Origin of the sequence: Hymenobacter psoromatis, assembly GCF_020012125.1 — a bacterium.
In the GTDB taxonomy this organism is placed as follows: Bacteria; Bacteroidota; Bacteroidia; order Cytophagales; family Hymenobacteraceae; genus Hymenobacter; species Hymenobacter psoromatis.
This window is the reverse complement of record NZ_JAIFAG010000001.1, coordinates 3497897-3613239: the sequence shown is the minus strand read 5'-3', so window position 1 is coordinate 3613239 and position 115343 is coordinate 3497897. Positions and strand designations below refer to the sequence as shown.

General features: G+C 60.0%; 89 protein-coding genes and 1 tRNA gene (2 of these 90 running past the window's edge). 62 read left to right on the top strand and 28 right to left on the bottom strand.

From position 1 onward, the window contains the following. Together LC531_RS15570 and LC531_RS15565 are read left to right on the top strand one after the other, a co-directional pair. Positions 1 to 59 carry the 3' end of a hypothetical protein gene (locus tag LC531_RS15570; RefSeq protein WP_223651837.1) on the top strand. Its footprint begins 265 nt before the window's first position, so 59 of the gene's 324 nt are visible here — the last part of the coding sequence; the start codon falls outside the window, past its left edge; it ends in the stop codon at positions 57 to 59. Between the two features lie 375 nt (positions 60 to 434). Then, positions 435 to 1460 carry a glycosyltransferase family 4 protein gene (locus LC531_RS15565; RefSeq protein WP_223651835.1) on the top strand — a complete coding sequence of 342 codons (1026 nt, stop codon included), beginning with the start codon at positions 435 to 437 and terminating at the stop codon, positions 1458 to 1460. 667 nt (positions 1461 to 2127) lie between these two features. Here LC531_RS15565 and LC531_RS15560 read toward each other — a convergent pair. The 3 genes from LC531_RS15560 to LC531_RS15550 form a co-directional block, all read right to left on the bottom strand. Next, a complete protein-coding gene (locus tag LC531_RS15560) occupies positions 2128 to 2280 on the bottom strand; it encodes a hypothetical protein (RefSeq protein WP_223651833.1) in 153 nt (50 codons plus the stop codon). A gap of 342 nt (positions 2281 to 2622) precedes the next feature. Further along, a complete protein-coding gene (locus tag LC531_RS15555; RefSeq protein ID WP_223651831.1) occupies positions 2623 to 3012 on the bottom strand; it encodes an Hsp20/alpha crystallin family protein in 390 nt (129 codons plus the stop codon). Positions 3013 to 3264: 252 nt separating this feature from the next. After that, positions 3265 to 5145 carry a BamA/TamA family outer membrane protein gene (locus LC531_RS15550; protein ID WP_223651829.1) on the bottom strand — a complete coding sequence of 627 codons (1881 nt, stop codon included), beginning with the start codon at positions 5143 to 5145 and terminating at the stop codon, positions 3265 to 3267. A gap of 90 nt (positions 5146 to 5235) precedes the next feature. On the opposite strand from LC531_RS15550, the gene hemW reads away from it, so the two are divergent. The 4 genes from hemW (at position 5236) to LC531_RS15530 (ending at position 8407) form a co-directional block, all read left to right on the top strand. Then, complete coding sequence (hemW, locus tag LC531_RS15545) at positions 5236 to 6390, top strand: radical SAM family heme chaperone HemW (RefSeq protein ID WP_223651827.1); 1155 nt, start codon at positions 5236 to 5238, stop codon at positions 6388 to 6390. A 38-nt stretch (positions 6391 to 6428) separates the two neighbouring features. After that, complete coding sequence (locus tag LC531_RS15540; RefSeq protein ID WP_223651824.1) at positions 6429 to 6875, top strand: hypothetical protein; 447 nt, start codon at positions 6429 to 6431, stop codon at positions 6873 to 6875. Positions 6876 to 7008: 133 nt separating this feature from the next. Further along, positions 7009 to 7665 carry an alpha/beta fold hydrolase gene (locus LC531_RS15535; protein ID WP_223651822.1) on the top strand — a complete coding sequence of 219 codons (657 nt, stop codon included), beginning with the start codon at positions 7009 to 7011 and terminating at the stop codon, positions 7663 to 7665. Between the two features lie 70 nt (positions 7666 to 7735). Then, positions 7736 to 8407 carry a hypothetical protein gene (locus LC531_RS15530; RefSeq protein WP_223651820.1) on the top strand — a complete coding sequence of 224 codons (672 nt, stop codon included), beginning with the start codon at positions 7736 to 7738 and terminating at the stop codon, positions 8405 to 8407. 74 nt (positions 8408 to 8481) lie between these two features. On the opposite strand, the gene rpmA is transcribed toward LC531_RS15530, so the two are convergent. Both rpmA and rplU read right to left on the bottom strand, forming a co-directional pair. Then, positions 8482 to 8757, bottom strand: a complete 276-nt coding sequence (rpmA, locus tag LC531_RS15525) for a 50S ribosomal protein L27 (RefSeq protein WP_223651818.1) — start codon at positions 8755 to 8757, stop codon at positions 8482 to 8484. Positions 8758 to 8859: 102 nt separating this feature from the next. Beyond that, a complete protein-coding gene (gene rplU / locus LC531_RS15520) occupies positions 8860 to 9165 on the bottom strand; it encodes a 50S ribosomal protein L21 (protein ID WP_223651816.1) in 306 nt (101 codons plus the stop codon). 439 nt (positions 9166 to 9604) lie between these two features. On the opposite strand from rplU, the gene LC531_RS15515 reads away from it, so the two are divergent. From LC531_RS15515 to LC531_RS15400, 24 genes are all read left to right on the top strand, one after another. Beyond that, a complete protein-coding gene (locus tag LC531_RS15515) occupies positions 9605 to 10564 on the top strand; it encodes a ribonucleoside-diphosphate reductase small subunit (protein WP_223651814.1) in 960 nt (319 codons plus the stop codon). Positions 10565 to 10688: 124 nt separating this feature from the next. Continuing rightward, positions 10689 to 10916, top strand: coding sequence for a hypothetical protein (locus tag LC531_RS15510; RefSeq protein WP_223651812.1), 228 nt, complete (start codon positions 10689 to 10691; stop codon positions 10914 to 10916). Positions 10917 to 11136: 220 nt separating this feature from the next. Continuing rightward, positions 11137 to 13521: a ribonucleoside-diphosphate reductase subunit alpha gene (locus LC531_RS15505; RefSeq protein ID WP_223651810.1), complete on the top strand. Its 2385-nt coding sequence runs from the start codon at positions 11137 to 11139 to the stop codon at positions 13519 to 13521. Positions 13522 to 13603: 82 nt separating this feature from the next. After that, complete coding sequence (locus LC531_RS15500; protein ID WP_223651808.1) at positions 13604 to 15238, top strand: AAA family ATPase; 1635 nt, start codon at positions 13604 to 13606, stop codon at positions 15236 to 15238. Positions 15239 to 15324: 86 nt separating this feature from the next. Further along, complete coding sequence (locus LC531_RS15495) at positions 15325 to 15570, top strand: DUF433 domain-containing protein (protein ID WP_223651806.1); 246 nt, start codon at positions 15325 to 15327, stop codon at positions 15568 to 15570. Beyond that, positions 15567 to 15941: a DUF5615 family PIN-like protein gene (locus tag LC531_RS15490; protein ID WP_223651804.1), complete on the top strand. Its 375-nt coding sequence runs from the start codon at positions 15567 to 15569 to the stop codon at positions 15939 to 15941. Before LC531_RS15495 ends, LC531_RS15490 begins: the two co-directional genes overlap by 4 nt. Positions 15942 to 16080: 139 nt before the next feature. Next, positions 16081 to 16617 carry a hypothetical protein gene (locus LC531_RS15485; protein WP_223651802.1) on the top strand — a complete coding sequence of 179 codons (537 nt, stop codon included), beginning with the start codon at positions 16081 to 16083 and terminating at the stop codon, positions 16615 to 16617. 860 nt (positions 16618 to 17477) lie between these two features. After that, positions 17478 to 18164 (top strand): exopolysaccharide biosynthesis polyprenyl glycosylphosphotransferase, encoded by a 687-nt coding sequence (locus tag LC531_RS15480; RefSeq protein ID WP_336245521.1) that lies wholly within the window; start codon positions 17478 to 17480, stop codon positions 18162 to 18164. 1023 nt (positions 18165 to 19187) lie between these two features. After that, on the top strand, positions 19188 to 19937 hold the full coding sequence (locus LC531_RS15475; RefSeq protein WP_223651790.1) for a polysaccharide biosynthesis/export family protein: 750 nt from the start codon (positions 19188 to 19190) through the stop codon (positions 19935 to 19937). A gap of 14 nt (positions 19938 to 19951) precedes the next feature. Continuing rightward, positions 19952 to 22303 (top strand): GumC family protein, encoded by a 2352-nt coding sequence (locus LC531_RS15470; protein ID WP_223651788.1) that lies wholly within the window; start codon positions 19952 to 19954, stop codon positions 22301 to 22303. A gap of 17 nt (positions 22304 to 22320) precedes the next feature. After that, positions 22321 to 23256 carry a glycosyltransferase family 2 protein gene (locus LC531_RS15465; protein WP_223651786.1) on the top strand — a complete coding sequence of 312 codons (936 nt, stop codon included), beginning with the start codon at positions 22321 to 22323 and terminating at the stop codon, positions 23254 to 23256. 264 nt (positions 23257 to 23520) lie between these two features. Beyond that, on the top strand, positions 23521 to 24678 hold the full coding sequence (locus tag LC531_RS15460; protein ID WP_223651784.1) for a polysaccharide biosynthesis protein: 1158 nt from the start codon (positions 23521 to 23523) through the stop codon (positions 24676 to 24678). A 354-nt stretch (positions 24679 to 25032) separates the two neighbouring features. Further along, positions 25033 to 26283, top strand: coding sequence for a glycosyltransferase family 4 protein (locus tag LC531_RS15455; RefSeq protein WP_223651782.1), 1251 nt, complete (start codon positions 25033 to 25035; stop codon positions 26281 to 26283). A gap of 46 nt (positions 26284 to 26329) precedes the next feature. Beyond that, the gene (locus tag LC531_RS15450; RefSeq protein WP_223651780.1) at positions 26330 to 27700 is read left to right on the top strand and encodes a patatin-like phospholipase domain-containing protein; all 1371 of its coding nucleotides are present in this window, start codon (positions 26330 to 26332) and stop codon (positions 27698 to 27700) included. Between the two features lie 3 nt (positions 27701 to 27703). Beyond that, positions 27704 to 28873, top strand: a complete 1170-nt coding sequence (locus LC531_RS15445) for a glycosyltransferase (RefSeq protein ID WP_223651778.1) — start codon at positions 27704 to 27706, stop codon at positions 28871 to 28873. Further along, positions 28870 to 29532 carry an acyltransferase gene (locus LC531_RS15440; RefSeq protein ID WP_223651776.1) on the top strand — a complete coding sequence of 221 codons (663 nt, stop codon included), beginning with the start codon at positions 28870 to 28872 and terminating at the stop codon, positions 29530 to 29532. The genes LC531_RS15445 and LC531_RS15440 overlap by 4 nt, the downstream gene beginning before the upstream one ends. 170 nt (positions 29533 to 29702) lie before the next feature. Continuing rightward, complete coding sequence (locus LC531_RS15435; protein WP_223651774.1) at positions 29703 to 30542, top strand: O-fucosyltransferase family protein; 840 nt, start codon at positions 29703 to 29705, stop codon at positions 30540 to 30542. Positions 30543 to 30636: 94 nt separating this feature from the next. After that, positions 30637 to 31785 carry an XrtY-associated glycosyltransferase XYAG1 gene (locus tag LC531_RS15430; protein ID WP_223651772.1) on the top strand — a complete coding sequence of 383 codons (1149 nt, stop codon included), beginning with the start codon at positions 30637 to 30639 and terminating at the stop codon, positions 31783 to 31785. A 75-nt stretch (positions 31786 to 31860) separates the two neighbouring features. Next, positions 31861 to 32430 (top strand): WcaF family extracellular polysaccharide biosynthesis acetyltransferase, encoded by a 570-nt coding sequence (locus tag LC531_RS15425; RefSeq protein WP_223651770.1) that lies wholly within the window; start codon positions 31861 to 31863, stop codon positions 32428 to 32430. Between the two features lie 52 nt (positions 32431 to 32482). Then, complete coding sequence (locus LC531_RS15420) at positions 32483 to 33700, top strand: glycosyltransferase family 4 protein (protein WP_223651768.1); 1218 nt, start codon at positions 32483 to 32485, stop codon at positions 33698 to 33700. A 57-nt stretch (positions 33701 to 33757) separates the two neighbouring features. Then, the gene (locus LC531_RS15415) at positions 33758 to 34813 is read left to right on the top strand and encodes an NAD-dependent epimerase/dehydratase family protein (RefSeq protein ID WP_223651766.1); all 1056 of its coding nucleotides are present in this window, start codon (positions 33758 to 33760) and stop codon (positions 34811 to 34813) included. A 750-nt stretch (positions 34814 to 35563) separates the two neighbouring features. Next, on the top strand, positions 35564 to 39925 hold the full coding sequence (locus LC531_RS15410; protein ID WP_223651764.1) for a malectin domain-containing carbohydrate-binding protein: 4362 nt from the start codon (positions 35564 to 35566) through the stop codon (positions 39923 to 39925). Between the two features lie 202 nt (positions 39926 to 40127). Continuing rightward, entirely contained in the window at positions 40128 to 46367 is a 6240-nt protein-coding gene (locus LC531_RS15405; RefSeq protein WP_223651762.1) for an alpha-2-macroglobulin family protein, read from the top strand. A 157-nt stretch (positions 46368 to 46524) separates the two neighbouring features. Continuing rightward, positions 46525 to 47157: a hypothetical protein gene (locus LC531_RS15400; RefSeq protein WP_223654037.1), complete on the top strand. Its 633-nt coding sequence runs from the start codon at positions 46525 to 46527 to the stop codon at positions 47155 to 47157. Positions 47158 to 47259: 102 nt separating this feature from the next. Here the strand turns inward: LC531_RS15400 and LC531_RS15395 are convergent, their stop codons facing one another. The 6 genes from LC531_RS15395 to LC531_RS15370 all read right to left on the bottom strand — a co-directional run bounded on the left by LC531_RS15395 (position 47260) and on the right by LC531_RS15370 (position 51681). Next, a complete protein-coding gene (locus LC531_RS15395; protein ID WP_223651760.1) occupies positions 47260 to 47580 on the bottom strand; it encodes a 2Fe-2S iron-sulfur cluster-binding protein in 321 nt (106 codons plus the stop codon). A 79-nt stretch (positions 47581 to 47659) separates the two neighbouring features. Further along, a complete protein-coding gene (locus tag LC531_RS15390; RefSeq protein ID WP_223651758.1) occupies positions 47660 to 48676 on the bottom strand; it encodes an NAD(P)/FAD-dependent oxidoreductase in 1017 nt (338 codons plus the stop codon). 190 nt (positions 48677 to 48866) lie between these two features. Beyond that, positions 48867 to 49577 carry a GAF domain-containing protein gene (locus tag LC531_RS15385; protein WP_223651755.1) on the bottom strand — a complete coding sequence of 237 codons (711 nt, stop codon included), beginning with the start codon at positions 49575 to 49577 and terminating at the stop codon, positions 48867 to 48869. 207 nt (positions 49578 to 49784) lie between these two features. After that, positions 49785 to 49858, bottom strand: a tRNA-Arg gene (locus LC531_RS15380). Positions 49859 to 49979: 121 nt separating this feature from the next. Further along, positions 49980 to 50687, bottom strand: coding sequence for a TVP38/TMEM64 family protein (locus LC531_RS15375; RefSeq protein WP_223651753.1), 708 nt, complete (start codon positions 50685 to 50687; stop codon positions 49980 to 49982). Between the two features lie 97 nt (positions 50688 to 50784). Continuing rightward, positions 50785 to 51681 carry a DUF2167 domain-containing protein gene (locus LC531_RS15370; RefSeq protein ID WP_223651751.1) on the bottom strand — a complete coding sequence of 299 codons (897 nt, stop codon included), beginning with the start codon at positions 51679 to 51681 and terminating at the stop codon, positions 50785 to 50787. A 123-nt stretch (positions 51682 to 51804) separates the two neighbouring features. Between LC531_RS15370 and LC531_RS15365 the strand changes: the two genes are divergently transcribed. From LC531_RS15365 to LC531_RS15345, 5 genes are all read left to right on the top strand, one after another. Continuing rightward, positions 51805 to 52944 (top strand): cystathionine gamma-synthase, encoded by a 1140-nt coding sequence (locus LC531_RS15365; protein ID WP_223651750.1) that lies wholly within the window; start codon positions 51805 to 51807, stop codon positions 52942 to 52944. A 155-nt stretch (positions 52945 to 53099) separates the two neighbouring features. Then, the gene (locus LC531_RS15360) at positions 53100 to 53720 is read left to right on the top strand and encodes a GDSL-type esterase/lipase family protein (protein ID WP_223651749.1); all 621 of its coding nucleotides are present in this window, start codon (positions 53100 to 53102) and stop codon (positions 53718 to 53720) included. An 89-nt stretch (positions 53721 to 53809) separates the two neighbouring features. After that, positions 53810 to 54532, top strand: coding sequence for a hypothetical protein (locus tag LC531_RS15355; protein ID WP_223651748.1), 723 nt, complete (start codon positions 53810 to 53812; stop codon positions 54530 to 54532). An 81-nt stretch (positions 54533 to 54613) separates the two neighbouring features. Next, complete coding sequence (locus LC531_RS15350; RefSeq protein ID WP_223651747.1) at positions 54614 to 55606, top strand: MBL fold metallo-hydrolase; 993 nt, start codon at positions 54614 to 54616, stop codon at positions 55604 to 55606. 244 nt (positions 55607 to 55850) lie between these two features. Continuing rightward, positions 55851 to 58664: a TonB-dependent receptor gene (locus LC531_RS15345; protein WP_223651746.1), complete on the top strand. Its 2814-nt coding sequence runs from the start codon at positions 55851 to 55853 to the stop codon at positions 58662 to 58664. A gap of 70 nt (positions 58665 to 58734) precedes the next feature. Here the strand turns inward: LC531_RS15345 and LC531_RS15340 are convergent, their stop codons facing one another. Together LC531_RS15340 and LC531_RS15335 are read right to left on the bottom strand one after the other, a co-directional pair. Beyond that, the gene (locus LC531_RS15340; protein ID WP_223651745.1) at positions 58735 to 59367 is read right to left on the bottom strand and encodes a putative Ig domain-containing protein; all 633 of its coding nucleotides are present in this window, start codon (positions 59365 to 59367) and stop codon (positions 58735 to 58737) included. Beyond that, on the bottom strand, positions 59333 to 60163 hold the full coding sequence (locus LC531_RS15335; RefSeq protein WP_223651744.1) for a hypothetical protein: 831 nt from the start codon (positions 60161 to 60163) through the stop codon (positions 59333 to 59335). The genes LC531_RS15340 and LC531_RS15335 overlap by 35 nt, the downstream gene beginning before the upstream one ends. A 305-nt stretch (positions 60164 to 60468) precedes the next feature. Between LC531_RS15335 and accD the strand changes: the two genes are divergently transcribed. The 4 genes from accD to LC531_RS15315 all read left to right on the top strand — a co-directional run bounded on the left by accD (position 60469) and on the right by LC531_RS15315 (position 63566). Next, positions 60469 to 61341, top strand: coding sequence for an acetyl-CoA carboxylase, carboxyltransferase subunit beta (gene accD / locus LC531_RS15330; protein ID WP_223651742.1), 873 nt, complete (start codon positions 60469 to 60471; stop codon positions 61339 to 61341). Positions 61342 to 61535: 194 nt separating this feature from the next. Next, the gene (locus LC531_RS15325) at positions 61536 to 62231 is read left to right on the top strand and encodes a YiaD family glycine zipper/OmpA-like lipoprotein (protein WP_472849578.1); all 696 of its coding nucleotides are present in this window, start codon (positions 61536 to 61538) and stop codon (positions 62229 to 62231) included. 159 nt (positions 62232 to 62390) lie between these two features. Next, a complete protein-coding gene (locus tag LC531_RS15320) occupies positions 62391 to 62666 on the top strand; it encodes a YMGG-like glycine zipper-containing protein (RefSeq protein WP_223651738.1) in 276 nt (91 codons plus the stop codon). A 183-nt stretch (positions 62667 to 62849) separates the two neighbouring features. After that, positions 62850 to 63566 (top strand): YiaD family glycine zipper/OmpA-like lipoprotein, encoded by a 717-nt coding sequence (locus tag LC531_RS15315; protein WP_223651735.1) that lies wholly within the window; start codon positions 62850 to 62852, stop codon positions 63564 to 63566. A 330-nt stretch (positions 63567 to 63896) separates the two neighbouring features. Here LC531_RS15315 and LC531_RS15310 read toward each other — a convergent pair whose 3' ends face one another. Together LC531_RS15310 and LC531_RS15305 are read right to left on the bottom strand one after the other, a co-directional pair. Continuing rightward, the gene (locus LC531_RS15310) at positions 63897 to 64796 is read right to left on the bottom strand and encodes a carboxypeptidase-like regulatory domain-containing protein (RefSeq protein WP_223651733.1); all 900 of its coding nucleotides are present in this window, start codon (positions 64794 to 64796) and stop codon (positions 63897 to 63899) included. Positions 64797 to 65111: 315 nt separating this feature from the next. Next, complete coding sequence (locus LC531_RS15305; RefSeq protein WP_223651731.1) at positions 65112 to 65975, bottom strand: carboxypeptidase-like regulatory domain-containing protein; 864 nt, start codon at positions 65973 to 65975, stop codon at positions 65112 to 65114. Between the two features lie 310 nt (positions 65976 to 66285). Here LC531_RS15305 and LC531_RS15300 point away from each other — a divergent pair, with 310 nt between their 5' ends. The 4 genes from LC531_RS15300 (at position 66286) to LC531_RS15285 (ending at position 70393) form a co-directional block, all read left to right on the top strand. After that, positions 66286 to 66540, top strand: coding sequence for a FeoA family protein (locus LC531_RS15300; RefSeq protein ID WP_223651723.1), 255 nt, complete (start codon positions 66286 to 66288; stop codon positions 66538 to 66540). Between the two features lie 11 nt (positions 66541 to 66551). Continuing rightward, the gene (gene feoB, locus LC531_RS15295) at positions 66552 to 68729 is read left to right on the top strand and encodes a ferrous iron transport protein B (protein WP_223651721.1); all 2178 of its coding nucleotides are present in this window, start codon (positions 66552 to 66554) and stop codon (positions 68727 to 68729) included. 143 nt (positions 68730 to 68872) lie between these two features. Continuing rightward, entirely contained in the window at positions 68873 to 69343 is a 471-nt protein-coding gene (locus tag LC531_RS15290) for a hypothetical protein (RefSeq protein ID WP_223651719.1), read from the top strand. A gap of 141 nt (positions 69344 to 69484) precedes the next feature. Continuing rightward, positions 69485 to 70393 (top strand): prohibitin family protein, encoded by a 909-nt coding sequence (locus LC531_RS15285; RefSeq protein ID WP_223651717.1) that lies wholly within the window; start codon positions 69485 to 69487, stop codon positions 70391 to 70393. Positions 70394 to 70468: 75 nt separating this feature from the next. On the opposite strand, the gene LC531_RS15280 is transcribed toward LC531_RS15285, so the two are convergent. Both LC531_RS15280 and LC531_RS15275 read right to left on the bottom strand, forming a co-directional pair. Next, positions 70469 to 71950, bottom strand: coding sequence for a RagB/SusD family nutrient uptake outer membrane protein (locus tag LC531_RS15280; RefSeq protein WP_223651715.1), 1482 nt, complete (start codon positions 71948 to 71950; stop codon positions 70469 to 70471). A gap of 21 nt (positions 71951 to 71971) precedes the next feature. Next, positions 71972 to 75040, bottom strand: a complete 3069-nt coding sequence (locus tag LC531_RS15275; protein ID WP_223651713.1) for a SusC/RagA family TonB-linked outer membrane protein — start codon at positions 75038 to 75040, stop codon at positions 71972 to 71974. Positions 75041 to 75508: 468 nt separating this feature from the next. On the opposite strand from LC531_RS15275, the gene LC531_RS15270 reads away from it, so the two are divergent. The 6 genes from LC531_RS15270 (at position 75509) to LC531_RS15245 (ending at position 82063) form a co-directional block, all read left to right on the top strand. Beyond that, positions 75509 to 76690, top strand: coding sequence for a ribonuclease D (locus LC531_RS15270; protein ID WP_223651711.1), 1182 nt, complete (start codon positions 75509 to 75511; stop codon positions 76688 to 76690). A gap of 111 nt (positions 76691 to 76801) precedes the next feature. Continuing rightward, positions 76802 to 78799, top strand: a complete 1998-nt coding sequence (locus LC531_RS15265; protein WP_223651710.1) for a carboxypeptidase-like regulatory domain-containing protein — start codon at positions 76802 to 76804, stop codon at positions 78797 to 78799. A gap of 61 nt (positions 78800 to 78860) precedes the next feature. Further along, positions 78861 to 79961, top strand: a complete 1101-nt coding sequence (gene mltG, locus LC531_RS15260; RefSeq protein ID WP_223651709.1) for an endolytic transglycosylase MltG — start codon at positions 78861 to 78863, stop codon at positions 79959 to 79961. Positions 79962 to 80093: 132 nt separating this feature from the next. Further along, a complete protein-coding gene (gene dtd / locus LC531_RS15255) occupies positions 80094 to 80549 on the top strand; it encodes a D-aminoacyl-tRNA deacylase (protein ID WP_223651708.1) in 456 nt (151 codons plus the stop codon). A 9-nt stretch (positions 80550 to 80558) separates the two neighbouring features. Further along, positions 80559 to 80903, top strand: a complete 345-nt coding sequence (locus LC531_RS15250) for a nucleotide pyrophosphohydrolase (protein WP_223651707.1) — start codon at positions 80559 to 80561, stop codon at positions 80901 to 80903. Further along, entirely contained in the window at positions 80900 to 82063 is a 1164-nt protein-coding gene (locus LC531_RS15245) for an anhydro-N-acetylmuramic acid kinase (protein WP_223651706.1), read from the top strand. The genes LC531_RS15250 and LC531_RS15245 overlap by 4 nt, the downstream gene beginning before the upstream one ends. A 2-nt stretch (positions 82064 to 82065) precedes the next feature. On the opposite strand, the gene LC531_RS15240 is transcribed toward LC531_RS15245, so the two are convergent. The 4 genes from LC531_RS15240 to LC531_RS15225 form a co-directional block, all read right to left on the bottom strand. Then, entirely contained in the window at positions 82066 to 82395 is a 330-nt protein-coding gene (locus tag LC531_RS15240; protein WP_223651705.1) for a hypothetical protein, read from the bottom strand. Between the two features lie 113 nt (positions 82396 to 82508). After that, on the bottom strand, positions 82509 to 82814 hold the full coding sequence (locus tag LC531_RS15235; RefSeq protein ID WP_223651703.1) for an FtsB family cell division protein: 306 nt from the start codon (positions 82812 to 82814) through the stop codon (positions 82509 to 82511). Between the two features lie 63 nt (positions 82815 to 82877). Further along, positions 82878 to 84149, bottom strand: a complete 1272-nt coding sequence (eno, locus tag LC531_RS15230; protein WP_223651701.1) for a phosphopyruvate hydratase — start codon at positions 84147 to 84149, stop codon at positions 82878 to 82880. A gap of 69 nt (positions 84150 to 84218) precedes the next feature. Further along, positions 84219 to 85280 (bottom strand): glycosyltransferase family protein, encoded by a 1062-nt coding sequence (locus LC531_RS15225; protein ID WP_223651699.1) that lies wholly within the window; start codon positions 85278 to 85280, stop codon positions 84219 to 84221. 159 nt (positions 85281 to 85439) lie between these two features. Between LC531_RS15225 and LC531_RS15220 the strand changes: the two genes are divergently transcribed. Both LC531_RS15220 and LC531_RS15215 read left to right on the top strand, forming a co-directional pair. After that, positions 85440 to 86396 (top strand): hypothetical protein, encoded by a 957-nt coding sequence (locus tag LC531_RS15220; RefSeq protein ID WP_223651697.1) that lies wholly within the window; start codon positions 85440 to 85442, stop codon positions 86394 to 86396. A 67-nt stretch (positions 86397 to 86463) separates the two neighbouring features. Continuing rightward, positions 86464 to 87198 carry a DUF4386 domain-containing protein gene (locus LC531_RS15215; RefSeq protein WP_223651695.1) on the top strand — a complete coding sequence of 245 codons (735 nt, stop codon included), beginning with the start codon at positions 86464 to 86466 and terminating at the stop codon, positions 87196 to 87198. 429 nt (positions 87199 to 87627) lie between these two features. On the opposite strand, the gene LC531_RS15210 is transcribed toward LC531_RS15215, so the two are convergent. From LC531_RS15210 to LC531_RS15190, 5 genes are all read right to left on the bottom strand, one after another. Beyond that, a complete protein-coding gene (locus LC531_RS15210) occupies positions 87628 to 88926 on the bottom strand; it encodes a M16 family metallopeptidase (RefSeq protein WP_223651693.1) in 1299 nt (432 codons plus the stop codon). Positions 88927 to 89091: 165 nt separating this feature from the next. Beyond that, positions 89092 to 90333, bottom strand: coding sequence for a type IX secretion system outer membrane channel protein PorV (gene porV / locus LC531_RS15205; RefSeq protein ID WP_223651691.1), 1242 nt, complete (start codon positions 90331 to 90333; stop codon positions 89092 to 89094). A gap of 101 nt (positions 90334 to 90434) precedes the next feature. Continuing rightward, the gene (porU, locus tag LC531_RS15200) at positions 90435 to 94547 is read right to left on the bottom strand and encodes a type IX secretion system sortase PorU (RefSeq protein WP_223651689.1); all 4113 of its coding nucleotides are present in this window, start codon (positions 94545 to 94547) and stop codon (positions 90435 to 90437) included. Positions 94548 to 94647: 100 nt separating this feature from the next. Further along, positions 94648 to 95421, bottom strand: coding sequence for a CDP-alcohol phosphatidyltransferase family protein (locus tag LC531_RS15195; protein ID WP_223651686.1), 774 nt, complete (start codon positions 95419 to 95421; stop codon positions 94648 to 94650). 129 nt (positions 95422 to 95550) lie between these two features. Further along, positions 95551 to 96195: an MBL fold metallo-hydrolase gene (locus LC531_RS15190; protein WP_223651684.1), complete on the bottom strand. Its 645-nt coding sequence runs from the start codon at positions 96193 to 96195 to the stop codon at positions 95551 to 95553. Positions 96196 to 96289: 94 nt separating this feature from the next. Between LC531_RS15190 and LC531_RS15185 the strand changes: the two genes are divergently transcribed. The 9 genes from LC531_RS15185 to LC531_RS15145 all read left to right on the top strand — a co-directional run bounded on the left by LC531_RS15185 (position 96290) and on the right by LC531_RS15145 (position 106039). Beyond that, complete coding sequence (locus LC531_RS15185; RefSeq protein ID WP_223651683.1) at positions 96290 to 97360, top strand: NAD(P)/FAD-dependent oxidoreductase; 1071 nt, start codon at positions 96290 to 96292, stop codon at positions 97358 to 97360. 99 nt (positions 97361 to 97459) lie between these two features. Continuing rightward, positions 97460 to 100870: a hypothetical protein gene (locus LC531_RS15180; RefSeq protein WP_223651681.1), complete on the top strand. Its 3411-nt coding sequence runs from the start codon at positions 97460 to 97462 to the stop codon at positions 100868 to 100870. Between the two features lie 123 nt (positions 100871 to 100993). Next, positions 100994 to 101671, top strand: a complete 678-nt coding sequence (locus LC531_RS15175; RefSeq protein WP_223651679.1) for a heme exporter protein CcmB — start codon at positions 100994 to 100996, stop codon at positions 101669 to 101671. 101 nt (positions 101672 to 101772) lie between these two features. Then, positions 101773 to 102393 (top strand): methyltransferase domain-containing protein, encoded by a 621-nt coding sequence (locus LC531_RS15170; protein WP_223651677.1) that lies wholly within the window; start codon positions 101773 to 101775, stop codon positions 102391 to 102393. Positions 102394 to 102574: 181 nt separating this feature from the next. Beyond that, entirely contained in the window at positions 102575 to 103270 is a 696-nt protein-coding gene (gene ccsA, locus LC531_RS15165) for a cytochrome c biogenesis protein CcsA (protein ID WP_223651675.1), read from the top strand. Beyond that, positions 103251 to 103496 carry a CcmD family protein gene (locus LC531_RS15160; RefSeq protein ID WP_223651671.1) on the top strand — a complete coding sequence of 82 codons (246 nt, stop codon included), beginning with the start codon at positions 103251 to 103253 and terminating at the stop codon, positions 103494 to 103496. Before ccsA (LC531_RS15165) ends, LC531_RS15160 begins: the two co-directional genes overlap by 20 nt. A gap of 15 nt (positions 103497 to 103511) precedes the next feature. Continuing rightward, a complete protein-coding gene (locus LC531_RS15155; RefSeq protein WP_223651670.1) occupies positions 103512 to 103952 on the top strand; it encodes a cytochrome c maturation protein CcmE domain-containing protein in 441 nt (146 codons plus the stop codon). Positions 103953 to 104058: 106 nt separating this feature from the next. After that, the gene (locus LC531_RS15150) at positions 104059 to 105129 is read left to right on the top strand and encodes a hypothetical protein (RefSeq protein WP_223651669.1); all 1071 of its coding nucleotides are present in this window, start codon (positions 104059 to 104061) and stop codon (positions 105127 to 105129) included. A 142-nt stretch (positions 105130 to 105271) separates the two neighbouring features. Further along, positions 105272 to 106039: a LytR/AlgR family response regulator transcription factor gene (locus LC531_RS15145; RefSeq protein WP_223651667.1), complete on the top strand. Its 768-nt coding sequence runs from the start codon at positions 105272 to 105274 to the stop codon at positions 106037 to 106039. A gap of 168 nt (positions 106040 to 106207) precedes the next feature. Here the strand turns inward: LC531_RS15145 and LC531_RS15140 are convergent, their stop codons facing one another. Further along, positions 106208 to 108991 (bottom strand): ATP-binding protein, encoded by a 2784-nt coding sequence (locus tag LC531_RS15140; protein ID WP_223651665.1) that lies wholly within the window; start codon positions 108989 to 108991, stop codon positions 106208 to 106210. Between the two features lie 117 nt (positions 108992 to 109108). On the opposite strand from LC531_RS15140, the gene ccsA (LC531_RS15135) reads away from it, so the two are divergent. Beyond that, positions 109109 to 111697 carry a cytochrome c biogenesis protein CcsA gene (ccsA, locus tag LC531_RS15135; RefSeq protein WP_223651663.1) on the top strand — a complete coding sequence of 863 codons (2589 nt, stop codon included), beginning with the start codon at positions 109109 to 109111 and terminating at the stop codon, positions 111695 to 111697. A gap of 67 nt (positions 111698 to 111764) precedes the next feature. On the opposite strand, the gene LC531_RS15130 is transcribed toward ccsA (LC531_RS15135), so the two are convergent. Beyond that, positions 111765 to 114527 carry a T9SS type A sorting domain-containing protein gene (locus LC531_RS15130; protein ID WP_223651661.1) on the bottom strand — a complete coding sequence of 921 codons (2763 nt, stop codon included), beginning with the start codon at positions 114525 to 114527 and terminating at the stop codon, positions 111765 to 111767. Positions 114528 to 114709: 182 nt separating this feature from the next. On the opposite strand from LC531_RS15130, the gene LC531_RS15125 reads away from it, so the two are divergent. Further along, positions 114710 to 115343 carry the 5' portion of a Rossmann-like and DUF2520 domain-containing protein gene (locus LC531_RS15125; protein ID WP_223651659.1) on the top strand. It continues 203 nt past the right edge of the window, so 634 of the gene's 837 nt are visible here — the first part of the coding sequence; its start codon is at positions 114710 to 114712; its stop codon lies off the right edge, out of view.

The following is a 115343-nucleotide window of genomic DNA, read 5'->3' as shown; positions in this document are numbered from 1 at the left end:
GCTGGTTTTACTTAAGTTTATTGATGAGTTTTGGGCTGCTCATTCCACTGTTCTATTAGGGGTTGCGTTGGTAATTGGACTAAGGATTATAGCAAGGCCTTGTCAACCGCTTTGGTAGTAAGAACGACGACCTTTTTCTTTAATCTGGCAACCGGCGAAGCACAGGGCTTTGTAGAGGGTACAGCGGGAGTCAACCTAGAGGTAGTTCATAAGCTGGCGGGTGGACTGCTGGCCAGCCTCGTAGAGTTTTTTTGCCACGGGCGCGAGTTTCTGGTAGCGCAGCGCTAGGCCCGGTGGCCGACGTAAATGTGTAGTTTTTAGGCGTACCCAGTAAGTAGTGAATATAGATACTCTGCATTAGCATAAATGTGTATCTTTGCCGAAATCTGCCCAGCGTGCGTAAATCTTATTTTAATCGCACGGCATTAATCGCCATGAAACTCCTTTTTCTATCTCACGTTTTCTCGCCAGCGATTGGCGGTATTGAGGCGAGTTCCGAATTTCTAGCCAATGCCTTCGCGGAGGCTGGGTATGAGGTGCGCCTGATGACGATGACGGCGGGCGAGGTATCCTCGTTGCGCTACCCGGTCATCCGGCGGCCATCAGTGGCCGAAATGCTGAAGCAGCACGCCTGGGCCGATATCGTGTATGAGAATAATCCGTGCATGCGCCTAAGCTGGCCCAAGCTTCTATTTGGCAAGCCCTCCGTTATCACGTTACACACCTGGATTAGCCGTGCAGACGGAACGATTACGTTGGTAGATAAACTAAAATTTCGCTGGCTGGCGCACGCCAAAAAAGTTATTGCCGTGAGCCAGGCCATGCAGCAGCGGTGCTGGCCGCCGGCCATCGTTATTGGTAATTCCTACGAGGAACAGCTATTTAACTGCCAATCTGACCATCGCAACCTGGATTTTGTGTTCCTGGGCCGACTGGTTTCCGATAAGGGTGTTGAACTGGCCATTCGTGCTTTCAGTGACATGGTTTTTGTTCATCCTATTCCGGAGTTGGCGGAAGCTACCCTCACTATTATCGGCTCCGGCCCCGACCGCGAGCTACTGGAAAGTTTGGCGGCGAGCTTGCCCGCGCCGAGTCGCATCCGGTTTTTGGGACCACTCAAGGGAGAGACGCTGGTAACGGAGCTGAACCGGCATACCTTTCAATTTATTCCCTCCACTTGGGAAGAGCCGTTTGGCATTGTCGCCCTCGAAGGCATTGCGTGCGGCCTGATTCCGATTGCCTCAAATGGGGGCGGGCTTCCAGATGCTATTGGGAACGCCGGCGTCACTTTTGAGCGGGGCAACTTGGCTTCGTTGATAACGGTGACAGCTAACTTGGTGCACAGCCCGACGCAACAGGCCCAGTGCCGGGCTGCCGCGCCGGGTCACCTAGCAGCCTTTGGCAACGAGACCATCACCCGAAAGTTTATTGACGTATTGGAAGAAGCGGGGAATAGTTGAAAGCAGCTTTTTTTATGTTTTTTGATTATCCTATCGGCCATGCCAACGTGCGGGCGGCCGCCGACGAACTCTTCCAAGCAGATAGGCTGGCTTTTACACAGCCATTGCTACCTACCTTGGTTAAAAGTTTAGTCCAAAAATTAAACGGGCGGGTTGGTTGTCTGCTTCTAGTTGAAAGCCAAGATGCTTCGATATCAAATAGAAAGAAATATTTTAAAATATCATTTAAAAGGTGTCATGTGCTGCCAGCTTACCAGCGAGCTAGCACCTGCGGGTGTTATTAAAAAAGGAAATTTGGAAGCAAAGCTAGATTTTAGGGGCCGTTGACAAAGTTCTTTAAGAAACATATGTTGTAAATATTAAAATATATATTAAAATTCTTATTTTTTCAAATGTAACAAAAAAACATGCTTGGGCACGCCAGCAAACTGCTACAAACGACTTTTGACGAAGCTCCAGAAAGACTCAATGCCGTTGATATGGGCCATACCTTGCACAAACGTGTCGTGGCGTGGTGGACCCGGCATTGGCGGCTGTAGCTCACGTCCGGCAGGCCATCTTAGCCACGTCAGCCGTCCGTATTCACCATCGCGGCGGGGCCCTTTTTACCCCTAACAATACTCTGCAAAATATTTTTCGAGCAATCCGGTACGATTTCCGTGTATACCTAGTCGCCCCGCTTGAACAGGCCGAAAATAATCTTTTTGCCACTGACTCCCCGCACGCGTTTGCCACGCACCCGGCGCGGGCCGAAGTACGACTCATCAAGTTCGGGCGCTCGGTCTAGCTCGGCCGGTACGGGCAGAACTGGTGCAGGCACAGGTATAGCGCGTTGACCGGGCGCACGCTCATGCTTGTAAGCCGCGCCGCGTTCGAAACTATCAAATCCAGGACAAATAGACACAGCAGGCCGCAAAATTTGACCTCCGAAAGCTCGCTGCATTTATAATAGCGATTAGCGGAGTGCATAACAGAAGGTTACATCCTATTTTTGACTTTTACTTCCTAAGCCCATAACAAATTATTCTTCCCTAAAAACAACAAAGCCACTGCATTATGCAGTGGCTCTCAATGGGGTGAAACCAAAAGGGCCGGTCGGTCCCGGCGTTATAAAGGGGGTAGGGGCCGGTCGGTCCCGGCCATATTGACGGGCTGGGCAGCTTTAGCTGCCCGGCTGGATGTCAATCTCACGCGCGGGGCTCTCGGCCGGGTCTTTGAAGGGAATAACTACGCGCAATTCACCGTTTTCGTGCGAGGCATTGATGGCGGCCAGGTCAAGGTTCTGGGGCAGGTCGAGGGTTTGCACGAAGAGCGGCGCAGCTAGCTGGGATTCCGGCGCGTGACGAAATTCGCCGTATACTGTAAGCTTGCTATCCTTGAGCATGACGTGAAAGCTCTCGGCTGGCACGCTGGGCATAGCCACGTGCAGCACTACGCCCTTAGGACGCTCATTCATACGTAGCTTGGGCTGGGCTACCCCCCCGCCAATGGTGTTGAGCAGGTCGAGCTGCGGAGCGATAGAACGGATAAATTCGCGGCTGATAAATTTCATAGGGAGGAGCCTTTTTAGATGGCTTCGTCCCTACTAAGTCAAACCCCGTACCAGCTTGATTCTAGCCCCGAAAACGCTGAGAACTAGACGTTATGACGCGCTTTTAATCAGGTACTTACGTGCCTAATGACACCCTGGCCGAAAAGCCGCCGAAGTGGCAGGATTTGGGGTAAAGAGTTAAGAGTTTAAAATTAAGAGCTGAATAGTGCGGAAAGACAACTTTCATCTCTAAAATCCTAACTTTTAACTCTCTTAAAACCGACTGGTCAGCCCGAAGTGAATCCGGGAATTAGTGAGCGAAAACGAGGTGTTTAAAAACTCTGAGCGGCCCACTGAATATACAAATTGAAACAGCCCCGCCGCCGTGCGGAAGCTCAGGCCCGCGCCCAGGCCAGTGGGCTTGTCCACGGCGTTCACCTTGAGGTCGGTGGCCTGGTAGGCTTGCAACAGCGCCTGGTCGGCGAAGATGAATACGTAGCCCTCGGGCCCGGTGAACTGCCGCAGCTCGACGGTGCCCACGCCGTAGGCATTGGTGTAAAACTGGTTTTCGTTGAAGCCGCGCAGCGAGTTTAGGCCGCCCAGCCGAAACAGGTCATTAAGAAAAAACTGCTGGTTGAACAAGCCCTCGCCGCGCAGCCGCGCCAGCACTACGGTCTGTCGGCCCAGCGCCCAGTAGTGCTCAGCCCGCCCGCTGAAGCTGTACTGCGTGGAGCGCAGCCCCAGCCCCGCGTACAGCGTCTCGCTGATGGAGGCGTTGGGGCGAATAATTTTGGTCCCTACCCCCGCCTGCGCGCTCAGGAACAGTCCGCGGTGTGGAAAGAACAGGTCGTCCAAATTCGCCCGCGAGTAGCCCACGCCGTAGGACGTATACTCTGAATCGAGGTAGTCGGGCAGTTGCGTGAGGCTAGCGTAAGCGGCGCTGTCGAGTAGCAGGCGCGAGCTGCGCTGCTCCACGAAAAACGTAAGCCGCCCGGCCCGCGCCGTGGGGTAGCTCACTTGCAGGCGCGGGCGCAGGGTGAGGTAGTTGCCGGTTTGCTTGTAGAGGTTAAAGGTGCCGCCTACTTCGAGCGGTGTACCAAAGATATTGGGGTGCAAGTAGCTGAGGTCCAGCAGTTGCGAGAGGGCATCGACCTTGCGCCACTGCAAGCCTAGTTGCTTGCCGCCGCCGCGCAGATTGCGCAGGGCAATGGTCACGTCGCCCGTAAACTGCACCCCGCTGGCCCCGCCCGTATTGGGCAGCAGCCCCACAATGGCATCAAACTGGTTCGAGGAGCGCTCATCTAGTAGCAGATATACCCGCGCCCGGCCCCTGGCAAAGCGCACCTCGGGCTCGGCGCGCAGGCGTACGTAGGGCAGCTGGCGTAGTAGGGCGGCGGCGGCATCCACGCGCTGCTGGTTGTAGGGCGTGCCAGGCTCTATTTGCAGGTATTTGGTCAGGAAGCGCTTCTTGGTTTTGGTGGTACCCACTATTTGCAGCGAGTCGAAATACACCACCGGGCCGCGCTTGAGCACCACCCGGCCCGCGATGTCGCGCCCGGTCAGGCGCAGCGAATCGAGCCCCACCGTGGCGAAGGGGTAGCCCTGGTTTTCGGCCTCCGTGAGCACGCGCTCCTGCAAGGCCACCCAATCGGCGGGCCGCCAGGGCGTGCGCCGGAAAAACTTTTCGCGGTAGCCGGCCCGGATTAACAAGCCATCGCCCAGGTTGCCATTGTGCAAATACGCCCACCTAAACTGCTCGCCCACGTAGAGGCGCGCCCGCACCGTGTCGTGGCTCCAATGCAGCTCGTCGGCCGAGGCCGTGAGGTAGGAGTCCGCTTGCAGGGCCAGCACCACTTCGCGCACCGTGCGCAGGGCGGTGAGCGAGTCGGGCACCGTGGTGCGCGGGTGCAGGCGGCGCACCAGCGCCTGCCCGGCGGGCTCGGCCCCGAAGCGCAGCACGCGCGGGTGCACCGGCCGGCGCGGGGCAGCGGCAGGGATGGGGCTGGTAGGGGGGGGTAGGGGCGGCGAGGCCAGCGCCGGCGCGTTGGGCACGGCCACGCCGGGGCCGTTATCGGTGGTTTGGGCGCGCGCGGGCCCGGCGCGCAGGCCCAGCAGCCAGCAGCTCCAAAGCAGGAAGGTAGCGAGTCGGGCCATCGTTGGGAACGCAAACGCGCCGGGCGGTTTTTAATTTCAGGAGCGCGATTTTTGTCCTCCCGCAAAAATCGCGCTCCGCCACCCTTTTCCATGCCCGGCCTCTACCTTCACATTCCGTTTTGCAAGCAGGCGTGCCACTACTGCGACTTTCACTTCAGCACCTCGCGGGCGCTGCAAGGGCAGTTCGTGAAGGCTTTAGTAAAGGAAATGGTGCTGCGCAAGGACTACCTTCCTACCTCCGACGCGCCGCTCGATACGATTTATTTCGGCGGCGGCACGCCCTCGCTGCTCACCGGCGCGGAGCTAGACCAGATTTTTGCAGGGATTAATGAGCATTTCGACGTGTCGCCGCGGGCCGAGATTACCCTCGAAGCCAACCCCGACGACCTCAGCCCCGCCAAGCTAGCCGAACTGGCGGCCTCGCCTGTCAATCGCCTCAGCATCGGGCTGCAAAGCTTCCACGAGCCGCATCTGCGCCTGATGAACCGTGCCCACTCGGCCCTGGAGTCGGGGCAGGCGGTGCGGGCGGCGCAGGCAGCGGGCTTTGAGAATATCTCCGTGGATTTGATTTACGGCGTGCCGGCTGCTAGCCACGCCATCTGGGAGGAGGATTTGGCCCGGCTTTTTGAGCTGCGCGTGCCGCACGTATCGGCCTACGCCCTCACCATCGAGCCAGGCACGGCCTTTGGTCGGCGCTTGCAGAAGGGCACGTTCGTCGCGCCGCCCGAGGAGTTCGTGGCCCGGCAGTTTGAGTTGCTGCTGAGCCAGCTGCGCGCCCGCGGCTATGAGCAGTACGAAATCAGCAACTTCTGCCAGCCCGGCCGCGAAAGCCGTCATAATTCCAACTATTGGTGCGGCGTGCTCTACCTGGGTCTGGGCCCCAGCGCCCATTCGTTCGACGGCCACAGCCGGCAATTTACCGTGGCCAACAACCCGCAGTACGTGGCCGCCGTGCTGGAGCGCGGCGAAGTGCCCGCCACCATTGAACAGCTTACCCCCCTCGACCAAGCCAACGAATACCTGCTCACGACCCTGCGCACCAGCCGCGGCTGCGACCTGGCCCATCTTCGCGACGTATTGGGCCTCAACTTATTAGTCGAGCAAGCCGATTACCTCGCCGGCCTTACCAGCCAGGGCATGGCCACGCTCACCGGCGACGTGCTGCGCCTCACCGACGCCGGCAAGCTGCTCGCCGACCACATTACGCTGGCTTTATTTGCCGAAGCCCCGGCCGCCGCGGCGTAGCTTGCGTCGGCGGTGGGGCCGGCCGCCGGCTTTTCTTTGTGTCCACCCTACCCCCCCCCCGCGCAGCCGTGAAGCTCTTGAGCGATGCCCTGGTCAGCAACGACGATTTTTTCGTGGAGCAGGTCCACCTCACGGCCATCGTGTTCGACACGACCGATGACGTGACCGTGTGGGCCACTACCTTCCGCGACGAAGACGACCACTTTTTTCACCTTGGCCTGCCCTTCCACGCCCTCGATACGCTGCTGCGCGTGGCCGGCGACCGCGCCGAAGCCCTGGCCGAAGAAGTAGCCGATGCCCTGGCTACCACCGAGCAGTGGCCCTGCCTGCTCGAATACACGACTACCGCCGCCCCACCCGTGCTCCTGCCCGGCGTGGCCCTCAAGCTGGCCGTCACCTTCCCCGCTGACGCCGACGAAACCGACGACCCGCAGCCGCATAACATCTTCTACCTGGAAGGGATTTACGCGCGACTTACGGACTAAGAATTGCCGTGAATTTTAGGTTAAGTAGGTAAAGACGTGACCCTTCGCGTCTCGCCGCGTGAACGATTGTTCAACTGAAAAACGCGATGAGTCACGTCTTTACAATTCTCCCTCATTACTTCTAACTCCCCCCATGTGGTACCTGCTACCTGGCTTGGGGGCTGATGAGCGGGTTTTTCGCCGTTTACACTTGCCAGGTCCCAGCCAGGTGTTAAGCTGGCTACCCCCCGCGTGGCCCACCGAGCCACTGGCCCGCTACGCGGCCCGGCTAGCCGAGGCCGTGCCGCCGGATAAGCCGTGCTGGCTGGTGGGCGTATCTTTTGGCGGGCTGCTGGCGCAGGAAATCGGCCGGCTGCGGCCCTTAGCGCGGGTAGTCCTCGTTTCCAGCTTGGGCAGCCCGCGCGACCTGCCGTCGCTGCTGCGCCTGGCCGGAGTCACGGGCCTGCATCGGCTGCTACCCTTCGGCCTGCTAAAGTGGCTGCCAAGGTTGGCGCAGTGGTTTTTTGGGGCGCGCGGCGGCACCGAATATCGCCTGCTACGCCGGATACTGCGCGATACAGACCCCAGTTTTGCCCGCTGGGCCACGGCGCAGCTGTTGGCCTGGCGCGGGCCGGAGCTGCTGGGTGCCGTGCGGCTGCACGGCACCCGCGACCGCCTGCTACCCCCCGGCGCGGCCCGCATCGACTACCCGGTGCCCGGCGCGGGGCACTTTCTCATCGTCAGCCACGCGGCGCGGGTGAGCCAGATTTTGCGAGAGCTGGCTACTGCCAGGGCATCAGCCAGGGAGTAGGGGGTAGGGAGCTTTAGAAGTTATTGTCAGTATATTAGAGGTAATTTTTACCCGCTCCAGTATTAAAGCAATGGCCCAACTCTACTTGCTGAAAGGGACGCTACTGGCTGCTTCCTTGCTGCTGGCTACGGCCGGGGCCGCGCAGGTTGCCCCGGCTCCCGCTGACTCGGTGCCCCGGCCACCTCAGGTACTCTATAAGCTGGGATTGCGCGTCACGCATCTGCGCTACGCGCACGACAGCCGGGCGTGGCAGTTTTTGCTACCCCTCTCGCTCGGGGTCGAGTACCGGGTGGCGCCCCGCCTCAGCCTCTACACCCAGTTTGAAGCCGACATGCTGACCAGCTACACCAGCGGCCGGCGGCGCGGCGGGCAAAACGGTTCTCTGTCGGCTGCCTCGCTGGCACTGGGTGTGCGCTGTTACTACGGCCACGTGGGCCACGCCGCACCAGTATTTGGCCGCTACCTGGCCCTCGAAGGCAGTACCGATTGGGAGCAGCAGCCCAATGCTCGCTTTGTGTCGGTGAGTGGCAGCGGGCGCCGCCGCACCACACCCGCCGTGCTCACGCCGGGCATCTACGCGCTGTGGGGCGTGCAGCACCGGCTGCGGGGCCACTTGCTCTACGATATCAACGCGGGCGCGGGCGTGCTGGCACCGGCCTATTACAACTATGAGCGCCCTGCCGCTACCAACCACTGGAATGTGGGTGGGCAGGCGACTATCCGCCTATATTTCGCTCTGTAGCGCAGATTGATGCTGGCGCACGTAAAAAGGGCTGCCCCGCTAGGAGCAGCCCTTTTATGGTAGCTGCGCGGCAATTAAGCTGCTGCAGCTTCGGTCGTTGCCGGTACTACCGACACGAACGAACGCTCGTCGCGGCCTTTACGGAACAGCACCGTGCCATCAACCAGCGCAAACAGCGTGTGGTCTTTGCCGATGCCGACGTTGGTGCCAGGATGGTGCTTGGTGCCGCGCTGCCGCACGATGATGTTGCCAGCGATGAGCGACTGACCACCGAAAATTTTCACGCCGAGACGCTTCGAATGCGATTCACGGCCGTTGTTTGACGAGCCGACGCCTTTTTTGTGTGCCATGTTAGAGGTTAGATTTTAAAGTTAAGAGTTAAGAGTCTTAAGGTTGGAGCAAGCCTGGCCGAAACCAACTCTTAACTCTTAACTTCTAACTCTTAACTATTCTTAGCCGATGCTGTTAATCATCACTTTGGTGAACTGCTGACGGTGGCCGTTCAGCTTCTTGTAGCCCTTGCGACGCTTCTTCTTAAATACCAGCACTTTGTCGCCCTGAACGTGGGCCATAATGGTGCCTTTTATCAAGACATCCAGCTCGGGCGAGCCAATGCTGAGCGTGCCGTTATCGTCGGTCAGCAGGGCTTTGCCCAACTCTACCGAGTCACCGACATTGCCGGCCAGACGCTGGGCGTAAACAAATTTATTAGCCTCAACCTTAGTCTGTTGGCCGGCGATATTGACAATGGCGTACATCTTATTTCCGCTGGTGGTTTCTCAAAAGGGAACGCAAAAGTACGGCAGCTTTCTGGTAAAACCTAACCTAAGTAGCTAATCATCATTACCTCGCCAGAAATGGCGTTGCTTCAAGCATTTTCTCGGTTGTCTATGCTAAGTAGCTGAAAACAAGAAAGTGGATGCCTGTGGAGCTTTATTTGTGTACAACTTCCGTTATCCACAGGCAAAATGTGGATAAGTGCTTATAAATCGGTCATTTTGCCGAGCTTATTTCATGTGTTACTCAGCTTGCGGATGGGCGGCTCTGAAAAGCCGGGGTAGCAAATGGCATTGCCGGCGATAGGGTTACCGCGGCTATCTTTGAAAACTCAGCCGGCCCGGGACCGAACAAGCCGCCGTGGCCGCGGTTGGTTTCTCAGTCAGCCATCACGTTTCACCCCCGAAACTCTTCGATTTTATGGAGCCTCTACTCGCCGAAAACCCTAACCGCTTCGTCCTTTTCCCCATTCAAAACCCCCAGGTGTGGGAGTTTTACAAAAAGGCGGAAGCCTCGTTCTGGACGGCCGAGGAAATCGACCTCTCGCAGGACCAGAAAGACTGGAATGGCCTGAATGACAACGAGCGGCACTTTATCAAGCACGTGCTGGCCTTCTTCGCGGCCAGTGATGGCATTGTGAACGAAAACCTGGCCATCAACTTCATGCAGGAAGTGCAGATGCCCGAGGCGCGCTGCTTCTACGGCTTCCAGATTATGATGGAAAACATTCACAGCGAGACGTATTCGCTGCTGATTGATACCTACATCAAAGACCCTAAGGAGAAAGACTACCTCTTCAACGCCCTCGAAACGGTACCCGCCGTGCAGCGCAAGGGTCAGTGGGCCCTGACGTGGATTAATTCGGAAAACTTCGCTGAGCGCCTCATTGCCTTCGCGGCCGTGGAAGGCATCTTCTTCTCGGGTTCGTTCTGTTCCATCTTCTGGCTCAAGAAGCGCGGCCTGATGCCGGGCCTCACGTTCTCGAACGAGCTGATTTCGCGCGACGAGGGGTTGCACTGTGACTTTGCCTGCCTGCTGTATAGCTACCTCGAAAACAAGCTGCCTGAGGTGCGCGTGCAAGCCATTATCCGCGACGCGGTGACCATTGAGCAGGAATTTGTGACCGAGGCCCTACCCGTCAGTCTCATCGGGATGAATGCTAAGACGATGAGCCAGTACATTGAGTTTGTGGCCGACCGCCTGCTGGTGTCGCTGGGCTGCGATAAAATTTATAATTCTACCAACCCCTTCGACTTCATGGAGATGATTTCGGTGCAGGGCAAAACCAACTTCTTCGAGAAGCGCGTGGCTGAGTACCAGAAAGCGGGCGTGATGAGCGAACGGGCCGATAACATGTTCTCGCTGGACGAGGATTTTTAGCGCACGGCCGCTAGCTGAAAATATAAAAAGCCCTGACTGCCAGCCGGTAGTCAGGGCTTTTTGGTGGGTTACGTCGGCAGGGTCAGGGGTATTTAGGTCAAACTTCCCTATTCCCCTTTCTGCCATGAATACTACCTCTGAAAGCTGGCCCCTACCCGGTCAGGTTGACCCCAACATCCTGCCCTGTACCTTCTGCCGCCGCCGGCTGCGGCTAAACGGGAAGCCGGTATTCCAGACCTGCTCGTGCAAAGCTTTTGGGCCGCCCGTGACAGTGGGTGCGCTAGCCTTGGGCGCGGTGCTGGCCCTGGCTGGTGCTTGGTGGGCTGGCCGCCAAAGTGCCTATTTGGGCTAGCTGGATATACAAACTAAAAGCTGAACAACCCCTTTTGCCGCCCGGCTGGTTTGCTGAAAACTGGCCGGGCGGCCTCATTTTCAGGGTATGTGGAAAAATTCTAAATTTTTCCCTTTGTAGCCCAAAACCTAGGAACTAATTTCCGACTTTCAAAGCCCGCTGCCAAGCACATTGGCAGACCCCATTAGTATTCGTTGCCCACCTCAGCACTCTAGATAACATGCTTGTAATCAAACGCGATGGCCGCCGCGAGTCGGTCAAGTTCGACAAAGTAACCGCCCGTATTGAAAAGCTTTGCTACGGGCTGAATCAAAATTTCGTTTCGCCCATTGAGGTGGCCAAGAAGGTCATCGATGGCATTTATGACGGCGTGACGACCATCGAGTTGGACAACCTGGCCGCCGAAACCGCCGCCTCGCTCACCACGCGCCACCCCGACTACGCCATCCTGGCGGCCCGCATCGCGGTGAGCAACCTGCACAAGGTGACTTCGAAGTCGTTTTCGAGCACCATGAAGCGGCTTTACACTTACGAGGACCCCAAAAATGGCGATAACGCCTCGCTTATTGCCAAGGACGTGTGGGAGGTCATCCATAAGCACGCGCACACCCTGGACTCGGCCATTATTTATGACCGGGATTATAACTACGATTTCTTCGGCTTCAAGACCCTGGAGCGCAGCTACTTGCTGCGGCTGGAAGGCAAGGTAGTGGAGCGCCCGCAGCACATGCTGATGCGCGTGTCGGTGGGCATCCACAAGGAGGACATTGAGTCGGCCATCAAGACCTATAATCTGATGTCGGAGCGCTGGTTTACCCACGCTACCCCCACGCTTTTCAATGCCGGCACGCCCAAGCCGCAGATGTCGTCGTGCTTTCTGCTGACGGTGAAGGACGACTCGATTGAGGGTATTTATGAGACGCTGAAGGACTGCGCGCTGATTTCACAAAGCGCGGGCGGCATCGGGCTGGCCGTGCACAACGTGCGCGCCACGGGCTCCTACATCAAGGGTACGAATGGCAACTCCAACGGCCTGGTGCCGATGCTGAAGGTCTTCAACGATACGGCCCGCTACGTGGACCAGGGCGGCGGCAAGCGCAAAGGCGCGTTCGCCATTTACCTAGAGCCCTGGCACGCCGATATATTCGAGTTTCTGGACCTCAAGAAGAACCACGGCAAGGAGGAAATGCGCGCCCGCGACCTGTTTTATGCCCTCTGGACGCCCGACCTGTTCATGAAGCGCGTGGAAGCCAACGGCGACTGGACGCTGATGTGCCCCCACGAGTGCCCCGGCCTCGATACCACCTGGGGACCCGAGTTTGAGAAGCTCTACACCAAGTACGAGCGGGAGGGTAGGGGCCGCAAAACCATCAAGGCGCAGGAGCTGTGGTTCCACATCCTGGAAAGCCAGACCGAAACCGGCACGCCCTACATGCTCTTCAAGGATGCCGCCAACGGCAAGAGCAACCAGCAAAACCTGGGCACGATTAAGTCGAGCAACCTCTGCACCGAGATTCTAGAGTACACAGACAAAGACGAGATTGCGGTGTGCAACCTCGCCTCGCTGGCCCTACCCCGCTACCTGGTGGAAGACGGCCGCGGCAACCTGCGCTTCGACCACGACAAGCTCTACGAAGTCACCTACCAGGCCACGCTGAACCTGAACAAGGTGATTGACGTGAACTACTACCCGGTGCCCGAAACCGAGCGCTCCAACTTCCGCCACCGGCCCATCGGGCTGGGCGTGCAGGGCCTGGCCGATACGTTTATCGCCCTGCGAATGCCCTTCGAGAGCGACGAGGCCAAGGGCCTGAATATCGACATTTTCGAGACGATTTACTTCGCCGCCATGACGGCCTCGATGGACCTCGCCAAGAAGGAGGGCGCTTACGAAACCTTCCCCGGCTCGCCGCTCAGCGAGGGCAAGTTTCAGTTCGACCTCTGGGGCGTGACGCCGCAGTCGGGCCGCTGGGACTGGGACGCCCTGCGCGCCAACGTGGTGCAGCACGGCGTGCGCAACTCGCTGCTGGTGGCCCCCATGCCCACCGCCAGCACCGCCCAGATTCTGGGCAACAACGAGTCGTTTGAGCCCTACACCAGCAACATTTACGTGCGCCGGGTGCTCAGCGGCGAGTTTATGGTGGTGAACAAGCACCTGCTGAAAGACCTGGTGAAGCTGGGCCTCTGGAACGAGCAGATGAAGCAGGACATCATCGCGGCCAACGGCTCGGTGCAGGGCATTGCGCGGGTGCCGCAGCACATCAAGGACCTGTACAAGACGGTGTGGGAAATCTCGCAGCGCACCATCATCGACATGGCCGCCGACCGCGGGGCCTACATCTGCCAGAGCCAGAGCCTGAACCTGCACGTGCAGAACGTGAACTTCGGTAAGCTCACCAGTATGCACTTCCACAGCTGGAAGCGCGGCCTCAAAACCGGCATGTACTACCTGCGCACCAAAGCCGCCGCCGACGCCATCAAGTTCACGGTCGAAAAGCAAGCCGCCGAAACCCTGGAGCCCCTGTACGCCGAGGTAGCCAAGAACCAAAGCGACATGAGCTGCTCGCTGGATAACCCGGAGGATTGCGAGGCGTGTGGGTCGTAGGTAATGATTAAGACGTAAAAACATCAAGTTCTGTAGATGTATATCATCTACAGAACTTTTTTCCAACCTTTATTAATAAAAAGTGAAGATTAACTCTATTACCCTGCGCGATTTTAAAAGATTTAATAATTTAAACATACAAGGTCTAAGCAATACTATAAGACTGGTTGTACTTGTAGGACCCAACGGTAGTGGAAAATCTTCGGTATTTGATGGATTTAACACACTAGCTGGAGTGGCAGCAGGGGGTTACAATAGTGTGCCTGACTACTATTTTAAATCTGGAACATCGTTCAGTGCCGATTATTGGGCCATGTTTTCGATGAATAAAGTGAGTGTGTCATTCCATGACTATCCAAGTATTATGTATAATAATGTCCAGCCTAATGACGCAAAATGCTTCTATATAAGAACGTCCTATAGATACGAACCCGATTTTAGTATGTCTCAGTTAACAAAACAAGGGGATATTCTTAGGGAGAATACTAGGCCGCCGATGATGATATCAATAGACGCTCGTGTTTCGAGTAACTACCAAAGAATTGTGGCGCAAACTGTTGCGGATATATTCGACCCAAGTGGAAACGATAATACAACAAAAAAAGAAATAAGAGATAGATTGACTGGCAATGTCAAAGCTTCTTTTGATAGAGTAGTAGGTGGAGCTAAATTTATAGGATTAGGTGACCCATTAGCAGGCGGGACGTTTCGTTTTGAAAAGGGACTTTCAAAAGACTGGCCATATAAAAACCTCTCGGCAGGAGAAAAAGCTGCGTTTGATTTGATACTTGACTTTGTAGTTAAGCGAGAAAGCTATGACAATACGGTGTTCTGCATCGACGAGCCTGAGGTTCATATGAACACCGCAGTGCAAGGTAATTTGCTAAAAGAGCTGTATGATATGCTGCCTAATCAATCTCAGCTTTGGATTGCGACTCATTCAATAGGAATGATGAAGGCAGCGCAAAAACTTGAAAATGACTTTCCAGGCACCGTTGCCTTTTTAGATTTTGGGGAGAAGGATTTTGATAGTTCAGTCGTTATGACTCCGTCAACTACAGATAAGAACTTTTGGCGAAAAAACTTCGCTGTTGCGATTGGTGAATTGGCAGAGTTAGTCTCACCAACTCAAATTTTTGTGTGTGAAGGAGACCCAAATGGGAAACGAAAAAAAGAATTTGATGCGAAATGTTACGGAAAGATATTTTCAACAGAGTTTCCAGATTCAGCATTCATATCAGGTGGAAGTAGTAATGAAGTTAAAGAAAAATCTGCACTACTATCTTCAATATTTAGTCAAGTAATTCAGGCAGTAGAAGTAAGGTTTATTGTTGACCGGGATGATTGTAATGAGACAGAACGCCTTGAGATTATTGAGAGTGGAAATAAAATACTATCGCTCAGGCACCTAGAAGCTTATCTATTAAACGATGAAATTTTAGAAAAATTTTCTCATTACATAGGTAAGCATGACCTTTGGCCTCAGCTTCAAGCAGCGAAAATAGGATTTAGTAATCGCAGCATAAATGAAAGGCATAATCCTTCCGATGATTGGAAATCTATAGGGGAAAATTTAAGACAGGAAGTGAGAAAGCTTTATGCATTTAATCAAACAGGAAGCAATTCGGACGCTTTCATGTTAGAAAATCTTGTCCCTTTAGTAACACCGGATACTAAAATGTATCAACAATTACGGAGAGACATATTTGGAGTATAATCTTTGATTCCCCAGCCGCTGCCGCCCCGGTAGCGGCTGCCGTGTTTTCGGGGCTAGCGGGGGGGTAGGGCTTGTATCTTAGCCGTATGGAAGCACCAGTTTCGGCGGCCCACCCGCGCATCACCATCGACCCCAACATTTGCCACGGCCAGCCCACGGTGCGCGGCCTGCGCTACCCGGTGCAAAACGTGCTCGAATACTTGGCCTCGGGCATGAGCGAGGCTGAAATCCTGGCCGACTACGAAGACCTGGAAGCTGAAGACCTGCGCGCCTGCCAGGCGTATGCGGCTGATATTGTGCAGGTACGCTCTATCTACCGGCTGGCTTCGTGAGCCAAACCTCGCCGCTGCGCGTAATCGTCGATGCGCAGCTACCCAAGCAGCTGGCGCGATTTCTGGCTTTTCACGCGGGCTATGATAGTCTGCATACGTTGGACCTGCCGGCCGCTAACCGCACGCAGGATGGTAGCATTACCCGCCTGTCAATGGATGAAAAGCGCGTAGTAATTATCAAAGATGCGGATTTTGTCAATAGCTTTTTGCTGCACGGCCAGCCCTACAAGCTGCTGCTGGTTTCTACTGGTAATATCAGTACGAGCGATTTATTAGAGCTGTTCCAGCAGTTTCTGCCGCAGTTGACGAGGCTGCTTACTCACCACTCTTATGTGGAGCTTTCACGGACGCTGCTGGTTACGCACCGATAAGAATGCTTCCCCAGCCGCTGCCGCCCCCGGTAGCGGCTGCTGGGTTTGCGGGGCTAGCGGGGGGCATATGGAGATTTGACCACGAATGAAAAAAGCACGTAAGAGAGCACGTTGCTGTCCTAACGTCTTCTTGCTCATTATGAACGCCTACTCTGCTGACGTGCCAGTGCGCACGCTGTCGCCCGACCAGAAAGAAGCCATTCGTTATTTTTATAAGCCCCAGTCAGGAGCCGTATTGTTCCTAATCATCTTTCTACCCCTCCTATTTTCTCTCATCATGGGCGGGGCCAATAATAATGTGCCGCTGGGCATAGGAATCGGAGTGGCTATTATTGGGCTCCTGTTGCTAGGGCGGCGCTGGAACAGCCAACGTAAAATGACCCGTGCTGAATTTATTTATGAGTACGGCAGCCCGGAAACCGTTCTCTTCCAGAGCCTGGGGGCCAACTATGGCCTTCGGGTAAACGGTCAACCGCAGCCAGTTATCAACTTGGTGCGCGGCAACGAGCTGCTGAAAATAAAAACGTTTGACAGCCGCATCATTACCGCTTTCATGCTTCCGCAGCAAACCGTGTACACGCACCCAAAATATCCGAATGTGCTGGTGCCGAGCGGACTATTCAGCCTCAGCCGTACCTCCTCGCAACAAGTAAAAACGCGCACGGTGGGGGTATAATGACGATACTTAGAGGAGGCGAGCAAGAGGCAGATGGTGAAGGCCAATTTGAATGAATTCATTCAAAACCATTCATTCTCGTGGAAGCACTCCAATTTCCCGCACACAGCCGACCGGGGTAGCACAGTGCCCTACCCACGCCGTAGCTCCAGGCCGGCGAGGTACTGATTAAAACCGCCGCCTCCAGAGTCAGTTACGCCGATATCGTGCCGGGTAGAGGCACGTATCCTACGACTCATTCAGCTGCCTTTTGTGACGGTCTGCAGAGTAGCGGGTATCATCGAAACGCTGGGAAAAGACGTCACACTGCTGCAAGTGGACTAGCGGGTAATAGCTGTGCTGCTCGGTAGCGGCTGGCGTGTTTTCGGAGCTAGTGGGAGAATAGGTCTGGTAGTAAGTCGCTTATAAGCACTCGCTACGTTGGTAGCCACGCGAGACCGACTGGCACCCGCGGCAGAGACGCAGGTTGGATTAGTGGCTAGGGAGGGGGTAGGAACTCATTAAAACGCAATCTGATGTATTGATTGCAAAGCGGGTAGCCCAGCAGCTAAAAGTCACTTTAAGTCCTTCGCTAAAAAATCAACGATTATCCCAGTTGCTGGCTGGCTCTTAAAAAATGGCTTTGATGGACATGTAAAAATTAATGTATTTCTATAATAACATATGAAAACTGTAATAATTTTTGATAATTTAGTAGATTAAGGTTATGAGAATTTTATTAAAAAAAGCATAAAAACGCACCTAAAATTTATACTTTATCAATATTCGTATTATTTTTATAACTTTTCTTTGCTAAAGTGTGATTTTATCCGTAGTATTGAGTCTGGATAACTCCATGCACCACCACACCCTACCTACCTATGACAACGACACATAGCACCATGCCTTCGCTGGCCGATAGGAAAATAACTTTCCCGAACAGGTTTAGCATCGAAGAAAAAAAGCTAGCTGTGAAACACTCGCTTTTAAAACAAACCTTCGATTTCGTTTTTGCCCTATGCGTAACCTGCTTAATCCTAAGCTGGTTGATTCCATTGATTGCCCTCATTATTAAGCTTGAGTCGAAGGGCCCCGTCCTGTTCAAGCAATTACGCACGGGTAAAGACGGTAAGCCGTTCTACTGCCTGAAGTTTCGGAGTATGTGTCTCAACGCGGCATCCGATTCCAAACAAGCCAGCAAAAACGATAACCGCATTACGGTAGTTGGGGCTTTCCTGCGCAAGACAAGTCTCGACGAGCTACCCCAGTTTATCAATGTCTTGCGCGGAGAAATGTCTGTTGTGGGCCCGCGTCCCCACATGCTTCAGCACACGGAGCAGTACGCGCAGGTTATTCACCATTATATGGAGCGGCACCAGGTGCTACCAGGCATCACGGGGCTGGCGCAAGTAGCCGGCCACCGGGGCGAAACCAAGGAACTGGAAACGATGGCTCAGCGCGTAAACGCCGATATGCATTACCTACGCAACTGGTCTTTTCAACTGGATGTGAAAATAGTCTGCCTAACGATGGTACAGGCCCTGAAAGGAAGCGAAAAAGCCTGTTAAGGCGAACCGCCCTGCTGGTTGTCAGGGTAAAAAGAGGTTCACGAGTGCCAGACCAAATAGCTAGCTGTTAAGCTGCTCATCGACTAACCTACGTACCGATTCCCACCCGGCCGCTTCCTAATTTGATTCTACCCCTACTTTTTCATTGGTAGCCGCGTACCCATTGGACCATTTTCCAAGTCCAGACGCGCTTTGACTTTTGCCTGGTACTGCTTACGGGCAGCGAGTGAGGTGTGGCTCAATGCTACAGCCTCTTCTACACACGGAGCGCCAGCTAATGGAAACAGGGTAGGTAGCGTTGTCAGGGCCTTTGGGGCACATTAATTTGGCAAGATGATGCCCCCTGGTATGCAGTGCCTCCGCCAGGGGCCTGCCTATAGTTAGCTTTTGGCCTCCAAAGCCCTCCCTGGCCACAACAAATAAGTGATACGGATGCGGTAAGGCCCGCAGCCAGCTGCTTAGCACGGGAAATGCGACTAGGTCATGCGGAATGTTCCCTGTTCACGCTGCTTCAGGAATGCTTGGCATACTATGTGCCGCTATACACTGCGCGCTAGCAGCCTACCCACCTTGCCAAAGAATAGCCGTCGGCCAGCAACAAGAGCGACGGTGGCACTACTTCAGCTTTGACATAATTGATTTCATTTATCCATCACATAAACAGGAGCTATAACAACCCGGACGCTTGCCCGAAGCCAAGCCTTGCTCCGAATACAAGGCCAGCGTTTCGGTCGATTCATTGCGTTTGAGTACTCCGCCATAAGTGATAAGGTAATCGGCGCAGCCTGTTGAACCACTACCCGCTCACTTATGGCTGAGCACTTGGTATAGTACTCTCAGCTAGAAGTGTTGTACTTTTGATAAGTTCAGTCTAATTGTACTCAATTAAGACCAGCCGGCCATTTTACACAGTACTGAGGCCTATTCTTCGCGCAAGCCTACTGCACATCGCGCACTGATTAGTTAATACACCGTCTTTCTGCTTTTCACATGCTACTACAACGTTTACTATTATTCCTGTTTTTGCTTACTACCCTTTCGTGTACTTCCACTAAGTCGCTGGTTTACTTTAGTAATATAAAAGAAGGTGAAAATTATAAAAAGCCTATTGCGCAGGTAGCAGAAACCCAGATTCAACCAGACGATTTATTAGCAATCTCGGTAAGTAGTCTAAACCCGGAATCCAATATTCTTTTTAATAACGGCACGCTTACTACGGCGGGTAGTGCCACCCAGGTCGCGGCCCCAGTCAGGTCCGCTACCGACGGCTACCTGGTTGATAAGAGCGGTAATATTAATTTTCCTGTGCTGGGGCCAATTGAGCTAGGCGGCCTCACTAAGGTCGAAGCCACCAATAAGTTAACCAAGGCCGTGAAGGATTACGTCAAAAATCCGATAATCAATATCCGGTTCCTGAACTTTCGGATAACGGTGCTGGGCGAAGTAAACCGGCCGTCGAGCTTCACTGTCCCAACCGAGCGCGTCAATGTATTGGAGGCCCTAGGCCTAGCGGGCGATATGACTCCCTACGGCAAGCGAAATAACGTGCTGGTTATCCGGGAGAAAGACGGCGTACGCAACACGATACGGCTAGACCTCAACGACACAAACGCTTTCAATTCGCCGGCCTTTTACCTGCAGCAAAACGACGTGGTGTATGTCGAGCCGACTAAGGCCCGGGAGGTTCAGGCAAGCTCTAGGTCGTTCTACCTGCCGATAGCCCTTACTGCCCTGTCTGTGCTGAGCTTTCTAATTGCGGCTTTCAAACGATAATTAACGTCTTTGTAATGAGTAGCAACGAGTTATTTCCACTGGCTTCTGAGCAGCCCGAGGCGAAAAGTATTGCCCATATAGTCAGGCAGTATGCCAAGTATTGGTACTTATTTGTTTTGAGTATTGGTATTTGTTTGGGCGTAGCGTATTTCTACCTTAAATATCTCGCGGTACCGCAATATTCTATCTACAGTACTGTTCTGATTAAGGAAGATAAAAATAGTAGCTCAGCAGCCACCGCGGAGACCTTTAATCTAAACCTATTCGCACCATCCAAAAATTTCAATAATGAGATTGAAGTTTTGGAATCGAATGGCTTGATGGAGCGGGTAGCCGTTAATCTGGGTTTGACTACTACATATCATCGCCTGGGAAGATTTAGAAACGTAGAGTTGTACGGCGATAGCCTGCCCATTCATATTGTAGTTGGTAAACTATCGCCGAAGGTTATTAATAAAAGTATTCTGTTAAGCCTAAAGCAAGATAATGCCTTTACCATTGAGGAGGAAGGCAAGAGTACGCTCTACCACTTCGGGCAGCTAATACATAGGCCCTATGGTGATTTTACCGTCTTAGCAGACAGCACTTTAAAAAGCCCGGTAAACGCGCTCAATAACGTGCTTATCGTAGGCTTTCACAGCCCGGTCGTCGTTGCTGGCGGCTTCAGCCAGCAGCTCCAAATCGTGCCCCTTAGTAAAGAGGCGACGGTGCTGAAAATCAGCATTACGGATGCCCTACCCCAGCGCGGGCGCGATATTATTAATGAGCTGGTGAAAGTATATAACAGCGAAGCTATCGAGGATAAAAATCTTATGGCCACTAATACCATTCACTTTCTAGATGAGCGCTTGGGGTCTCTCACCAAGGAGTTAACCGGGGTGGAGAAGAACGTGGAGCGCTATAAAAGCCAGAATGGAGTGACCGATGTGACAACACAGGCAACAAACTACTTGGAGCAAGCCAGTGACTACAATAAAAAGCTATCGGATTGGGAAGCGCAGATTGATGTGCTGAAATCTATTGAGAGCTATCTAAACACGACAACCAGCCAGGCGCAGTTAGTACCCAGTACGCTAGGCATTCAGGACCAAACGCTACTGGGCTTGATTGGTAAGTTCAACGAATTACAATTGGAGCGCGAACGAATGCTGCGCACCACGGAACCTGGTAATCCGCTGGTGATGAATATGAATCAGCAATTGGATAATCTAAAAACAAATATCTTAGAAAACCTGCGCAATATTAAGAATGGCTTGCTTATCACCAGCAATAATCTGCGGGCCAGCTCGGGGCTATTCAAATCCAGAATTCAGAAAGTACCCGTGCAGGAGCGAGAATTGCAGGATATAAACCGCCAACAGGAAACTAAGCAGAAATTGTACTTATTTCTGCTTCAAAAGCGTGAGGAGGCGGGCCTCTCGCTGGCTGCTACCGTGGCCAATACCCGTATCGTGGATACGGCGACCAGTAGCGATTACCCCATCAAGCCCAGCAAGCAAATTGTTTACCTAGTGGCCCTATTGATAGGCTGCTTGCTACCATTTGCGGGAATTTTCTCTAAAGATTTACTGAATGATAAAATTCAGAGTCAGCAGGATATTGCTGCGCTCACGGCTACTCCCATTCTGGGCGAGCTAGTGCATAATACGCAGGATAATTTGGTAATGATTCCTGGTAACCGAAGCCCGCTGGCCGAGATGTTCCGGCTGGTTCGGACCAACCTGCACTTCGCGGCTAATGGCCAGGACCAGCGGGTAATTATGGTTACATCCAGCATGAGCAACGAAGGCAAAACCTTCTTCAGCCTGAACCTAGGTGCTACGCTGGCGCTGACTGGCAAACGGGTCGTCGTGCTCGAAATGGATTTGCGGCAGCCAGCTCTTTTACAAGCGCTCGGAACAATGCAGCCGGTGGGTATTACCGATTATCTGTTGTCTGGTAGCTACACTATCCAGGATGTCGTGCACGCTTCGGAACAAGCTACCAACCTGTTCGTGATGAGCGCGGGTAAGCTGGTTGCTAATCCTGCCGAACTAATGATGTCGCCCAAGCTGGGCTACCTCATCCACGAATTGCGCGAGCGGTTTGACTACGTAATTATTGACACCGCCCCGATTGGGAAGGTAGCGGATGCCTTCAACCTGCGCGCTTACGTGGACCAGACCGTATACCTCGTTCGGTATAATTATACCTTAAAGAGTCAGCTAGGCATTATCGATAACGTTTTTGTTAATCACAAGCTGCCCAATCCGCTCATCGTGCTGAACGACATGCGCCTCAGCACTCGCGAGGGCTACGGCTATGGCTACGGGGAAGATAAAAACAAAAAGCATTTTTTTAGCCGGGCAACTACTTCAGCATCCTAATTTTAGTTTTATTAGTTATGAGTAAAGTATCCATTGTTATCACCACATACAAGCGGCCGGAGTTAGTAGTCGGAGCCATTACGTCCTGCCTTGAGCAGACCGTGCTACCCTACGAAATCCTCGTGGGTGATGACTCGCCCGATACGCGCACGGCTGAAGTGGTTCATGAGTTGGCAGCGAAAGCGCAGGTGCCGATTCGCTACCTGCACAACGTGCCGTCCCTTAAACAAGCGCGCAATGTTAACCGCTTGTTTGAGGAAGCCGCGGGAGATAAAATAATGCTGTTGCACGACGACGACCTACTGCTACCCGAATCGGTGGAGACTCTAAGCCGGGTTTTTGAGGAAAACCCGACCGTGGACATGGCGTATGGGCGGCAGTATATCATCTCCGAACAGGGCGAGATTGACCCTGTATCGTCCACCGCGTTTAATGAGGATTTTTATCGGACGGCGGAGTTTGAGGGTTCGGTACTAACTGCCTTTGAAGCGGGCTTGGGCCAGCAGATTCCGAATAATGGCTACATGTTGAAGGCAGAGATTGCCAAGCAGCTAATGTGGCGCACGGACATTGGCGACGGCTGCGAATACGATTTTGGCATACGCCTGGGGCTGGCGGGCTACCGCACGTATTTCGTGAATAAGTACGTGGGCATATACCGTTTATCTGCTCAATCGATATCTGGTTCAGGGGGTAGTGATATGGCTCGCCAAGCCTTCAAAATAATGCGGGACAGCGTAGCTGATACTCCACGCGCGCAAAGTATCAAAAACCGTCGTTTATATGAGCGAGCACCCATTGCCATTACCGAATGCGTGCGACATGGGGAGAAAAAAGAAGCGCTTGCCATCTTTTTTAGTAAGTGGTACCGGTCTCGGATTCTTTCCTTGCGCGGAATGAAAAGAATGCTAAATATATTATTTTATCCAAATCTGCCCAAAATATTACGGTAGATATTATTTCTTATGCCATTCCTGCGCTCTAACTTATTAGGGCTGTTGGTCACGGATGGCAGACTATTCCTTCCCCTTATGAAAGCGTTTATCCAACAGTTCCAATCGTCGACTAGGCGGACTAAGCTGCTGGAGTGGGGCCGTCTCATTACACTTATGGGGTCGGCGCAGGTGGCAGTACAGGCATTGGGATTTGTAGGTGGTATCTTGGTTATCAGAGTTTTACCTACTAAAGAATATGCACTCTACACCCTAGCTAACACGATGGTAGGTACGATGCTGCTGCTGGCCGATGGTGGTATTACTGCGGGGGTAATGGCGCAGGGGGGTAGGGTGTGGCAGAGCCGCGAGCGCCTGGGGGCTGTACTGGCCACAGGCTACAATCTGCGCCGCAAGTTTGCCCTGGTAAGCCTGTTGCTAGCCATACCCTCTCTACTGTATTTACTGCGGCACCAAGAAGCCAGCTGGTTGATGTCGTTGCTGCTTACTGCTTCACTGATACCTGGTTTCTTAATGGCGCTCTCGGGCACCTTGCTAGAGATTGCCCCGAAACTGCACCAAAGTGTGCTACCCATTCAGCGCATTCAAGTAGAAGCCTCACTGAGCCGGTTGGTATTGCTGAGCAGCCTGCTGCTTTTTCCGTGGGCCTACGTAGCAGTGCTAGCTGCCGGGCTACCGCAAATCTGGGCTAACCGCCGGCTGAGCCGGCTGGCTGGCACTTTCGCCGACGACCAACAGCCCCTGGACCCAGTGGTGCGTCAGGAGATTTTAGCAAAAGTAAAGCGGCTTCTGCCCGATGCTATTTACTACTGTTTTTCCTGCCAGTTTGTCGTTTGGCTGATTTCTATTTATGGTTCGACCACCGCGCTCGCGCAGGTGGGGGCGTTGGGGCGCTTAGCCGTTGCGCTCAGCTTGTTCTCGACGCTGTTTGCGTCGTTGGTGCTACCCCGCTTCGCGCGCTTACCCAACGACGTGAGCCTGCTGTTTCGGCACTACACCCGGCTGGTGGTGGGGCTATTGGCCCTGGGGACCTGCATCGTAGCGGGAATCTGGCTGTTGGCTACTCCCATTCTCTGGGTACTGGGTAAGCAGTACGCGGGCCTAGAGCCCGAATTGATATTGATGATGGTTGGGAGATGCCTGGGGTTAGTAGCTTCCTCCGTCTTCCTACTGTGTACCAGCAAGGGCTGGGTTATTAATCCGCTACTCTCCATTCCGCTTAGCCTGGCTTCCATTGGGGTCGGAATAGCGCTGATTGACATCACTACCCTGCAAGGCATCTTTAAGCTTGACATCGTAGTGGCGTTGGTGCAACTGCTTATGCACATAAGCTATGGGCTGTCACAGTTACTGAAGCTGAAACAAGTAGCTACCAGCCTTCACCTGCGCGAAGAGCCTGAAATTCAAGCGGCCCATTTCTAATGAGGAAGTCTACTACCAAAGAGCTGCTACCTATCGGAGCCTATCGGGGAAGCTACTGGGGCATCGCAGCCTTTATAATAGCGAGGCCCGTAGTAAGCTGAGCCGCGGCTCGCTGGTGCAGTACCTGAAGCGGATGAGTTTTTACCGGCAAGCCTACTTTTAACTAATACTACGGCGCGTTCTGACTGCCTTTTCAGTTGAATGAGCTATTTCATGCTTAGTTATTACTAGCGACCCAACGTCCCTGACTGAAGTACGAGGTACGCGCAATACCAGCATCGCGTCGCGTACTTCGAAGAAGAGCTTGCGAAGTATCCGATAGCCTGACTATTTTTTTTACGCCCTACCCCTACTATGAAAGTCGTTCTCTCGCACCCAACTGGTAATCGCAACGTGCGCGCCATTCTGGCAGCACTGTGTGCGGGCGGGACCCTGGCTGAGTTCGACACCACACTTGCCGCGGACCCCACGGCGGCGTGGCTGCGCTTGCTACCCCCCCGTCTGCGCCAGGAGTGGCTACGCCGCACCTACGCCGTGCCGGCTGGGCAGCTTCAGACCCACCCCTGGCGCGAACTGGGCCGCCTGCTACTGCCCCGCCTGGGCCTGGGCCACCACGTGCGGCACGAGCAGGGCTGGGCCAGTATGGATGCGATGTACCAAAGCTTTGACCAGGCCGTAGCCCGGCGGTTGCCCCAATTGCAAGCCAGCCAGCAGGCCGATACCGTGTATGCCTACGAAGACGGCGCGCTGGCGACGTTCACTCAAGCCAAGGCCCTGGGGATGCGCTGCGTCTACGACCTACCCATTGCTTATTGGGAAACCGGCCGCCACCTGATGCTGGAAGAAGCCGAGCGCCGGCCGGCGTGGGCTCCCACCCTCGGCGGGGGCATCCGGGACTCGGCGGCCAAGCTAGCGCGCAAAACCCGTGAGCTGGAACTAGCCGACGTAGTAGTAGGCCCCGGCAGCTTCGTGATGGACTCGCTGCCTGCCTGGGCGCGCGCTAAGCCTACCATCATGGTGCCCTTCGGTTCGCCCGAGGGGGTAGGGGAGGCGGCCGCGACCCAGGAAGTGCCGCCAGCCCGGCCACTACGGGTGCTGTTTGTGGGTGCGCTGGGGCAGCGCAAGGGGTTGGGCGACTTGTTTGAGGCGGTGCGCCAACTCAACCGGCCCGACCTGGAATTGGTGCTGCTGGGCAGCCCGCTGGCCCCCATGTCTTTTTACCGGCAAGAGTTGCCTGACTTTACCTACGAAGCTAGCCGGCCGCATGAGCAGGTGCTGGCACTAATGCGCTCTTGCGACGTTTTTTGCTTGCCCTCCATTGTGGAGGGCCGCGCCCTCGTGATGCAGGAGGCTATGAGCCAGGGCCTACCCCTGCTTATCACGCCCAACACGGGCGGCGCGGACCTGATACTGGAAGGCCGCACGGGTTTTCTGGTGCCCATCCGCTCGCCCGAAGCCTTGGCCGAGAAGCTGACTTGGTTTCTAGACAACCGGGCGGCCATCCCAGAAATGGGTCGGCAGGCGCGGGAGCACGCCACTGGCTACACCTGGACCCGCTACGGCAGCCAGGTGTTGGAAATATTAACCAACCCGTTGCTGGCTTAACGCCAAGTAGCCACCAACTTTTTATTAATCACCTAGTCGTTTACTCATGGCCACCACTGCTACTCTGCCCGCTACTGCGGCGCGGCCTGCCCGGCGGGCGGCGGGCCAGGGAGCCGTGCCGCCCGAGGCCAACCGCGACCTCAAGTGGGGCATCTGGGCTTACATAATATTGATTATTTTGGAGGGAGCCTTGCGGCGCTGGGTGTTGCCCAGCCTGGCTACGCCCCTGCTGATTGTCCGCGACCCCATTGCGCTGTGGCTGATGGTGGCTGCCTGGCGGCGGGGGCTACTACCAGCCAATCCCTACTTAGCGGGTACGCTTTTTATCGGTATTCTCGGAATCATCAGCGCCCTGCTGGTAGGCCACGGCAACCTGGCGGTGGCCTTGTACGGAGCGCGTATTTTACTGCTGCATTTTCCGCTGATTTTCGTTATCGGGCGCATTTTCAACCGGGCAGACGTGTTGCGCGTCGGGCAGGCATTCGTCTGGATGACTCCGGCGATGGCGCTGCTTATCGCCGTGCAGTTCTATAGTCCGCAGTCGGCCTTCGTGAACCGGGGGGTAGGCGGCGACTTGGCGGGCGCGGGCTTCGATGGTGCGATGGGCTTCTTCCGCCCGCCTGGCACCTTTTCGTTTACCAACGGCACGCACATGTTCTTTGGGCTGGCGGCGTGCTTCGTCTGCTACTTCTGGCTCGATTTAAAGCGTATCAACCGGCTGGTACTTACGGCGGCAACCGTGGGGCTGCTGTCGGCCATTCCGTTCTCCATCAGCCGCAGCCTACTATTATACGTCACGACCGCGGGGCTGTTTACGGTTATTGGCCTGTTACGCAAGCCTAAAAACCTGGGCCGGGTACTACTGCTGGGTCTGGGGGGCTGCGTCTTGCTGCTAGCCTTGAGTCGGGTAAGCATCCTGCAAACACCCATCGAAGCTTTTGTAAGCCGCTTCACAGACGCGTCCGATGTAGAGGGTGGCCTGCGGGGCTCACTTGGCAACCGCTACCTGGGCGGGATGCTAGAGGCATTAATTAACTCGTCACAACAACCTTTTTTCGGCTACGGCATCGGGATGGGGACCAATGCCGGCAGTGCCATACTTACGGGTGAACGTTCTTTTATCATTTCGGAAGGGGAGTGGGGCCGGCTAATTGGTGAGTTAGGTCCCTTACTCGGCATCGGCATTATTTTCATTCGAATGGCTTTGTCCGTGAAGCTTACCGCTGCCTGTTACCAGCGCCTGCTACGCGATGACCTGCTGCCGTGGATACTACTGGGTAATGCCCTGCTTATGATTCCGCAGGCGCAGTGGGCGCAGCCTACCGCGCTGGGGTTTTCCACACTCATCGCGGGGCTTGTAATAGCCGTTCTGCGCCCGGCTTCAACTGCCTCGTCTTTTCACTCAGTAGCTACTTAGGTTATGCGAATAGTCTTGATTGGTAACTACCAGCCCGACGGCCAGGAAAGTATGCGGCGGTTTGCGGACATGCTCGTCGAAGGCTTCGGCCGGGCCGGGCTGGCCACCGAAACCTGGCTACCCACAGTCTTTTTTGGGGCGCTAGTGCGGCAAACTACCTCCGGCCTGGGCAAGTGGCTGGGCTACCTGGATAAGTGGGTGCTGTTTCCGCTGGTGCTGCGCTGGCGCACGCGCGGAACCGCTAGGGCTGACCATCGCTTTCACATCTGCGACCACTCTAACGCGCCCTACCTGCCCCACCTACCCGCCGCTCAAACCGGCATTACCTGCCACGACGTGCTGGCCATTCGGGGTGGGCTAGGCTACGCCGATGCTTACGTGGCCGCCTCGCGCATGGGCCGGGTACTGCAAGCCTGGATTCTGGGTAGCCTGCGCCGCGCCGAGCGGCTGGCCGCCGTATCGCACTTCACGCTGGGCCAATTAAATGAGTTGACGACCCCGGCCACCCCGGCCGCCGATTGGCGGGTTATCCACAATGCCTTCAACGCTCGCTTTTGGCCCATGCCCGCCGACCAAGCCGCGCCCCTACTGCGCGCGGCGGGCCTCGACCTCAACCAGCCCTTTCTGCTGCACGTGGGCTCCGACCTGCCGCGCAAAAACCGGGCGTTGCTCTTGGAGATGGCGGCCGCGCTGGGCAGCCGCTGGGCGGGCCTCATATGCTTTGCGGGCGCACCTCTTGAGCCGGCTCTGCTTGCCCGCGCCGAGGCGCTGGGCCTGCGCCAGCGGGTAGTGGCCGTGGCTAGCCCCGCCCACGAAACGCTGGTGGCGCTGTACAGCACCTGCGCGGCGTTTGTTTTTCCATCTTATTCCGAAGGTTTTGGTTGGCCCGTGATTGAGGCGCAGGCTTGCGGTGCGCCTGTGCTGGTCAGCAGCGTAGCTCCTATGCCCGAAGTGAGCGGCGGGGCCGCCCGGCACGCCGACCCCGACGACGCACCGGCCTTCGCCGCGGCCTTCCTGGATTTGCTCGATGGCCCCACCCGCCAAGCCCTGGTGCAGGCCGGCCTAGCTAACTGCCAGCGTTTCGAGCCCGCCGCCATGACGGCGGCTTACCTCGACTTGCTGGCTATTCCCGTTCTTACCCCCTCGCCTATGCTTCAGCCCGCCTCGCTTTGATTTTAAAAATACTCACGTACTTATTGCCCTGGTCGCTGCGCCGCCGGGCGCTGGAGCGGTGGTTTCACTTCGAGATTCACCCCACGGCCCGCCTGGGCCTGGCCTGGGTATTCCCTAATAAGCTGGTGATGGGGGCGCACGCGCGCATCGACCATTTTACCGTTGCTATTCACCTCGACCGCCTGGAACTGGGGGCGCACGCCACCATTGGGCGGGGCAACTGGATAACTGGCTTCCCGACTAATACCGACTCGCCGCACTTTCGGCACCAAACCGACCGGCAAGCTTGCCTGCTGGTGGGCGAGTCGGCCGCCATCACCAAAGACCACCACATCGACTGCACCAATACCATCGAAATCGGCGCGTTTTCGACCGTGGCGGGCTACCAGACACAGTTTCTAACTCACTCCATCGACGTGCTGGAAAACCGGCAGCACAGCGCGCCCATCCGCATCGGGGCCTACACCTTCGTGGGCACCAACTCGGTGATACTAGGCGGGGCCGTGCTACCGGCCTGCTCCGTGCTGGGAGCTAAGTCATTGCTTAACAAAGTTTTTGCTGAAGAGTGGACGCTTTACGGTGGCGTGCCAGCTCAAGCTTTGCGCCCATTGCCCCGCACGGCCAAGTACTTCACTCGAACCGAGGGGTTCGTCTATTAGAATGACGATTAGTTCACTGCTGGTAATTCGTTTTAAGCTGTTTCCCTTACAGCTTTGGTTCACCACTGGTATCGATAACCTTAACGTTGCAAAGAGTAAGTAACCGATGAGCATGACGTTCTTTTTAATACAAAATAATTCTTACTACATAATTACCTGATATAAGCGTCATGAATGATTCAGAAGGCATCCTGTATTTTGAGCCAACTTTCGGTTTAGCCAATCGTCTTCGCGCTATGGCTTCCGTTCTAAAGCTCTCTCAAAATCTAAATAAGAAGCTTGTTATTATTTGGGTAAATAATTTTGAATTAAACTGCCCTTTTCAAGAGCTATTCCAGCCTTTACCAGGGGTTTTATTCAGAGATAAACCCTATCTCTGGCAATTTACTAAAAATAGTGAACAAAATAATTTCGGATATCGCTTTGTTGTATACGCAATTAATAAGCTGTTAGGATTTGACTTCTGCACGAAGGAATTGAATAATGACTTTTTCTATAGGAAAGACGGAGGTGGTATTGATGACGTTGTTAAAAAATATAAAAATATTTATGTGCAAACTTGTTCTGATTTTTTGAATGATGATAGGTTTTTACAACAATTTAAACCAGTTGCGGAGCTTCAAACACAGATAGAACAGCGAAGCGCTGATTTTAGCAATTATACTGTTGGCCTTCACATCCGTCGCACCGACCATAAGGACGCTATTATGAAAAGTTCGTTGGAGCTTTTCATACAACATATTGATGCCGAGTTGGTACTACGACCTAACACTCTGTTTTACTTATCAACAGATGAACCCGAAACGGAAGTGCGTTTAAAAGAATTATACGGCGATAAGCTATTGCTATTCCCAAAAAATTTCTCTCGAAATTCAATTCAAGGTATTAAGGATGCGGTTGTTGATTTGTTTTGCCTGTCGCGTACCCAGAAAATTATTGGTTCCTATAATAGCTCATTTTCCGATATTGCCGCTCGGCTTGGTCAAGTTGAGCTGCAAGTTGTTGCTTAGACGCGATTTAGCTGTTATTAATAAAAGGTAAGTATTCAATTACAATATGGTTGTCAAGCCAAGCGCACGGCGCTTTTCATAGCCTCGAGAGCTAATGAATATTCTTTTCATCGTTCCTTTCTATAAGCCGGCGTATTCTTATGGTGGCCCCATCGTAGTTATCGCGCGGCTGGCCGAAACCCTGGTCGCGATGGGCCATACTGTGACCGTGTACACGTCCACGGCTAATGGGGCTGCTGAGTTGCCGGTGGTACCCGGCCAGCCCATGAATGTGGATGGCGTGTGCGTCTATTATTTTAAGCGTGTAACGGGTGATAATACCCACGCCTCGCCGGCCCTGTGGCTGCAGCTCGACCGCACCATCCACGATTTTGAGGTGGTTCATATTCATTCGTGGTGGAATTTTCTGGTGTTGGGGGCCGCCTGGGTCTGCCGTCGGCATAGTGTAAAGCCCATTATCTCGCCCCACGGAATGCTTAGTGAGTATATTCTGACGACCAACAACGCGGCTAAAAAGCGGTGGCTGCACCGACTAGTGGGCAAGAAGCTGCTTGCCGCGTCGGTATTGCACGTCTCGACCAAGCTAGAGTTGGAAGAGTCGCGCCAGGTTATTCCTGGCTGGCCGGGCCAAATTATCCCTAATCTGGTAGCCTTGCCCCAATACGCGCCCACCCGCCCGGCCAACGACGTGTTTACCATCGGCTTTCTATCGCGCGTTGACCCCAAAAAGGGCCTCGACGTGCTTATTCGGGTCTTGGGCCAAATAACCCAGCCCTACCGGCTGCTGGTGGCGGGCACGGGCAGCGAAACTTACATCCAGGAGCTTCACGCGCTGGCTGCGGAGGTTGGTAATGCCGATAAAATAACATGGGTAGGCTGGAAAAACGGGGAGGATAAATTCACTTTTCTGGCCGAACTGGACCTGTTTGCCCTCACCTCGCATAGCGAAAACTTCGCCATTGTCGTAATTGAGTCGCTGGCAACCGGCACGCCGGTGCTCATCAGCGACCAAGTAGGTCTTTACCAATATGTGCGGGAACACGACTACGGCTGGGTAACTCCCCTGGACCCGGCCCAGGTAGTAGCCACCTTGCAGGCCGCGATGCGTGACCACGCCAAGCGGCAACGCATTGGGGCCACGGCCCCGGTCCTCATACGCCGGGAATACGACGACCGCACCCTGGCGCAGCATTACCTCGACCTCTATCAGGCTCCCGCAGCCCACGCATTACCCGCTTTATGAGGATTTGGTCAGCATCCTTATCCTTATAAGCCAGCCCGCGCGGTTCGCGCCGGTTGTTACGCTCATGTTGCCGCTATGACTCCTTCTTACCCTGCTATTCGCACGGACTTATCGCGCTTCAGCGTGGGCGACTACCGCGCCGGGCCGCGCTGGAAAGTGGCCCTGTGGTACGCGGTGAGCTACGTTTTTTTCGCCAGCGCCGTACCCTGGCCCTACCCCCTCAAAGCCGCGCTGCTGCGCTGGTTCGGGGCGCGGGTGGGGGTAGGGCTGGTTATCAAGCCCAGCGTGCGCATCAAAAACCCCTGGCGGCTCACGCTCGGCGACCACTGCTGGCTGGGCGAGTCGGTGTGGATTGATAACCTGGCCGACGTGCGTATCGGGCACCACGTCACGCTCTCGCAGGGTGCGCTCTTACTCACTGGCAACCATGATTATACGCGCAGCGACTTTCCTTATCGCCTGGGCGAAATTACGCTGGAAGACGGCGTGTGGGTAGGGGCGCAAGCCGTGGTGTGCCCCGGCGTGAGCTGCTACTCACATGCCATCCTGACCGTGGGCTCGGTGGCTACCCGCTCACTCGATGCCTGGGGCATTTACGCCGGTAACCCCGCCAAATTCGTGCGCGAGCGCGTGATGACGGCCTGATTATTAATCTATTACTTTGCCTTATGCTGCTTATTAGCAGTTGCAAAAAGTTATGAAAATATTAGTTAGCGCCATGACGTTTGCGCCCGACCACAGCGGTATTGCGCTGTACTCGACCGACTTTGCTACGTATGCCGCCGAGCAGGGCCACGAGGTGACGGTCGTGACCGGCTTTTCGTGGTATCCGAAGTGGACGAAGCGCCCGGAAGACAAGCGGAAACTATTCCGCACCGATACTTACAAAGGCATTAAAGTGCTGCGGGGCTACCTCTACGTGCCCAAAAAAGTGACGACCCTTACTCGCATGGCGCAGGAGATTTCCTTCCTGGCTTTTGCCAGCGTCAACTTCTTACGGGCGGGTAAGCAGGATGCTATTGTGCTCTTTACTACGCCAATAAATCTGGGTCTACTTGGGGTTTTTTTTCGGAAGCTCTGGGGAGCCAAGCTCATCATCAACGTGCAGGACTTGCAGCTCGACGCGGCCAAGTCGCTGGGGATGCTGGGCAAGCTGCCGATAGTGGACGCGATGAGTGCGCTGGAAAAGTATAGCTATCGGAAGTCAGACCTGGTAGCCTCCATCTCGACCGCCATGACGGATATTATTCGGCAGAAGGGCATCGATACGAAGAAGGTTTATCTATGGCCCAACTGGATTAACGTGGCCGATGCCAACAGGCAGGGCCAGGAGCAGGCGTTTCGGCAGAAATTTCCGCAGTATGCCGATAAGATAATCGTGGGCTACGCCGGCAATGTGGGCATCAAGCAGGGCTTATCGGTGCTGATTGACCTGAGCAAGCGCTTTGAGGACCACGAAAATCTGATTTTTCTGATTATCGGGCAGGGCGGCGATATTGACAACCTCAAGCAATACGCGCGGCAGCAGCAAGTGCGCAATCTCGATTTCATCGATTTTCTGTCGCAGGAAGACTATTACCACTTCCTGTCCGATGCCGATATCGTTTTTCTCTCGCAGAAGAAGGATTCCGGCGATGTATACTTTCCGTCGAAGCTGCTGGGAATCATGGCGAAGAAAAAGCTCATTTTCGTGTCGGCCGATAAAGACTCCGAGATTTATAAGGTAGTGAGCGGCAATCAGGTGGGCATGTCAGCCGATTTTGGCGACCTCGACCATATGCAGCAGCTCCTGGCTGACTATCTGCGCGATAAACAATCGTTTGGCCATTACAAAGCCAACGCGCACTGCTTCGTGCAGCAGTACGACCGCCAGCCCGTGCTGCGCCAGGTACTCGCGGAAATAGAAAAACTTTAGCCGGCCGGGTAGCTGGGCGCTTTTTATTCAACGCTTCTTTTCACTTAACACCTTTTTATGAAGAAAATCCTGGTAACGGGCTCTAGTGGGCTCATCGGCAGCGAGGTAGTGCGGAAATATTGCCAGAGCGGCTGGCAGGTTTACGGCATCGACAACAATATGCGCGCCGACTTTTTTGGCCCCAACGGTGACACGCGCTGGAACCAGCTGCGCCTGCTGGCCGACTACCCCAACTTCCAGCACATCGAGTTGGATATCCGGGACCGCAAGGCCGTGGCCGAAACGATGGCCTCACTCCGGCCCGATGCCATCGTGCACACGGCCGCGCAGCCCAGCCACGACTTGGCCGCCAGCCGGCCTTTCGACGATTTCGACGTGAACGCCGTGGGCACGCTCAACCTGCTGGAAGCTACCCGCCAGCATTGCCCGGAGGCCACCTTCGTGCACATGTCTACCAATAAAGTGTACGGCGATGCGCCCAACCGGCTGAATCTGGTGGAGCAGGAAACCCGCTGGGATTTTGCCGACGCTGCCTACCACGACGGCATTAAGGAGTCGTTCAGCATCGACCAGTCGAAGCACTCCATCTTCGGGGCTTCCAAGGTGGCCGCCGACGTGATGGTCCAGGAGTACGGCCGCTACTTCAATATGCCTACCTGCTGCCTGCGGGGCGGTTGTCTCACCGGTCCCAACCACTCAGGTGTGGAACTGCACGGCTTTTTGAGCTACCTCATCAAATGCAACCTGGAGGAACGCAAGTACACAGTGTTTGGCTACAAGGGCAAGCAGGTGCGCGATAATATTCACTCGCACGACGTGGTGCGCTTTATGGAGGAGTTTATCGCCGCGCCCCGCGTGGGCGAGGTCTACAACATCGGTGGCGGCCGCGACAATTCCATCTCCATCCTGGAAGCCTTTCAGCTCATCGGGGAAATTTCGGGCAAGAAAATGCTCTACGACTACGTGGACCAGAACCGCTCCGGCGACCATATCTGCTACATCTCCGACCTGAGCAAGATGAAGGCCCACTACCCCAATTGGGACATCACGAAGGACCTGCGTACCACGTTTGAGGAAATCCACGAATCGTGGCTCACGCGCACGCACGCCTAAATAAGTAGCGGAGCAAAAGGTTGATTTAAGAAATTTTTGTCATTTTGTGCTGAGCGCCCCCCGACCCGCCACCACCCGGCGGGCTGGGGGGCGCTTCTTGCTAGGCGGTGAAGGTACTCCGCCCACTTAGTCGGCAAATATGCCAACGCGGGACAGCCCCGAATGAAATAGTTTGCCTAAAAAGGCGTTCAATAACCGCGTTGCTTGGGCAGCTGGGCTTCGTCCGTGCTAGTCGCGTTGATTACTTAATATATTAAATTTAAATTACTTGGTTTGTTATCTCGTGTTGACGAGATGCGTAATGCTTGGCCTTGGCCAGCAGGGGAGCGAGAGGGGAAAAAGCTAGTGAGGCCAGTCATATTGGGAAGCTCCTATCCGATGCGGACCAGCTGCATTCTTCCATAATGCAACGAAAAACGGTCGGCCATTGCCACCACACGCTTCGCAACTGGTAGGCCTGGGCTACTAACTATCGGGCTGTGAAGGCAGATGGAGCCATGCATCGTACCATTTCTAAAAGCAGGTACGGCGTAATGGATTTTTTAGAATATGGAAATGATGTTCACAAAATAATTATATAAAAGATAAAAGAAAAAAAATAAGATTTTATTAAATAATTCATACTTTTTAGGGTTTTTTTGCCTGTTTTATTTATTTAAGTACAATTTATGTGTGTTACATTTGTGGCTTACACTTATAGTAAAGTTTATGAAGTTAATTCAAGTTAAGCATTCTTGCGCTATTCCGCTTGTGCTGATTTTCTGGCTTTTTGGCTTCTTTACTACCCGAGTTGCTCAGGCTCAGAATACCATTAAATTTACCTTAGATAAGCCCTACACAACCAGTGCCGGCGTGTACCAGCCCGATGGCACGCTGGTGCGCACGCTCTGGAACCGGACCCCTTATTCGGCGGGCCCGCACTCGGCGAGCTGGGATGGTAAGGATGACAACGGGGCAGCCCTACCGACGGGCCAATACCAGATAAAATTGCTGTATCACAACGTGCAGTATGTGTGGGAAGGGGCCACTGGCAATACGTCGCAGTTGCAGTCGGGGCCGCACGTATACAGCGGCTACCTGCCCATCCGCGACATGGCCGCCACAGATACATCTATGTTTATGGCAGCGGGCTATAATGAGGGGCAGAGTAACCTGCGTTGGTTCACATTTAATAATTCGCGCTACCCCAGCAATGCGGGTCGGGTTGATGCCTATACGGCCTTCAGCCTGCTCGATACAGACGGTGCCAATGTGTACATGGCCAATAATGATGCGAGCGTGAATTTAGGTAATCATACGTCGTTCGTGTACGCCGTGAAAGTGCGTGATAATTCCGAGGTGCTATTCGCAGCGGGCCAGAAGGTGCAACTTAACGGCAACAATCCGAGCCAGACATACGCCAGCGTTATTGACCTGGACCAGCAGAGCCCTACCCCTCCCGGAATGAGCCTGAGGCGGCTGGCCAATGGCGCTTCGGGCTTGGCAGTGCAAAAAGCCGGCAATATCTTAGCCGTGGCCCACCAGAGTCAAAATATTATCCGACTGCTTGATAAGCTAAGTGGGCGCTTGCTGCGAACCATCGCAGCTGCCAGCCCCGGCTCACTGAGCATGGCCCCGAGCGGCGACCTGTGGGCTGTGGTGGGCAGCAACGTGGTGCGCTATACCAACCTAGCCAATAATCCTAGTGTGGCTACTACCATTACGGGCCTGACTAACCCGCTGGCCATAGCCACCGACCCCACCAACGACGACTTAGTGCTGGTGGCCGATGGTGGCAGCAGCCAGCAGGTGAAGGCCTATAACCGCGCCGGCAACAGCCAGTGGACCTATGGCCAGCAGGGCGGCTACCCCATCAATGGCAACGAAGTACGTCAGGACAAATTCTGGTTTGACCAGTCGGATTTGGGTGCCACCACATTTATCACCATTGCCCCCGACCATTCCTTCTGGGTGGGCGATATTGGTAATAATCGTTGCCTACACTTCTCGGCTAGCCGCGGGTATATCGAGCAGTTGATGTTTCAGCCGCATACTTATGCCGCATCGGTTGATGCCAATAATCCCAACCGGGTATTCAGTGAGTTTCTGGAATTTCAGGTGGATTACAGCCGACCGGTGGGCGAGTCGTGGACGCTGGTGCGCAACTGGCGTGCGGGCCTGGACGACAAATATCTCGGCTTTTTCCAGGGTCTGCGGCAGGTAACTACTCTTAGTAATGGCCGCACGTATGCTTTCGTGAAGATTCCAGCCCTCCCATACATAGATTTAGTGGAACTAACTGGCAGCCGCTTGCGGCCTACCGGCCTTACCTGGGGGGCATCAGGGCTGGATAAAGATGCGGCTACGCTGCTGCCCGATGGCTCGCTCAGTCTGGTACCCTACCACTTGCTGGCCAACAGCACGGTTGCCTGGCGTAAGCAGGCCCTGACGGGGTTTGACGGAGTAGGGAATCCGCAATGGGCCGCGCCGGCCGCACTGGCAAGCGCGCCCACGGGCGGCGGCGACCCCTACCCCCGCCCAGGCGGCTTTGGCGAGGTAAAAACGCCGCTGACCTCTTCGGGCCTGGTCGTTTCCTTCGACTATTCTAAAAACGATAACTACCACCTGGGGGCGGTAAAAGCGGGCGGGACCAACTGGCTCTGGCGGGCTGCCCCTACCGGCCCCCTGGATGGCAAAGGCACTTACGATATTGGCAACGGCGTGGAATACGCGGGTAACATAGTCATGACGGCGGGCCGCCACATCGTATTCGGCTACCACGGCGAGTTCTGGAGCGGGCGTCAGGCCAGCCAGTGGATGCACTTCTACGACAACGGCTTGGTAGTGGGGCAGTTCGGCGAAGCAACCGTGGGCCACATGTCCAGCGAGGGCGTACTGGCCGGCTATGCCGGCAATGGCGTTTCGCCCAGCCTGGTGGTGCAGAATGGCGAAACCTACATGTGGGTGAACGACGAGAGCGGCCACGGCCCTATGCGCTGGCACCTTACTGGCCTAGACGGCGTGCGCGAAGCTACCGGCACGGGTTCTCTTAACAGCACCATCACCCTCAACAACCCGGTGGCTATTGCTCCCTCGCAGGTAGTGGCTACCCCTAGCAACGCGCAGCTTCAGCTTAGCTGGTCGGTGGTGGCGGGCGCGGCCAGCTACGCCGTGAAGTACGCCCGTACCCCTGGCGGGCCCTACACCGTGGCGGCCAGCGGCCTCACAGCCAACAGCTACACGCTGGCCGGCCTGCTCAACGATACCAATTACTACGTGGTAGTGGATGCTCAGCCAGCTACCGGCCCCAAAGCCAGCTCCGACGAGGTAGTGGCTACACCCTACGACCCGGCCGTGGCCGTGCACCTGGTGGGCAGCGTGGCCAGCAACTATACCGAGCTGGCCGTGAACTCGGCGGCCCCGGCGGCGGGCAAGGCGGCACTACACGTGACGCAGCCCCTGCACTACAGCGTGGATAAGCTGCTGGTAGACACCGTGGGTACCAAGGGTTTCGTTATCTATAACTGGGGCGGGGCCGGGGCTGATAAGGTGGTGGTGCGGGCTCCCTTTGCGGTAACGAAGGGTGGCGGCTGGCGCAACGATAATTACGTGAAAGTGATATTTAACGTGGACAACGTGGCCGGCTCCGATTACAGCCTTTACAGCAACCCGGCGGGCAGCATCTCCATTACGGTGAATGATACAAACTGGCACTACCTCACGGCCGTGTGCCCGGTGCGCTTCGCTGATGCCCGCGCCAACAAAGTGACCCTGACACCGCAGGGCCAGACCGCCCCCGCGGCTACGTACTACATCAACGAGAATCCGGGCCAAAACCACATCATCCAGTTCCGCTTCAAGGGCAATGTGACCCTGACGGTGGACAACCAGCAGGGGGTAGGTGGCACGCTCCAGGCGATTTTCCTGGATGATGTGGTGAGTATGGCCCCGATACCATCCAATGCCCCCGCGTTGGCGGGCCAGCTCACTGCCTTCACCCTCGTGAATGCCGATAATAACCAAGATATTAAGGTACTGGCAGCGGGCGAAACCCTCAACCTGGCCACCCTACCCTCCCGCAACCTGAACATTCGGGCTACCACCGCGCCGGCCACGGTGGGTAGCGTTGCGTTCAGCCTGAGCGGCCCACAAACCAATACGGCGACCTATAATGCGGCTCCTTACTCGCTGTTTGGCTATAAGAATGGGCAGTATACGCCCTGGGTGCCCGCCGTGGGCACGTATACCTTGCTGGGCATGCCTTTTAGTGCCAGCAATGGCGGCGGCACGGCCGGCACGCCCCTCACTACCACGTTTACCGTGGCCGACCAGCCCGCCAGCCCGGCGCTCTACCGCGTCAATGCCGGGGGTAGTGCACTCACAACCAGCCTGGGCGCTTTTCAGGCCGATGCCTACTACCAGCCCGCGCCGGGCGACATAGCTACTACGGCTACTCCAGTGCGCAACACGCCCGATAGCCCGCTTTACCAAACGGCCCGCGTCGCTGCCAGCCAGGTTTTTAATTACTACCTGCCCGTGCCCAACGGCCGGTACTCCGTGGTGCTGCATTTTGCCGAAACTAAGTGGATGGCGGTGGGCCAGCGTGTATTCGACGTGATGTTTGAAGGCAAAAAAGTGCTCGATAACTACGACATCTACAAAAAAGTAGGAGCCAATGCGGCTACGACCGAAACCATTTCCATCTTCGTGAATGATGGCGTGCTGTCTATCAACTTCAGCGCGCTGGCCAGCGATGGTGGCGTGGACCAGCCCCTACTGTCGGCGCTGGAAGTGCTGAATGGCAGCTCGACGGTTATCATCAGCAAGAGTCAGTCGGCCACGGCGGCCCCGCTTACCCCCGTGCCCGCCCTAGAGCTGGCCGTATACCCCAATCCCACCGACGATGGGCAGCTGACCGTGACGCTACCCCTGCCGATGGGCGGACCGCTGTTCTATACGCTGGTATCTACGCTGGGCAGCACCCTAGCCACGGGTAGCGTGCTGCTGCCTGCTGCCTCTAACGCCGCAAACTTCGACCTGGGTGCGGCCATGCGCGTGCCCGGCGTGTACTACCTACGCCTGCAAAATGGGGCGTGGCAGTCCACTGTGAAGGTGATGCGGAGCGGTAAGTAACCGGTCTGCCTGCTCGGTTGCGTGCCGCGTACCCCTTAGTGGGAGTTTGTCGAATGAGCCCGCACGCATTTCACGCATTTACCTGCCCAGTCCCGGCAGCCGGCCACCGGCTGCCGGGACTGTATTTTTTGTGGTCGCGCTGTGCACTTGGCTTGCTTCTGGCATCTTTGGGATAACACTCCCGGCCAGCTGGCCCGTACCCATGCGTTATCTCTTGCTAACCTGCTGCTTATTGCTCACTGCCCTGCTCGCCGACTCGGCCGCGCCCGGCCCACCTACCCCCTTCGCCGCGCAGTGGAAACGGGTGGATGCGCTGCTGGCCAAGGAGCAAACCGCCACCGCCGCGCCGCTGGTGGAGAAAATCTATCAGCAAGCCAAACGGGAAAACAACGTCCCGAACTACGTGCGGGCGCTGCTTTATAAAATCCGGCTGCTAAATAACAAGGAGAACGATGCTGACGAAAAAGGCATTGCCTTGCTGGAAAAAGACCTGAAGTCGGCGCAGTTTCCGGTGCCCCCCATCCTGCACTCGCTGCTGGCCGGCCTGTACGCCGATTATTACAACCAGCACCGCTACGAGCTGTACGAGCGCACCAACGGGGCCGCGCCCACCACTGGCCCTACCCCCTCGGCTGGGGCCGATGGTGGCACCGGCCTCGCCACCTGGGATGCTGGCCGGCTGGGCGCAGCCATCGTGCGGCACTACCAGCAATCAGTAGAAGATATGCCGCAGCGGCAGCTGCAAACCACTTTGGCCCAACTCGGCGAGCTGGCCACCGGCGGTGATGCCGAGGGCCGCGCTCTGCGGCCGACCCTCTACGACCTGCTAGCGCAGCGCGCCGTCGCGGGGCTGCAAAACCAGGAGCTATACATTACCAAACCCGAGCAGCAGTGGCAGCCTACGGAGCCACAGCTATTCGGCAGCGCCCAGGAGTTTGCCGCGCTGAAGCTGACCGCGCCGGCCGACGACTCGCTCAACGGCCAGTTGCTGGCGCTACAAGTATTGCAGCGTCTCACGGCCGCCCGCTTGGCCGCCAACGACCCCGCTGCCCTCGCCGACGTGGATTTACAGCGCCTCGGCTACCTGCGCGGCCTCACCCAAAATACCGACTTGGCCGCGCAGTATGAGCCGGCCCTGGCCCGAATGGCCGAGGCTTATCAAGCCCTATCCCTTAGCACCGAATTCATCGCTGACCAGGCCCGCGCCCGGCGCGAAGCCGGCGACAACGTGGCCGCCGTGGCCCTGACGCGGGCCGCCGAAGTCCGGTTTCCGAAGTCGCGCGGTGCGGCAATGGCCCGGCAGCTGCGGGCCGAAATCGAGCAGCCCGAGCTGGCTTTTACGGCGGCCGATGTGGTAATGCCGGGCCAGCCCTGGCGGCTCGACCTGACTGCCCGCAACGTGACCAAGTTGCACGCCTGGGCCTACCGCATCACGCTGGCGCAGTGGCAGAAGTATCAGCAGTATAATGAGCAGCCCTTTGCCAAGCGCTATGCCCGCACCCTGAAAGCCGCCCCGGCCGCAAGTTGGGCCGTGCCAGTGCCGGGGCACCCCATCGACTACCGGGAGCAGAAGCTGGCGGCGGCCGGAGCAGCGCTGCCGGCCGGCTACTACCTGGTCGTTATCAGTAACACAGCCAGCAACCCGGCCCAGCAGCAGGCCGGTGCCGTGACGGCCTACGCCGTGGTGGGGGCCAGCGCGCTGAGCGCCCTTACCCGCGCCGACCCCGCCACGGGGGCGCTGCGGCTGCTGGTGCTGCACCGGCAAAGCGGCGCGCCGCTGGCCGGGGTGCCGGTGCAGGCCACCTACACCTCGTACCGCAACCGGGAGGCGGGCGAGGTGGTGAAAATGCCCGTAGTGCGCACCGACGCCACCGGGCAGGCTCCCCCGCTGCTGCCCGCCAGCGCCCGCCCGGCCGGGCACGCGCTGGTGGGGTCCGAAACCATCCGCGCCGTGCGCCTGTGGCGCGGGGCCGATACGCTGCTGCTGCCGGGCAGCGAGCGCTACCTCTATAGCAACGTGCCCGAAGCCCCCGACTCTAGCCAGACCCGCTGCTTTCTCTTCACCGACCGCGCCATTTACCGGCCGGGGCAAACGGTCTATTTCAAAGGAATTTTAACCCAAAAGCGGGGCGAAAGGGCTAGCCTGCTGACTGGTAAGCCGGTGAGCGTGCGCCTGCTCGATGTGAACGGGCAGACCGTGCAGACACTGCCCTTCACTACTTCCGACTTCGGCTCGTTCCACGGCTCGCTGGTACTGCCCACCGGCCTGCTCAATGGCGAAATGACGCTGCAAACCGACGACGGCAGCCTCGCCTTCGCCGTGGAAGACTACAAGCGGCCGACCTTCCTGGTGACGCTCGACTCGGTGCCCGGCCGGCCGCAGCTGGGCCTGCCGCTCACGGTGGGGGGTAGGGCCCGCGCCTACGCCGGTCAGGCCACCGACGGGGCCACGGTGAAGTACCACATCACGCGCCGTGCGCTGTGGCCGCTGTATGGCTACGGCTTCGGTGGGCGCGGAAGCTTCCGGCCCGGCCCGCGCGGCAGCAGCCAGGAAATCGCCCACGGCACTACGACCACCGATGCTGAGGGGCGCTTTGCTATCACCTTCACGCCGCCGCTGGGGACGCTGCCGGCCGGTGGGCGGTGGGAGCCGGGCTACGTCTTTGAAATAACCGCCGACGTGACCGACGCGGCGGGCGAAACCCACACTGGTACCCGCGCTGTCACCATTGGGCGCAACCCGCTCAGCTTGCAACTCGCCGGCCCAGGGCTGGCCGATAAGCAGGCCCTACCCCCCTTCCGGCTGCTGAGCACCAATGCCACCGGCGAGCTGCTGCCCGCCACCGGCACCCTGCGCCTGCTGGCCCGCCGCTTCCGCCCCAACCCGCCCGGCGTGCCCGGCCCTACCCCCCCAACTGAGGCCAACGAGGCCGCGCCGGAGCTGGTCAAAACCCTGGCTTTTGACACTAAAAACAGCCCCGACCTGGACCTGCGCGCTGCGCTGGCCGCCCTGCCTACCGGCCGCTACCGCCTCGAAGCCGAAGCCGAAGCCGCCGGGACCGACTCGGCGCGGGCGCGGCTTGATTTCGTGCTCTATGATTCCAAGGCCGCGACCGTGCCCTACGCCACGCCCGACTGGTTCGTGACCCTGGCCGACACGGTGGCCCCCGGCCAGCGGACGGAGGTGCTGCTCGGCAGCAGCGAGCCCGATACCCGCGTCCTGCTCGAAGTGGAGCGCGGCGGCAAGCTGCTACGCCACGAATGGTTGACGCTGCGCGCCGGCGAGCAGCGCCGACTGGCCATCGAAAGCGGGCCGCGCACGGCCGCGGGGCCGCTGTACATCCACACCACACAGGTGCGCGACAATCATTTCTATAAAAATGTGGAGACGGTGGAGGTGGCCGAAAAGCCGCAGCCGCTGCGCATTTCCCTCGCCACCTTCCGCGATAAGCTGCTGCCCGGCCAGCGCGAAACCTGGCGCATGACCATTCGCCAGGCCAACGGCCAGCCTGCCGATGCCGAGCTGCTGGCCACGCTGTATGACCAAAGCCTGGACGTGTTCCGGCCGCACAGCTTCCAGGCGTTGGAGTTTGATGAGGAGGATTATGAGTCGAAGTTTGAGTGGGAGGGGGATTTTGGGCAGTTAAATTCTGAGAGGCTTAATCAAGATGTCGGTTCGGATGAATTAGCGGTAATTGATTACCCGAAGCTAAATAACTGGGAAGCAAGAGGAAACAGGCCTTATCAATTTAGGCGAGCGCTACGAGGTAGGGCTATGGGAGTACAGGCCAATGCTACTGCCGGGGGGGTAGACAGGAGCTTTTCAGCATTGTCAGCCCCGCCCCCACCAGCACCCATGATGATGTTAGCGAAACCCACGCCTAGGGTGATGAAGAAAGATGCGGAGATGCGGCCCGGCGGCAACGCCGATTCAGTCAGTGGTGGGAAGTCCGCGCCTACCCCCGCTCTCAGCCTCATCCCTACCCGCACCGATTTCCGCGAAACGGCCTTCTGGCAGCCGGCTTTGCGCACGGATAAGAACGGCGACGTGGTGCTCGAATTTCAGATGCCGGAGGCCGTGACGCGCTGGCAGCTGCTGGCCCTGGCCCACGACCGCCAGCTGCACAGTGGCCAGCTGGCCCGCCAGCTCGTGACCCAAAAGCAGGTGCAACTCACGCCCAACGCCCCGCGCTTCCTGCGGCCCGGCGACGCGTTCACCTTCCCCGCCAAGTTCTCCAACCTCACCGACTACGCCACCAGCGGCACGGCGCAGCTGTTTTTGCTCGACGCGGCCACCGGCCAGGATATTACCAGCCAGCTCCTGAAAGGCCCGGCGCAGCAACCCGTGCAGGCCGCCGCCCACCAGAGCCAAGCCGTGGGCTGGCAGCTGGCCCTACCCCCCGACTTCGCCCCGGTGGCCGTGACCTACCGCGTGGTGGCGCAGACTCAATCGGGTCAGTCAGCAGTTAGCAATCAGCAGTTATCAGGCAAGAAAAGTAAGCGGAAGGCGGCCAAGAACCAGGCTCCCGAAACTAGTACCCAAGCCCCCATAACCTACTCCGATGGGGAGGAAAATACGCTGCCCGTCATCCCCAATAAGATTCTTATTACCGAGAGCCTGCCCCTACCCCTGGCCGGGCCGGGCACCCGCGCGTTTGAGCTGAAAAAGCTGACGAGTACCACCTCGCCCACCCGGCAGAACTACGCCCTGACGCTGGAAATGACCGCCAATCCCGCCTGGTACGCCGTGCAAAGCCTGCCTTACCTGCTGGAATACCCCTACGAGTGCGCCGAGCAAACCTTCAGCCGGCTCTACGCCAACCTGCTGGCGGCGCAGATTTTAAAGGCCAACCCGCGCTTCAAAACCGTGCTGGCCGAGTGGTCGCGCCAGGCCCAGAGCGGCACTGCCGCCCAGCGCGAGCAGCTCGCCAGCAAGCTGGCCCAGAACCAGGAGTTGAAGAATATTCTGCTGCAAGAAACGCCGTGGGTGCGCGACGCGCAGGGCGAAACCGAGCGCCTGGCCCGCCTCAGCACGTTGTTTGACGAGGCGCGGCTGAAGACCGAAACGGCCGCCGCGCTGGCTAAGTTGAAGCAGATGCAGCTAGCTGACGGGGCCTTCCCGTGGTTTGAGAAAATGCCCGCCGACCGCTACATCACCCAGCTCCTCGTGGCCGGCTTTGGCAAGCTGAAGGTGCTCGGGGCCTTCGATGCCAGCCAGGACGACGCGGCCCGCGAGCTGCTGCAAAACGCCCTGCGCTACCTCGATGCTACCACCGCGCAAGACTACGCCGACCTGCGCCGCCAGAAAAACGTGCGGCTGGCCGACGACCACCTCGGCGACCTGCAAATTCAGGCGCTGTACGCCCGCAGCTTCTGGCCGCTACCGGTGGTGGCGGCCAGCGCTCGGCCGGCGCTGGCTTACTACCGCGGGCAAGCCGCCCGCTACTGGCCCGGCCGCACGCGCTATTTGCAGGCCCAGCTTGCGCTCAGCTTATTCAGGGAAGACGCGAAAGCGCCCGCCGCCCAGGCCATCATGCGGGCGCTGGCCGAAAACGCCCTGCACTCGCCCGACCTCGGCATGTACTGGAAAGACGTGCGCGCCGGCTACTACTGGCGCGAGGCCCCCACCGAAACCCAGGCCACACTTATCGAGGCGTTTGACGAAATCAAGCACGACCAAAAATCGGTGGATGAGCTGAAGCTTTGGCTGCTGACTCAGAAGCAGACCCATAACTGGGAAAGTACCCGCGCCACCGCCGATGCCTGCTACGCCCTGCTACTGCGTGGCACCGATTGGCTGGCCCCTACCCCCTCCCTGCAAGTGAGTGTGGGCGACCAGGCCATTCGGCCCGAAGCCACGCAGGCCGGCACCGGCTACTATAAGGAAACCTGGTCCGCCGCCGAAATTAAGCCCGCCCAAGGCCGCGTGCGCGTTACCAAAACCGGCCCCGGCCCGGCCTGGGGCGCGCTCTACTGGCAGTATTTTGAGGACCTGGACAAGGTGACGCCCGCCGCCACGCCCCTCAGCCTGGAGCGCCAGCTGTACCGCGAAACCCGCACCGCCGCCGGCCCGCAGCTCGAAAAAATCAGCCCCGCTACCCCCCTGCGCGTGGGCGATGCCCTGGTAGTGCGCCTGGTGCTGCGCACCGACCGCGCCCTCGAATACGTGCACCTCAAGGACCAGCGCGCCGCCGGCCTGGAGCCGATTAATCAGCTCAGCGGCTACCAGTACCAGAACGGGCTGGGCTACTACGAAAGCCCCCGCGACGCGGCCACCAACTTCTTCCTGAGCGAAGTGCCCCGCGGCACCCACGTCTTCGAGTACCGGCTGCGGGCCAGCCAGGCGGGCAACTTTTCGGGCGGCCTCAGCCAGGTGCAGTGTCTGTATGCGCCGGAGTTTGGGGCCACTTCGGCGGGCGTTAGGCTGGTTATTGAGCAGTAGGTAATCGCCTGTCCTTGCTTGATGCGCAACATGCTCGCAAGGACATATTGCTCACTATTCATTGCCTCTTGCTCCTTACCTATTCGTCCGCTCAGCTTGCGCAACCGAACCTTACGCCCTATTTTTGTTTTTCTAACTATTATTCGGTAAATTATTGATGAGGAAGCTAGTTGTTCTATTCGCGCTCGTGCTGAGCACTACGGCGGCCTGGGCTCAGGCCGAGAAACCCCAACCCGTTACCAAGCTGCCTGGCGAAGAGAAACTGAGCACCCGCGAGCGCGCCGAGCGCGATTTTCTGATGCCAGTGCGCCGCAAGAAGGCCACTGACCCGGCCCGCCCCACCGCCTCGGCCGAGCAGCTGACCAGCGCCGCCCCCGAAACCGACGCCATCGCGCATTATAACGAAGCGGCCGCCGACCCCCGCCCCGAAGAGGTAGCCGCCCCCGCGCACCACGCGGCCGCCACCGGCCGCTCGCGCGCCACCCGCCACGCCGCCTGGCTGGCCGCCCGCCGCGAAGCGCACGCCACCGCCGCTCGCCACGCCAGCAAAGCCAGCCGCACCAAAAGCAGCAAATCAACCAAAGCTAGCCGCGCCGCCAAGGCCCACGCTGCCAAACATAGCAGCAGGGCCACGCACCATGCCGCCAAGGCCAGTAGCCACCACAGCACTAAGTCGGCTAGTCACAAAGTCAGCAAAGCGAGTTCCAAAAAAGTAGCGCACCATTCGACCGCCAAGAAAGTAAAAATCAAAACCAAAGCGAAGCACGCCACCAAGCACAAGCGCCGCTAAGCCCTAGCAACTACGTGAAGAGGCCCGGCAGCAATGCCGGGCCTCTGGCGTTTTGAAAGGGGGTAGGGGATGCCGGGCGTGTGAGGTTGGCCCAACCCGTGGCTACGCCGGGTCCGCAATGCGCACCACCAGCCCGTCGAGGTTGGGATGAAGGCGAATCTGGCAGCTTAGGCGGCTGGTTTCGTGCAGCACGGGCAGCGTGTCGAGCATGGCCCACTCGTCGTCGCTGGGCTCGGGTAGGGGCGGGCCGGCCAGCACCTCCACGTGGCAGGTGGCGCACAGCGCCATGCCGCCGCAGGTGGCCTGAATGGGGTAGTCATTAGCCTTGAGCAATTCCATGAGGCTCAAGCCCATGTCGGTCGGGGCTTCCAACTCGCGCCGCTGGCCGGGCGCTTCCTCCACGTAGATGCGGATGTCTTCCATAAAAAAGTTAAGAGTTAAGAGTTAAGAGTTAAAAAGCAGTCACAGCACGTTGCTTTTTAACTCTTAACTCTTAACTCGCTTACAGCGACGGGGCCCCGTTCACCGTGGTGTATTTGAGGGTGTATTTTTTGTCGGGAAAAATGTATTTGAACGCGCCCTGGCACATGAGAGCCGCCTCGTGGAAGCCGCAGAGGATGAGCTTAAGCTTACCGGGGTAGGTATTGATATCGCCGATGGCGTATACGCCGGGCAGCGAGGTGCTGTAGTCCTCGGTATTGACCACGATGGCATCATCGGTGAGGTCCAGGTTCCAGTCGCCGATGGGGCCGAGCTTAGGCGTGAGGCCGAAGAGGGGCACGAAGGCATCGAGCGGCACGGTTTCGGCCTCGCCATTATTGCCCGTAATGGTCACTTCCTGCAAGTGACCGTTGCCGTGCAGGTGCGTCACGTTAGAGCTGAGCACGAGCTTGATTTTGCCGGCCTCGGCCAGCGTCTTCACCTTTTCGGCCGAGTCGGCCGCGCCGCGGAAGGTGGTGCCGCGGTGCACGAGCGTCACCTCCGAAGCCACGCCGGCCAGGAAATTGGTCCAGTCCAGGGCCGAGTCGCCGCCACCGGCAATCACGATTTTCTTGTCGCGGAAGTGCTCCGGGTCGCGTACCATGTAGTGCACGCCTTTGCCGCCCTCGAAGCGCTCCAGGTTTTCCACGGCCGGCTTGCGCGGCTCAAACGAGCCCAGCCCACCCGCAATGGCCACGGCCTTGCAGGTAATCTCGGTGCCGTCGGTAGTAGCGAGTTGAAACGAGCCGTTGGCCAGCTTTTCAAAGCGCTCGACCCGCTCGCCCAGCGTAAACGTGGGGTGGAAGGGCGCACACTGCTTCATTAAGTTGTCCACCAAATCGCCGGCCAGAATCTCGGGGTAGCCGGGAATATCGTAAATCGGCTTTTTAGGATAAATCTCGGATAGCTGCCCGCCCGGCTGGGGCAGGGCATCCACCACGTGGCAACGCAGCTTGAGCAAACCGGCTTCAAAAACGGCAAACAGCCCCACCGGGCCGGCCCCGATGATGCAGATATCAGTGGAAATTACGGCGGACATGCAGCGACGAGCTTAGTTATTTAGAATGACTACAAAGGTACGGCAGACCCGGCGGGGGTAGGCGCGCCCATCCCCGCCGCCCGCGCCAGTGGCTCTAAAACAACGCAATGCCCGGTTTGGATTCCTGATTTGCCCCGAAGTTGCGCGCAAAAAACGGCACCGCGCCGTGCGCCCGTGCAGGAGGGTAGGGCTAGGCTTGCAGCGCCTGAATCTGCTCGGCGAGAATACTAATAACGCGCAAAATCTCCTCCTGCGTTGATTGGCGGTAGGCAGTGGCAGCCGCGCTGTCTTCGCCGTCTTCCCAGCCGGCGAGGGCGGCCAGCGTTTCGAGACGCGTGACCGACGATTCAATGCGCACGTAGATGCCGGCCCACAATTGCTGGTTCCAGGTGGGCTCTTGCAGCAGCTGAAGGCGCAGGTCGAGCAGGCTCATTACCACGGCCGCCAGGCTTTCCAGCAGCTCAGCCTCGGCAGGGCTGAAGGTGCGCGGCTTGTGGTCGATAACGCACAGCACACCAATAGAATGGCCCTCGCGGGTGCGCAGCGTGCTGCCCGCGTAGAAGCCCAAGTTGAGGCGCTGTACCAGGCCGGGGTTGATGAGGTCGCAGGGCCGCTCGCGTAGGTCCTCAAACACGCTGGTACCCTCGTGCAACATGGCCACCGAGCACAGGGTTTCCCAGCGGTTCACGCGGTCCATCTCCGGGTCCAGGCCGTAATTGAGGCCAAAGCGCACGTCCTCTTCCTCCACGAAGGCAATAATACCGATGGGCACGTTGAAGAGCTTGGCTGTCAGGCGCACCAGCTCCGCAAACGTCTCGTCCTGCATGGTGTTGAAAAGCTGGTACGGCCGCAATGCTTGTAGGCGGAGCGCTTCGCTGACGGGCGCGAGGGTAGGAGCCATAAAAGAGGAGGCCGTAAAAGCTGTTAGCTACTAGAGATAGCAGCGAAATTTTACTTGGCCAAGTAAAATTACAGATAATCAGCCAAAGTTTCTATTTCTAATGAGCAGCTTAGCGCGCCTACGTCGGCTAAATCACACGCGGGAGCCGATAACGAGCGAACCGGGCATTAAAAAACCCTCCCGGCGGGTAGCCGAAAGAGTTTTTCGTGGTCGTATAAGGAGTCGAACCTTAAACCTTCTGATTCGTAGTCAGATGCTCTATCCAATTGAGCTATACAACCAGTTCCCATGTTGGGAGGGCAAAGGTAAGAAATTATTTGGAAAGCTTGCAAGCACGAACGGCTTTTTTTTACGGCTGAACGGGATGCGCGCCGACAAGTTGGTAAGTATCAAGCCCAAATTCTAGCGAGCGGCCCCGCGCCGTAGCACCCGCTGCAAGGCCCGGTCGAACACCACGTAGAGCCCAAAGAGGGAAGCCACCACTAGCCCGATGAGCACGAGCTTGCTGGCGGTGCCCTCGTCGGGGTCGTGTAGCAGCGCCAGCACAGCTGGGGCCTTTGTGCCGAGCCAGTAGAAAAACAGGCTGCGCGGCAGCATCCCCAGCACCGAGGCGGCCAGGAAGCGCTGGCGCGCTACCCCCACTATAGCCAGCACGAAGGTCATGAGCGCGAATGGCAGCACCGGCGAGAGCCGGGTGAGGATAATCAGCGACCAACTCTGACTTTGTAGCTCGGCCAGCACGGCCTCGGCCTTGGGGAAGTGATGGAGCACGGCGCGCAGCTTGCCGTGGTCGAGGCGGCGGGCCAGCTCGTAGCCCAGGGCGGCGGCCAGCGCGTAGGCCGCCACCATGCCCGGCAGCCCCGCCCAGCCAAAATAATACCCTGAAATAATGGCCACGAACGTGGTGGGTGTGAGGGCCAGCGCCATCGTGAGGCCCGCCAGCGCGAAGTACAGCAGGCTCTGGGCCAGGTTCAGGTGTTGGAGCAGGGTAGGGCGCTCGGCGAGCAGCCCCAGCACGGCCGCCGAACCCAGCAGGGGCACCGCCAGCAGCAGGCTCATCGTGAGGAAAGTGGAAAAATTCTTCTGAAAAAGCTCGTGGAGAAAGGCCATTGATTCGTTGTTCGTTATTCAGGAGAGTAGCCTTTAGTCAATAAGCAAACGGCGGCCCAGGTAACAAATAACAAACACCGAACAACAAATAACGGCCCTACCCCTCCTTACTCCCGAAGCCGAAGAAGCGCTTAATCGTCGCCCAGGCCCCGCCCAGCGCCAGCAGGCCCAGCTTCCAGAACTTGAGAATGACGGCGAACAGGCCCACTTTGGCCAGCACCTTACCGGCTACCAGGCCGCCAATAGTATAGGCGGCTACCTCGTCGAGGTTGGCGTTGTAGTCGCTGTACTGCTGGCCTTTGCTGAACGATACGTTGGCCAGCAGGCCGGGGATGCTGGCTTTGATTTCGGATAATTGGCTGGGGTCGGCCACGGCATCGAACACCAGCACGCCCTTGCGACCCAGGACGCGCACGTTGTAGTTGAGGGTTTCGTCGAGGCTGCTACCGAAGCGTACTAGCTTGGCCCAGTGCAGGGTATGCTGTTGCTTGTCGTAGTAGGGCGGCGCGCCCCAGCCCAGCAGGTGGGCGGCTTCGTAGCCGGCGGCGGTGCGGTCGGCGTTGCCCTCCTCGGTTTCCTTCTGCATGTTTTCCAGTAGCTCATCGTACTTGATGTCATCGGCATCGTCGTCCTTCACGTAGCCCATCGGGTCGTAGTCGATGATATAGGCCCAGGCTTGGCCGCTCACCGGCCCTTTATCATCCGGGAACAGCATCCCGAGGTTGGTTTGGGGCGGGTTGTGCCAGAGCTTGTTGAGCACCCGGCCGCTCTGCGTGGAGTCGAGGTAGCGAAAGCCGCGCGGCACGGTCAGCTCACCAATGCCGCCGGGCAGCACCACGTGGCCCTGCTGGTAGTGAAAAGTGCCGTTAATAGAATCGATAACGGCCAGCTCGCGGGCTACCGAGTCGGGCACGGCGGGGGGGGTAGGCGGGGCGGCCAGCGCCAGTACGGCGGCCGAAAACAGCAAAAGCAAAGAAAGTAGTGATTTTTTCATATAATAGCCTGTGTATGAGTGATTGTTGGCCTAAGATAGGGTAGGGGCCGGGCTCGTTGCAAGTGCCCCGAAAAAATCGTGCCTACCCCCGCTCCCGCCGCCAGCCGGTACCTTTGCCTTCCTATGAAATTTGCCACCAAAGCCATCCACGCCGGCGTGCATCCGGACCCCACCACCGGGGCCATCATGACGCCCATCTACCAGACCTCGACCTACGCCCAGCGCTCGCCGGGCGATAACAAGGGCTACGAGTACTCGCGCACCCACAACCCCACCCGCACCCAGCTCCAGGATGCCCTAGCGGCCCTCGACAACGGGAAGCACGGCCTGGCCTTCGCCTCGGGCATGGCGGCCATCGACTGCGTGCTGCGCCTGCTGAAGCCCGGCGACGAAGTAATCTCGACCGACGACCTCTACGGCGGCTCCTACCGCATCATGACCAAGGTGTACGAGCCGCTGGGCATCAAGTGCCACTTCGTGCCGATGGGCGACCTGGCGGCGGTGCGGGCCAAAATCTCGCCCAACACCAAACTGATTTGGGTCGAAACGCCGACCAATCCGCTGCTTAATATTATTGATATTGAAGGCGTGGCGGCCATTGCCAAGGAGGCCGGCGCGCTGCTGGCCGTGGATAACACCTTCTCCACGCCCTACTTGCAGGAGCCATTGGCGCTGGGGGCCGACATTGTGGTGTATTCGCTCACCAAATACATGGGCGGGCACTCCGACGTGGTGATGGGCGCGCTGGTTTTCAACGACGACGACTTGCTGACGCGACTCAGCTTCTACCAGAATGCCTGCGGCGGTACGCCCGGCCCGCAGGACTGCTTCCTGGTGCTGCGCGGCCTCAAAACCCTGCACCTGCGCATGCAGCGCCACTGCGAAAACGGCCGCGCCGTGGCCGAGTACCTGCGCCAGCACCCGAAGGTAGAAAAAGTGTACTGGCCAGGCTTCGAGAGCCACCCCAACCACGCCGTGGCCGCCCGCCAGATGCGCGACTTCGGGGGCATGATTTCGTTCGTGCTCAAGGGCGATAAGCAGGCCGATGCCATCGCGGTGCTCGAAAAATTTCAGCTCTTCACCCTGGCCGAAAGCCTGGGCGGCGTGGAAAGCCTGAGTGGCCACCCCGCCACCATGACCCACGCCAGCATCCCGGCCGAGCAGCGCCGCCAGGCCGGTCTCTCCGATTCGCTCATCCGCCTCAGCGTGGGCGTGGAGGATGCCGAGGATTTGATTGACGACCTGGCCCAGGCCATAGGGTAGGGGGTAGGGCCGCAACCCAAACCCGCGGCTAGGCCCGTAGGTAGCGGGGCCGCCCAGACCAGGGCGGCCCCAACCAGCTAATCGTGTGCCTTTTAGTATTCATAATCAATCTATTAACTGCTTGTGTTTCGGCGCGGCAGGTGCTGCCTACCCCCATGCCCGCCGGCCACGCAACTATCTCTTACCTCGCCCTGGGTGACTCCTATACCATCGGCGAGGGGGCGGCCCACGCCGACCGCTGGTCGGTGCAGCTGGCCGCGCTCGACCGGGCGCAGGGGGGGCGGCTCGCTAACCCGGACATCATCGCCCACACCGGCTGGACCACCGCCGAGCTGCAAGCCGCCATTGTGGCCAGTGGCAACCACCGCCGCGACTACGGCCTGGTGTCGCTGCTCATTGGGGTCAACAACCAGTACCGGGAGCAGTCGATAGCGCTGTACCGCGCCGAACTGCGCGAGCTGCTGGCCACGGCCGTGGCCTTCGCGGGCGGGAATGGCGGCCGGGTAGTGGTGCTCAGCATCCCCGACTGGGGCCAAACCCCTTTTGCCCACGACCGCGACCGGGCGCAAATTGGCCGCGAGATAGACGAGTTCAACGCCGTGGCCCAGGCCGAGTGCCAGCGCGCCGGGGTAGCCTTTGTGGATATTACGCCCCTCACCCGCGCCGCCATGGGGGAGGCCGGCCAGTTCACCCACGATGGCCTGCACTACACCGGCCCCCAGATGGCCCACTGGGCGGCGCGGACGCTGCCCGTAGTGCAGGCGCTGCTGAGGTGAGAAGCCGCGCTTGAGCTTGCAACCAATGAGTCTGCTCGTTGGCTCTCGTTGGTGTAGCTTCCCTCAGCCATAACCCGCTCGCCACGACTATGAAAAAGCTTCTGTACCTGCTGCCTTTGCTGGCGCTGGCTCGCCCGGCCCTAGCTCAGCACACCGAATTAATTGGCCGCGCCGGGGGCAACCTGGCTTGGTTTGGCGGGCGCGATGCGGCCGCTACGTCGTTTATCAACTACAACACGTTTCTGGGCACCACCAGCGGCTACACGAATAGCCCGTATGGCAGCCGGGCGGGCGTAGGCTTCGGGCTAGGTGGGCGCGTGTTGCGCGTGACGCGGCCGGGCGTGCTGCTGGCCTTCGACCTGGGCTACGACTGGCAGCAAGCGCGTACTGAAATTACTAGTCTCTACTATTCAAGTGGCCTTTCCTCGGCTTTAGTCCAGTATGCGGCTAATGGCAGCTCCCACTACCGCACTCAGAATATCAGCGGTTTTCTGGGGGTAGGCTACCGGGCCAAGCTACCCGGCGTGGTAGTAGATGCGCTGGTTGGCCCTGAGCTAGCGGGCGTAATTGGGGGCCACGAAAAAGGCCGCGGTATCTACAACGATACCAAATGGACCGTGGACGAGCGTCGCGACCCCAGCTATCCGCTCGATGCCCGCCTGCGCGCTGACCTCACGGCCTGGCGGGGCCGCACGGGCCTGAACGCCAGCTATTCGCTGGGCTTTATGAATTACCAGGGTAGCTTAGTAGGCAGCTCAGCGGAAGTATACGCCCGTGTTTTGCGACTGGGGCTGGCCTACCGGCTACGGTAGGCGCGGTGCTTGGCGGGGGTAAAACATTCGCCCCACCGATGCGTCTAGGGCGCTGCGGCTGCTTGGTGGCTGCTTGTCACTATGCAGCTCCAGCCCCACCACACTGGCCAAAAATACGTCAACGTGTTGCCCACCAGCGTAAGCCCGCCCTCGGGCTACGGCCGGCTGCTGCGGCGCTACCTCTTCGAGAAAGCCGAGCGTGAGCCGAGCCAGCCGCTAGGGCCGTTTCGGGCCGACGCGGCGGCGCTGGCCGCCCCCGTGCCCGCCGACTCGCTGCGCGTTACCTGGCTGGGCCACAGTACGATACTGCTCGAAATAGATGGCCGCCGCTTCCTCACTGACCCGGTGTGGGCCGAGCGGGCTTCGCCTTCGCAATTGGTAGGACCCAAGCGGTTTTTTGCGCCGCCGCTGCCGCTGGCCCAACTGCCGCCGCTTGATGGGATTATCCTCTCGCACGACCACTACGACCACCTCGACGAGGCGGCCATTCGGGCGCTGGCCCCGCGCGGCGAGCACTTCTACTGCCCCCTGGGGGTGGGGGCGCACCTGCGCCGCTGGGGCGTGCCCGCCGGCCGCATCACGGAAGCCACGTGGTGGGATGCAATTTCCCTACCCCTTGGTTTTGAGCTGATTGCCACGCCGGCCCGTCATTTCTCGGGACGCGGGCTGCTGAACCGTGACAGTACCCTCTGGGCCTCGTGGGTGCTGAAGGGGCCGCACCACCGCGTGTTTTTCGGCGGCGACTCAGGGCCATTCGATGAGGCGTTTCAGCAAATTGGGGCGGCTTATGGGCCGTTCGATTTGGTGCTGCTGGAAATCGGGGCTTCGGACCCCGAGTGGGCCGATATTCACCTCGGCCCCGATAACGCGCTGGCGGCCCACCGGCTGCTGGGCGGCGGCCCGCTGCTGCCACTGCACTGGGGCACCTTCAACCTGGCGCTTCATGCCTGGCGGCAGCCGGTGCAGCGCCTCATTGCGGCGGCCGACGCGGCGGTGCCATTGCTGCTACCCGCCCCCGGTCAGCGCGTAGACGTGGCGGCTGGGCCAGTTAGTTCGTTCTGGTGGCTGGCGTAGAACACTATACAGTAAGGGAAGCGCCGGGCTTGCGCCGGTTGGGGGGGTAGGCGGATGGTCAGTTGGGCGCTCGCCTACCCCCCTTCCGCTGCTTGCCAGGCTGCGTACAGCTTGGGGTAGCTAGCCGGGCAGTTGTGTGGCATTGTTACCGGAATATGTTGGATAAAAATTGCCTAGATGAAAAGCTGATGTAATTTGCCTGGGTTAAATTTCAGTCAGCTAATCTTCATTAAGCTTATTTTCCATGAGAAAAACGCTACTTACTCCCCTCCTGGTAGTATCGGCCCTGGTCGCCCACGCCCAGAAAATAACCGTGACGGGCCGCGTACTTAGCGCTACCGGCGAGGCCCAGCCGGGGGCCACCGTGCTGGAGCGCGGCACTAACAACGGCACGGCCGCCAACGCCAGCGGCGAGTTTTCGCTGTCGGTAGCGCCGACCGCCACGCTCACTATTTCGGCCATCGGCTTCGCTACCCAGCAGGTGGCCGTGAACGGCCGCACCCGCCTGGACGTGCGCCTGACGGCCTCGGCTACCGACATCGGCGACGTGGTGGTAACCGGCTCGCGGGCCGCCGTGGGCCGCTCCAACGTGCTGACCACCGCGCCGGTAGACGTGATTACGGCTCGCGAAATCCGGGCCTTTGCCCAAACCGACGTGAGCCAGGTGCTGACCTACGCCGCGCCGTCGTTTCAGTCGTCGCGCCAGTCTATTTCGGATGGCACCGACTTTCTGGACCCCGCCAGCCTGCGCGGCCTTGGCCCCGACCAGGTGCTGGTGCTCGTGAACGGCAAGCGCCGCTACAGCCAGTCGCTGGTCAACATCAACGGCACCATCGGACGCGGCTCAGTGGGCACCGACCTCAACACGATTCCCACGGCCAGCATCAAGCGCATTGAGGTGCTGCGCGACGGCGCGGCGGCCCTCTACGGCTCCGATGCCATTGCGGGCGTTATTAACATTCAGCTCAAAGACGACACCACGCACACCAGCGCCAGCAGCCTCTACGGCCAAACTACCCAGGGCGATGGTAAAACTGAGCAGGTCGATTTCAGCACCGGCATCAACCTCAACAAGCGCGGCTTCCTGGATTTGAGCGGCCAGTTTTTGAACCGCGGCTACACCAACCGCTCGTTTTCGGATACCGCGCCACTCATGTATCTGGGCGGTAACGGCGGCAACTACCCCGCATCGGCCACTACCGAGCAGAGCCGGCGCGACCTCAAGGCGCAGGACGATGCGCTGGTGGCCCAGAACGGCTTCGACCGGCGCGACATCCGGGTGGGCCAGTCGGACTCGCGCAACTTTGGGGCGATGTTCAACGGGGCCTACCGCGTGGGGGCGGGCTACGAGGTCTATTTCTTCGGCGGGGCTTCGTACCGCACGGGCCGCGGGCCGGGCTTCAACCGCCTCCCCAACCAGCCCACCCAAAGCGACCTGAGCTTGTTTCCGAACGGCTTTCTGCCGTTTATCAACAGCGTTATCAACGACCACTCGGGTACTTTGGGCGTGCGCAAAAATCTGAACGGCTTTGCCCTGGACCTGAGCAATACGTTTGGTCGCAATAACCTAGCCTTCAATATTGATGGCACTGTCAATGCGGCGCTGCCGCAGCTGCCCGGCCTGGTAAACCCCACTAATTTCTACGCCGGCCGCCTGGCTTTCATGCAGAATACGACCAACCTGAGCGTGTCGCGCCGCTACACCGAGGTAGGGCCGCTGGCGACGCTCAACGTGGCCGCCGGGGGCGAGTTTCGGGTGGATAACTACCTGATTGAGCAGGGCGAATATGCTTCGTACTTTGGGGCGATAGGCGGCCGCACGGCCAGCAACGGCGCGCCGGCCGCCGCTGGCTCGCAGGTGTTTCCGGGCTACCAGCCCAGCAACGCGCTGAACAAGACGCGCACCAACCTGGCCGGCTACCTCGACCTCGAAAGCGACATTACCGATAAGCTACTCGTGCACCTGGCCGGCCGCGCCGAAAACTACAGCGACTTTGGCGGCAACGTGAGTGGCCAGGCCGGGGCGCGCTACAGCCTCATCGAGGGGCTGGCGCTGCGGGGCTCCATTGGTAGTGGCTTTCGGGCCCCTTCGCTCCAGCAGCGGTATTTCAACAACACGAGCACGCAGTTTGTAAGCGGGCTGCCGCAGCAGGTGCTGACGGTGAACAACGACAGTCCCATCGTGCGCAACGGCTTTGGCGGCAGCGGCCAGCAGGGCTTCGGCGTGGAGCCGCTGCGGCAGGAGAAATCGAAAAACTACGGCCTGGGCCTCACGGCCACCGTGGCGCGCCAGCTCACCCTAACCGTGGATGCGTACCAGATTGACATTCGCGACCGCATCGTGCTGTCTTCGGCGTTCACGCGAGCCAATCCCTTGGTAGCTACTATCCTGGGTTCGCTGCCCGTTAGCCAGGTGCAGTTTTTTGCTAATGCCGTGAACACCCGCACCCGCGGCCTCGACGTGGTGGCCAACGAGCGCATTGCGCTGGGCCCCGACAGCCGCCTGCTACTCACCGCCGCCGCCAACTTCAACAGCACCGAGGTAACGAGCTTCAACTCCTCGTCTTCGACCATCAACAACGACCAGACGCCCGGCGTCAACAACCTGCAAAACCGCCTCTTCGACCGCTCGCAGCGCACGCGCCTGGAGCACGGCAACCCGCGCAACAAAATCAACCTGGCCGCCGCCTACAACGTGGGCAAGTTTGGGATAGAGGCCCGCTCGGTGCGCTTCGGCCAGATTCAAACCGCTGACGCCGACCCGACCCGCGCCTATCTCGACCAGACCTTCTCGGCCAAGTGGATTACCGACCTTACCGTGAACGTGCAGCTGGCTAAGCAACTAGGCTTAGTATTCGGGGTCAATAACTTGTTCAACGTCTACCCCGATAAAATCTACGTGGACCCGCGCAACAATCCCAACAACTTCTCCACGGACCCCGCCACGAGCTTCAATTCCTCACTCGATAACTCCAACCGCGGCCGCTTCCTGTACAGCGCCAACCAGTTTGGCTTCAACGGGGCCTACTACTTCGGCCGACTAAATATCACGCTTTAAAAAGAGCTTTGGCCATGAAAAAGCCCGCGCTGCACTGGCAGCGCGGGCTTTTTAGCGTTTAGCTGCGGGCTCAGTTGCCGGCGCGCAGCAGGCGCGCCAGCGGCCGGCCATCGGCCCCGCGCGCCACGTAGAGGCCGGCCGGCAGGGTAGGGGTAGGCTGCCATTGCACGCGGCCATCGGCGTCGGCCTGGAGCCGGGCCACCACGCGTCCCAGTTCATCCACCACGATAATGGCCTGCCCCCCGGCCGCCTGAAACTGCATCTGCTCGCGGAAGGGCATGGGGAAGGCAGCCGCGTCGGTGGGGGGTAGGGCCGGGCGTCCGGCCAGCGCCGCGCCGGGGGCCGAAACCAGGAAAACAAATGTTTGTTCCTTACTGGCATTGAGCGGGCAACCATTATCAAAAACGGCCACGGTAGCCGTATAGCGGCCCGGTGGCAACGTGGCAGGCACCTGCCAGGTGAGCTGGGCCTGCGTCGGGCTAAGGGTCGTGAGGCTGAGGCCCGGCACCACGCCCGTAGCATCGCTGCTGAAGCGCAACGCCTGGCCCGCGTCGGGGTCGGCGGCGCTCAGCGTAAGGCTGATTGCCTGGCCCGCCCGCATCGGTATTACCTGGCTGGGCAGCTGCGCGGTGCCGTTGGCCAGTGTGAGGCCCGTGAAATAGGGCGGGTTATTGGTAGCGCTGTAAGCGCGTGGTGTAGCCAATGGGCTGCCAGGTGCCGTTTATCCGCCGGTACTCGCTCACGCGGGCCGCCATCGCGTAGAAGCCCTGCCGCACGGGGTCGGCCGGCGCGGTGAGGGACCCGGTAGCTGTATTCAGCTGAAACTGCCCCGGCATAAAGTTTAGCTCGTCCATTCCGCATAGTACAACCGGCGGCACCCCTGATTGCGGCGTTACGAAGCTATACGCCAGTGAGTCGCCGTCGGCATCAAACGTACTGAAGCTATAGCGCTGCGCCGAGTTACCGCAGAGATAGGGTAATAGGTTAGTCAGAAACTGGGGTGAGTTGTCTTGCGCCGCCAGCGCATTATCCAAAAACGCGCTGATGTAAAAGGACGTGTTAACCGAATTGGCGATGTTCACAATATCCGCCGACCTATTTTCAGCATATATACTCAAGGTCCACTGGCCGCGGGGCAGGTCCACGTCCGTTTCAAAAAGGTAGGTATAATACGTGCGGATGGGCGTGGTAGGCGAGCAGCCAATGGCCGTCAACTGCTGTGGTGATTGTTTACGGCGTACCGTCACCGTGAAGTAATCGGTGGCTGCCGCGTTGCAGCCCCCGCGGTTGCACGTCAGGTCCACAGCGGTTTGGTCCACGCCATTCGCATCCCTGAACAAGCGCACCGTGACGTGGTAGCGCGGCACCCCGGCCGTGGTAACGGCTACCGGCGCGTAGGCAATATCGCCCCCTAAAATGTGCGTGGCGTGTGCGGCTTGCAGCCCGCCTACCCCCAGTAGCAAGGCCAATAACCAACGGAAGCGGAGCGGTGTAAACATATTCAAGTCGTGAAAAGAAGAATTGCTAAACTAAGTTACTTAAATAGCGGCCGCTACGCGAGTTGCCAGGGGGAATTTTTGCGAATCTGGAGGCTAGTACCGGCCTGGCCCTTGCTCGCCTTACGGTTGCTAATAGGGGGTAGGGTAGGTGCGGCCCGCGTCGCCCTACCCCCCGGCCGGGGCCCGATGGTAACTGTGGCGTAATTTTGCCATCCGCGGCGGGCCCCGAATAATAGCCCAGCTTGGCTGCTGGCTGGTAGCCTCCGCCGCGCCTCTTATTTGTCATCATTCTAGTACTCACCCGTATGGCTTGGTTTAAGCGCCAGGAAAAGGGCATCAGCACCCCCACCGAGCAGAAAAAGGAAACGCCCGACGGCCTCTGGTACAAGTGCCCCGAGTGCAAGACCGTGGCCACGATGGCCGAGCACAAGCGCCTGCACTACGTGTGCGGCAACTGCGGCCACCACGACCGCATCGACGCGGCCGCCTACTTCGAGCTATTGTTTGATAATAACCAGTTTACGGAGTTGGATGCCGACCTTACCTCCGCCGACCCGCTGCACTTCGTGGATACCAAGGCCTACCCCCAGCGGGTGCAGGCTACCGAGAAAGCCACCGGCCTCAAAGACGCCGTGCGCACGGCCCACGGCCTGAGCGCGGGCCAGCCGCTGGTTATCGCGGCAATGGATTTTCGCTTCATCGGTGGCTCGATGGGCTCGGTAGTGGGCGAGAAAATCGCGCGTGCCATCGACTACGCCCGTCAGCACCGGGTGCCATTCCTGATGATTTCGCGCTCGGGCGGTGCCCGCATGATGGAAGCCGGCTACTCGCTCATGCAAATGGCCAAAACTTCGGCCCGGCTGGCGCTGCTGGCCGAAGCCAAAGTGCCCTACGTCAGCTTGTTAACCGACCCCACCACGGGCGGCGTCACGGCCTCGTTTGCCATGCTCGGCGACTTTAATATTGCCGAGCCGGGCGCGCTCATCGGCTTTGCCGGCCCGCGCGTCATCAAGGAAACCATTGGCAAGGACCTGCCCAAAGGCTTCCAAAGTGCCGAATTTGTGTTGGAACACGGCTTCCTCGATTTTATCGTGGACCGCCGCGAGCTGAAGCCGCGCCTCGCTGAATTGCTGTCGATGGTGAGCATAGTAAAAGTGCAGCAAACGCCTGCCGCATGAGGCGAAATCAGGTGCAATTTCTTATGGATTAAGTTCTATTTTTAACTGTTTGGCACGACTTTAGGAAACCCCGTTTTGGTAACCAAAGCGGGGTTTTGCGTATAAGTCCTCGGTGGTAACCATATTTTTCTTCACCAACCTTTCAGATTATGACTACTACAAAGTCTTTCCTGGCCGTTTTGCTGGCCTTCGTAATGCTCCTAGGCTCTTGCGCTTCTTCGCGCCAACCCGCCAATGGGTCGCTCTCCGATGCCAACGGCTCAGGCGTACGCAAGGATGGCATGAATAAAACCACGAAGGGCGGCCTACTGGGGGCCGGTGGCGGTGCGGCAGCCGGCGCGCTGATTGGCGGCCTGTTCGGCGGCGGCAAAGGCACGGCTATTGGCGCGATTCTGGGCGCGGCGGCGGGTGGCACCACGGGCGCGCTCATTGGCCGCAAAATGGATAAGCAAGCTGCTGAATTGCAACGTAATATGGCCGGTGCGAAAGTTGAGCGCGTGGGCGAAGGCATTAAAATTACCTTCGACTCAGGCATCCTGTTTGACACGAATTCGGCTAATCTGCGTGCAGCCTCTACCGCTGATATCGACAAGCTATCGACTACTCTCAAGGAATACCCCGATACTAATATTTTAGTCGAAGGCCACACCGATAACACCGGCACCGATGCCATCAACCAACCCTTAAGCGAGAACCGCGCCCAATCGGTAGCTACGGCTCTGACCGCAGATGGCGTAGCTGGCAGCCGCGTTACCACCAAAGGCTATGGCTCGTCGCAGCCCGTGGCCGATAATACGACCGATGCCGGCCGCCAGGCCAATCGCCGGGTTGAAATTGCCATCTTCGCCAACGAAAAGATGAAGAAGGCCGCCGAGAACGGCACCCTCTAACCGGGGCCTACCCCCCTCCCCAATAGTAAGCCCAGAGCCACTAGCTCTGGGCTTTTTTTGGTTAGATAGAGTAACCTGCCCGAAATACCAACCGTTGAAATCCTTGCGGCTTCCCAATCGCTTCTCTTTTCTTTCCTACCCTTAAGCCTTGAAAATTTTATGAAAAGCTTCTCCAAATCTTTTGTGATACTACTGACATTCTTCGCTTTAATAGGTGCGGCGGCTCACGCCCAAGACAAGCCTAAGGGCTGGAGCCGCAAGGCCAAGGGTGCCGCCATTGGTGGGGGTAGCGGCGCGGTAGTCGGTGGCCTATTGGGCGGCGGCAAAGGTGCCGTAGTTGGGGCTGCCGCCGGCGTGGTAGGCGGGGGCCTCATTGGCCGTAGCGAAGACAAGAAAAAAGACCCCGCCCGCTACAACCATTATCATAATAAGTAGCAGCCTCCCGGCCATGAAGCAGCGGCGCACGAAAAAGTCTGGCTCGGCGCCGGGCTTTTTCGTGCGCCGGGGATTGGGGGTAAGGGTAAGAACTAGCCCGAGTTTGGCAAGGTGGTTGCAAATGCCAAACTTGCCAGCGCATTGCGCTAGCGTACTCATTCCTATTTTTATTTTTTCAAATTCATGAAAAGCCTGAAACTCTCATTTTCTTACCTGCTGGCGGTTCTGCTGCTGCTGGGGCACTTCGCGCAGGCGCAAACCACTACCGTCACCACCGACCAGCCGAAGGGCATGAGCAAAACGGTGAAGGGCGGCATCTTTGGTGGCCTAGGCGGCGCGGCGGGCGGCGCTATTCTGGGCCGCGTTATTGGGGGCAAGGGCGGCACGGCCAAGGGGGCTATCCTAGGCGCGGCTATCGGCGGCGCGGGCGGGGCCCTTATTGGCCGCAAAATGGACAAGCAGGCTGCCGAGTTGCGCCGCGACCTTGACGGGGCCACCGTGGAGCGCGTGGGCGAAGGAATCAAAATCACTTTTGCCTCGGGCATCCTGTTCGGCAGCAATTCTTCGACCCTGACGCCCGCCGCCACCGGCAGCATCGACGAGCTGGCTACTACCCTTCAGAAATACGCCGACACCAATATCACGATTGACGGCCACACTGACTCGTCGGGCTCCGATGCCATTAACCAGCCCCTGAGCCAGCGCCGCGCCCAGGCCGTGGCCAATGAGCTAACCGGCAAAGGCGTAGACAACAGCCGCATCACGGCCACTGGCTATGGGTCGTCGCAGCCCGTGGCCGATAATACGACCGCAGCCGGCAAGGCCCAGAACCGCCGCGTAGAAGTAGCCATTTTCGCCAACGAGAAGATGAAGAAAGCTGCTAAGAAAGGTCAATTATAGGACCACTGGCTTTATGACTTTTGTGGACGAGTAACTCGTCTTTATCCGGGAGAAATCAGCAGAGAGGCCGCTCGCAAGAGCGGCCTCTCTTTGCGTTAAGAAGGGAGGGTAGCAGCCTGAACTTGCCAACTTATGCGCAAGCGTCATCCTCCGCGCCGCGTAGCCCGCCTGTTCAAGGTGCTCGCGCACGAGCTGAAAGCTCCTGCTGCTACTCACCTATTTTCTGCACCAGACAGCAGGCTCAGAAAAAAAGAGGCCGCTCATGCGAGCGGCCTCTTTGGCGATTTCCCCTATACAAAGACGAGTTAATTGTCCACGAAATCCGTGGTCTTATTTGTATGCATCTACCTCGGCGCGCATCATGGCGTTGAAGCGCGAGCCGTTGTTGGCGAGTGTCACCAGGTTCCAGCCTCGGCCGATGGCGTAGCTCCAGGTGCGGCTATCCTTGAACTCGAAGGTGGGGCGCAAAATCTGGCCGTAGGGCGTGTAGTTATCCATAAAATTGGTGGTATAGAACTTGTCGCCGCTCACAATCCACTCCATCGCCACGTAGAAACCTTCTTCGGGCGCGATGAGGTTGTAGGGCGATAAATCGACTGTAAACCATTCGCCGCCGCGCGCCGCCGATACAATCACGCTCTCCGTGAGCATGTCCTCGTTGGGCGCGTTGTAGTTGCCATTGGCCTTGTAGATACGCACCCGGAAGGGCTCGCGCGGGAAGCCGTTTTCGCCAATGTAGAACGAGACCGTGCGAATAGCGCCCAGCTTCTTGGCCTTCTCATTCTTGCACATAAAGGCATACTGGCTGCCCGGCATGCCCTGAATCATGCCCGCGCCCGGCGAATTGGAATGCGCCCCGAGCATCAGCGGCCGCACCTTGCTAGCCTCAATCTGCACGTTGGACAGCGCGATGGCTTGCCGCGGCAATTGCAGGATAATCTCCTCCATATTGGTGCCGCGCTTCACGTAGAGGGCCGTGCGCTTGTAGCCCAGCGCCATCACGATAATCGAGTCTTCGGTCACCTTTGTGGGCATAGCCAGCTGAAAGTAGCCGTACTCGTTGGTGAGCGCGCCGGTTTGCTCTTCGGCCAGGTTGATGGAGGCGAACGGAATCGGGTCCTGCGTTTTTTCATCTACCACGCGGCCGGTAATGCGTCCTTCCTGCTGTGCCCAGCCCAAGGCGGGCCACGAGCTAGCGACTAATAATAGTAATAGTAAACGCTTGAGCATAATTAAAAAGAAAAATGGATAAAACTCAGACTCGCAAATTTAACCGGTAGCCAGGCTTTGCAAAGCAACACGGATAAAAAGTCAGAATAAATTTATCGAGTAGTTGGCAAAAGTTTCTAAAAGAAGATTTTAAAGTAAAAAAACCGTTTTTAAGAGAGCAGTAAGTAACCTGGCGCTCAACTATGCTTTGGGCACTAAGGGAGGTTTGAATATGATTTTTATAAGCTGATGCGAATTTTAAAAAAGTAGTCGATTCAGCACCTTGGCACTCGTCTTCTTCTTGGGTTTGCCAAAAAGCGTAAGGCTAAGAACCAGCTATTTAATCATATCTACCTCGGCCCTAATCATGGCGTTGTAGTGTTGGCCGGCGGAGGTTGCCATCGTCAGCAGCGTCCAGCCCTTACCGATGCTATAGTTCCAGGTGCGGCTTTCCTTGAACTCGAAGGTGGGGCGCATAATCTGGCCGTAGGGCGTGTAGCTCTCGTCCATAAAATTGGTATTGAAGAACTTATCGCCGCTCACAATCCATTCCATCGCCACGAAAAAGCCTTCTTCAGGTGCTACTACGTTATAGGGGGTCAGGTCTACAGTGTACCACTGGCCGCCCTGCGGAGCTGACACTACCACGTTGTCGGTCAGAATATCCGTGTTGGGCGCGTTGTAGTTGCCATCGGCCTTGTAGAGGCGCACCCGGAAAGGCTCGCGTGGGAAGCCGTTTTCGCCGATGTAGAACGACACTGAGCGGACGTTGCCGAGGCGCTTGTTTTTGTCATTTTTCACAAAAAATGCGCACTGGCTACCGGGCTGCCCTTGTAGCAGGCCATCGCTGGGACGGTTGGCGGTAGCTCCGAGCCCGAGGTTCTTAATCTTGCCACCCTTTACCAGCACATTTTGCAGGGCAATAGCCCGGCGGCTTACTTCCAACACCATATCAGCCATTGGCTTGCCACGCTGCACCGCGATGGCAAGATGGTCGTAGCCCAGCGCCATCACGATAAGCGAATCGGTGTCATTCTTGGATGGCCCAGGCAATTGAAAGACCCCAAACTCATTACTTAGGGCTCCGGTCTGCTCGTCTTTGAGACTAAGTGAAGTGAACGGCAGCGGTTCCTTAGTGGTCTTATCGATAATCTTGCCGGTGAGCGGAGCCGCGGCGGGCGGCGTAGTCTGAGCGTGCACTATTACAGAAGTGCCGCACCAGAATAATGCAAAATAAAATAGACGTTTTAACATTTTAAGGTAGAAAATGGACTGACTAATGCAAAAATAGGGGCGAAAGTTCAAGTGTCAACTATGAATAAGTTAGCTGGAAAAAAAACATTCAAATACCGGCCCAAACTCGCGCGCCAGCGGCCAGAAATAAGCTGAGCCGCCCACGCACGGTTGGTAATAGGAAAGGTGCGGCAACTAAACGGCCGTATCTTTGTTTGAATTAAATCTAAATAACCCAACGCTCTTCACCGTGGCTCTTTTTCGTCGTTCTGCCGCCGTGGCTGCTCCGCAGCCGGTTTCCGCCCGCCGCACCGCCAACGACCTACGGCCGGGCGAAACGGCTATCGTATGCTGCCTCAAGGACCCACAAATGGCGCTCAAGCTCTTGGATATGGGCTGTATTCCGGGTACGCAGGTGCGGCTGACGGGCCGCGCCCCCCTCGGCGACCCGCTGATGCTGGTGCTGGGGGACGAGGAATACACGCTGTCGCTGCGGGTGAGTGAGGCGCTTACTATTCAGCTAAAAGACTAACTGCGAGTACTATGGCGGGCACTATGCAGGATGTGCGGCCGGCCGCGCCGCAACCCGACTCCGGGGGTAGGGCGCCGGTACCGGAGCGCCTGCCCCGCCTGGCCCTCATCGGTAACCCTAATTCGGGAAAGACGTCGCTCTTCAACCAGCTGACGGGACTGAACCAAAAGGTCGGGAATTTTCCGGGCGTGACGGTGGACCGCAAGACCGGCATTGCGCAGCTGGGTGGGCAGCGCCGGGCCGAGGTGGTGGACCTGCCCGGCACCTACTCGCTCTACCCCAAGAGCCTGGACGAGCGCGTGATTGCCGACTTACTCTACAATCCGCTCTCGCCCGACTACCCCGACTTCGTGGTGGTGACGGTGGATGCCAGCAACCTGCGGCGCAGTTTGCTGCTATTTTCGCAGCTCGCCGATTTGGGTCTACCCGCCATCCTGGCCCTGAACATGACCGACGTGGCCGCCGACCGCGGCATTCAGCTCGACGTGCCGGTGCTGGCCCGCGAACTGGGCGTGCCCGTGGTGCCCATGAACGCGCGCAAGGGGGTAGGGCTGGCGGCGCTCCGCATTCTGATGGCCGACCGCCTGGCTGCCGCGCCGCCCGCTGGCCGCTTCTGGCAGCCCGAGCCGGCGTTGCGGCCGCTGCTGACCGAGATTCGGCGGCATTTCGATTTGCCCAACGACTATCTGGCGCTGCACTACGCGCACCAGTTTCGGCAGCTGCATTTTTTGAGTGAGGCCGACCGCACATTTATGGCGGAGTTGACGGAGCGCTACGAGTTTGACTCGACGGCGCAGCAGGCGGCCGAAACGGTGGGCCGCTATGCCCATATCAATGAGCTGCTGCTGGAAGTGGTGACCGTGACGCGCACCGAGCGCCGCGAGCCGGCTTCCAACCGTATTGATAAGGTGCTAACGCACCGCGTGTTCGGCTATTTGATTTTTCTGGGCATCCTGTTTCTGCTGTTCCAGGCCATTTTTGCCTGGGCGCAGTACCCGATGGACTGGATTGACCAGGGCATTACGGCGCTGAGTGCGGCCATTCAGGCGCGGTTTCACGGGCCGCTGGTGCGGCTACTCACTGAGGGGGTCATTGCCGGCTTGGGCGGGGTGCTGATATTCATTCCGCAGATTGCCTTGCTCTTCGCCTTTTTGGCGGTGCTGGAGGAAACCGGCTACATGGCCCGCGTTACTTTCTTGATGGACAAGCTGATGCGACCCTTCGGGCTGAGTGGCAAGAGCGTGGTACCGCTGATTTCGGGGTTGGCTTGCGCCGTGCCGGCCATTATGGGCGCGCGCACCATTGAAAGCTGGAAGGACCGGATGCTGACCATTTTCGTGACGCCGCTCATGTCGTGCTCGGCGCGCATTCCGGTGTACACGGTACTGGTGGCGCTGGTGGTGCCCAACGAGGCGTGGCTGGGCATTTTCAACATGCGCGGGCTGGTGCTGATGGGCCTCTATCTGCTGGGCCTGGGCTCGGCGCTGCTCTCGGCGCTGATGCTAAAAGTGGTGCTCAAGGCCCGCGAACGCAGCTACTTCATTATGGAGTTTCCGGTGTACCGCTGGCCGCGCTGGAAAAACGTGGGCCTGACCATCGTGGAAAAGGTAAAAACGTTCGTGACGCAGGCGGGTAAGGTTATTATCGCCATCTCGGTACTGCTCTGGGTATTAGCCAGCTATGGCCCCGGCCAGCGGCAGGACCAAGCCGCCGCGCAAGTGCAGCAGCAGGCCGCCGTGCAACGCTGGCCGGCCCTTGAAACCGAACGCCGGGTAGCCTCGGCCCGCCTCGAAACTTCTTACGCCGGCACCTTCGGGCACGTCATCGAGCCGGCCATCCGGCCGCTGGGCTTCGATTGGAAAATTGGTATCGCGCTACTCACTTCCTTCGCGGCCCGCGAAGTGTTCGTGGGCACCATGAGCACTATTTACAGCGTGGGCCAGGATGCCGACCTGGGCACGGTGCAGCAGAAGCTGGCCAGCGAAGAAGACGCGCAGGGCCGGCCGTTCTTCACGCCGGTGCGCGCGCTGTCGCTGCTCGTGTTCTACGTCTTTGCCATGCAGTGCATGAGCACGCTGGCCGTGACCTACCGCGAAACCAAAAGCTGGCGCTGGCCGCTGGGCCAGCTCATTTACATGACTGGGCTGGCGTATGCCGCGTCGCTGTTCGTGTGGCAAGTATTTTCTTAAAATTGAGAACCGTTTGTCTTTGCGAGCGTAGCGCGGCAATCTTTCCTAATCGTTGGGATTACTAACCCGACGATTAGGAAAGATTGCCGCGCTACGCTCGCAAAGACAAACGGTTCCTAAATGCCTCATCATCAATAAAAAACATGTCCGCTTACGAAACCTTGCTACGCCTGGCTTTCCGCACGCCCGCTGAGGCGGCGCGCTACCTCACGCCGGCCGCGCTGGGGGCCTACCTCACCTTTGAGCAGGCAACGCCCCGCGAGCAGCCGTTTCGGTTCGAGCAGTGGCGGCTGGGCGTGGCAAGCGCATTGCTGCGCCTGCTGGCTGACCTCGGCGACCACGAAGAGGCGCGCCGTGCCGCCGACGTGCTGCACCGCGCCCTGAGTACCGCCCAATCGCCGGCCGATATTGACCAGCAGATTAGCAAGGAAAATAAGCTCTTCGACCAGATTTATACCAACCTCTACGTCAACGACGAAGGCGAGGCGCTACTCGACCTGTTTGCCCGCACCCTCGACGCCGACGCGCCCGCCCTGCTGGCCGCCGTGCAGGCTGAAGCCGTGGACCTGGCCCGCGCGCTGGACTTTGAGCGCCCCGCCGACGAGGACGAATAGCCGCCCGTAATGCCACCGCGTGACCGGCAATAAACCTCACGAAAAACGGAGGGGGTAGGGCACGCCCATTCTCCGCTGGTTGTTTATCAGGTACAGCGGCTTGACTGAGCAGCTGGGTTTCATTTTTTGCCGCTTACGAACATGACTTTAGCGTTTTTTGGATTTGCTTTATTGATTCTGGGCTTCAACGCGGGCCGGCTGTCACCGGGCCTGGAGCGACAGCGCGGGCTACTGACGCTGGGCGGCGCGGGCCTGCTGCTCGTGGGCCTGGCCATGAGCACGGTAGTACAGGTTGGGGCGGGCCAGGTGGGGGTGCAAACGCTCTTTGGCAAGGTCGAGAACCAGGTGCTACCCCCCGGCCTAAGCGTGGTGAACCCGCTGGTAGATGTGACGCGCTTCGATACCCGCACCCAGAACTACACCATGTCGGCGGTGCGCAACGAGGGCCAGCAGAGCGGCGACGACGCCATCCGGGTGCTCTCGGCCGACGGGCTCGAAGTCGTGATTGACCTCACGGTGCTCTACCACGTGGTGCCGGCCCAGGCCCCGCGCATTCTCTCCACCATTGGCGTCGATTATCAGGATAAGATAGTGCGTGCTATCTCGCGCACCCGCATCCGCGACAATGCCGTGTACTACGACGCGGTGGCGCTCTACTCCACGCGCCGCGACGAATTTCAGACCCGCATCCTGAACTCGATTGAGAAGGATTTTCGCGCCAACGGCTTGCAGCTCGACCAACTGCTCATCCGTAATATTCAGCTGCCGCAGTCGGTGCGGGCTAGCATCGAGAGCAAGATTTCGGCCGAGCAGGACGCGCAGAAAATGCAGTTCGTGCTGCAAAAGGAAAAGCAGGAAGCCGAGCGCCGGCGCATCGAGGCGCAGGGCCTGGCCGACTACCAGCGCATTGTGAATACCGAGCTAACCGACCGGCTCCTGCAATACGAAACCATCAAGGCCAACCAGGCCATTGCCACCTCGCCCAACGCCAAGGTCATCATTATGGGTGGGCGCGGCAGTGGCGCGCAGCTGCTCATCGGCGATAAGTAGGGGGGTAGGGCTACCATAAAGAAAAGCCCCCGCGACAAACGTCGCGGGGGCTTTTCCTATGAACGATTCCGAAAGCTAATAGCTGGGGTTCTGCACCAGGGTAGGGTTATTGTTGATTTCCTGGTAAGGAATGGGCAGGATTTCCTTCGCATCGTTGGCATTTATGGCCGGCAGCGCGGGCGTATCGGGCGCGCCCCCCGTGCCGGGGATGGCGGGCTGAAACTCGCGGATATTACGGTTCGTGCGCTTAAAATCGTAGAGGCGGAAGCCCTCGAAGGCCAGCTCCAGTTGGCGCTCCTGCAACACGTCGGCGAGAGCCACGCTGGGGAGGGGGGTAGCGTTGGAGCGCTGGCGGATGAGGTTCACGTCCTTCAGCGCCGAGGCCGGGTTACCGGCCCGCACGTCGCACTCCGCCCGGATAAGATACATCTCGGCTAGGCGGATGATGGGAATATCCTGGCCGTAGGTGCGCCACTTGGCGGTGCGCAGCTGCCCCGCCCGCGTGTTGCCGTCGCTCTTGTAAATGAGTTTCTTGGTTTGCAGAATGGTAAGGGTGTCAGTGCCACGCGCATCGGGGCCGTTGGGCGGGCCGTAGAGGGCCGCAAAGCTGTTGTTTACCTGCACGTCGCTGCGGCCGTAGAGGATGCCCTGGTCGCCGGTGGGGCTGTAGCCGGCGAAGAACGTGGCCAGGCCGGCGTTGGCCTGGCCGGCGTTGTTCTGGTCGTTTTGCTGAATCTCGAACAGGCTTTCGGCGCTGTTGCGGTTCGCAAACACGGCGGCCAGCGTGCCGGCCAGCGAGGCCCCGCTGTTGCTTATTACGTCGTTGGCGGCGGCGCGGGCGGCGGGGAAGTTGCCCTGCTGCAAGTACACCCGCGCCAGCATTCCTTCGGCCGAATAGGCAGAGGCGCGGGTGACGTTGAGGGCGGGCAGCTCCGTGATGGCGGCCTGCAAGTCGCTGACCACCTGCGCGTACACTTGTTCCACGGTGGCGCGGGCCAGCTTCGTGTCGGCCTGGGCGATGGTATTGTTGGGTATCAGGTTGATGGGTACGCCAGGCTGAGTGTTGCCGCCGCCCGCCTGGTACTGCTGGGCGTAGAGGCGCACCAGCTCGAAGTACATCGCGCCCCGGATGAAGTGCATCTCGCCCCGGAACTGCTGTCGCTGGGCGCTATCGCTCACCACGGCCAAGTTGGCCAGCACCAAGTTGGTCTGGTTGATGTTGGCGTAGGCCTGCTGCCAGATGCCCAGCGCGTCGGAAATCTGTGGGAGCTGGATGTGGTTGGCTATTTGCGCATAGTTCTGAAACGAGCCCCGCCAGATGAGGTAGCCGTCGCCGGCCATCAGCTCGGGCACCAGAATGAGGTCGGTGCCGTAGAGGTTGGGGTCGTCGAGCAGGGCGTAGCAGCCAATCACGGCCGCGCCCACTTTCTGCGAGGTGTTGAAGGCCGTAGCCAGGTCAATGCTCTGCTGGGGCTCAATGTTGAGCGCGTCTTTGCACGCTGCCAGGCTCAGGCCCAGGGTGAGTGCCAGGGCCGATTTGATTAAAATATTTTTCATAAAATGGGTCAAGACAAGCGGTTAAAAACCCAGGTTGGCTCCAATCAGGAAGGTGCGGGGCAGCGGTGGGGTGTAAAAGTCGTGGCCCAGCGCGATGTTGCCGCTACTGGTCCCGCCTATCCCATTGCCCAGGCCAAATGTGTTCACCTCCGGGTCGTAGCCGGTGTACTTGGTGAGGGTAGCCAAGTTGTAGCCGGTGACGTAGATGCGCACCGACTGCAGGTAGCCGCGCTTCACCAGGTCTGCGGGCAGGCTGTAGCCCAGCGTCACGTTCTTGAAGCGGAAGTACGAGCCGCTCTGAATAAAGCGCGATGAATTGCCAGTACCATTACCCGAGCCGAACCTGGACTGCGGAATGTTGGTGATATCGCCCGGCTTCTGCCAGCGGCCCAGCTGGTCAATGGTCTGGTTGTCAAGGTAGTTGTTGAAGCCCGTGGATTGGTACACGCCGGCCGCGTTGTAGATGTCGTTGCCGTAGGTAAACTGCCCCAGGGCGTTCAAATCGAAGCCCTTGAAGCTCGCCGTGGTGTTCACGCCGCCCGTAAACTTGGGGTTTGGGTTACCTACCTTCTGGTCGGGAGCTGCCCCGTAGTCGTTGCTCTTCGTACCATCGGCCTGGTAGTAGAGCGCGTCGCCGTTGGCGGGGTCCACGCTGGCGTAGCGCTTGGTGTAGAACACACCCAGCGGCTGGCCCTGCGTCACGCGGCTGATGATGGCCCCGCCCGGAATGATGGGGGTAGCGAGCGCGGTAATCAGGTTGCGGTTGAACGACATGTTGCCACCCACGCTCCACTTGAAGTCGCCGTCCAGGATGCGGCCATTCAGCGCGATTTCCAGGCCCTTATTTTGCAGCTGGCCTACGTTCTGGGTGGCGTTGCTGAAGCCGGTAGCCAGTTGCAGCTGGCGGTTGAGCAGCAGCCGGCTGGTATTTTTCTGGTACAGGTCCACCTCACCCGTGATGCGGTTTTGCAGGAAGCCAAACTCTACGCCCAGGTCAGTTTGCTTGGTGTTTTCCCAGGTTAAGGTAGGGTCGCCCAAGGACGCGCCTATCCCTCCCCCTACCCCCGTGACTAGGCCCGACTGGTCGGCGTAGGGTAGGGCCGATACTAGGCTGCGCGACGAGAAGTTGCCAATCTCGGCGTTGCCGGTGAGGCCGAAGCTGGCCCGCACCTTGAGGTAGTTGATGATGGCATTGCCCTTCAAAAAGCTCTCCTCCGACAGCAGGTAGCCAATGGAGCCCGCCCCGAAGGTGCCGTAGCGCCGCTCGTTGCCGAAGCGCGACGAGCCATCCTCACGCACGCTGCCGCTTACCAAAAACTTGTTCCGAAAGGCGTAGTTGACGCGGGCAAAGTAGGAGAGAATGGAAAAGCCGGTGCCCGACGAGCCCGAGCCACCCGTTTTCACGGCCGCGCTGTTGATGCGCGTGAAATCGCTGGTCGGGAAGCCCCGGCCCTCGGCCGTGGTCACGCGCGAGTCGGAGCGCTGGTACGATTCGCCCACCAGCACGTCCAGGTGGTGCGCCTCGCCGAAGTCGCGGGCGTAGGTGGCCGTGTTGTTGTTGGTATAATTAACTACCTGGCTCTGCGCGCTGTAAGAGTAGCCGGTGGCGGCCCCGGTCTGGGTGCCAGCGCTACGCACCAGGTCTTCGTTCAGGTTCAAAAAGTCGCCGCCTACCTCCGTGCGCAGGGTCAGGCCCTTCATCGGCGTAAAGTTGAGGTAAGCCGAGCTGAACGAGCGGTAAGTGCCGGCGCGGTTGCTGCCCAACTCTTGGTCAATCAGGGCGTTGTAGTAGATGGTCTGGGCATTGAGCAGGCCCGTAGCAGGGTCGTATACCGGCTGGGTGGGGGCCAGCGCGTTGAGCTGCAAGGGGTTGGAGAAGTCATTGTCGCCCGCTACCCGGTCGTTCACGGTGCGGGCCAGCGAGGTATTGAGGCCCACACGCAGGTTATCGCGGATGCTGTGTTCGAGGTTCATGCGCAGGCTACCCCGCCGGAAGCGGTTGCCCACGATGATGCCCTTCTGGTCGTTGAAGGTGCCGCTGAGGTAAAAGCGCGTCTTGGCATCGCCTCCGCTCACGCTGAAATCATACTGCGACACGCCAGCACCGCCCCCAAACAGCTTGTACTTGCCTTGGTTACGAAATGCCTGGTTGCTCCAGTTGGTACTGTAGGGCGAATTATAGTCGAGCCCGTAGCCATTAAAAGCGGAGTTCAGGGTAGGATACTGGTTCACGGAGTCAGGACCAATAAGACCCGCATTTGTAAACGCCTCACCCAGCAGCTGGTTGTACTGCGGGCCGCTCAGAAACTGCCGCTGGCGGGTGGGCGCGCTGATACCGTAGTAGTAGCCGGCCGTTACCTTGGTCTGGCCCTGCTTGCCCTTGCGGGTCGTGATGATAATAACCCCGTTCGAGGCCCGCGAGCCGTAGATGGCCGAGGCCGAGGCATCCTTCAGAATACTGATGCTCTCGATGTCGTTGGGGTTGAGGTCGGCCAGTGGGTTCAGCGGCTCGGTGCTGGCCTGCGACTGGTCCTGCGAGGTTACCGGGATGCCGTCAATCACGTACAGCGGCTGGTTGGAGGCCGACACCGACGAGGTACCCCGCACCTGAATGTTCAGCCCCTGCCCCAGTTTGCCGCTGCCTTGGTTGATGACGACCCCCGGCGTGCGACCCTGAATGGACTGCTCGAAGCTGGTCACCGGCTGGTTGGCCACTACCGCGCCCGACAGCTGCACTACCGCGCCCGTGAGGTCGGCTTTGCTTTGGGTGCCATAGCCCACCACCACCGCCTCATCGAGCGAGGTCGCGCTGGCCGACAGCATCACGGTGAGGGTGGACTTATCGCCCACCGGCACCGTCTGGGTGGCATAGCCGATGGAGCTAATAATGAGCGTAGCGCCCGGCTGCACCGTCATTCGGAACTCGCCGTCGGCCCCGCTCGTGGTGCCGTTGGTGGTGCCGCGCTCCACGATGGTGGCCCCCGGCAGCACGCCGGCATCGGAGCCCGACACATGCCCGACGATGGCCCGCGTCTGGGCCAGCGCCGGCAAGGCCGCTATCACCAGTAAGGGGGTAAAAAAATTTCTCATAGGGAAAGGTTTGGTAAAAAGAAGGTTATGGAAAAGGTAAAAATCTTGAGAAAAGAAAAGCTGTGCAAAGCCAAGGCATCTCTACCGAGGGGGTATAGGTTACAAATAAATCACAGAAAATTGAAATTGCCTTAAAACTAGAAGGGATTTCTAAAAATTCGATGAGTTATGCGCCGCAAAGACCTTAGTAATGGTATGGCTTCGGTACTTAGTGCATAGGCCGCTATTTTCACTTAGCTAAAGGGCTAGGTAAGCAACGAAATCCAACGCTTAAACTAGTCAGCGGCCAACGCGAGAACAGCACCGCGCTGACCACCGGGGTCGCCGGCACCTCGAAGCTGATTCGGAATTGGTCCTCGAATGGTACTGAGCTCTACGGCCGGGGTAGGCGCACTACGGGGGGGGGCTTTTCGCTCCTTGCTTCCTGCCAGCTAGCAGCCGCCCGGCCCCGTACCTTTGTTGCCACGCATGAAGCCAACCATTCATTACCTCACCACGGCCGCCGAGGTGGCCGACGCGGCCGCCCATTTCGCCACCCTGCCGCGCATCGGCATCGACCTGGAATTCGACGATAACCGCTATCGCTACGGCCGCCACCTGGCCCTGATTCAGGTCTTCGATGGCCAGGCGGTGTACCTTATCGACCCCCTACCCCTGGAGCCGGCGATGGCCGCCGGCCTGGAGCCGCTGTTCGCGGTGCTTCGCGACCCGGCCGTAGCCAAGGTATTCCACTCCTGCAAATCCGATATTCTGCTGCTCGATGAGCTGTTTAGCGTGAATTGCCGCACCATCGTGGACACCAGCGTGCAGTTTACGCTGCTGGCATTGGAGGATAATAACATCTCTCTCGGCCGTCTCATTCAGAGCGAATTAGGCTTGGAAGTAGATAAGGGCGAGCAGAAATCGAATTGGCTCAAGCGGCCCCTTACCGAAGCCCAGAAAGAGTACGCCGCCAACGATGTGCTATATCTGTTCGAGCTAACCGACCGCCTCACGGCGCGCCTGCAAGAGCAGGGTAGGGCGCAGTGGGCGCAGGAAGAAAACCACGCCCTCGAAGCCGTGCGCTACGGCCGCGACGAGCAGCGCCCGCACCTGCGCCTGGCCGGTAAGTTCCGCATCGGTCCCACCGAGCTGCCCCTGTTCCGGGAGCTGTACGCGCTGCGCGACCGCCTAGCGCGGCAGCTCGACCGGCCCAGCTACATGGTGCTCAGCAACGATAGGCTGGCCGAAATCACGCGCCAGCCGCTGGCCACGCCCAGTGAGCTGCGCAGTGCCGGCGGCCTGCACCCCGAGCTGAAGCGCGCGCCCTACGCCGACGAGCTGCTAGCCCTGGCCACCGCCGAGCTGGCCCCCGACGGCCCGCTGCCCGCCGACCAGCGCCGGCCGCAGCCCTTTCGTCGGCGATTCGGCGGCCCCGCCGCCGCCCGAGCTGAAGCCCGCGAAGCGCTATTGAACAGCCTCAAAAATCACCTGGCTGCCGACTATAGTCCCGTGCTGGCCAACACCGTGCTTAGCAACCGCCTCATCGGCGACGTGGTAGAGCAGGGCAGCCTGACCGCCCTGCGCCCCTGGCAGCGCCAGCTGCTGGGCGAAACCGCCGGCCAGCACGGACTGGGTATTCAGGAGCTGGAAGAGCCGCTGCAAGCGTAGGCAAAAGCTTCGGGTAGTAAAACAACTTGAATGTAGAAGAACGTCATGCTGAGCTTGTCGAAGCATCTTAGCCGCCTCAGTGAGTTACTACCCCCAACGGCTGCTGGTAAGATGCTTCGACAAGCTCAGCATGACGTTCTTTTTTGGTTCTTATTTTTTTTAGCATCTCTACCCGCCCTGGCGCAGGAAAGCCCGGTGCTACGCGGCCGGGTACTCGATGCTGACACTCACCAGCCCATCCCAAACGCGCAGGTCGGCTTAGCCGATAACCGGCTGGGCACCAGCACCAACCTGGAGGGCCGCTTCGCGCTGCGGGTGCCGGCCGCCTACCAGGGCAGCACCCTGGAAGTAGCCCTGCTGGGCTACCGCAAATTTAGCCGGCCCCTACCCCCGCTGCCGGGCCCGGAGCTGCTTATTGAGCTGACCAGTAGCCCCGCCAGCTTGGGCACGGTGAGCGTCACGGCCTCAGCCGAAGGGATTATTCGCACGGCGCTGGCCCGCGTGCCACTCAACTACCCAGTGCGGCCCACCCAGCTCACGGGCTTCTACCGCGAGTCGGACGATGAGGCCGCCAGCGGGCGCTACGACTACCTGGCCGAAGGGCAGCTGCTGGTGTACAAGCCGGGCTACCAGCGCCCCCGCGCCGTCGGCTACGTGCAGGTGCGGGAATCGCGCCGTGTGGACTTGCGCCCCGACTCAACCGCCAGCCAGGTACTACCGGGTATCAACTGGCTGGCGGGCGCGCTCGTGCCCCAGCGCTTCGATTTCGTGCAGCAGCGCCCGGAGTTCATTGACCCCAAGCATTTTAAGGAGTATCAATACCGCTTTAGCCCGCAAACCAGCTACCAGGGGCGGGCGGTATACGTCATCACCTTCGGGCCGCGGCTGGGTTCCAAGCGGGCTGATTTTGCGGGGGAAATCTACATTGATGAGCGTAGCTACGCCTTTTTGGGGGCGGCCTGGCACCGTACGCCAGCCGGTATCCGGCGCGAAAATCTGCTGGTGTTCGAGGCCAGCGAGCGAGCGTATCGCACGGACTATCAGCGCTATGCGGGGCGCTATTATTTGAAGAGCATCTGGTATAACACCGTGGGTAAGTCCCTGGCCGGCCAAGTGCGCCACCACTTGGCCGAGTTTGTGACCACGGCCATCGACACGGCCGGCTTGGTGCCGCCCACCTACCCCGAGCGCAGCCAGTACGCCGATATTTTCCTGAAAACGCCGGTGCTCTACGACTCGGCGTTCTGGCAGCGCTACACTACCCTGCTGCCCAACGCCGCCCTGCTCGACCAGGCTCGCCAGCGCCAGGCCGCTACCTTGCTGCGGGCGCGCCCTACCCCCCCCGCCGCGGCCAACGTGCCGGCTGGGTCAAGGCAAGCGGCGCGGCGCAAGTGGTCGCTGCTCAGTCATTTGCGCTACTCCTACACGGGCGGCCTACTGCCAGTGCGCCTGCCGGCTGCCGACCTGCGCGCTACGCTGGCCCCCGCCGGCTCGGCCCTGCGGGCCGACGTGCAGGCTGCCACTACCCCCCAAAGCCTGACGTACCAGTACGCCTTCGGCGTGCAACTTGACCTCACGCCGACCCTGGCTGCCTACGCTACCACCCGCCACGCGCTGCGCCAGCTGCGCGGTGATGGCTGGGAGGCCGGCTTCACCTTCGCCCCCAACCTCAACCCGCTCGGCCGGCCGTTGCGGGGCAGGGTAGGGGCCGCTTACCTGCGCCAAAGCGTGGGCCGCGAGCTGGGCACCGTGCCCAACCCCGATGCCGGCCTGCGCCTGGCCGGCCAGGCCCTGCCAGGCGACCAGCTCACGTTGTCATTACAAAACGTGACCGATGCCCTGCTGCCCAAGCTCGGCCTGGGCCTGGAGCTGAGCCGCCGCTGGGAAGCCGTGGCCGACCTGGGCTACGTGCTGCCGCTACGCACCCGCGGCCAGCTGCTGGTGGAGGAAGAAAAGGGCTTTTTCAGCCTCAATCAGCACGCGGCCGACCTGAGCTTACCCGCCACCGAGGCGCAGATTTTGGTGAATGGCCAGCCCGCCGCCCGCGGCCCCTGGCAGCCGGGCCGCCTGCTGCTGAGCATGGGCGTGCTGTGGCGGCTGGGGCCGTAGGTGGGGGTAGGGCGTAATTTTGAGCTGAGGCGGCCGGTGGCCCGCCAGTTTTTTTAGTTGAATGACCGAATCTGCCGCGCCTGTTTTTCCTGCTCCGCCGCTGGTTCCGCGCCAGCCGCGCCGCTGGCGCTGGCTGCTGGCCACGCTGCTGCTGGCCGTGCTGGTGGGCACCGGGGCGCTGGCCTACCGCCTGCTCTACGCCCCCAACGTGCCGGCCGCCGTAGACGGCCCGGCCTACCTCTACGTCCGCAGGGGGGTAGGGCTCAAGGCGGTGCTGGATTCGTTGCGGCAGCCGGGGCTACTGCTGCGGCCCGCGGATTTTGCCCGCATGGCGCGCTGGTGGGGCTACGGCACGGCCGCCTACCCGGTGCAGCCCGGCCGCTATACACTGCCCGCCGGCCTTGGCAACCTCGCTTTGCTGCGCCTGCTCGCCAGCGGCCGCCAGGATACGCTGGCCTTCACGCTCAAGCCCTTCCACTACCTGCCGCAGCTGCCGCGCCAGGCCGGCCGCCAGCTCAGCCTAGATACGGCGCAGCTGCATAAGCTACTGGCTGATAACGATTATTTAGCCCGCCGCTACGGCCTCGACACGGCCACGGTGCGCACGCTGTTCATCCCCGGCCCGCTGCGGCTGTGCTGGCCCACGCCGGCCGCCGCGTTCCTGGATTCGGTGGCGGCGCGCCACCGCCGCTTCTGGAACAAGCAGCGGCTGGCTGAGGCCGACTCTTTGAAGATGAGCCCCGTGCAGGTGGCGGTGCTGGCCAGCATCGTGCAGCGCGAAACCGCCCAGCCGCTCGACCGGCCCCGCATCGCCGGGGTATATCTCAACCGCCTGCGCCGGGGCCAGCCCTTGCAGGCCGACCCGACCCTGCTCTGGCCTCTGCACGGCCTGGGCACTCGCAAGCGCGTGCTCAACGTGGATAAAAAAGTAGATTCGCCCTACAATACCTACCGCCACAAGGGCCTGCCGCCCGGCCCCATCACCACGCCCTACCCCCAGGCCCTGGACGCGGTGCTGCGCCCCGCCCACCACGACTATATCTTCTTCTGCGCCCGCCCCGACGGCAGCGGCTTCTCCGATTTTGCCGTCACCTTCGCCGAGCACAAGCTCAACGCCCGCCGCTTCCAGCATCATTTGGATAGCTTAAAGATTAAGCGATGATAATCGTTTGTCCTTGCGAGCGCAGCGCGGCAAGCGCCCCCGAACGAGCGGCGTGGGTTTCGCTCGGGGGCGATTGCCGCGCTGCGCTCGCAAGGACAAATGGTTAATAATCAGCAATCAACAACCAACTCCATGCGTCTCGTCATTCAGCGCGTCCGCGAAGCCTCGGTCACCGTAGCGGGCACCCTCACGGGCCAGATTGGCCCTGGCCTGCTGGTACTGGCCGGTTGCGCGCCCACCGACGACGAGGCCGCCCTAGCCTGGCAGGCCCGCAAATTGGTTAGCCTACGCATCTTCAACGATGACAATGGCCAGATGAACCGCAGCGTACTCGACGTGGGCGGCGAAGTGCTGATAGTGAGCCAGTTTACGCTGCTGGCTGATGCCCGCAAGGGCAACCGGCCTAGCTACGCGGGCGCAGCCCCGCCCGCCGTGGCCGAGCCGCTCTACCGGCGCTTCGTGGCGCTGGTGGCCGCGGCGCTGGGCCGGCCGGTGCCCACTGGCATCTTCGGGGCCGATATGCAGGTAAGTTTGCTCAATGACGGCCCAGTGACGATTGTGCTGGACTCGCCCGCCACTAACGGTTAGTTTTCTATTATGACCCTCGAACAAGCTCAAGCTACGGTAGATGAGTGGATTACGACCACCGGCGTGCGCTATTTCAGCGAGTTGACTAATATGGCCATTCTCACCGAGGAGGTGGGCGAGGTGGCCCGCCTCATCGCCCGGCAATACGGCGAGCAGTCGTTCAAGGACTCGGACCGGGGTAGGGAGCTGGGTGATGAGCTGGCTGACGTGCTGTTCGTGCTCATCTGCCTGGCCAACCAAACCGGCGTGGACCTCACCGATGCGCTAACCCGCAACCTGGCCAAGAAAACCCAGCGCGATGCCACCCGCCACCGCGACAACCCCAAGCTGGCCGGCGGCCCTACCCCCGCATGAACCCGCAGCTCGCCCGCCTGGCGGCCCTGGCCGCGCAGCCCAGCCGCCGCATCATCGGCCTGATGTCGGGTACCTCGCTCGATGGCCTTGACGTGGCGTTGTGCTGCTGCACCGGGGCCGGCGCGGGGCTGCGCGTGAAGTTGGAGCGCTTCGTAACGGTGCCGTATGAGGCTGCTATTCAGGCAAAAATTCGCGCTGTGAGCCAGCCCGCCGTGCGCCTGGAAGACCTGGTGCTGCTCCATGCCGAGCTGGCCCGCCGCCACGCCGCTGCCGTGCTGGCTTGCCTGACCGAATGGGGGGTAGGGCCCACCGAAGTGGACGTGCTCGCCAGCCACGGCCAGACTATCTGGCACGCGCCGCGCCACCAGCACGGCCGGGCCGATTTCCCGCACCACGCCACCTTGCAAATCGGCGACGGCGACCATCTGGCCCAGCTCACGGGCATTATCACACTCTCCGATTTTCGGCAGAAGCACGTGGCCGCCGGCTACGAGGGCGCGCCGCTGGCCCCATTTGCCGACGAGTTGTTGTTTCGCGAAAAAGGTGTTAACCGCCTGCTGCTCAACCTGGGCGGCATCGCCAACTTCACGCTGCTGCCCGCCGATGGTGGCCCCGCCCAGGCCACCGATACGGGCCCGGCCAACACCCTGCTTGATGCTGTGGTGCGCCGCCACTACCCTGGCCGGCTCTACGACGCGGGCGGGCAGCTGGCCGCGCAGGGCCGGCCCCACGCCGGGCTGCTGGCCGCCCTGCTGGCTCACCCGTTTTTCGCCGCGCCCTTCCCCAAAACCACCGGCCCGGAGCTGTTTTCGCCTGCCTTTCTCGCAGAAAACCAGCGCCTTACAACTACCGAATTCCTACCCCCGCCCGACCTGCTGGCGACCCTTATCGAGTTGACGGCCGCCGCCGTGGCCCTGGCGGCCCGCTACTACCTCGGCCCCCGGCCCGCCGCCGAGGTGCTGCTCAGCGGTGGTGGCGCGCACAATGCTGCGCTGCTCGCCGCCCTGGCCCGGCACCTGCCCGCCGCTCCGCTCCGCAGCACCGCCGAAGCCGGCGTGCCCCCCGATGCCAAGGAAGCTCTGCTCTTCGCCGTGCTGGCCAATGAGACGCTGGCGGGCGCGGGCGGGCTGAGCCTGGGCAAGATTTCATTGCCCGGCTGAGGCTAGCGCTGCCGCATGCCAAATCCCAGCACCGCCCGCGCCGCCGTGTCCCGAAACGTGACTTCGAGCAGCACCGGCGGCGGGCGCAGGGCCGAGTCGCGGGCAAACGCGAAGCGGCAAAACCACTGTCCGGGCACGCGTCCATCGCCCAGGCGCGTGCCGATTTGGTATAGCTCGACATGCGCGCCGCGAACCTGTCCTTGCTGCCACAGCGGCCGGGCCGCCGCCCCGAAAGCGGGCAGCCCTACCCCCGCCCGTACCTCCGGGGCCAGCCGGCGGTAGGCGGCGGGGTAGTCGGCCCGCAGTACATCCAGCAAAAACCGCCGCGCCACCTGCGCCTGGGTAGGGCGCGAGTGACGCGGCGGCGTAGGCTGACCAATGCTGAAGGTCAGCGTGATAAGTAGGAAACAAAAACGAACGATAGGCGGAAAGTTTACAGGCGAAATTACTCGGCCTCTTTGGGCACCAGCACGAACACGTCCTCACCGGGCCGCTTCATGAGGTACTTTTCGCGGGCAAATTTCTCCAGCAAGGCCGGCGAGCTGAGTAGCTCGGCCCGGTCCTCCTTCACGGTCTTAATATTAGCCTCGTAATATTCCTTCTCCGACTTTAATTCGCGCCACTTGTGGTACATCTCGTACTGCTTGCCCAGGTCGTTGGAGTCGAACACGGTCATCCACACCACGAAGCCGACGGCCGTGAGGAAGTAGAAGTTGCGCAGCACGCGCAGAACGGGAGTAAGGAAGTTCATCGGTTCCTTGTTCTTAATTTCTGGCTCCTAGCAGTCATTCAACCTAGGAGCCAGAAACTTGAGTTAAAACTTTTTGCCCGGAAAGTACGCCGTTTCGCCCAGTTCTTCCTCGATGCGTAGGAGCTGGTTGTACTTGGCCATGCGGTCGGAGCGCGAGGCCGAGCCGGTTTTAATCTGGCCGGTGTTCAGGGCCACGGCCAGGTCGGCGATGGTGCTGTCCTCCGTCTCGCCCGAGCGGTGGCTCATGATGGACTTGTAGCCGTTACGGCGGCCCAGGTTCACGGCGGCGATGGTCTCGGTGAGGGTGCCTATCTGGTTGACTTTGATGAGGATGGCGTTGGCTACGTGCTCGTCAATGCCCTTCTGAATGCGCTCCACGTTGGTCACGAATAGGTCGTCGCCCACCAGCTGGGTTTTTTGGCCTACCTGCTTGGTCAGGTTCTGCCAGCCGCTCCAGTCGTCTTCGGCCAGGCCATCTTCCAGGCTCACGATGGGGTATTTATTAATCCAATCGGCCCAGTAGCTCACCATCTGGTCGCTGGTCAGCTTCTCGCCGGTGCTCTTCTTGAAGTGGTAGTAGCCATCCTCGTAAAACTCCGACGCGGCCGGGTCCAAGGCAATCATCACCTGCTCGCCGGGCTTGTAGCCGGCCTGCTCAATGGCTTGCAGCACCAGCTGAATAGCCTCCTCATTGCTCTGAATATCCGGGGCAAAGCCGCCCTCATCGCCCACGTTGGTGCTCAGGCCCTTCTTCTTCAGCACGTTCTTCAGGGTGTGGAAGATGTCGGTGCCCCAGCGCAGCGCCTCGGTAAAGCTGCTCGCCCCCACCGGCATTACCATAAACTCTTGAAAGTCAATCTTATTATCGGCGTGTGAGCCACCGTTCAAGATGTTCATCATGGGCACGGGCAGGGTATTGGCCCCTACCCCCCCTACGTAGCGGTACAGCGGCTGGCCCAGCTCCTGAGCGGCGGCGCGGGCGGCGGCCAGGCTCACGCCCAGAATGGCGTTTGCGCCGAGGTTGCCCTTATTGGGGGTGCCGTCCAGCTCGCACATAATCTTGTCAATCAGCGCTTGCTCATACACCGAAAAGCCAATTAGCTCCTCCGCGATTTTACTGTTCACGTTTTCTACGGCCTTGCTCACGCCCTTGCCCTGGTACATCTTGGAATCGCCATCGCGCAGCTCCACGGCCTCGTGCACGCCGGTGCTGGCCCCGCTTGGTACGGCGGCCCGGCCCACGGTGCCGGAATCGGTGGTTACGTCAACTTCAACGGTCGGATTGCCGCGCGAATCAAAAATCTGGCGGGCATGAATGGCTGCGATGTAGCTCATGAGGTATGGAAAAGAGGAGAAGCACAAATGTAGGGCCGCCTGCGGGTAGCGCGAACTTTCCAGTTCGTGCTATAATTCGTTCAGTAGCTCGCCCAGGCGTGCGAACAGCACCTCGTTGCCGCGCTGCGAATAGCCCGCTAGCGCGGTCTCAAACTGCGGTAGCCCGGCTAGAAAGGCTGCCACGTTGGTCGCCGTCAGGGTTTCAAAGTGCCGGCCGTAGCCGCGCTTTTCAATCTCGGCCGCGTTTAGCCACTGCTCAAACTGGGCCGGAATGGGTACCGCGCCCACCGGTTTGCGCAGGTACACGGCCTCCGAAATCAGCGAAAAGCCGCCGTTGGTGAGCACCGCCCGGCAGCCAGCCAGCTCGGCAATGAAGCCGGCTTCGGAGAAAGGCCGCAGCAGCACGTTGCCGTGGGCTTCGTCCTTATTGAAGCCGTACACGCGGAATTCCTGGTCGGGCAGCTGCTGCAAAATCCCCACCAGGTCGTCCTGCGTGGTGGCCGACTGGTACACCAGCACGTAGCCACCGCGGGTGGGGGTAGTGGCCTGAATATCGGGCCGGATAATGCTGGGCACCAACGTAGTACGCTCGGCGTAGCGCGGGCGCAGCGGCAGTTCAAAAAACGTGGTGATGAGGTAATGGCGGGCGCGAGGCAGCTTGACCCGCACCAGGTGGCGCGCCAGGTCGTAGTGCGCCTGCTGGGCCGGTGGCACTACCATGTCGAGGTGCGCCCGGCTGATAATCTGCATGTTATCAATGCTGATAACCGGTACCCGCAGCAGCTTGGCGAAGAAGTAGCTGAACGACTCGAAGTCCGAAATCACCGTCTCGGGCCGGAAGCCGCGCAGTAGCGCCCGGTATTGCCGGAAGTTGGTTTGCAGCGTCTCGGGCGCGGTGCGCAAGGTCAGGCTCACCGTGCGCGACTTCGAGACCGTGAGCTTCTTATACGCCAGGTGAAAGCCCTTGATTTCGAGTACCCGACCCGGAAACGCCCGGTCGAGTAGCGCAAACGCCCGCGAGCTGCTGACTACCCGCACCTCGTGCCCCTGCTCTAATAGCCAGGCAATGACAACTTTGCTGCGGGTGGCGTGGCCCAGGCCCTCGCCCGGCACGCCGTAGAGGATAGTCATGTTCTCAGTAATTAAGGATTAACGATTCGTGATTAATGGACGGTTGGGGTGGGCGAGGGGGGTAGGGCTGCCGGGCGGTAGAGCGTAGTTTGCGGCTTGGTGGGGTTGGCCCGGTTTTCGTTTTAGGCCGGCTTCAAACCGCTTTTCGTCGCGTTCGTCATGCTAAAATCCTCGCTTTTTTCTGCTCCATTTTCCGGTTCTAAAGGTTGGGCGGGCCTGCTGTTATTGCTGGTAGCCACGGCTTGCACCGCGCCGCGGGGCATCACTACGTCGGGCAAAGTAACGCCCCAGGGCGAGTTTCGGGTGGCCTACAACCAGAGCTTCAACGTGGGCACCGCCCCGCTTAGCAAGGCCGGTTCGGCCGTGCGCGATGCCGCCAGCGGCCTCGGCGGCCAGGCCGCCCGCGGCGACACCGTGCGCTACTCCGGCGCGGTGAATAATGTGCAGGCCGCCGCCCTGGCCTACCTGCTCGACCCGGTGCAGCCCGCCGCCGACTTCAGCCTGCGTTACGGCGTGCTGCCGCGCCTCGACGTGGGCTATAAATACGCCTTTGGCTCGCACGTTTTCGACACCCAGTTTCAGCTGCTCGGCCCCACCGGCTCGGTCGAAAACCCTGGCCGCGGGGCAGCCGGCGGCACCACCTACGCCAGCATCGGGCTGCAATACGCCATTCAGCGCACCGGCCTGCCCAGAATCCCCTTCCTCACTGACCTCAACAACCTGCTGGGTCTCTCGGCCTCGCGCCACGACGTGCTTCTTCCGCTCACGGTTAGCCAGTCGTTTGGTCCCGAGGAGGCGCTCGGGGCTATCAGCTACGGGGCCGTGTACGGGCATTCGTGGGTGAGCTATGGCTTCACGCCCAGCAACCTGTACAACCGTGCGGGCGGCACCAAGCTGCCCGACCTGCCCCGCCAGAGCCGCGATTTCTCGTCCTACGGCCTGTTTCTCAACCTCAAACTGGGCTACAAATACGCCTACCTCGTGCCCGCCCTCAGCCTCTACTACCAGAACTACGGCCAGTACACGTTGCTCGACGGCAGCACTACCTCACTGAGCGGCGTCACGTTCATTCCATCGCTGGGCGTGCAGTTTCGGATTCCTAATTTGTCGCGCTGAATGAGCTACTTGCTAAAAGCTCAGGCAGCAAGTAGCTGCTGACGCTCGACCCAAACCGGAATTTGCCATGACAACCCGCTCGATTGAAACCTCGCCACAGCTATATGCTCGCCTCGGCGGAGCTTTGTACTTGGTTATCATCATATTCGGGGGATTTGCGGAGGGGTTTGTAACTGGTAAGCTATTGGTAGCGGGTAATGCCGCCGCTACGGCCCGCAATATTCTGGCCGCGCCGGCCCTGTGGCAGCTTGGTGTGGTGGCCAATACCCTGGTCGTAGTATGTGCCTTGCCCCTGCTGTGGATTGAGTACCTGCTGCTCCGGCCGGTCAGCAAAAACCTGGTACTGCTGGCCCTCTTTCTCAACTTAGCGTCCCTAGCCGTGGAAGCTGTCAGCAAAGTATTTCTGCTGCTGGTGCTGCCGACGCTGGCCAATGCCGGGTACCGCGCCGCCTTTGGGCCAGCCCAACTGGCTATGCTGGCCAACCTGGAGCTACGAGCGCACGACATTGCTTTCAACATCGCGCTGGTGTTTTTTGGCTTTACCTGCCTGGTCAATGGCTACCTGATTTTTCGGTCGGGCTACCTGCCGAAAACGGTGGGTGTGCTGATGCAGGTGGCGGGCGCGTGCTACCTGGTGGCCTGCTTCGCGGCCCTTTTTACCCCGGTCTTGGCCGATGTGCTTCTTCCTGCCATCCTGCTGCCACCGCTGGTCGGCGAGTTGTCGCTGTGTTTGTGGCTGCTGTTGAGAGGCGTGAATATTGCCAAGTGGCAAGCACGGGTAGGCTTGGTGCCCGGCGCGTAAGCAGCATCTTTCTTACTCTCGCAGCAATTGGTCCCTGCAAGCAGCTAGCAACGACCGTCTGGACGGGTATTGCCACATTTATAAAGATTAGGTACCGAAATAATCAGCATAGGGGACTGCCCCAGCAGCCTGGCCGCTGCTCCAGGGCCAGCGTGTCCGCTCAGCGGTAGCTGAGCGGACACGCTGGTGGACTGACTATCGAGTATACCCGCGTGCTGGGATGGGGTGAGCGGACAGGCCACTGAGGCAGTCCAGCTGCGCCAGCAGCTGCAGAGCCACCCGCCAAGCATAGCCCGGCCGGGTGTTAAGAGAGAAAGCAGCAGTCGTAGCGCAAGCCAACTAAGTACTTGGCTCAAAGATGCTGGCTGGCCCGGCCGGTGGCTTCCCGCAATCGACTAAAAGTGGGCGAAGTTCTGCTGGACAGACTATTCAGGCGGGCGACTGGCCGCCAGCTACTACAGTCAGCATCTCTTCAGGGCTGAGGTAGGTGCGGGCCAGGGCTTGCAGGTCGGCAGCGGTGGCGGTTTGGGTCTGGTGTATCAGCTGGGGGTAGTAATCGGGGCGCAGGTCTTGAAGCACCACGTAGCGGTAGCGGTCGGCCTGCTCGAAAATGGTGGCCGAGTCGCCCAGCAGCTTGCCCAAGGTGTAGTTTTTTATGGTTTCCAGCTCATCATCGCCCAGCGGCTCGGTTTGCAGGCGGGTCAGCTCCCGGTCAATCTCGACGCGCGTGGCTTCGGCGCTCTCGCCATTCACGTCGGTGCCGATGACCAGGGCCGCGGCCTGCTCGCGGGCCACCACGCTGGCATGAATGCCGTAGGTAAAGCCCTTGTCCTCCCGAATGTTACGCATCAGGCGCGAGCCAAAGTAGCCGCCCAGCACCTTCACCAGCAGCAGTAGCTCGGGCGTTTGCTCGGTAGTGAGGGCCGGCCAGCGCCGCCCCACCCGCAAGGATGCCTGAAGGCTACCCTCTACCGGCACCGTGACCAGGCCGGTGGAGTAGGCTTGGCTCCTGTCGGCGCAGGGCGGCAGGGCGGGGGGTAGGGCCGCGCCACCTACCGGCTGCCACGCGCCCAGCTGCGCGGCTACCTCATCGGTGTAAGCGGCTACGTCGCCACTCAGAAAAATCTCGGCGCCGGCCGGCGCATAGGCCGCCGCGTGGAAGGCCCGTAGCTCCTCCACCGTGAGCTGATTGAAAGACGCTTCGTCGAAAGGCCGCCCGTAGGCCGAGTCTTCGCCAAACAGCAAGCGGTTGAATTCCTCGCTGGCCCGGAAACTGGTTTTTTGGTGCTCCACGCGCATATTCTGGCTGAGGCGGGTTTGCAGCAGGCGCAGCTCATCGGCGGGGAAGGTAGGCGCGGCCAGCACCTCGCGCATCAGCGGCAGCAGGGTAGGCAGGTAGCGCGCCAGGCAGTAGAGCGTGAGCGTGGCGCGGTCGGGGCCAGCCTCGCAGTCGAGCGACGCGCCGTAGAACGCCACTTCGTCGGCCACCTGGCGGGCCGAGCGCGTGGCCGTGCCTTCGGTCAGCATCCGGGCCGTGAGCTGGGCCAGGCCGGGCCGGGGCTCGTAGCACTTGCCGGCCCGCAGCACCACTTGCAGGCGCAGCACGGGCTGGGCGGCGTTGGCCAGCAGGTGCAGGCGCGCGCCGTTGGGCAGGGCCCGCACCTCGGGGGTAGGCAGAATGAGTTGGGTAAGCGGGTAGGTGGGTGGGGGTAGGAGGCGATTGAGCACTTCGTCTGAGTTGAGAGGTAAGAGTTATGGGTTAGGAGTTAAAGTTCGCAAGGGTATTGTAGTCAAAGGTCAATACAAAAAGTAGGGTTGAAAGACAGTTGCTGCTAAGCTACTGTCTTTCAACCCTAAACATCAACTCTTAACTTTTAACCCTCGACTCTTAACTCAGTTCGGCAGCGTGCCCTGGGTGCCGCCCGCGCCTTTCTCGTCGAAGGCGTCGGAGAGCTTGTTCAGGTTGAAGTGCAAGGATACCCGAATGGTATTGGCCAGTGGGTTGGCCTGCGAGTTGGGTACTAGGTAGGTGCCATCGACACCGAACACCGATAGCCGTGCGCCCAAGCCGAAGCTCAGGTACTGGCGGGCGCCCACGTGAGGATTCTCGTAGAAATAGCCCACCCGCGCCGCGATGATATTGTTGTACCAATACTCGGCCCCCGCGTGCAGGTCTATTTCTTGCAGCTCGCCATGAAAGCCGCCCGGTGCGTCACTGAACGAGTTAAAGATACCCCCAACAATGCCCTGCGACTGCCGCTCCGTGTTCGTTTGGTTTACCCGGTTAATCTGGTCCTGCTTCTCTTGCGCAGTAGCCGTAGCGGGCAGTGGGTCCTCGTAGTAGGGCGAAGGCACCAGCAGCTTGGTAGCGTCGAAGGCGAAGGTAATTTTATTGAACGAGTCAATCTCGCGCGTGATGGCCGTGCCCAAGCGCAACGTGGTGGGTAGGAAGCTCGCCGTAACGGGGCTCTGGTACACCATCTTATTACCTATGTTACTGATAGCCAGACCAAAGGCAAAGTTATAGATGCCTGCGCCCAGCGTCGCGTCCTTGGTGTAGTATGCGCCCAGGTCGGCGGCGAAGGAGTTGCCGGCCTGCGCATCGCTGCCTTGCACGTTGCCAATCAGGTTGGAGCGCACGTAGCGGGCCGTGACGCCCACGCCGAAGCTTTCGCCCAACTTCTGGCCATACGAGGCCGTTACGGCGTATTCCTTGGGATTGAATTCGCCGGCCGGCAGGTTGTTGCCGGTGCGGTAGTCAATCTGGCCCAGGTTGAAATACAGCAGTGAGGCCGCAAACGCGCCCCGCGTGCCCACCTTGCCGTAGCCCGAGAGGTAGCTCAGGCTCATGTCGTCGGTAATCTGGCGCAGCCAGGGCGAATACGACGGCGAGAAGGCGTACTTATAATCTACAAAGCCCAGCTTGCCGGGGTTGTAGAAGGCCGCGTTGGCATCGGGCGAAGTGGCCACGCCCGCGTCGCCGAGAGACGCGCCGCGCGCGTCGGGGCTCAGCGTCAGAATGGGCACGGCCGTGGTGATGGTGTGCAGGTCGGCCGTGGCTATTTGCGCCAGTGCGGCCGGCGCGGCCACTAGCAGCAGCGCCGGCGTAAAGCCTAGCGCACGAAAAAAGGTCATAAAAATGGGTAAAAATGACGATTGGTAATAAGATGATTAAAAGCTGGTGAAACGTTGCAAGTGGGGTCTCGTGAGGCGAACGCCAACACGACAACTTCGTATTAATTCAACAAAACTAACTTCTCAAACTTAGTGGCGGTCTGGCCGCCGGGAACGCGCACGCTCACGCGGTACACGTACACGCCCCGCGCCAGCTGGTCGTTGTAGTCGTCGCGGCCGTTCCAGGTTAGCGAAGGGTCTTGCAACGTGCTGGGCATGTGGGCGGTACTGGTGGGAAAGTTAGCGCGCAGCGTTTTCACGAGGCGGCCGGCAATGGTAAAAATCTGCACCTGCACGTCCAACTCCTGGCCGGCGCTCGTCTGGTCGAAGTGAAAGGTAGTGATGTTGCTGAACGGATTCGGGTAGTTGAGCACGTGCGAGAGGGCGAGCTGCGCCGACTGCTCTACGAGGAAGTCAACCGTGCCCTCGGCCGAATTATTGTGCGTGTCCCAGGCTTTAAGGCGGATAGTGTGGGGGCCAGGGGCCAGGTCTTTGTAGAGGTAGCGCACCAGCCCGGTGCGGAAGTTGTCCACGTCGGTGGTGTAGGCGCTGTTTACCACTACCAGCTTACTGGGGTCATTGTCGAGGGTAGCCGTAATGTCGTGCCCCACGCCCGCGCTCGACGTATTAATGCCCGACTCATCCTTGAGGCGCGCCAGTAGGTAGGGGGTAGGGCTGGTAGCCGCGCCCGACACGAAGGAGCTGTCGTTGGGCGTTTCGATGGTGTTCAGCCAGAGGTGCACCAGCGGCGGGCGGGTGTCGTTGGCGGCCTTGCGCGAGGCCCCGCCCACCGGGGCCAGCTGGTAGCCCTGGGCATCTACTTTGTTCACGGGGTCCTGGGCGTAGAGGCTGATTTTACCCAGCCCTACGTTGTAGGCAATGTCTTTGGGCACCACGAATTTAACCGAAAAGCGCCCGGCGCGCACCGTGGCCTGGCCGCCGTAAATAACGTTTTCCTGGGTCACGACTGGCTCCGGTGGGCTTTGGTCGCCCAGGGTTTGCACGGTCACGGGCTTATCGAAAATCGTGATGTCGGCCGTGCCGCCGAAGCTTGTGTTGAGCACGCCGCCCTTCTCCACGTGGCCGCTCAGGCGCACTTGGCCCAAGGCCTGCAAGGTATCGAGGCTGAGCGCCACCGACCGCACGGACCGGCCATTAATAGAGTCGAGCACCACGCGCTGGCTGGGGTAGGCGAGGCGGGTGGTGGGGTCGGCCAGCAGGGTGTAGTTGCGGTTATTAAGGTCGCCGCTCACCGTCAGGTTTTTGGCCGTGCCGGTGGCAAAGCCTACGTAGGGTAGAGTGCCGGCCGCATTGCGCGTGAGCACTTGCGCATAAAACGCATCTACCAGCTGGGTGTTGAAATTGGACAGCACTACCCGCGTGGTGCTGAATAACCCCACCGCGCCGCCCGTGGGATTGTTCGTGAGCACCTGCTCGCCAGCCGAGGTGCGGTCGGGGTTGTCGTAGGTACTCAGGTCGCAGGTGCCCGTCACGAAAAACGTGAGCCGGTGCAGGTTTTGCAGGGCCAGCAGCGACGGAATGGTCACTATCTGCTCATCGGCCAGGCCAGTGGGGCCACCGTGGCCGGTGTAGCCAATCAACAAGGAGCCCTGCTCCAACGACTCATCGATGGCCGCTACCGTGGCTGGCGAACGCTGCCCGGCCGCCGTGCTGATTTGCGGAAACAAGTCGAGGTAGTCCTTGCGCAGGTTGTAGGCCGGCTCGCTCCCCTGAATGGTCGCCGCGAACTGCTGCTCCGACTCCATCACAAAATCGGGGTTGTTGCCGTCGTCGGCAGCGAGCGTAATGCGGTTGCGCCACTTGCCGAAGCTGGCGGGCGAGTCGTAATCGATGAGCTTATCCACCACCTGCCGGGCCTGCGTGTCGTCGGTGGCGGGCTGGCCCGTGGGCTGGTGCACCGGCAGCCGGCCCACGCCAATGTCGGTAGCTTCAAACGTAGCGCCCGATGATTCCAGCCAGTAGCCCTCGCTGTCGTCGAGCAGCCCAAAATAGTCTTCCGACGAGTAGCTGTTCTCGCCCTCCAGGTTCACGCGGCCCCCGTTGTAGGAGCTGCTAACCGGCAAAAACGACTCGCGCGACTCGTAAGTAGGCACGAAATTCTGGTTGGCCCGGTCGAAGTCGGCCGTAGTTGTGAATGGGGCGCGAGTAGCCCACCAGGCCGGCTCCTGGCTTTTATCATTAAAGGGCGACGACTTATAATCGAAAGAAGCATCGCCAAACAAGAGCAGATAATTGCGCCGGGCGGTGGGGTCGGGGTTGCGGTTGTACACCTGCTTCATCAAATCGCGGATAGCCGTCACGTCCTGCCCCCCCGAGCTGTACTCGTTGAATACCTCCTTGGTCGTCACCACGGCCACGTTCAGGCCATTGTAATCGCGGCGGTGGTCGGCCAGCCGCTGCGCCTGCGCCCGGAAGGGGGGGTAGGTCACAATGACCAGGTCGAGCTTGCCGTCGGTATTAAGGGCGTGCAGGTTTTGGTTCGGAATTTTGCCAAAGAGCCGGGGCATGTCGAAGGTGCCGCCCGGCTGTACCGCCACAAACTCGCGCAGCGAGTCGGTGTAGGCCACGAAGTCGCCGCTCGCATCCAGCACCTGGGCGCGGGCCCGGCATGGGTTAGTCACCTCCCACACCTGCGCACCGCCGGCATTAGCCACCGTGAAAGTGCCCACCGTGCCCGCTCCGCGCTGGTAGTTCAGGGAGTTAAATTCCAGAAAAGACGCGCTCAGGCGCAGCTGGCGCTTCACCACCAGCTCCAGGTAGTCGAGGTAGCCCGTGCCGCCCGCGTCGTTCGACGTGAAGCTAAGCGTCACCTTGGGGTCGGTGAGGCCAGCCGGTATCTGTGTCGTGAAGGTGCGGAAATCGGTGTTAGCCACCGTCGGAAAGTCGCCGGTCGGAACCCCGTTAAGCTGCGAATTACCCAGGCGGGTACCGCCCAGCGCCACATCAAAGCTGCTGCTCTGCAGGGCCGTGTTGGCGGTAGCCACCGTCAGGCGCAGGGTGTCGCCGGCCACCAGGTCGGCCAGCGGCTGGTTGCCGTCACCGCTGAAAACGAAGTCCTGGCTGGTCCCCGTCTGAAACGACTCGCCCAGCCAGCGCCGGCCCGAGCGCAACACACTCACTAGGTCGTGCTCATAGTAGCGCCGGTCCAGAAAGGTGGTAATGGCCGCGCCCGTGGCCGGCTGGCCCGGCACCGCCGCCGGCGCGACGCGCCGCCCAAGCTGCGCGCCCACCGTGAGAAAATAGTAGGCCGTGTCGCAATAAATATTATTAAGGTGCTTAAAGCGCCCGCCCTCGCCCAGCAGCTCATAGAGCCCCGGCTGCGATTGGGCCGCCGCCCGGCCCGGCTGGCTGGCTCGCCAAGTGTGCGGCCCCCTGGCGTAGAAGAGAAAGAACTCGCCTGCGTCCAGCGTATTGTTGCCGTCGCCCTGAAAGTACAGGTTGTTCTCTACCAGGTCGTCGGGACGGGGGGTGGCGTTGGCCTGCGGCAAAATGCCGGTGGCGTTGCCATAGAGCTGCAAGCGGTTGGGGTCGAGGGTGGGGGGTAGGCCCAGCTTCTGCAAGGTGGCCGCGTCGAGCTTATACACCCCGCTGCGCGGCACCCCGATTTTATACCAGTCGCCGACGCGCAGCACCGAAGCCGCGGCAAACGTGTGGGCCGCCGTGGTACGGGTAGCCGCCGTGCCATCGGCCGCCTGGTAGGCGTAGCTGAACGAGAGCAGCCGCTCAGCCTGGCCGGTTTGGGGGTTGCGGCGCACCGGCTTCAGCAGTACGTAGGTGTAGGGCCGGCGCGCCTCGGTGCCGAAGCGCAGCGTCAGGGCCGGGGTGGGGGGTAGGGCGGCGTTGCCGAGCAGCGCCGCATCGGCCGCCGAAAAAGGCTCGTACACAGTATTTTGCAGCTCGCCGCTGGCTGCCGTGCCGGGCACGCGCAGGGTGTAGGTGCCCACCACGTCGGTGGGCCCGTGGTAGGCCCCCACGAAGGTTGGTATCCGGCGCGGCGGCGTGTCAGGACTGGCGTTGGGAGCGCGCAGGCTGGTGTACACGGTCCAGCTAAGCGCCACTGGCCCGGCCTGGCCGGGGCTGCCCGGCTGGGCGCGCGCGGGCCCAACCAAACCCGCCAGCACCCCCAGTAGCAGCAACGAGAAGAAGTTTCGCATAGAAATAATAAAAGCTGTCAGATGAGCATGACCGTCCTTTTTTGCTGATTCAGAAACAAGTTAATTACTTAAAATAACCCGAACGGCGCGGCCCGTTACCTTATTGCGGGGTAGTCGGGTCGGCCTCGGCCACGTCGCGGCTGCGCACCCGGCCGGGCACCGATAGCAGCACGTAGAGCAGCACCGCCAGCGGTATGCCCGCCGCCCGCAGCCAGCCCACCAGCCCTAAAGCCAGCCCTACAAAAATAAGCCGCCGCCGGTTTCCCCGCCACCGCAGGTTCTTGAATTTGAGGGCAAAAAGCGGTAGCTCCGCCACCAGCAAGCCCGACAGTACCACGGTGAGGCCCAGCAGCAGCCAGGGGTTCAGAATGAAGCGGTCCAGCCCAAACTCATTGCGGGCCAGAATGAGCGGCAGCGAGGCCACTACCAGCGTGCAGGCGGGGGTAGGAAGCCCGATAAACGAGGTCGTCTGCCGCGTGTCATTATTAAACTTAGCCAGCCGCAACGCCGAAAAAATAGTAAGAATGAATCCGCCAAAAGGAAGCAGGAGTGCGCCTGCATGAAGGCTGTCGAGGCCATCCAAGTAGTTATGCGTTGTGGCTTGCCCAGGAATCGGCATTTGTATCAGCTGGTACATTATGGCCCCCGGCACCACTCCAAATGACACCATATCGGCCAGCGAATCGAGGTCCTTGCCGATGGGCGACGATACGCGCAGCGCCCGCGCCAGCAGCCCGTCGAAAAAATCGGCTACTGCCGCCACGCCCACCAGGTAGGCGCCCATCACCAGTTCGCCCCGAAAAATAAAGGTGAGCGCCAGGCACCCGCACAGCAGGTTGAGGCAGGTCAGCGCGTTGGGAATATGTCGTTTCAAGCGAGAGTAATCCTGAGGGTAGCGTAGGGCCCGGTTGCGCCTGCGCCGCAGTTAAAGTACGCTGGCAAAAGCAGCCGTGTGGGGCTGCTCTCTTCGCCAGCTTGCTGAGGGGTAGGGCTGGCCAGGCAGCTAGGTTAAAAACGGGTTGCTGCGCCGCTCCGCGCCAATAGTGGTGGCCGGGCCGTGGCCGGGGTATACCACCGTGGCGTCGGGCAGGGTTAATAATTCGCGCTCAATGCTTTGCAGTAATATCTGGTGGCTGCCGCCCGGCAGGTCGGTGCGCCCGATGCTGCCCCGAAACAGCACGTCGCCGCCAATGAGCTGCCCGCCGGCCTGGTCGTAGAGCACCACGTGGCCGGGCGCGTGGCCCGGTGCGAAGCGCACCTCCAACCGGCTCTCGCCCAGCCCAACGACTTGGCCCGCCGCCAGCTCGCCGGTAGGCTCGGCGGGCTCGTAGGCCGGGAAGCCGTAGGGTCCGGCGTAGGTGGGTACCGCCCGCAGCGTGGGCAGGTCCAGCGCGTGCAGCAAAAACGGGATTTCCCTGAATTGCCTCATTACAAAGGCGTTGCCGAGCACATGGTCGATGTGGGCGTGGGTATTGAGCAGGTATTGCACGTCCAGCTTTTCGCCCTCGATGTAGGCGCGCAACGTCTGCTGCTCGGCCGGCGAGTACGCGCCGGGGTCCACGATGGCCGTGGCGCGGGTGGCCTCATCGATGAGCAGATAGGTGTTTTCGCCAAAGGCGTTGAAGGTAAAACTGACGACGCGAAGCATTTGGCAAAGTTAGCGGTTCCTGGGTAGCACTGTTTGTCATGGCGATTGCTGCGCTGCGCTCGCCATGACAAACGGCTCCAACCAAGCACTAAAAATGTACGACTACCTCCTCATCGGCCACGGCATAGCTGGCGCAGTGCTCGCCCGCGAGCTGCGCGGGCGCGGCCACCGCGTGCTCGTCTACGACGAGCCCCGGCCCGATACCGCCTCGCGGGTGGCCGCCGGCCTCATGAACCCGGTGGCCGGCAAGCGCTTCGCCCTCACCTGGCGGGCCCAGGAAACGCTGCCCTACGCGGTGGCGTATTACGAAGCCTTGAATCAGGAATTTAACGAGGATTTTTTCCAGAACTCGCCCATTCTCAAGGTCTTCGGCTCAGAAGAAGAGCAGCGGCAAATGCTGGCCCGCGCCGCCGCTGACCCCTGGCAGGGCTTCGTAGAAAAAATCGAAACTGCGCCCATTGTGCGGCCGGGGCTGCTGGCCCCGCACGGCGGCGCGTGGCTGCGCGGTGGCGGCCACTTGCGCGTGGAGGCCCTGCTGGCCGCCCTAGCCGCCGAGGGGCGGCCGGCAGGCTGGCTGCGCGAAGAAACTTTTAGCTGGGAGGCGCTCGTTAGCGACGGCACCGGCGTGGCCTACCCCCCTGGGCAGGTGCGCGCCCGGCACGTGGTGTGCTGCCAGGGCGCGGGCGCGCTGGCCGGCCCGCACTTCGGCTGGCTGCCGCTGACTCCCAACCAGGGCGCGGTGCTCGACGTGGCGGTGCCGGGCCTCAGCGCCGCGCAGGTTCTCAATCGGGGGGCCTACGTGGTGCCGGGGGGTAGGGAGGGGCAGTTTCGGGTGGGGGCCACCTATCGCTGGCCGCCCTTCCCTGACAACCCCGGCCCGGCCGACCAGCGCGAGCTGGCCGGGCGGCTGGCGGCGCTCACGGCGCTGCCCTTCGGGGTGGTGGGCGAGCGGCGCGGGGTGCGGCCCGCCGTGCGCGACCGCCGCCCGCTGCTGGGCCGCCACCCGGCCTTGTCCTGGCTGAGTTTGTTTGGGGGCTTTGGCTCGAAGGGCGTGAGCCTAGCCCCGCGCCTGGCCGCCCAGTTGGCCGACTATTTCGACGGTGGCGGGGCGCTCTGGCCCGATGCCGACCTGGCCCGCTACTACTCCTTGTATATTGCCAAGTAATTTTTACCTTAGTCTCAGACCAGACCCGCCCCGTGCGACGTTAGCTTTGAAAACTGTCCGCCTACCCCTCCTTTTCGCCCCAACCCCGACCTGCTTGCCGTGAATTTTCTTTCTACCTTCTGCCGGGCTGCCGGCTCACTTATGCGCCGCCGGGGGGCTGGGGCGCTCCTACTGCTACTATGGGGGGTAGGGCTCGCGCCCGAGGCCCGTGCCCAAACGGCCCAGGAGCCCTTCGGCCGGGTGCGGATTCAATACAAGAAGTTTAATTGGGAAGAATTCTCGACCCAGAATTTCAACGTTTACTTTTACCAGGGCGGCGAGGCCAGCGCCCGCCGCACGGCCGAGTATGCCGAACAGGAATTGCAGCGCATCACGGCGCTGGTGGGGTATTTTCCCTACAGCAAGACCACGCTCATGCTGTATAATTCGGTGGGCGACCTGCGGCAGAGCAACATCGGCCTGCCGGTGGCCAACTCGGTGAATGGCGGCGAGGCCCAGCTAACGCGCCAAACTAAGGTGGAAGTGGCCTTCACGGGCCGCCAAACCGATTTTAAGCGCGAGCTGAGCTACCAGATAACCCAGGTGCTGCTCAACGATATGATGTACGGCGGCTCGCTACGCGAGGTGCTGCAAAGTAACTACCTGCTGCAGCTGCCCGACTGGTTTATCAGCGGGGCTTCTTCCTACGCGGCCGAGGGCTGGAGCGTGGACATGGACGCCTACATGCGCGACATGGTGCGCGAATACCCAAGCGGCAACCGCACGGCTCCGTTTTTCGTGCGTAACCAGCGCTTGGCGGGCCACAGCATCTGGAACTACATCGCGGAGCGCTACGGCTACGGCACGGTGCAGAACGTGCTGAACCTGACGCGCATTACCCGCGACGTGGAGGTGGGCATCTCATCGTCGCTGAACGTGCCGTACAAGGTGTTTCTGCGCAACTGGATTGGCTACTACCGCGATATCAACAAGGGCGAAGGCCTGGCCACGCTGGTAGTGCCCACCGAGGCTAACCGCCTCAGCACGGCTAATAAGCGCGGCCTCGACGTGTTCTCGCAGCCCGTGTTCAGCCCCGACGGCCAGCACCTGGCCTACGCCGCCAACGAGCAGGGCCGCTACCGGGTGGTGGTCGTGAACCGTGACGGTTCGCACCGCCACACCATCCTCAACGGCGGCTACCGCACCCGCGACCAGCAGATAGAAACCCGCCTGCCGGTGCTGGCCTGGCGTGGCAACTCGCAGCTGGCCGTGGCCGAGATGCTGCACGGCCGCATGGCGCTGCACCTGCACAATGCCACGGGCCTGAACGTGCTCGACCGCTTGCGCGGGGCCATTCGGCTGCGCCAGCCGGCTACCGTGTTCGCGCCCTACGAGCAGGTGCTGGATATGAGCTACTCGGCCGATGGTAAGGCGCTGGTTTTCACGGGCGTGCGCAATGGTCAAAACGATATTTACCTGCTGCGGGCCGGCAGCCGGCAGCCCGAAAAGCTCACCGACGACCTCTTCGACGACCAGCAGGCGGTATTTCTGCCTAGTGGCCAGGAGGTGGTGTTCAGCTCGAACCGCTACCTCGACTCGACGGGGCGGACCCGGCCGGCCACGTTCCCGAACGTGGTGAATAACTACGACTTGTTTGTGTACCATCTCGACGGGCGCGCCGTGCCCATCGAGCCGCTCGTGAGCACCATCTCGAATGAAACCCGGCCCCGGCCGCTGTCTGATGACGAGATTTTGTATTTGGGCGAAGAAAACGGCATTCGGGGGCTGTACCGCTACTCGCGCAAAACCGGGCAGCACCAGCCGGAGAGCAGCTTTGCCACCAACATGCAGGATTTTGACTACAACGCGGCCTCTGGTGCCTTGGCTTTCTCGGCCCAGGTGCAGGCCCGCGACCTGCTGTACCTCTACCCTCAGTTTCCGCTGCCTGCCAACCTGACCCTGGGCAAAACGGCCCGCCAGCAGATTCTGGAGTCGCGCTCGCGGCCCGCCCCCGCCCCGGTGCGGCCGGCCCCGCGGCCCGCCGCTGTGGTGCCTACCCCCCTCACGGCGGCCGACTCGGCGGCTACTAAGGCTACTGCTGCCACTACCGCCCCGGCGACCGCGCCGTTGACAAACGCGGCTCCCGCCACGACAACCCCGGCGGCCACTACGCCTGCCGCCACTACAGCGGCGGCCCCGACCAAACGTAGCAGCACCGCGCCCCTCAACCCTAACAACTATCAGTTTGAAGAAGACGAGGACGTAGCGCCGGTGCGGCCCCGGCGCAGCCCTAGCGCCAAGCCCGCGCCGCTGGCTAAAACTCGCATCATGACCCCAACCATCACGGGCCCCTACCGCTACGATACGCGCTTTATGGCCGACAACCTGGTGACGGGCATTGCCATCGACCCACTGTTGGGCTTCGGGCTGTCGTTGCAGGCCAATTTGGCGGATGCCTTTGAGAATCACCGCTTTCAGGCCAGTATTTTTGGGAAGCTCGACTTGCGCACCAGCAACATCAATGTGTCATACACGAACGTGACGCAGCGCGTGGACTGGACGATTGCTTACCAGAAGCAGGCGTATTTCTTCGACCCCGATGGTACGGGCCAGCTGTTGCGCTACGGCCGCCACAACATTGCGCCTACCATTTCCTACCCCATCACCCGCAGCCTGAGTCTGCGCGGTGGCCCGCGCTACGATAACATCTCGCGCTCGCTCACTGGCACCGCCACTACGGAGTACGACCAGACCCGCAACTACCTGGGTTACAATGCCGAGCTAGTATTCGATAACTCACGGGCCACGGGCGTAAATATGCTGGTGGGCACGCGCATGAAGGTGGGAATTTTGCAGATGAACGATGTGGCGAGCAATACCAATAACTTCGGCAAGTTTTATATAGACCTGCGCCACTACCAGAAAATTCACCGCCAGATAGTCTGGGCTAACCGCGTCAGCTACGGGCAGTTTTTTGGCAAGGCGCAGTCGGGGGCCAACCCGGAGGTTTTCCGTATCGGCGGCATGGACAACTGGGTGAACCAGACCTACGCCGACCAGCAGCTGCTAGTGCCCGCCGGCCAGGCCGTGGCCGACCCCACCACCACGTTCTACCAGCAGTTCGTGACCAATTTGCGGGGCTTCGACCTGAGCACGCGCACCGGCTCGCGCTATGTGCTGTTTAACAGTGAATTGCGCTTTCCCATTGTGCAGTACTTCGCCAACCGTCCTATTTACTCGGGCTTTTTCCGCAACCTGCAGTTCATCGGCTTTTTCGACGCGGGCACGGCTTACAACGGCACCAACCCCTTCGGGGAGAACAACTCCAACAACACCATCAACTTCGGGGGTAGCGGCAACATCTTCTCCGGCACTGTTACCAATTTCAGCAATCCCATCCTGATGGGCTACGGCGTGGGCGTGCGTACCACCATGCTGGGCTTCTACACAAAATTTGACTTGGCCTGGGCCCGCGAAAACTACATGACCTCCAAGCCCAAGCCTTATTTCACACTAGGCCACGACTTTTAAGGGGGTAGGGAAATTAATATCGGGGTACTAAAAGAACGTCATGCTCATCTGGCATACCGCGAGGAAGCATGACGTTCTTTTAGTACCCTGATATTAATTTCCCTACCCATTACTTTTACCCCCGTGTCCCTACCCGCCGAAATCTGGCTATTGCTGCTGAAAGACCTGCGCCTGGAGTGGCGGCAGCGGAGCGCGCTGGCGGGGCTGCTGCTCTACGTAGGCGGCACGGTGTACGTGAGCTACCTCAGCTTCAGTTTTCGGGGCGGGCCACCGCCCGCGCCGGCCTGGAACGCGCTATTTTGGGTCATTCTGTTGTTTGCGGCGCTGGGCGCGGCCGGGCGCGGGCTAGCGCAGGAGTCGGCGGGCCTGCGGCTATACTACTACACCGTGGCGCGGCCCGAGGCCGTGGTGCTCGCCAAAATTCTCTATAATGCCCTGCTGCTGTTGGCGTTGGCGGTGCCGGGGCTGCTGCTTTACACGCTGCTGCTCGGCAACCCGGTGCAAGACTGGCCCTTGTACGCACTCAGCATTGCGCTGGGGGCGGTGAGCCTGGCTTCGTCCCTGACGCTGGTGGCGGGCATCGCGGCGCGGGCGGGGCAGGGTGGAGGCGGCACGCTGCTGGCCGTGCTGGGCCTGCCGGTGCTGGTGCCGGTGCTGCTACTGGTGGTGAAAGTCAGCAAAAACGCCCTCGACGGCCTGCCTTGGGAAGCCAGCCAAAGCACCTTGATTACGCTGGTGGCGCTGAACTTTATCGTGGGTGCGGTGTCTTATCTGTTGTTTCCTTTCTTGTGGCGCAGCTAAGTCATTTAACAATTAATATTTATCATTTAACAGCTTTTTGAAGGTTGTTGATTGCTTGTTATTGCTTGATAATTGATTAGCTGTTAAATGATAATTGATAAATGTTAAATGATTTGCCTCCGCAGGCTTTCGCCCGCCACGACGAAGCGCCCGATAACGAATTCTACCGCTTCGAGCGCCTGGTAACACACATCGACCCGGCGGCCGTGGCCGCCGTGACGCAGCTTTACCGGCAGTTTTTGCCGCCCGGTGGGGCCGTGCTGGATTTGATGAGCAGCTGGGTTAGCCACCTGCCCGCCGAAATCGCCTACCCCCGCGTGGCCGGCCTAGGCATGAACGCCCGCGAGCTGGCCGCCAACCCGCGCCTGACTGAGCGCCAAGTGCAGGACCTCAACCAAAACCCTACCCTCCCTTATGGCACCGATGAGTTCGACGGGGCCGGCATCTGCGTATCGGTGCAGTACCTGACGCGGCCGGCCGAGGTGTTCGCGGAGCTGGCGCGGGTGCTGCGGCCGGGCGCGCCGCTGGTCGTCACGTTTTCCAACCGCTGCTTCCCTGATAAGGCTGTGTATGCTTGGCAGGCGCTCGATGACGCGGGCCACGCCGCCTTGGTGAAGCAGTATTTTGCCGCTGCTGGCTTTGGGCCGGCGGAGGTATTTGCCAACCGGCCGAAGTACGGCGACCCGCTCTTTGGCGTGGTAGCCCGAACTTTGCTGGGGTAATCAACTTTTTTACATCAGTAAGCAGTGTAGGAATCGGTCGTCATGCTGAGCTTGTCGAAGCATCTCGACCGCTTCATCCGAGCCATCCAACGAAGCGGTAGAGCTGCTTCGACAGGTTCAGCATGACGGCCTGGCGAACCCCTGAAAGCGACATTACCCATTACCTAATTACCCATTACCTATGAAATGGTGGAAATATCTAACCATCGGGCTGCTGCTCTACACGGCGGTGATGGGCCTGCTAGGCCACGTGCCACGCCTGGCCATCCTCAATGAGACGGAGCGCAACCTGTACTTCCACGTGCCGATGTGGTTCGGGATGACGATTATCCTGTCGGCTTCGGTGGTGAATTCCATTCGTTACCTGCGTAACCCCAGCCCGCGGCTGGATATCCTGGCCCACGAGTCGGCCAAGACGGGTATCTTGCTGGGCGTCTTGGGCTTATTGACGGGTAGCCTGTGGGCGCGCTACACCTGGGGCACCTGGTGGACGACCGACGTGAAGCTCAACGGCGCGGCCGTGACCATGCTCATCTACGCGGCCTACCTGGTGCTGCGCGGCGCGGTGCAGGACGAGCAGCAGCGGGCCCGGCTCTCGGCGATTTATAATATTTTTGCGTTCGCAGCGCTCATTCCGCTGCTCTTTATTATGCCCCGGTTGGCCTCGGCATCGCTGCACCCCGGCATGGGCGGCAACCCTGGCTTCAGCAAATACGACCTTGACAGCGCTATGCGCATGGTATTCTACCCCGCCGTTATCGGCTGGACGCTGCTCGGCGTCTGGATTACCGAAGTGGCTTGCCGCCTGGCTTTCGTGCAGGAGAAACTAGATGAACAACAATTCGATGAAAAACCCGATGCGAAACAGCTGGCTTAATCGCGGCCTGGCCTTGCTGCTACCCCTGCTGCTACTGGCCAGCGCGGCCCTAGCCCAAGCCCCCGGCACCGACCAGCCCGAAATGGCTGATGCCCTCCGCCAGAGCGGAAAAATCTACGTGGTGGTGCTCGTTATTGTCATTATTTTGAGCGGCCTGTTGTTGTACCTGGTGCGCCTCGACCGCAAGGTGAGCCGCCTGGAGCGGGAAGTGCAGGAACGGTCGTAATTTTAGGGTAATCTTATGAAAAAATCGCACATCTTTATGCTGGTCGTTATTGCGGCGGCGGTGGGTATTATTATCAGCACTATGTCGGATGCCAGCTCGTATTCGACCTTCACCGTGGCCCGGCAGCAGGCAGCGGCCGGCAATACGGGCAAGGTCCACATAGTGGGTACCCTTCCCCGCGATGCCGACAAGCGCCCCGTGGGCCTGGAATATGACCCAGTAGTAAATCCTAACTATTTTGCCTTCACGCTGGTAGATACGCTGCACGTGGCCCAGCGCGTGGTGTACCGCAACCCGCAGCCCCAGGACCTGGACAAGTCGGAGCAGGTAGTCATCGTGGGCGCGATGAAGAATGGTGTGTTTGAAGCCGACCAGATTCTGACCAAGTGCCCCAGCAAATATGTGGAGAAGGACCTAGGCAAAACCGGCCCGCCCGCCACGGCCATGAACAACTAGCCGGCGTAGCTTTAGAAAGAACGTCATGCTGAGCTTATCGAAGCATCTTGGTCGTATCAAGTGGGTTTGTCCAACGATACGACCAAGATGCTTCGATAAGCTCAGCATGACGTTCTTTTTGCTGTGTGTTCTCGCAGCCGCCCACGCCCAGGTCGCCAATGACAACATTGAAAACCGCCGCGTGTTACAAGCGGAGGAAACTATTACCTCCAGCACCGTGGGCTGCACCGTGCAGCGCAACTGCGTGGATGAGCGCCTGACCGGCAAGTGCATTGAGTACCACAACGACCAGTGGTTTGAGTTTCGGCCGGCCACGGCGGGCACCTACTACGTGAACATTGGGGGGCAGCGCTGCCGCGACGTGCGCGGCGTGCAGCTGGTAGTGCTCACGGGTACGCCTTGCCAGCCCGCTACCTACCGCATCTTGTCGTGTACCTCGCTGGGCACGCAGGACGACCTATTTGTGCCGCTGCCCAACCTGCGCGCTGGTCAGCCCTACCTGCTCGACGTGGACGGCTACCTGAAGGATTACTGCACCTTCACGCTGCAAGTGAGTGGGCGCGCGCGCGGGCTGCCAGTGGCTGCGCCGCCCGCCGTGCCCCAGGGCCTACCCGCCATGAGCCGGGTAGTGAGCCTGAGCTGGGAGGTGCCCGACTCGCTCACCGCAGTTCGCGCCTGCCGGGTGCTGCGCCGCGAATTGCACGAGTTTCGGGCCCGCGAAGTGGCGCGCGTCGAGCTGCGCTACGACACCTTCGGCCGCCGCCGCGCCGCCTACGCCATCCAGGATACGCTGCCCGCGCCCGGCCAGTACCTCTACCAGATAGTGGCCGAGGGCGAGCCCGCCGAGGACCCGCCGGTGCTACTGCGCCAGCAGTGGCTGGCATACAGTAAGCTGCGGCCCATCTGGCCGGGGATGACGGCGGCGGGCGCGGCGTTTCTGACCATTCCGGTGGCGCGCTACCCCCGCGGGGCGCAGCTGGCCGTGGTGGTCAGCGACCCGCAAACCGGGCGCATGCTGCGCCGGCTGCCTACCGCCCCGGCCGGGGCCGGCCGCCTCTACGCGCAGCCTTGGTTCGATGCCGGCCTGCGGCAGGTGGCGGTGGATATCACCTGCTATCCCTCGCGCGGCATACCCTACACCGAGCACCTGCTGCTGCCACTGGCCGTGCCGGAATAATAAGTTGTGATGGAGGGGCGGTGAAGTAGCTTAGCAAACCGTTGGCCCGATTTTATAGTAGCTATGGACGCGGCCGCTCAGGGAGTTAGGTACTATTTTTCCGGTTATATTTACCGCGCTAGTTACTTTATATTATCTTTTTATGAATCAAGCTATTACCCCTATGCTGCCAGCTTTGCCGCTACTGGCTTGCGTAGTGGTAGATGATAATGAGATGAACCGACTGACACTGGAACATTACGTTACGATTACTAATGGCCTCACCTTAACGGGTTCTTTCCCCGATGGCATAGCGTGCCTGAATTATTTCCGGGCGGGCGGCCAGGCCGATATTCTGCTACTCGATATTAATATGCCCGAGCTAACGGGCCTCGACTTGGTGCGCATCCTGCCCAAGCCGTTGCCCGAGGTAGTCCTCGTGACCTCGCACCGCGACTACGCCGTAGATGCCTTCGAGCTGCGCGTGACCGACTACCTGCTTAAGCCCCTCGACTACGCCCGCTTTTGCCGCACCGTGGACCACATTCGGAGCCTGCAAGTACCCACGGCGCCGGCCGCAGCCGACGAAAGCGGCGAGTCGATGTTTGGGGCTGAGGGCAACTCGCTGTTTCTGAAAATAAATAACCGCCTCACCCGCATCAACTTCGACGAAGTGCTCTACATCGAAGCCATGTCGATGTACTCGGTACTCGTCACGCTCAAGCACAAGCACATTGTGTACGCCACGCTCAAGACCTTTGAGGAGCGGCTGCCATTCGCGCATTTTACGCGGGTGCACCGCTCCTATATGGTCAATACCCAGCTGATAGAAGCTGTGGAAGACAATCAGCTTCAATTACCTGGCGGCCACGAAGTGCCCGTCGCCAAGGCGTACCAGGAAAGCTTTTTCCGCCGCCTGCGCGGGATTTAAGGTTTTTCAAGGTCCTGATTTAGGGGCTTCTTTACTAAATTAAGGAACGTCATGCAGACCGAAGGGAAGCATCTCGTCCGCGTCGCTGGATTACTACCCTTAGCAGAGCAGGCGAGATGCTTCCCTTCGGTCTGCATGACGTTTTATTTGGCTAGTTGTCCTCGCGTCCTAGGAGTTTAATTCCTCTAACTCCGTCGGCAGTTCGCGCAGCACGGTGTCGAGGGCGGCCAGCACGGAGTTGAGGGCGGTTTGGCGGGCCGGCTCGTCGGGGGTAGGGAGCTGCGTGAGCGGCTGCTCCAGGGGGGGTAGGCTGGCGACGGCCTCCGCGATGCACAGGGTGAGCAGGTTGGGCTTGATGAAGTGCGCCAGCTCGGCTACCTGCGCCCAGTCGCGGGCTTCGGCGGCGGCGCGAAGCTGAAGCAGGGTGGGCGGCATGTGGGTCAGAAACGAGCGCAGCATCCCCGCGATGAAGGCCGCGTTGCCCCGCGCCTCGCGGCGCAGGTGCGCTAGGTCGTAGGCAGGCGGCGGGGCTAGCAGGGCAGCGACTGGCGGGCGCAGTAGCGCCAATAGCTTGGCATACAGGTCTTCTTCAGCAAAGGGCTTAGCGAGGTAGTCGTCCATGCCGGCGGCCAGGTAGCGCTCGTTGTCGCTCCGAAACACGTTGGCCGTGAGGGCCAGCACCGGCACGGCGGCCCGCCGGGCATCGGGCAGCTGGCGCAGGTGTTGGGTTACTTCGAGGCCACTCATGCCGGGCATCTGAATATCCATGAGCACGGCATCATAGGGGCGGGTTTCGAGCAACGCCAGGGCCGCGAGGCCGTCCTCGGCCTCGTCTACAGCCACGCCCCATTGCAGCAGGTGCAGGCGGGCCACGTCGCGGTTGATGGGATTATCTTCGGCCAGCAGCACCCGCACGCCGCGCAGCTGGCCGGTATTGAAGGCATCGGGCAGGGTAGGGGCGGGGGCCTGGGTCTTGGCCAGCGGCAGGGTAAACGAAAAGCTGCTACCCTGCCCCAGCTGGCTGCTCACGTGCAGCTCGCCGCCTAGCTGCGCCACCAGCGCCCGGCTGATGGTCAGGCCCAGGCCCGTGCCGCCGTAGTGCCGGGTAGTGTCGGCATAGGCCTGCGTGAAGCTCTCAAAAATGCGCCCCAGCGCTTCCTCGCTGATGCCAATGCCCGTGTCGCGCACCTCGAAGCGCACCAGCAGCTCCCCGTTGGTTTCGCCTACTAAAAAGCTGCGCAGCCACACGCTGCCGCTGTTCGTAAATTTTATGGCATTAGATAACAGATTGAGTAGTACTTGATTGAGTCGAAACGGGTCGCTCAGTACCCAGCACACTTCGCCGGTGGTGAAGGGCCGGAAGCCGAACGCCAGCCCCTGGTCCTGGGCTTGCAGGGCCAGCGTGGCCACGGCCTGCTGCATCGACTCGTGCAGGTCGAAGACCGTAGCTTCCAGCTCCAGCTTGCCCGCGTGAATTTTGGCCACGTCGAGCACGTCGTTCAGCACGCCCAGCAGGTGGCTGCCCGAGCTGCGAATAGTGCGCACGAACTCCTGCTGCTGGGGATTGAGGGGCGTTTTGGCCAGCAGCGCGGCCATGCCCAGCACGCCGTTCATGGGCGTGCGGATTTCGTGGCTCATGTTGGCCAGGAAATTTTCGCGGGCCTGGGCGGCTTCTTCAGCGGCCAGCTGCGCCGCCTTTAGGGCCGTGATGTCGGTGCTCACGCCCAGCACCTGCACCGTGCCGTCGGGCTGCACTAGCGGGCGCTTCACGGTGTAAAACCAGCGCAGCTCGCCGGTGGGCGAGGTTGAGCACTCTTCGGCTTGCACTTCCTGGCCTGTGGCCAGCACCTGGGCATCCACGCGGGCGTAATGGGCGGCCTCACGCTCCTTGGCTTGCGCCACCTCCGGGGCGAGGGGTAGGGCAGCCGGGTGCTCATCAAGCCGAAACAAGGCCCGGTTACCGAATACCACCTCGCCGGCCGCGTCGCGCACGTACACCGGGTTGGGGTTGGTGTCGAGCACTAGTTGCATGAATTCCTGCTGCGCGCGGCGGGCGGCCTCGCTACGCTGGCTGCGCTCTTCAGCCTGCACGCGGGCCGTCACATCGAGGCCGCTGCCCAGCATGTAGGGCAGGCCACGCCCGGCCCCCGACAGCAGCTTGAACTGCCGCTGGTGGTACACGTCGCCCGCGGGCCGGGGCGTGCAGTCATCCCAGAAAATAGTTTCCGGGCTTTTTTCCGCCGCCTCAAACATGCGGGTGCGCTGAGCAGCCAGGCTTAGCGGAAAGCCGTAGCGGGTGCAATAGTCGGTGAGGGTGCGGCCCGCCAGCCACTCGCGGTGCGCGGGGTCGGGCACGGCCTGGGGGTTCACGTACACGTAGCGCTGCTGCTCGTCGAACACCGCGATTTCGACCGGCACCTCGTCCAGAATAGTTTCGTAAAACGCCCGCTGGGCGTCGCGCTGGGCCTCTACCTCGCGCTGGACCGTCACGTCGCGGTAGCTCAGCAGCCAGCCGGTTTTATCGCAGAGGGCCACCGGCCGCACGTCGCGCTCCAGCAGGCGGCCGGTGCGTAGCCGCAGCACGGAGTTGGTTTGGATGATGGCCGTGGGCGTAATCGTCAGCTCGTGGTCGTAGGCCTCGGGGTCGGCCACCAGCTCGCGCATCAGCGCGATGAGGGGGGGTAGGGCCAGGCCCATCACCTGGGCCGGAGCCAGCGGCAGGCCCAGCAAGCGGCAAAACTGGTCGCTGACTACCAGCACGCGCTGGTCGGGCCCTAGCAGCAGCAGGCCCTCGCGCAGGTTTTCGGTGAGTGCGCGCAGGTGCCGCCGGGCCATGTCGGCCTCGGCGCGGGCCTGGTGCAGCTCGTATTCCAGCCGGGCCAGGTGGTCGGCGGCGGCGGGGGTAGGCAAAAGGTCAGCGCCTCCCAAAGCAGCGGAACTGGAACCGGGCATAAGATGTAGCAATTAATCAGCTTTGAAGGTAAACAAAAAAGCCGGCCAGCCCTTGCTATCATAGGTCGGCCGCCCCTATCCGTTAGGCGGTACCTTTGCCAAAAAAACAGCTCGCTTGTGAATCTACTCATTGGTAATATCGGCCAGGCCAGCGTCATCGTGGCCTTCGTGGCGGCGGCGGTGGCGGCCTACGGCTACTTTCAGGCGGCGCGGGGCCGGGCCCTGGGCCAGCCCGACCTTAGCTGGCAGCGGCTGGCGCGGGGCGCGTTTTTCGTACACGGCGCGGCCGTGATGGCCGTGGTGGGCTGTTTGTTCAACATTATTGCCCACCACCGCTACGAATATTACTACGCCTGGGCGCACTCCAGCAACCACCTGCCGGTGCAGTACATGATTTCCTGCTTCTGGGAAGCCCAGGAAGGTAGTTTCCTGCTGTGGATATTCTGGCACGTGGTTATCGGCCTGTGCATTATGCGGTTCAACAAGCAGTGGGAAGCCCCCGTGCTGGCCGTTTTCGCCACGGTGCAAACCTTTTTGGTAAGCATGATTCTGGGCGTGGTGGTGCTGGGGACCAAGGTTGGCTCGTCGCCGTTTATGCTGCTGCGCGACTTCCTGGTGGACCTGCCGGTGTGGAAAACGCAGCCCGATTTCGTGCCTAAAGATGGTACCGGCCTCAACGCCCTGCTTCAGAACTACTGGATGGTGATTCACCCGCCTACCCTCTTCCTGGGCTTCGCCCTCACGCTGGTGCCGTTCGCGTTCGCCATCGCCGGGCTTTGGAAAAAAGAGCTGACGACCTGGGTAAAGCCCGCCCTGCCCTGGACCGCCCTGGGCGGCGCGGTGCTGGGCGTCGGCATTATGATGGGCGCGTACTGGGCCTACGAAACGCTGAACTTCGGCGGCTTCTGGAACTGGGACCCGGTAGAGAATGCCGTATTTATTCCCTGGCTGGTGCTCATCGCGTCCTTGCACGCAATGGTGCTTTGGCAGCGCCGCCGCACCGGCCTGCGCACCGCCTACGTCCTAGTAGTGGCCACGTTCGTGCTCATTCTTTACGCCACCTTCCTCACCCGCAGCGGCGTGCTGGGCAACGCCTCGGTCCACTCGTTTACGGACCTGGGCTTGTCGGGCCAATTGATTATTTACCTGGCGTTCTTCACGGTCGGGGCCATTGCCCTGCTGGCTTCGCAATGGAAAAACATTCCGATTTCGGAGAAAGAGATGACCGCGTACAGCCCAGAATTGTGGGTGTTCGTGGGCGCGACGGTGCTGTGCCTGGCCGCGTTTCAGGTGGTGGCTACCACCAGCATTCCGGTGTATAATGCCTTTTTGGGCTTCGTGGGCATAAAATCAAATTTGGCGCTGCCTGCCGACCAGATTCAGCACTACACCCGCATTCAGCTGTGGACGGGCGTGCTTATCGGTATTGTGTCGGGCATCGCGCAGATGCTGTGGTGGCGGTCGGCTAAGGAGTCCTTGACCGAAGCGCTAGCAACGCCCACCATGCTGGCGCTGCTGACCACGGCCCTGGCCGTGCTGCTCACGCGCCACTTTGGGCACTCCATGTCGGTGCCCTACGTGATGCTGCTCCTGGCGGGCTTGTTCGCTATTATGACCAATGCCAGCTCGCTCTTCGGGCTGTGGCGGCGCAAGGTGCAGCTCTCAGGCGGGGCCGTGTCGCACCTAGGCATTGCCCTGATGCTGCTCGGCATCCTGGCCTCGGCGGGCTACTCCAACACCATTTCGCGCAACATGAGTGGCAAGCTCATTTCGCGGGCGATGAACGATAAGGACAACGAGGAAAACGTGCTGCTGTGGCGCAACGAAACCGGCACCATGAACGGCTATACCGTGACCTACACCGGCCAGTACCTCGACGTGCCCGGCGTGCCCGACTACGTAAATACCAACCTGCTCTACCGCACCGACGACGAGTACCGGGCCGTGGCACGGGGCGAAATCAAGGCCGCCAACCAGACCTTCTACCACACCGGCGACACGCTCACCATCCGGCCCGAAAACACGTATTATCGCGTCGAATACAAGGACCAGAAGAGCGGGCAGCAGTTCACGCTCTACCCCCGCGCCCAGGTGAATGAGGAAATGGGCGGCCTGCTGGCCTCGCCCGCCTTGCAGCGCTTCTGGGACCACGACATCTACTCGCACATCTCGTCCGTGCCCGACCCGCGCAAGGAAGTGCCGTGGAGCCCCGCCATTCCGCACGAGCTGAGCGTGGGCGATACGCTGTTTCTAAACGACTACTTCGCCGTGTTCCGGGCCATTGAGCAGGCCCACGAGGTGCCCGGCATCAAGCTGCTGCCCGGTGACATCGCCCTGCAAGCCGACATGATTATTACCGGCGAAAAAGGCCGCCAATACCACGCCCACCCGGTATTTCTAGTGCGCAACCGCGAAATCGGGCGCGTGCCCGAAACTGTGGAGGACCTGGGCCTGCGCATCACCCTCGACCAGATTGACCCGGTGAAAGGCAAGTTTACCTTCGCCGTGGCCACCACCGGTAAGGACTATATCATCCTCAAAGCCACCGAAAAGCCCTTTATTAACCTGCTCTGGGGCGGCACGCTGCTCATGGGCTTCGGCCTGGTGCTGAGTATGCGGCAGCGACGGGCCGCCCGCGCCGCAGCCCCTACCCCGGCCGCGCGCTCCGGCCGCGCCGGGGCCGCCCGGCCGCAGGCCGTGGCGTAGAAGGGCGATATTAAACACTAAAAAAGGCCGCCCAGTGGGCGGCCTTTTTTAGTGTTAAGCCCCCGCTTTACTTCGAAATAGCTAGCTGGCGGGTCATGGTTTCTTCGCCGTTGCGCACTTGCAGGTGGTAGAAGCCGGGAGCCAGGCCGCTCAGGTCGAGGCGGTTGGTGTAGTTGTCGCGGGCGGTGCCCGTGTACACTGCCTGGCCCAGCACATTGGTGACCTGCACGCCCAATGCGCCCTTAGCATTCGCGCCGTGGATTTCGAGGTCAAACAAGCCCGTGGTTGAGGGATTGGGGAACACCGTCACGGCTTGCAGCAGCGCCGCCGAGGTAGTAGCCGTCACGGCTGCCGCCATAATGGTGAGGTCATCGACGTAGAGGTTACCTTGGTTGGCACTGCTGATGACGTGGAAGCCCACGTACTGTGTGCCCGCGCCCGGCGCGAACGTGGCCACTACCGGCGTCGAAGTGCCATCAGCCAGCGCGTAGTCGGTGGTGGTGATGTTGATATTGGTGTAGAGCGTGGTAGTCTGGTCGGCAGGGGTAGCCGTGGCTCCGGCCTTCACTTCCAGCTTCTCGATAAAGCTCGATGCGCTGCCCGGAATACCCTCGGCTCGGTATCGGAACGCCACCTGATAGCGCGTGGTGGCCGTAGTCGTGAGAGCCGGGGTAAAGAACCAGTCATCGGCCGCCGGGCTGCTGGGGATGGTACTGGTGTAGCGGATAGCGTTGGGGCTGGAGTTGGGGGTAGTCTTGGTGATGGCCCAGGTGGTGCCGTCGGCATTGGCATCAAGCACCGTAATGCCGCAGGGCAGCGCCGAGCCGGCCGGCACGTTGTCGAAATTCTGTACGTAGGGGAAATCCGTAACCGTGGTCACGGCCGGGCAGCCCGTGCTGAATGTTACCGGCCCGGCCAGCAGACTAGTGCCGCCGCCGGTGCAGCTGGTGCGCGCGTACAGCTGGTACGTGGCCCCCGACTGCAAGCCGGTGAGCGTAAACGGCGACGCCGTGGCCGCCACCGTGGTGCCGCTGGTAGCTGGTTGGAAGCCCACCGGCCCGTAAATAAGCTGGTAGCTACCCGCGTTGCCGGCATCGGCAAAAGTCACCGTGGCCGTAGTGGCCGAGGCGGCCGTCACGGCCAGGCCCGTGGGGACAGCGCAACTTGGGGCCGGAGCCAGGCCCACCTCAATGGCAAAGCGCACTTGCAGGGTAGTCGCGGCTGCGTCATTCCAAGCGGTGCCATCGCCCGAATAGTAGAAGACACCTGTGCGCAGCGGCGTTTCTGCCTGCGTGGCAATGCCCGCCCCGGTGTTGCCAATTTCCTTCAGGCCCACGAAAAAAGAGCCGGTGAGCTGCAAGGCGGGTAGCGTCGTGGTCACGTCGCCGCCGGCGGCCGGGCGGTTCTGGTTGGGTGCGGCGTAGAGTAGGTTGCCCGGAGTGCCGCCCGTGCCCGTGGCATCATACACCACCACCTGGTAGGCCGTAGTGGGGTTGCCGGTGACGTTGGCGAAGGAGATGAGCGCGTCGGCTAAGGTGACCGTGTTACCGGCCGGAATGGTGTACTTGGTAACTAGCAGACCGCCCGCCGAGTTGCTGCTGTAGCTCAGCGCTCCGTTAGCAGGCTTGCCGGGGTCGATGTAGCTGAGCCGGTTGGTCGTCACCAGCCGCGTGACTACCGCCGTGTTGTTGGTGTTATTACCGTCGGCCGGCACGCTCACGCGCACGCTGTCAGTGCCCAGGTTAAGGGTGGCGGGTAGGTTAGTTAGGGTAAGCGTGCCCTGCGCCCCGGCCGGCAGCGAAGCCAGGGTCCCCGTAAAGTTCTGCGTGTTAGCCCCCGTAATTTTCAGCGTTACCTGCACGTTGGTCTGGTCGGCCGTGCCCAGGTTGGCGATGTACACCTGCACGGGTTGGGGCAAAGCGCTGGGGGTAGCAATCTTACCCAAGGTATACACGGCCTGAATGGCAATATCATTGGCCAGCTGGGCTGCTTGCGTAAAGCGGTAGGTAAGCCCCGGTGCCGGGGTTACGCTCTTGGTAATGTCGTTTGCGTGGTTGGTATAATTTGAGTTTTGGAAGGTCGTGGCATTCCACGCCACAGAGGCCGTTTTGGTAGCCAGCGTCACCTGGCCTACCGCCTGGCCCAACCCTTTCAGACCCACGTTCGGAAAGCGAGTGCCATCGGCCGCGCTGCCCGGCACGGCCTGGCCATACACAAACTCGACCGTGCCAGTGGTTTCGTAGAGTTTCAATTGAAAGCTGAAGTTGGCGTACTGCGTACCATTAGCCGCGTCGGAGCCAGTGCCCGGCTTATCGGCCACATTGCGCCACTGGATGGTGCACACCCGGTTGGGGGCCGTGCCGCTAGTGAGCACCCGGTAATCGACCCCCCCGGCTCCCGAGCCCGGCACCAAATCCGTGTTGAATGGCATCAGGAGGTTAATATCGGCCGCGCTGGTGCTCTGCAGAGGGTCAACACCGTTCTGTCCATTCGCATCGTTGTTATAGTATAGGTCGGCCGCCGAAGGTGCCGCGCTACCCAGCCGAATAACCCCGTTGGTATTTAAAACAAACTGCGTAAAGCTGGCTCCGTTGTAAGAAAATGTGAATCCGATAGGTTGCGCGGCGGAGTTGGCATCATCCGTATTGGCCGTGGCAATGGCCGTGCCCGAAGTGCCTAGGTCGGCGTAGGTGCCAGAAACTGCGGAGGCCCCGGCCGCGGCATAGTTCAGCGCCTGGGCCTGCGCGGCCGCCGCCGTGCCGCCCAGCAGCAGGGCCAGCAGGCCCGCCCGCCGTAAGGGCTTAGGTATTCTCAGGTAGAAGTTGGTCATGGAAAAAGTAAAAGAGGTTAGGGGAGAAAACTGAGGGTAGGGGCACGCCGGTTGAAAGTAGCAAAGGGGATTTGTGCCTACAATATGCCACTTATTCGGCTAACTATCCTCAAAATTTTAACCGAAGTAATCTGCGTCGCCCTCGCTTTGCGCCCACCCCGCCCCCGACCTTTGCGCCCATTATGCAAGCTACTGCTGATTTCGACAGTCGCGTGGGCCTCTTTGGGGCCGGGCGGGTAGCGGCGGCTCTGGCCCCGGCCCTGGCGGCGGCGGGCTGCCGGGTGGTGTTCGTGGCCAGCCGCGCCCCCGGCCCGGCCCAGGCGCTGGCGGCCACGCTGCCCGGCTGCGAGGCCCTACCCCTCGCCCAGGCGCTAGCCGCGCCGCCGCCCGCCGCCGTGTACCTGCTGGCCGTGCCCGACGCGGCCGTGCCCGCCCTGGCCGCCGCCGGGGCCTGGCCGGCCGGGGCCGTGGTGGCGCACCTGGCCGGGGCGCTGCCCCTGGCCGGGCTGGCGCTGCCGGGGAGGGTAGGGGCCGGGGTGCTATATCCGCTCCAAACCTTCAGCCCCGGCCGGGCCATCGCCTGGCCGGCCGTGCCGCTGTTTGTCGAGGCCACCGACCCGGCCGCCGAAGCCCACTTGCTGGCCCTGGCTCACCGCCTAAGCCAGCGCGTGGCCCTGCTCGACTCGGCCCAGCGGCTGCGGCTGCACCTAGGGGCCGTGTGGGCCAGCAACTTCACCAACCACCTGCTGGGCGTGGCCGAGGCGCTGCTGGCCGAAGCCAACCTTCCCTTCGCGCTGCTGCACCCGCTGGTGCGCG

Excerpts from the sequence above, each read along its gene's own strand:
- hemW (WP_223651827.1), top strand. The coding sequence starts at position 5,236 with ATGCCCGGCCTCTACCTTCACATTCCGTTTTGCAAGCAGGCGTGCCAC.
- LC531_RS15335 (WP_223651744.1), bottom strand. The coding sequence starts at position 60,163 with ATGTTTACACCGCTCCGCTTCCGTTGGTTATTGGCCTTGCTACTGGGG.
- porU (WP_223651689.1), bottom strand. The coding sequence starts at position 94,547 with ATGCGAAACTTCTTCTCGTTGCTGCTACTGGGGGTGCTGGCGGGTTTG.
- LC531_RS15220 (WP_223651697.1), top strand. The coding sequence starts at position 85,440 with ATGCTAAAATCCTCGCTTTTTTCTGCTCCATTTTCCGGTTCTAAAGGT.
- LC531_RS15215 (WP_223651695.1), top strand. The coding sequence starts at position 86,464 with ATGACAACCCGCTCGATTGAAACCTCGCCACAGCTATATGCTCGCCTC.
- LC531_RS15385 (WP_223651755.1), bottom strand. The coding sequence starts at position 49,577 with ATGGCTCCTACCCTCGCGCCCGTCAGCGAAGCGCTCCGCCTACAAGCA.
- LC531_RS15390 (WP_223651758.1), bottom strand. The coding sequence starts at position 48,676 with ATGTCCGCCGTAATTTCCACTGATATCTGCATCATCGGGGCCGGCCCG.
- LC531_RS15445 (WP_223651778.1), top strand. The coding sequence starts at position 27,704 with ATGCGAATAGTCTTGATTGGTAACTACCAGCCCGACGGCCAGGAAAGT.
- rpmA (WP_223651818.1), bottom strand. The coding sequence starts at position 8,757 with ATGGCACACAAAAAAGGCGTCGGCTCGTCAAACAACGGCCGTGAATCG.
- LC531_RS15250 (WP_223651707.1), top strand. The coding sequence starts at position 80,559 with ATGACCCTCGAACAAGCTCAAGCTACGGTAGATGAGTGGATTACGACC.
- LC531_RS15275 (WP_223651713.1), bottom strand. The coding sequence starts at position 75,040 with ATGAGAAATTTTTTTACCCCCTTACTGGTGATAGCGGCCTTGCCGGCG.
- dtd (WP_223651708.1), top strand. The coding sequence starts at position 80,094 with ATGCGTCTCGTCATTCAGCGCGTCCGCGAAGCCTCGGTCACCGTAGCG.
- feoB (WP_223651721.1), top strand. The coding sequence starts at position 66,552 with ATGGCGGGCACTATGCAGGATGTGCGGCCGGCCGCGCCGCAACCCGAC.
- LC531_RS15470 (WP_223651788.1), top strand. The coding sequence starts at position 19,952 with ATGAGTAGCAACGAGTTATTTCCACTGGCTTCTGAGCAGCCCGAGGCG.
- LC531_RS15225 (WP_223651699.1), bottom strand. The coding sequence starts at position 85,280 with ATGACTATCCTCTACGGCGTGCCGGGCGAGGGCCTGGGCCACGCCACC.
- LC531_RS15510 (WP_223651812.1), top strand. The coding sequence starts at position 10,689 with ATGAATACTACCTCTGAAAGCTGGCCCCTACCCGGTCAGGTTGACCCC.
- LC531_RS15285 (WP_223651717.1), top strand. The coding sequence starts at position 69,485 with ATGACTTTAGCGTTTTTTGGATTTGCTTTATTGATTCTGGGCTTCAAC.
- LC531_RS15375 (WP_223651753.1), bottom strand. The coding sequence starts at position 50,687 with ATGGCCTTTCTCCACGAGCTTTTTCAGAAGAATTTTTCCACTTTCCTC.
- LC531_RS15515 (WP_223651814.1), top strand. The coding sequence starts at position 9,605 with ATGGAGCCTCTACTCGCCGAAAACCCTAACCGCTTCGTCCTTTTCCCC.
- LC531_RS15245 (WP_223651706.1), top strand. The coding sequence starts at position 80,900 with ATGAACCCGCAGCTCGCCCGCCTGGCGGCCCTGGCCGCGCAGCCCAGC.
- LC531_RS15355 (WP_223651748.1), top strand. The coding sequence starts at position 53,810 with ATGAAAAAGCTTCTGTACCTGCTGCCTTTGCTGGCGCTGGCTCGCCCG.
- LC531_RS15280 (WP_223651715.1), bottom strand. The coding sequence starts at position 71,950 with ATGAAAAATATTTTAATCAAATCGGCCCTGGCACTCACCCTGGGCCTG.
- LC531_RS15460 (WP_223651784.1), top strand. The coding sequence starts at position 23,521 with ATGGTAGGTACGATGCTGCTGCTGGCCGATGGTGGTATTACTGCGGGG.
- LC531_RS15130 (WP_223651661.1), bottom strand. The coding sequence starts at position 114,527 with ATGACCAACTTCTACCTGAGAATACCTAAGCCCTTACGGCGGGCGGGC.
- LC531_RS15405 (WP_223651762.1), top strand. The coding sequence starts at position 40,128 with ATGCGTTATCTCTTGCTAACCTGCTGCTTATTGCTCACTGCCCTGCTC.
- eno (WP_223651701.1), bottom strand. The coding sequence starts at position 84,149 with ATGAGCTACATCGCAGCCATTCATGCCCGCCAGATTTTTGATTCGCGC.
- LC531_RS15150 (WP_223651669.1), top strand. The coding sequence starts at position 104,059 with ATGACGTTCTTTTTGCTGTGTGTTCTCGCAGCCGCCCACGCCCAGGTC.
- LC531_RS15315 (WP_223651735.1), top strand. The coding sequence starts at position 62,850 with ATGAAAAGCCTGAAACTCTCATTTTCTTACCTGCTGGCGGTTCTGCTG.
- LC531_RS15360 (WP_223651749.1), top strand. The coding sequence starts at position 53,100 with ATGCCCGCCGGCCACGCAACTATCTCTTACCTCGCCCTGGGTGACTCC.
- LC531_RS15325 (WP_472849578.1), top strand. The coding sequence starts at position 61,536 with ATGCTCCTAGGCTCTTGCGCTTCTTCGCGCCAACCCGCCAATGGGTCG.
- accD (WP_223651742.1), top strand. The coding sequence starts at position 60,469 with ATGGCTTGGTTTAAGCGCCAGGAAAAGGGCATCAGCACCCCCACCGAG.
- LC531_RS15365 (WP_223651750.1), top strand. The coding sequence starts at position 51,805 with ATGAAATTTGCCACCAAAGCCATCCACGCCGGCGTGCATCCGGACCCC.
- LC531_RS15265 (WP_223651710.1), top strand. The coding sequence starts at position 76,802 with ATGCTTCGACAAGCTCAGCATGACGTTCTTTTTTGGTTCTTATTTTTT.
- LC531_RS15495 (WP_223651806.1), top strand. The coding sequence starts at position 15,325 with ATGGAAGCACCAGTTTCGGCGGCCCACCCGCGCATCACCATCGACCCC.
- LC531_RS15145 (WP_223651667.1), top strand. The coding sequence starts at position 105,272 with ATGAATCAAGCTATTACCCCTATGCTGCCAGCTTTGCCGCTACTGGCT.
- LC531_RS15455 (WP_223651782.1), top strand. The coding sequence starts at position 25,033 with ATGAAAGTCGTTCTCTCGCACCCAACTGGTAATCGCAACGTGCGCGCC.
- LC531_RS15480 (WP_336245521.1), top strand. The coding sequence starts at position 17,478 with ATGACAACGACACATAGCACCATGCCTTCGCTGGCCGATAGGAAAATA.
- LC531_RS15425 (WP_223651770.1), top strand. The coding sequence starts at position 31,861 with ATGACTCCTTCTTACCCTGCTATTCGCACGGACTTATCGCGCTTCAGC.
- LC531_RS15395 (WP_223651760.1), bottom strand. The coding sequence starts at position 47,580 with ATGGAAGACATCCGCATCTACGTGGAGGAAGCGCCCGGCCAGCGGCGC.
- mltG (WP_223651709.1), top strand. The coding sequence starts at position 78,861 with ATGACCGAATCTGCCGCGCCTGTTTTTCCTGCTCCGCCGCTGGTTCCG.
- LC531_RS15415 (WP_223651766.1), top strand. The coding sequence starts at position 33,758 with ATGAAGAAAATCCTGGTAACGGGCTCTAGTGGGCTCATCGGCAGCGAG.
- LC531_RS15320 (WP_223651738.1), top strand. The coding sequence starts at position 62,391 with ATGAAAAGCTTCTCCAAATCTTTTGTGATACTACTGACATTCTTCGCT.
- LC531_RS15550 (WP_223651829.1), bottom strand. The coding sequence starts at position 5,145 with ATGGCCCGACTCGCTACCTTCCTGCTTTGGAGCTGCTGGCTGCTGGGC.
- LC531_RS15185 (WP_223651683.1), top strand. The coding sequence starts at position 96,290 with ATGTACGACTACCTCCTCATCGGCCACGGCATAGCTGGCGCAGTGCTC.
- porV (WP_223651691.1), bottom strand. The coding sequence starts at position 90,333 with ATGACCTTTTTTCGTGCGCTAGGCTTTACGCCGGCGCTGCTGCTAGTG.
- LC531_RS15270 (WP_223651711.1), top strand. The coding sequence starts at position 75,509 with ATGAAGCCAACCATTCATTACCTCACCACGGCCGCCGAGGTGGCCGAC.
- LC531_RS15450 (WP_223651780.1), top strand. The coding sequence starts at position 26,330 with ATGGCCACCACTGCTACTCTGCCCGCTACTGCGGCGCGGCCTGCCCGG.
- LC531_RS15310 (WP_223651733.1), bottom strand. The coding sequence starts at position 64,796 with ATGCTCAAGCGTTTACTATTACTATTATTAGTCGCTAGCTCGTGGCCC.
- LC531_RS15140 (WP_223651665.1), bottom strand. The coding sequence starts at position 108,991 with ATGCCCGGTTCCAGTTCCGCTGCTTTGGGAGGCGCTGACCTTTTGCCT.
- LC531_RS15345 (WP_223651746.1), top strand. The coding sequence starts at position 55,851 with ATGAGAAAAACGCTACTTACTCCCCTCCTGGTAGTATCGGCCCTGGTC.
- LC531_RS15420 (WP_223651768.1), top strand. The coding sequence starts at position 32,483 with ATGAAAATATTAGTTAGCGCCATGACGTTTGCGCCCGACCACAGCGGT.
- LC531_RS15160 (WP_223651671.1), top strand. The coding sequence starts at position 103,251 with ATGCGAAACAGCTGGCTTAATCGCGGCCTGGCCTTGCTGCTACCCCTG.
- LC531_RS15435 (WP_223651774.1), top strand. The coding sequence starts at position 29,703 with ATGAATGATTCAGAAGGCATCCTGTATTTTGAGCCAACTTTCGGTTTA.
- LC531_RS15565 (WP_223651835.1), top strand. The coding sequence starts at position 435 with ATGAAACTCCTTTTTCTATCTCACGTTTTCTCGCCAGCGATTGGCGGT.
- LC531_RS15235 (WP_223651703.1), bottom strand. The coding sequence starts at position 82,814 with ATGAACTTCCTTACTCCCGTTCTGCGCGTGCTGCGCAACTTCTACTTC.
- LC531_RS15350 (WP_223651747.1), top strand. The coding sequence starts at position 54,614 with ATGCAGCTCCAGCCCCACCACACTGGCCAAAAATACGTCAACGTGTTG.
- LC531_RS15290 (WP_223651719.1), top strand. The coding sequence starts at position 68,873 with ATGTCCGCTTACGAAACCTTGCTACGCCTGGCTTTCCGCACGCCCGCT.
- LC531_RS15485 (WP_223651802.1), top strand. The coding sequence starts at position 16,081 with ATGAACGCCTACTCTGCTGACGTGCCAGTGCGCACGCTGTCGCCCGAC.
- LC531_RS15370 (WP_223651751.1), bottom strand. The coding sequence starts at position 51,681 with ATGAAAAAATCACTACTTTCTTTGCTTTTGCTGTTTTCGGCCGCCGTA.
- LC531_RS15155 (WP_223651670.1), top strand. The coding sequence starts at position 103,512 with ATGAAAAAATCGCACATCTTTATGCTGGTCGTTATTGCGGCGGCGGTG.
- LC531_RS15465 (WP_223651786.1), top strand. The coding sequence starts at position 22,321 with ATGAGTAAAGTATCCATTGTTATCACCACATACAAGCGGCCGGAGTTA.
- ccsA (WP_223651675.1), top strand. The coding sequence starts at position 102,575 with ATGAAATGGTGGAAATATCTAACCATCGGGCTGCTGCTCTACACGGCG.
- LC531_RS15170 (WP_223651677.1), top strand. The coding sequence starts at position 101,773 with ATGTTAAATGATTTGCCTCCGCAGGCTTTCGCCCGCCACGACGAAGCG.
- rplU (WP_223651816.1), bottom strand. The coding sequence starts at position 9,165 with ATGTACGCCATTGTCAATATCGCCGGCCAACAGACTAAGGTTGAGGCT.
- LC531_RS15505 (WP_223651810.1), top strand. The coding sequence starts at position 11,137 with ATGCTTGTAATCAAACGCGATGGCCGCCGCGAGTCGGTCAAGTTCGAC.
- LC531_RS15530 (WP_223651820.1), top strand. The coding sequence starts at position 7,736 with ATGGCCCAACTCTACTTGCTGAAAGGGACGCTACTGGCTGCTTCCTTG.
- LC531_RS15190 (WP_223651684.1), bottom strand. The coding sequence starts at position 96,195 with ATGCTTCGCGTCGTCAGTTTTACCTTCAACGCCTTTGGCGAAAACACC.
- LC531_RS15430 (WP_223651772.1), top strand. The coding sequence starts at position 30,637 with ATGAATATTCTTTTCATCGTTCCTTTCTATAAGCCGGCGTATTCTTAT.
- LC531_RS15535 (WP_223651822.1), top strand. The coding sequence starts at position 7,009 with ATGTGGTACCTGCTACCTGGCTTGGGGGCTGATGAGCGGGTTTTTCGC.
- LC531_RS15555 (WP_223651831.1), bottom strand. The coding sequence starts at position 3,012 with ATGAAATTTATCAGCCGCGAATTTATCCGTTCTATCGCTCCGCAGCTC.
- LC531_RS15400 (WP_223654037.1), top strand. The coding sequence starts at position 46,525 with ATGAGGAAGCTAGTTGTTCTATTCGCGCTCGTGCTGAGCACTACGGCG.